This window comes from Shimia biformata, assembly GCF_016888515.1.
GTDB classification, from domain to species: domain Bacteria; phylum Pseudomonadota; class Alphaproteobacteria; order Rhodobacterales; family Rhodobacteraceae; genus Shimia_A; species Shimia_A biformata.
In genome coordinates this window covers 169,973-285,315 of record NZ_JAFEJK010000001.1, presented here as the reverse complement: position 1 = coordinate 285,315, position 115,343 = coordinate 169,973, and the positions used below count along the sequence as shown (strand labels likewise).

General features: G+C 60.0%; 93 protein-coding genes and 1 tRNA gene (2 of these 94 running past the window's edge). 56 read left to right on the top strand and 38 right to left on the bottom strand.

Translation table 11 applies throughout. The features are described from left to right. Positions 1 to 598 carry the 5' portion of an ABC transporter substrate-binding protein gene (locus JQ863_RS01265; RefSeq protein ID WP_204112521.1) on the bottom strand. The gene continues 539 nt to the left of window position 1, outside the view, so only the first 598 of its 1,137 coding nucleotides appear in the window; its start codon is at positions 596 to 598; its stop codon lies beyond the left edge, outside the window. 296 nt (positions 599 to 894) lie between these two features. Here JQ863_RS01265 and JQ863_RS01260 point away from each other — a divergent pair, with 296 nt between their 5' ends. The 10 genes from JQ863_RS01260 to JQ863_RS01215 all read left to right on the top strand — a co-directional run bounded on the left by JQ863_RS01260 (position 895) and on the right by JQ863_RS01215 (position 22,777). Beyond that, positions 895 to 3,519 (top strand): calcium-binding protein, encoded by a 2,625-nt coding sequence (locus tag JQ863_RS01260; protein ID WP_204112520.1) that lies wholly within the window; start codon positions 895 to 897, stop codon positions 3,517 to 3,519. Positions 3,520 to 3,618: 99 nt separating this feature from the next. Next, positions 3,619 to 4,467: a glycosyltransferase family 2 protein gene (locus JQ863_RS01255; RefSeq protein ID WP_204112519.1), complete on the top strand. Its 849-nt coding sequence runs from the start codon at positions 3,619 to 3,621 to the stop codon at positions 4,465 to 4,467. Then, positions 4,464 to 5,846, top strand: coding sequence for an oligosaccharide flippase family protein (locus JQ863_RS01250; RefSeq protein ID WP_239113188.1), 1,383 nt, complete (start codon positions 4,464 to 4,466; stop codon positions 5,844 to 5,846). The genes JQ863_RS01255 and JQ863_RS01250 overlap by 4 nt, the downstream gene beginning before the upstream one ends. Positions 5,847 to 5,946: 100 nt before the next feature. After that, positions 5,947 to 12,381 (top strand): type I polyketide synthase, encoded by a 6,435-nt coding sequence (locus JQ863_RS01245; protein WP_204112518.1) that lies wholly within the window; start codon positions 5,947 to 5,949, stop codon positions 12,379 to 12,381. Beyond that, positions 12,378 to 13,409: a glycosyltransferase family 2 protein gene (locus tag JQ863_RS01240; protein ID WP_204112517.1), complete on the top strand. Its 1,032-nt coding sequence runs from the start codon at positions 12,378 to 12,380 to the stop codon at positions 13,407 to 13,409. The genes JQ863_RS01245 and JQ863_RS01240 overlap by 4 nt, the downstream gene beginning before the upstream one ends. After that, positions 13,406 to 18,067 carry a MupA/Atu3671 family FMN-dependent luciferase-like monooxygenase gene (locus tag JQ863_RS01235; protein WP_204112516.1) on the top strand — a complete coding sequence of 1,554 codons (4,662 nt, stop codon included), beginning with the start codon at positions 13,406 to 13,408 and terminating at the stop codon, positions 18,065 to 18,067. The genes JQ863_RS01240 and JQ863_RS01235 overlap by 4 nt, the downstream gene beginning before the upstream one ends. 87 nt (positions 18,068 to 18,154) lie before the next feature. Next, entirely contained in the window at positions 18,155 to 18,745 is a 591-nt protein-coding gene (locus JQ863_RS01230; protein WP_204112515.1) for a 4'-phosphopantetheinyl transferase family protein, read from the top strand. A gap of 99 nt (positions 18,746 to 18,844) precedes the next feature. Then, on the top strand, positions 18,845 to 20,131 hold the full coding sequence (locus JQ863_RS01225) for a Wzz/FepE/Etk N-terminal domain-containing protein (RefSeq protein WP_275411505.1): 1,287 nt from the start codon (positions 18,845 to 18,847) through the stop codon (positions 20,129 to 20,131). Positions 20,132 to 20,569: 438 nt separating this feature from the next. Continuing rightward, positions 20,570 to 21,235 (top strand): sugar transferase, encoded by a 666-nt coding sequence (locus JQ863_RS01220; RefSeq protein ID WP_204112513.1) that lies wholly within the window; start codon positions 20,570 to 20,572, stop codon positions 21,233 to 21,235. Positions 21,236 to 21,331: 96 nt separating this feature from the next. Next, entirely contained in the window at positions 21,332 to 22,777 is a 1,446-nt protein-coding gene (locus JQ863_RS01215) for a hypothetical protein (RefSeq protein WP_204112512.1), read from the top strand. 9 nt (positions 22,778 to 22,786) lie between these two features. Here the strand turns inward: JQ863_RS01215 and JQ863_RS01210 are convergent, their stop codons facing one another. Further along, positions 22,787 to 23,530, bottom strand: coding sequence for a WecB/TagA/CpsF family glycosyltransferase (locus tag JQ863_RS01210; protein ID WP_338055460.1), 744 nt, complete (start codon positions 23,528 to 23,530; stop codon positions 22,787 to 22,789). Between the two features lie 140 nt (positions 23,531 to 23,670). Here JQ863_RS01210 and JQ863_RS01205 point away from each other — a divergent pair, with 140 nt between their 5' ends. Genes JQ863_RS01205 through JQ863_RS01180 form a run of 6 tightly spaced genes read left to right on the top strand, consistent with a single transcriptional unit; the run spans position 23,671 to position 30,948 of the window. Then, complete coding sequence (locus tag JQ863_RS01205; protein WP_204112510.1) at positions 23,671 to 24,786, top strand: Gfo/Idh/MocA family protein; 1,116 nt, start codon at positions 23,671 to 23,673, stop codon at positions 24,784 to 24,786. Continuing rightward, positions 24,783 to 25,763, top strand: a complete 981-nt coding sequence (locus JQ863_RS01200; RefSeq protein ID WP_204112509.1) for an NAD-dependent epimerase/dehydratase family protein — start codon at positions 24,783 to 24,785, stop codon at positions 25,761 to 25,763. The genes JQ863_RS01205 and JQ863_RS01200 overlap by 4 nt, the downstream gene beginning before the upstream one ends. A 20-nt stretch (positions 25,764 to 25,783) precedes the next feature. Then, positions 25,784 to 27,031, top strand: a complete 1,248-nt coding sequence (locus JQ863_RS01195; protein ID WP_204112508.1) for a glycosyltransferase family 4 protein — start codon at positions 25,784 to 25,786, stop codon at positions 27,029 to 27,031. Beyond that, positions 27,031 to 27,999: a glycosyltransferase family 2 protein gene (locus JQ863_RS01190; RefSeq protein ID WP_204112507.1), complete on the top strand. Its 969-nt coding sequence runs from the start codon at positions 27,031 to 27,033 to the stop codon at positions 27,997 to 27,999. Before JQ863_RS01195 ends, JQ863_RS01190 begins: the two co-directional genes overlap by 1 nt. An 18-nt stretch (positions 28,000 to 28,017) precedes the next feature. After that, entirely contained in the window at positions 28,018 to 30,123 is a 2,106-nt protein-coding gene (locus tag JQ863_RS01185; RefSeq protein WP_204112506.1) for an NAD-dependent epimerase/dehydratase family protein, read from the top strand. A 54-nt stretch (positions 30,124 to 30,177) separates the two neighbouring features. After that, entirely contained in the window at positions 30,178 to 30,948 is a 771-nt protein-coding gene (locus JQ863_RS01180) for a CpsD/CapB family tyrosine-protein kinase (protein WP_204112505.1), read from the top strand. Between the two features lie 2 nt (positions 30,949 to 30,950). On the opposite strand, the gene JQ863_RS01175 is transcribed toward JQ863_RS01180, so the two are convergent. Further along, on the bottom strand, positions 30,951 to 31,298 hold the full coding sequence (locus JQ863_RS01175) for an EamA family transporter (protein ID WP_204112504.1): 348 nt from the start codon (positions 31,296 to 31,298) through the stop codon (positions 30,951 to 30,953). A 14-nt stretch (positions 31,299 to 31,312) separates the two neighbouring features. After that, a complete protein-coding gene (locus JQ863_RS01170; protein WP_204112503.1) occupies positions 31,313 to 32,779 on the bottom strand; it encodes a UbiA family prenyltransferase in 1,467 nt (488 codons plus the stop codon). Between the two features lie 124 nt (positions 32,780 to 32,903). Here JQ863_RS01170 and JQ863_RS01165 point away from each other — a divergent pair, with 124 nt between their 5' ends. Continuing rightward, complete coding sequence (locus JQ863_RS01165; protein WP_204112502.1) at positions 32,904 to 34,649, top strand: ArnT family glycosyltransferase; 1,746 nt, start codon at positions 32,904 to 32,906, stop codon at positions 34,647 to 34,649. Between the two features lie 6 nt (positions 34,650 to 34,655). Here JQ863_RS01165 and JQ863_RS01160 read toward each other — a convergent pair whose 3' ends face one another. The 7 genes from JQ863_RS01160 to JQ863_RS01130 form a co-directional block, all read right to left on the bottom strand. Further along, positions 34,656 to 36,326, bottom strand: a complete 1,671-nt coding sequence (locus JQ863_RS01160) for an adenylate/guanylate cyclase domain-containing protein (protein WP_204112501.1) — start codon at positions 36,324 to 36,326, stop codon at positions 34,656 to 34,658. Between the two features lie 96 nt (positions 36,327 to 36,422). Next, positions 36,423 to 36,896, bottom strand: coding sequence for a DUF2165 family protein (locus JQ863_RS01155; protein ID WP_239113187.1), 474 nt, complete (start codon positions 36,894 to 36,896; stop codon positions 36,423 to 36,425). Positions 36,897 to 36,960: 64 nt separating this feature from the next. Next, entirely contained in the window at positions 36,961 to 38,622 is a 1,662-nt protein-coding gene (locus tag JQ863_RS01150) for an ABC transporter substrate-binding protein (protein ID WP_204112499.1), read from the bottom strand. Between the two features lie 97 nt (positions 38,623 to 38,719). Further along, complete coding sequence (locus JQ863_RS01145; RefSeq protein WP_204112498.1) at positions 38,720 to 39,604, bottom strand: TauD/TfdA dioxygenase family protein; 885 nt, start codon at positions 39,602 to 39,604, stop codon at positions 38,720 to 38,722. Positions 39,605 to 39,627: 23 nt separating this feature from the next. Continuing rightward, the gene (locus JQ863_RS01140; protein ID WP_204112497.1) at positions 39,628 to 41,040 is read right to left on the bottom strand and encodes an FAD-binding oxidoreductase; all 1,413 of its coding nucleotides are present in this window, start codon (positions 41,038 to 41,040) and stop codon (positions 39,628 to 39,630) included. After that, positions 41,037 to 42,233, bottom strand: coding sequence for an amidohydrolase family protein (locus JQ863_RS01135; protein WP_204112496.1), 1,197 nt, complete (start codon positions 42,231 to 42,233; stop codon positions 41,037 to 41,039). The genes JQ863_RS01140 and JQ863_RS01135 overlap by 4 nt, the downstream gene beginning before the upstream one ends. Continuing rightward, the gene (locus tag JQ863_RS01130) at positions 42,230 to 43,012 is read right to left on the bottom strand and encodes a creatininase family protein (protein WP_204112495.1); all 783 of its coding nucleotides are present in this window, start codon (positions 43,010 to 43,012) and stop codon (positions 42,230 to 42,232) included. Before JQ863_RS01130 ends, JQ863_RS01135 begins: the two co-directional genes overlap by 4 nt. Before the next feature lie 164 nt (positions 43,013 to 43,176). Here JQ863_RS01130 and JQ863_RS01125 point away from each other — a divergent pair, with 164 nt between their 5' ends. The 6 genes from JQ863_RS01125 (at position 43,177) to JQ863_RS01100 (ending at position 49,819) form a co-directional block, all read left to right on the top strand. Further along, positions 43,177 to 43,566 carry a RidA family protein gene (locus tag JQ863_RS01125; RefSeq protein WP_204112494.1) on the top strand — a complete coding sequence of 130 codons (390 nt, stop codon included), beginning with the start codon at positions 43,177 to 43,179 and terminating at the stop codon, positions 43,564 to 43,566. Between the two features lie 103 nt (positions 43,567 to 43,669). Beyond that, positions 43,670 to 44,728 carry a glycosyltransferase family 2 protein gene (locus JQ863_RS01120; RefSeq protein WP_204112493.1) on the top strand — a complete coding sequence of 353 codons (1,059 nt, stop codon included), beginning with the start codon at positions 43,670 to 43,672 and terminating at the stop codon, positions 44,726 to 44,728. A 26-nt stretch (positions 44,729 to 44,754) separates the two neighbouring features. Beyond that, entirely contained in the window at positions 44,755 to 47,031 is a 2,277-nt protein-coding gene (locus tag JQ863_RS01115; RefSeq protein WP_204112492.1) for a glycosyltransferase family 2 protein, read from the top strand. 86 nt (positions 47,032 to 47,117) lie between these two features. After that, positions 47,118 to 48,128, top strand: coding sequence for a glycosyltransferase family 32 protein (locus JQ863_RS01110; protein ID WP_204112491.1), 1,011 nt, complete (start codon positions 47,118 to 47,120; stop codon positions 48,126 to 48,128). Beyond that, positions 48,125 to 48,883 carry a sulfotransferase family 2 domain-containing protein gene (locus JQ863_RS01105; protein ID WP_204112490.1) on the top strand — a complete coding sequence of 253 codons (759 nt, stop codon included), beginning with the start codon at positions 48,125 to 48,127 and terminating at the stop codon, positions 48,881 to 48,883. Before JQ863_RS01110 ends, JQ863_RS01105 begins: the two co-directional genes overlap by 4 nt. Before the next feature lie 3 nt (positions 48,884 to 48,886). Further along, on the top strand, positions 48,887 to 49,819 hold the full coding sequence (locus tag JQ863_RS01100; protein WP_204112489.1) for a phosphoadenosine phosphosulfate reductase: 933 nt from the start codon (positions 48,887 to 48,889) through the stop codon (positions 49,817 to 49,819). A gap of 5 nt (positions 49,820 to 49,824) precedes the next feature. On the opposite strand, the gene JQ863_RS01095 is transcribed toward JQ863_RS01100, so the two are convergent. Continuing rightward, positions 49,825 to 50,844 carry a LacI family DNA-binding transcriptional regulator gene (locus JQ863_RS01095; protein ID WP_204112488.1) on the bottom strand — a complete coding sequence of 340 codons (1,020 nt, stop codon included), beginning with the start codon at positions 50,842 to 50,844 and terminating at the stop codon, positions 49,825 to 49,827. A gap of 142 nt (positions 50,845 to 50,986) precedes the next feature. Between JQ863_RS01095 and JQ863_RS01090 the strand changes: the two genes are divergently transcribed. The 5 genes from JQ863_RS01090 (at position 50,987) to JQ863_RS01070 (ending at position 54,416) form a co-directional block, all read left to right on the top strand. Beyond that, positions 50,987 to 51,063: transfer RNA gene (locus tag JQ863_RS01090), tRNA-Arg, on the top strand. A 155-nt stretch (positions 51,064 to 51,218) separates the two neighbouring features. Further along, positions 51,219 to 52,076 (top strand): hypothetical protein, encoded by an 858-nt coding sequence (locus JQ863_RS01085; protein WP_204112487.1) that lies wholly within the window; start codon positions 51,219 to 51,221, stop codon positions 52,074 to 52,076. Then, positions 52,073 to 52,543 carry a plasmid mobilization protein gene (locus tag JQ863_RS19410; RefSeq protein WP_239113186.1) on the top strand — a complete coding sequence of 157 codons (471 nt, stop codon included), beginning with the start codon at positions 52,073 to 52,075 and terminating at the stop codon, positions 52,541 to 52,543. The genes JQ863_RS01085 and JQ863_RS19410 overlap by 4 nt, the downstream gene beginning before the upstream one ends. Next, positions 52,540 to 54,096 (top strand): relaxase family protein, encoded by a 1,557-nt coding sequence (locus JQ863_RS01075; protein WP_204112486.1) that lies wholly within the window; start codon positions 52,540 to 52,542, stop codon positions 54,094 to 54,096. The genes JQ863_RS19410 and JQ863_RS01075 overlap by 4 nt, the downstream gene beginning before the upstream one ends. A gap of 29 nt (positions 54,097 to 54,125) precedes the next feature. Further along, complete coding sequence (locus JQ863_RS01070) at positions 54,126 to 54,416, top strand: hypothetical protein (RefSeq protein ID WP_204112485.1); 291 nt, start codon at positions 54,126 to 54,128, stop codon at positions 54,414 to 54,416. Between the two features lie 82 nt (positions 54,417 to 54,498). Here the strand turns inward: JQ863_RS01070 and JQ863_RS01065 are convergent, their stop codons facing one another. From JQ863_RS01065 to JQ863_RS01040, 6 genes are all read right to left on the bottom strand, one after another. After that, entirely contained in the window at positions 54,499 to 58,299 is a 3,801-nt protein-coding gene (locus tag JQ863_RS01065; protein ID WP_204112484.1) for an SIR2 family protein, read from the bottom strand. Further along, on the bottom strand, positions 58,296 to 60,275 hold the full coding sequence (locus JQ863_RS01060) for a P-loop NTPase fold protein (protein WP_204112483.1): 1,980 nt from the start codon (positions 60,273 to 60,275) through the stop codon (positions 58,296 to 58,298). Before JQ863_RS01060 ends, JQ863_RS01065 begins: the two co-directional genes overlap by 4 nt. 134 nt (positions 60,276 to 60,409) lie before the next feature. Further along, positions 60,410 to 61,192 (bottom strand): DUF3800 domain-containing protein, encoded by a 783-nt coding sequence (locus JQ863_RS01055; protein ID WP_204112482.1) that lies wholly within the window; start codon positions 61,190 to 61,192, stop codon positions 60,410 to 60,412. Beyond that, positions 61,192 to 62,091, bottom strand: coding sequence for an HNH endonuclease (locus JQ863_RS01050; protein WP_204112481.1), 900 nt, complete (start codon positions 62,089 to 62,091; stop codon positions 61,192 to 61,194). Before JQ863_RS01050 ends, JQ863_RS01055 begins: the two co-directional genes overlap by 1 nt. Before the next feature lie 4 nt (positions 62,092 to 62,095). Then, the gene (locus JQ863_RS01045) at positions 62,096 to 62,392 is read right to left on the bottom strand and encodes a hypothetical protein (RefSeq protein ID WP_204112480.1); all 297 of its coding nucleotides are present in this window, start codon (positions 62,390 to 62,392) and stop codon (positions 62,096 to 62,098) included. 4 nt (positions 62,393 to 62,396) lie between these two features. Continuing rightward, positions 62,397 to 62,819, bottom strand: coding sequence for a helix-turn-helix domain-containing protein (locus JQ863_RS01040; protein WP_204112479.1), 423 nt, complete (start codon positions 62,817 to 62,819; stop codon positions 62,397 to 62,399). Between the two features lie 367 nt (positions 62,820 to 63,186). Between JQ863_RS01040 and JQ863_RS01035 the strand changes: the two genes are divergently transcribed. Continuing rightward, positions 63,187 to 64,281, top strand: coding sequence for a tyrosine-type recombinase/integrase (locus JQ863_RS01035; protein ID WP_204112478.1), 1,095 nt, complete (start codon positions 63,187 to 63,189; stop codon positions 64,279 to 64,281). Between the two features lie 63 nt (positions 64,282 to 64,344). Here the strand turns inward: JQ863_RS01035 and JQ863_RS01030 are convergent, their stop codons facing one another. Beyond that, positions 64,345 to 65,667, bottom strand: coding sequence for an aspartate aminotransferase family protein (locus JQ863_RS01030; RefSeq protein WP_204112477.1), 1,323 nt, complete (start codon positions 65,665 to 65,667; stop codon positions 64,345 to 64,347). Between the two features lie 78 nt (positions 65,668 to 65,745). On the opposite strand from JQ863_RS01030, the gene JQ863_RS01025 reads away from it, so the two are divergent. The 7 genes from JQ863_RS01025 to JQ863_RS00995 all read left to right on the top strand — a co-directional run bounded on the left by JQ863_RS01025 (position 65,746) and on the right by JQ863_RS00995 (position 73,995). Next, positions 65,746 to 66,633 carry a MurR/RpiR family transcriptional regulator gene (locus JQ863_RS01025; RefSeq protein ID WP_239113185.1) on the top strand — a complete coding sequence of 296 codons (888 nt, stop codon included), beginning with the start codon at positions 65,746 to 65,748 and terminating at the stop codon, positions 66,631 to 66,633. Between the two features lie 34 nt (positions 66,634 to 66,667). Continuing rightward, on the top strand, positions 66,668 to 67,636 hold the full coding sequence (locus JQ863_RS01020; protein ID WP_204112476.1) for a TAXI family TRAP transporter solute-binding subunit: 969 nt from the start codon (positions 66,668 to 66,670) through the stop codon (positions 67,634 to 67,636). Positions 67,637 to 67,755: 119 nt separating this feature from the next. Further along, the gene (locus JQ863_RS01015) at positions 67,756 to 70,365 is read left to right on the top strand and encodes a TRAP transporter permease (protein WP_204112475.1); all 2,610 of its coding nucleotides are present in this window, start codon (positions 67,756 to 67,758) and stop codon (positions 70,363 to 70,365) included. Next, complete coding sequence (locus JQ863_RS01010; protein ID WP_204112474.1) at positions 70,362 to 70,796, top strand: universal stress protein; 435 nt, start codon at positions 70,362 to 70,364, stop codon at positions 70,794 to 70,796. Before JQ863_RS01015 ends, JQ863_RS01010 begins: the two co-directional genes overlap by 4 nt. A 120-nt stretch (positions 70,797 to 70,916) precedes the next feature. Then, positions 70,917 to 71,447, top strand: a complete 531-nt coding sequence (locus tag JQ863_RS01005; protein WP_204112473.1) for an acyloxyacyl hydrolase — start codon at positions 70,917 to 70,919, stop codon at positions 71,445 to 71,447. 71 nt (positions 71,448 to 71,518) lie between these two features. Continuing rightward, positions 71,519 to 73,234 carry a cyclic peptide export ABC transporter gene (locus JQ863_RS01000; RefSeq protein WP_204112472.1) on the top strand — a complete coding sequence of 572 codons (1,716 nt, stop codon included), beginning with the start codon at positions 71,519 to 71,521 and terminating at the stop codon, positions 73,232 to 73,234. Beyond that, on the top strand, positions 73,231 to 73,995 hold the full coding sequence (locus JQ863_RS00995; protein ID WP_204112471.1) for a hypothetical protein: 765 nt from the start codon (positions 73,231 to 73,233) through the stop codon (positions 73,993 to 73,995). Before JQ863_RS01000 ends, JQ863_RS00995 begins: the two co-directional genes overlap by 4 nt. On the opposite strand, the gene JQ863_RS00990 is transcribed toward JQ863_RS00995, so the two are convergent. Continuing rightward, complete coding sequence (locus JQ863_RS00990) at positions 73,977 to 74,597, bottom strand: CDP-alcohol phosphatidyltransferase family protein (RefSeq protein ID WP_204112470.1); 621 nt, start codon at positions 74,595 to 74,597, stop codon at positions 73,977 to 73,979. The genes JQ863_RS00995 and JQ863_RS00990 overlap by 19 nt on opposite strands. After that, a complete protein-coding gene (locus tag JQ863_RS00985; protein ID WP_204112469.1) occupies positions 74,594 to 76,153 on the bottom strand; it encodes a xylulokinase in 1,560 nt (519 codons plus the stop codon). Before JQ863_RS00985 ends, JQ863_RS00990 begins: the two co-directional genes overlap by 4 nt. A 145-nt stretch (positions 76,154 to 76,298) precedes the next feature. Between JQ863_RS00985 and JQ863_RS00980 the strand changes: the two genes are divergently transcribed. Continuing rightward, positions 76,299 to 77,261 (top strand): stealth conserved region 3 domain-containing protein, encoded by a 963-nt coding sequence (locus JQ863_RS00980; protein ID WP_204112468.1) that lies wholly within the window; start codon positions 76,299 to 76,301, stop codon positions 77,259 to 77,261. Here JQ863_RS00980 and JQ863_RS00975 read toward each other — a convergent pair. Then, positions 77,243 to 78,349: a glycosyltransferase family 4 protein gene (locus tag JQ863_RS00975; RefSeq protein ID WP_204112467.1), complete on the bottom strand. Its 1,107-nt coding sequence runs from the start codon at positions 78,347 to 78,349 to the stop codon at positions 77,243 to 77,245. The genes JQ863_RS00980 and JQ863_RS00975 overlap by 19 nt on opposite strands. Next, a complete protein-coding gene (locus JQ863_RS00970; RefSeq protein WP_204112466.1) occupies positions 78,346 to 79,023 on the bottom strand; it encodes a CDP-alcohol phosphatidyltransferase family protein in 678 nt (225 codons plus the stop codon). The genes JQ863_RS00975 and JQ863_RS00970 overlap by 4 nt, the downstream gene beginning before the upstream one ends. Before the next feature lie 41 nt (positions 79,024 to 79,064). On the opposite strand from JQ863_RS00970, the gene JQ863_RS00965 reads away from it, so the two are divergent. Next, positions 79,065 to 79,862 carry a phosphocholine cytidylyltransferase family protein gene (locus JQ863_RS00965; protein ID WP_204112465.1) on the top strand — a complete coding sequence of 266 codons (798 nt, stop codon included), beginning with the start codon at positions 79,065 to 79,067 and terminating at the stop codon, positions 79,860 to 79,862. Here the strand turns inward: JQ863_RS00965 and JQ863_RS00960 are convergent. The 8 genes from JQ863_RS00960 to JQ863_RS00925 all read right to left on the bottom strand — a co-directional run bounded on the left by JQ863_RS00960 (position 79,859) and on the right by JQ863_RS00925 (position 87,452). Continuing rightward, positions 79,859 to 80,983, bottom strand: a complete 1,125-nt coding sequence (locus JQ863_RS00960; RefSeq protein WP_275411504.1) for an LptF/LptG family permease — start codon at positions 80,981 to 80,983, stop codon at positions 79,859 to 79,861. The two genes, JQ863_RS00965 and JQ863_RS00960, sit on opposite strands and share 4 nt — an antisense overlap. Beyond that, complete coding sequence (locus JQ863_RS00955; RefSeq protein ID WP_204112463.1) at positions 80,980 to 82,101, bottom strand: LptF/LptG family permease; 1,122 nt, start codon at positions 82,099 to 82,101, stop codon at positions 80,980 to 80,982. Before JQ863_RS00955 ends, JQ863_RS00960 begins: the two co-directional genes overlap by 4 nt. A gap of 39 nt (positions 82,102 to 82,140) precedes the next feature. Beyond that, positions 82,141 to 83,025, bottom strand: a complete 885-nt coding sequence (locus JQ863_RS00950; RefSeq protein WP_204112462.1) for a phosphatidate cytidylyltransferase — start codon at positions 83,023 to 83,025, stop codon at positions 82,141 to 82,143. Continuing rightward, a complete protein-coding gene (locus tag JQ863_RS00945; RefSeq protein ID WP_204112461.1) occupies positions 83,022 to 83,819 on the bottom strand; it encodes an SDR family oxidoreductase in 798 nt (265 codons plus the stop codon). Before JQ863_RS00945 ends, JQ863_RS00950 begins: the two co-directional genes overlap by 4 nt. Further along, complete coding sequence (locus tag JQ863_RS00940; protein WP_204112460.1) at positions 83,819 to 84,940, bottom strand: inositol-3-phosphate synthase; 1,122 nt, start codon at positions 84,938 to 84,940, stop codon at positions 83,819 to 83,821. Before JQ863_RS00940 ends, JQ863_RS00945 begins: the two co-directional genes overlap by 1 nt. After that, positions 84,937 to 85,554, bottom strand: a complete 618-nt coding sequence (locus JQ863_RS00935) for a DUF4833 domain-containing protein (RefSeq protein WP_204112459.1) — start codon at positions 85,552 to 85,554, stop codon at positions 84,937 to 84,939. Before JQ863_RS00935 ends, JQ863_RS00940 begins: the two co-directional genes overlap by 4 nt. Beyond that, a complete protein-coding gene (locus JQ863_RS00930) occupies positions 85,554 to 86,729 on the bottom strand; it encodes an aminotransferase class I/II-fold pyridoxal phosphate-dependent enzyme (RefSeq protein WP_204112458.1) in 1,176 nt (391 codons plus the stop codon). The genes JQ863_RS00935 and JQ863_RS00930 overlap by 1 nt, the downstream gene beginning before the upstream one ends. A 237-nt stretch (positions 86,730 to 86,966) precedes the next feature. Continuing rightward, on the bottom strand, positions 86,967 to 87,452 hold the full coding sequence (locus JQ863_RS00925) for a class I SAM-dependent methyltransferase (RefSeq protein WP_204112457.1): 486 nt from the start codon (positions 87,450 to 87,452) through the stop codon (positions 86,967 to 86,969). A 252-nt stretch (positions 87,453 to 87,704) separates the two neighbouring features. On the opposite strand from JQ863_RS00925, the gene JQ863_RS00920 reads away from it, so the two are divergent. From JQ863_RS00920 to JQ863_RS00905, 4 genes are read left to right on the top strand one after another with little or no spacing between them, the layout of a single operon-like run. Further along, the gene (locus JQ863_RS00920) at positions 87,705 to 89,486 is read left to right on the top strand and encodes a dipeptide ABC transporter ATP-binding protein (protein WP_204112456.1); all 1,782 of its coding nucleotides are present in this window, start codon (positions 87,705 to 87,707) and stop codon (positions 89,484 to 89,486) included. Continuing rightward, positions 89,479 to 91,380, top strand: a complete 1,902-nt coding sequence (locus JQ863_RS00915; RefSeq protein ID WP_204112455.1) for an ABC transporter substrate-binding protein — start codon at positions 89,479 to 89,481, stop codon at positions 91,378 to 91,380. Before JQ863_RS00920 ends, JQ863_RS00915 begins: the two co-directional genes overlap by 8 nt. Continuing rightward, complete coding sequence (locus tag JQ863_RS00910) at positions 91,380 to 92,408, top strand: ABC transporter permease (protein ID WP_204112454.1); 1,029 nt, start codon at positions 91,380 to 91,382, stop codon at positions 92,406 to 92,408. The genes JQ863_RS00915 and JQ863_RS00910 overlap by 1 nt, the downstream gene beginning before the upstream one ends. Further along, a complete protein-coding gene (locus JQ863_RS00905; protein WP_204112453.1) occupies positions 92,405 to 93,556 on the top strand; it encodes an ABC transporter permease in 1,152 nt (383 codons plus the stop codon). Before JQ863_RS00910 ends, JQ863_RS00905 begins: the two co-directional genes overlap by 4 nt. A 26-nt stretch (positions 93,557 to 93,582) precedes the next feature. Here JQ863_RS00905 and JQ863_RS00900 read toward each other — a convergent pair whose 3' ends face one another. Further along, entirely contained in the window at positions 93,583 to 95,907 is a 2,325-nt protein-coding gene (locus tag JQ863_RS00900) for a mechanosensitive ion channel family protein (RefSeq protein WP_204112452.1), read from the bottom strand. Positions 95,908 to 96,080: 173 nt separating this feature from the next. Between JQ863_RS00900 and JQ863_RS00895 the strand changes: the two genes are divergently transcribed. The 8 genes from JQ863_RS00895 to JQ863_RS00860 are packed head-to-tail and all read left to right on the top strand — an operon-like array spanning position 96,081 to position 103,877. After that, positions 96,081 to 97,358, top strand: coding sequence for a nucleotide sugar dehydrogenase (locus tag JQ863_RS00895; RefSeq protein WP_204112451.1), 1,278 nt, complete (start codon positions 96,081 to 96,083; stop codon positions 97,356 to 97,358). A 24-nt stretch (positions 97,359 to 97,382) separates the two neighbouring features. Next, a complete protein-coding gene (locus JQ863_RS00890; RefSeq protein WP_204112450.1) occupies positions 97,383 to 98,606 on the top strand; it encodes a glycosyltransferase family protein in 1,224 nt (407 codons plus the stop codon). Next, complete coding sequence (locus tag JQ863_RS00885) at positions 98,603 to 99,835, top strand: glycosyltransferase family 4 protein (protein WP_204112449.1); 1,233 nt, start codon at positions 98,603 to 98,605, stop codon at positions 99,833 to 99,835. The genes JQ863_RS00890 and JQ863_RS00885 overlap by 4 nt, the downstream gene beginning before the upstream one ends. Then, positions 99,832 to 100,908 carry a glycosyltransferase family 4 protein gene (locus tag JQ863_RS00880; protein WP_338055454.1) on the top strand — a complete coding sequence of 359 codons (1,077 nt, stop codon included), beginning with the start codon at positions 99,832 to 99,834 and terminating at the stop codon, positions 100,906 to 100,908. Before JQ863_RS00885 ends, JQ863_RS00880 begins: the two co-directional genes overlap by 4 nt. Beyond that, positions 100,905 to 101,492: a histidine phosphatase family protein gene (locus JQ863_RS00875; RefSeq protein ID WP_204112448.1), complete on the top strand. Its 588-nt coding sequence runs from the start codon at positions 100,905 to 100,907 to the stop codon at positions 101,490 to 101,492. The genes JQ863_RS00880 and JQ863_RS00875 overlap by 4 nt, the downstream gene beginning before the upstream one ends. Beyond that, positions 101,489 to 102,631 carry a glycosyltransferase family protein gene (locus JQ863_RS00870; protein WP_204112447.1) on the top strand — a complete coding sequence of 381 codons (1,143 nt, stop codon included), beginning with the start codon at positions 101,489 to 101,491 and terminating at the stop codon, positions 102,629 to 102,631. Before JQ863_RS00875 ends, JQ863_RS00870 begins: the two co-directional genes overlap by 4 nt. Positions 102,632 to 102,660: 29 nt before the next feature. After that, positions 102,661 to 103,404, top strand: a complete 744-nt coding sequence (locus JQ863_RS00865) for a polysaccharide deacetylase family protein (RefSeq protein WP_239113184.1) — start codon at positions 102,661 to 102,663, stop codon at positions 103,402 to 103,404. Beyond that, entirely contained in the window at positions 103,401 to 103,877 is a 477-nt protein-coding gene (locus JQ863_RS00860; RefSeq protein ID WP_204112445.1) for a class I SAM-dependent methyltransferase, read from the top strand. Before JQ863_RS00865 ends, JQ863_RS00860 begins: the two co-directional genes overlap by 4 nt. Here JQ863_RS00860 and JQ863_RS00855 read toward each other — a convergent pair whose 3' ends face one another. The 3 genes from JQ863_RS00855 to JQ863_RS00845 form a co-directional block, all read right to left on the bottom strand. Further along, the gene (locus JQ863_RS00855; RefSeq protein WP_204112444.1) at positions 103,878 to 105,428 is read right to left on the bottom strand and encodes a DUF427 domain-containing protein; all 1,551 of its coding nucleotides are present in this window, start codon (positions 105,426 to 105,428) and stop codon (positions 103,878 to 103,880) included. Positions 105,429 to 105,581: 153 nt separating this feature from the next. Then, on the bottom strand, positions 105,582 to 106,286 hold the full coding sequence (locus JQ863_RS00850) for a hypothetical protein (RefSeq protein ID WP_204112443.1): 705 nt from the start codon (positions 106,284 to 106,286) through the stop codon (positions 105,582 to 105,584). Further along, the gene (locus JQ863_RS00845) at positions 106,258 to 106,548 is read right to left on the bottom strand and encodes a hypothetical protein (RefSeq protein WP_204112442.1); all 291 of its coding nucleotides are present in this window, start codon (positions 106,546 to 106,548) and stop codon (positions 106,258 to 106,260) included. Before JQ863_RS00845 ends, JQ863_RS00850 begins: the two co-directional genes overlap by 29 nt. Positions 106,549 to 106,727: 179 nt before the next feature. Here JQ863_RS00845 and JQ863_RS00840 point away from each other — a divergent pair, with 179 nt between their 5' ends. The 4 genes from JQ863_RS00840 to JQ863_RS00825 all read left to right on the top strand — a co-directional run bounded on the left by JQ863_RS00840 (position 106,728) and on the right by JQ863_RS00825 (position 110,791). Continuing rightward, positions 106,728 to 107,240 (top strand): hypothetical protein, encoded by a 513-nt coding sequence (locus JQ863_RS00840; RefSeq protein ID WP_204112441.1) that lies wholly within the window; start codon positions 106,728 to 106,730, stop codon positions 107,238 to 107,240. A 115-nt stretch (positions 107,241 to 107,355) separates the two neighbouring features. Continuing rightward, complete coding sequence (locus tag JQ863_RS00835) at positions 107,356 to 107,973, top strand: ribonuclease HII (RefSeq protein WP_204112440.1); 618 nt, start codon at positions 107,356 to 107,358, stop codon at positions 107,971 to 107,973. A 106-nt stretch (positions 107,974 to 108,079) separates the two neighbouring features. Then, entirely contained in the window at positions 108,080 to 109,195 is a 1,116-nt protein-coding gene (locus JQ863_RS00830; RefSeq protein ID WP_204112439.1) for a site-specific DNA-methyltransferase, read from the top strand. A gap of 225 nt (positions 109,196 to 109,420) precedes the next feature. Continuing rightward, positions 109,421 to 110,791: an adenylate/guanylate cyclase domain-containing protein gene (locus JQ863_RS00825; protein WP_204112438.1), complete on the top strand. Its 1,371-nt coding sequence runs from the start codon at positions 109,421 to 109,423 to the stop codon at positions 110,789 to 110,791. Positions 110,792 to 110,845: 54 nt separating this feature from the next. On the opposite strand, the gene JQ863_RS00820 is transcribed toward JQ863_RS00825, so the two are convergent. Continuing rightward, on the bottom strand, positions 110,846 to 111,979 hold the full coding sequence (locus JQ863_RS00820; protein ID WP_204115015.1) for an alkane 1-monooxygenase: 1,134 nt from the start codon (positions 111,977 to 111,979) through the stop codon (positions 110,846 to 110,848). Between the two features lie 71 nt (positions 111,980 to 112,050). Beyond that, the gene (mutY, locus tag JQ863_RS00815) at positions 112,051 to 113,103 is read right to left on the bottom strand and encodes an A/G-specific adenine glycosylase (protein ID WP_204112437.1); all 1,053 of its coding nucleotides are present in this window, start codon (positions 113,101 to 113,103) and stop codon (positions 112,051 to 112,053) included. Between the two features lie 73 nt (positions 113,104 to 113,176). Between mutY and JQ863_RS00810 the strand changes: the two genes are divergently transcribed. Next, positions 113,177 to 113,707 (top strand): DUF721 domain-containing protein, encoded by a 531-nt coding sequence (locus JQ863_RS00810; RefSeq protein ID WP_239113183.1) that lies wholly within the window; start codon positions 113,177 to 113,179, stop codon positions 113,705 to 113,707. Further along, positions 113,704 to 114,369, top strand: a complete 666-nt coding sequence (locus JQ863_RS00805; protein ID WP_204112436.1) for a DsbA family protein — start codon at positions 113,704 to 113,706, stop codon at positions 114,367 to 114,369. Before JQ863_RS00810 ends, JQ863_RS00805 begins: the two co-directional genes overlap by 4 nt. Before the next feature lie 98 nt (positions 114,370 to 114,467). Here the strand turns inward: JQ863_RS00805 and lpxK are convergent, their stop codons facing one another. Then, on the bottom strand, positions 114,468 to 115,343 hold the 3' portion of the coding sequence (lpxK, locus tag JQ863_RS00800; protein ID WP_204112435.1) for a tetraacyldisaccharide 4'-kinase. The gene runs 117 nt beyond the window's last position; 876 of the gene's 993 nt are visible here — the last part of the coding sequence; its start codon lies off the right edge, out of view; the stop codon is at positions 114,468 to 114,470.

Genomic DNA, 115,343 nt, shown 5'->3' with positions numbered 1-115,343 from the left:
CGATCTCACCGGCATAGTCGGTCTGGCCCAGCTTGGTATAGATCTCGCCGGCCAACTCTCCGCCGTAGGTGCGTTTGAAACCGGTCAGCGCGTCCTGACCCGCCGGGTAGTTCGGCGCAAGGATGAAGGTGTTGGTGTAGCCCGCTTCCTTGGCATAGGCGCCAGCGGCTTCGTGCAGGTTGTCGTTCTGCCACGCGACGTTGAAGTAGTTCTTGTGGCAGCCCTTGCCCGCCAGTTGCGACGGTCCGGCATTCGGCGAGAGATAGAACTTGCCCTGCGCGGTCGCCGACGGCACGACGGCCATGGCAAGGTTGGACCAGATAATGCCGGTCAGGATGTCGACCTTGTCTGACTGGATCATGCGGTCGGCCAGTTGCACGGCGATGTCTGGCTTGCGCTGGTCATCTTCGATCACGACCTCGATATCGGTATTGCCCGACTGTTTCACCGCCAGCATGAAGCCGTCGCGCACGTCGATCCCCAGACCTGCGCCGCCGCCGGAAAGCGTGGTGATCATACCGACCTTGACCGGATCGGCGGCGGCAGTTGTAGCAAGCGCCGCAAGCGAGGCGGCCGCAAAAAGCGATTTCAGCTTCATGAATTGTCCCTTCTGTTGGATGAGTAACGACACGAGTTGCAACGGTTTTGTCTGCCCCGGCCTGTCCCATGTCAGCGCCCCGAAACGGGGTGTTCCTGTTTCTTTTCATCAGGCGGCCTGCGCCTTTGTTTCGGCAAAAAACCAAATTATCCGGCCCTTGGAAAGTTTTTTGACGGGTTTTCCCGAAAGGCGCACATGTTTTTGGGCAAAATGGGTGTCTTTCTTCTCGTAAAACGTGAAAACCGACATAATTATTGCGGATTGCAGGGGTGCAGCAGAAACACTGGAAGGACCTGATGCTTCGTTTGATTTGTACGGTGATTTGCCTTTCGCTTCTGGCTCCGGGCGCGATGGCGCGCGAGCTGAAGGTCTATTTCTTTGGCAACAGTCTGATTAACCACGTCAGTGACACGCCCGAGACCACTGTTCCCTATTGGCTGTCGCGGATGGCGCAGGCGGATGGCAATAGTTTCCGGTCCGACGGGCAGTTCGGGTTCATGCGTGATCACGCCGCCGATGATCGCCCCCGTGCGGATTGGCGTATCGATGGCGCGGATCAGGCTTGGGGGCGGCAATATCGCAACTTTGCCGATGTTGGCTATGATGTCGTGGTCACCAATCCGGCGAACTTCATCCAGTACCAGCCCCCGGACCGCCCCTATGATGGTGACAATCCCACCGGAGCCTCTCCGCTTTCCGCAACTTTGGCATTGTTTGACCGGATGAACGGCACGGAAGGAATCAAACGTTTCGTTATCTACGAAGGCTGGGCCGACATGGGCCCTTTTGTCCGGGGGTTTCCGCCCAGCACGCGACAGTTGGCCCGGTATCATGCCTTCAACGCGGGCGAATATCACGACTGGTACCAAACCTTTGTCGCTGATCTGAGGGCGGCACGACCGGATTACACGATCAACATGATTCCGGTGGCAAGGGTTCTGGCTCAGACGCTTGCGGATCCGCAGCTTGACGGGATCGACGTTCGTGACCTGTATCTTGATGACGCGCCTCATGGCACGGCGACGCTGTATCTTCTGGCGGCTGCCATTACCTATGTCGGGCTGTTTCACGACGCGCCGCCCCTCGATATGGTCTTGCCGGATAGCATTCACCCTCTGGTCCGGGAAAACTGGGGTGCAATTGTCAAATCAATGGCGATTGATACCGGTCTGATAAAGGTTACCACGAACCAACAGACCTCGGCCCGCGAGGTAGCGGCAAAACTACCGGGCGATATCGACCCTGTTCCGCCCGAAAACCCGCCCCTTGGCACCAACCTTGCCCCGATCTCGGACTGGTCGACGCAGGTGCCCTTCATCGACCTTATGAAGACCGCACGACCCTGGACCGGGCATCTGCCGGGACAGTGGGGCGGTTGGACGTTCGAGGACCTGGCCGATGGCGGTTACCTTGACCAACAGGGCTGGGTCTGGGGCATTCCGCCCGAACTGAGCGCGGTCGAGGCGTTGATCCTGACCGACATGCCCGCCGCGATGGCGGCGCTGGAAGGGCGCTATCGCGTGCGTTGGGAGGGACAGGGAAATCTGAGCCTGACGGGGCGGGCGCGGGTGATATCGCAGACCGAAAACGAGGCGTGGTTCGACTATCGTCCCGGCGACGGGCTCGTGGGCCTGAAGATCACGGACACCGACCCCCAACGCACCGGTGACTATATCCGCAACATCTCGGTCATTCGAGAAGAGCTGATCCCGGCATTTGAAGCCGGGCAGGTGTTCAACCCGGATTTCATTGATCTGATTGCCGACATGCGGGCGCTTCGGTTTATGGATTGGATGCGGACCAACAACAGCACGCAGGTCACGTGGGGCGATCGCCCGCAGATATCCGATTTTAGCTATGGCTGGCGCGGGGTCCCGGTCGAGGTGATGCTGTCGCTGGCCAACGGCATCGGGGCAGACCCATGGATGACCCTGCCGCATATGGCGGATGACACCTATGTCGCCAGTTTTGCCCTGACCGTTCGAGACACGCTGCGTCCTGACCTGAAACTTCATGTCGAGTATTCCAACGAGGTCTGGAATTTCATTTTCGACCAGGCGAAATGGGCGCAAGAGCAGGCGGTGTCGCGCTGGGGTGGCGACATACCCGATGATGCATGGATGCAGTTTTACGGTGTGCGCGCGGCCGAGGTCATGGAGATTATTTCGCAAGCGTTTGGCGACGAGGCGACAGATCGTTTGGTGCGCGTTGTCAGCACGCATACCGGCTGGCCAGGTCTGGAGCGCGCCATACTGAATGCCCCTTTGCATGTCGCAGCCGGAGGATCGCCTCCGCGGGAGGGTTTCGATGCTTATGCGGTCACGGGGTATTTCGGACATGGGCTTGGCACGGATGATGGAGCGCCGGTTGCCTTGTCATGGGTGGTGGAAAGCCGGGCCGAGGCCGAGGCCGCCGGCCGCGCCTTGGGACTGACCCGCGCCGCATTGTCGGAACACGTGCGCGCACATCTGTTTGACACTGCAATCCCGAAGGCGATTGCCCATCTGCGTCAGGGTGACCTGGGTGACCTTCTCGACGATACCCTGCCGTATCACGCCAAGGTCGCACGGGACGCCGGTCTGGCCCTGGTCGCCTATGAAGGCGGCACGCATGTCACGGGCGTCGGAGAATGGGCCAATGACGAGGTCCTGACCAATTTTCTGATCGCTGTGAATTATAGCGGCGGGATGGGCGCGCTCTATGACAAGCTGTTGGCGGATTGGCGCACGGTCGGAGGGACATTGTTCATGCATTACAACGATTTGGGCATGCCTTCGAAATGGGGGAGCTGGGGCGCATGGCGCTTCATCGGCGATGAAAACCCCCGGTCCATGGCCCTTGACGGGTTCAACCGCGACACCGACGCCTGGTGGGAGGACCGCGCCGCAACAACATTTCAAGGGGATCTGGATCGCCGCTGAGGTTGGTTAATCCAGGTGCAATAGCCCAAAAAATCCCTGCACAATCACGCAATTGCCACATGATCGGCGAAAAGCGATGGTGCATGGTGGTACTTGAGCATGAGCAGTCGGACGGACCCTACGGTGATCAGCATCATCATTCCTGCCCATAACGAAGCGGCCTTGATCGGGCGTTGCCTGCGGGCGGTATTTGCGTCCCCTGCGCTGAGCGGTGCCGAGGTGATCGTCGTGGCAAACGGATGCCTCGATGACACAGCGGATCGCGCGCGGGCTTTGGTCAATGACGCGACTGCGTCGGGCTGGGATCTGACGGTTCTAGAACTGCCGGAAGGTGGCAAGCCCGGGGCGCTCAATGCCGGCGACCGCGCGGCTCGAAATGGTGCACGGGTCTATCTGGATGCTGATGTCATTGTGTCATCTGGCCTGATGGCAGAATTGGCCGCGACGCTGGCCAGGTCTGAACCGATTTACGCCAGCGGCGTGATGTGCCTTGCCCGCGCGCGCACGGCGGTCAGCCGCGCATATGGCCGCATCTATGGCCGCGTACCGTTCTTGACTCAAGGCGTGCCTGGTGCTGGCCTGTTTGCAGTGAACGCCGCAGGGCGGGCGCGGTGGGGCAGGTTTCCTGACATTATCTCAGACGATACCTTTGTGCGGTTGCTGTTCTCCCCAGCGGAACGGGTCCGTGTGACGGCGCCGTATTCTTGGCCGCTGGTCGAGGGTTTCGGCAACCTTGTCCGCGTGCGGCGGCGTCAGAATGCGGGTGTGGCGCAGATCGCTGCGCTATATCCCGACCTGCTGACGAATGATGACAAATCGGACATGGGTATACGAGAGAAAGCGACACTATTCCTGCGCGATCCGATTGGGTTTGCCGTCTATGCGGCAGTGGCGCTGACCGTGAAGCTTGTGCCCGCGAAGGATAACCATTGGAGCCGCGGCCGATGAGTGTTCCAACACCCCTTCGCATCCGGGCCATGCTGGTCGGCAGTGGTCTGGGCGCGCGAGCTTTGCGAGGGTCCGCACTGACGGTTCTTGGGTATGGTGGCAGTCAGGCGCTGAGGCTGGCGTCGAACCTGATTTTGACCCGGCTACTGTTTCCCGAGGCTTTCGGGGTTATGGCGCTGGTCTGGGTTTTCATGCAGGGGCTGGCCAATTTCTCGGATCTTGGAATCGGCCATTCGATCCTGCAGAACAAGCGCGGTGACGACCCGGATTTCCTTGACACGGCCTGGACCCTGCAAATCCTGCGCGGGGTGGTTCTGTGGCTGGCGACCGTTGCATTGGCGTGGCCCGCAGCCCAGTTCTATGACGCGCCGGAACTGGCTCAGCTTTTGCCCGTGGTCGGCCTGACGCTTTTGATCGCGGGGTTGAATCCGACGCGGTTGGACACGGCGCAAAGGCATCTGGCCTTGGGGCGTGTAACGGTGATCGATCTGGTGTCGCAGACGGTTGGTCTTGTGGCTGGGGTGCTGGTGGCTTGGGTCACCATGTCGATCTGGGCGCTGGTGGTCAGTGCGGTGACGACAAGCGCGATGCAGCTGTTGCTTTACAGCGCCCTTCTGCCCGGACACCGCAACCGCCTGCGCTGGGAGCCGGCGGCAATTCAAGAACTGGTGCGCTTTGGAAAATGGATCTTTCTGTCAACGATCGCCGGGTTCCTTCTGGCGCAGGGCGACAAGATCATCCTTGGCAAATACCTCAGCCTTGGGGCGTTGGGCGTCTATAACATTGGCTATTTCCTGGCCTCATTCCCGTTGCTTTTGGGGTGGATGGTGCTGCGCCGCATCCTGATCCCGGTCTATCGCGAGGCCCCGCCCGCCGACTCTCCGGCGAACTTTGCCAAGTTGCGCAAGCTGCGGATAGTGCTGACGGCGGGAATCCTGACGCTGATTTTTGCGTTTGCGCTTTTGGGGCCGTGGCTGGTCGAGCTGCTTTATGACCCGCGTTATCTGCCGGCTGGCGGCGTCGTTGTGTTGATGTCACTGGCATTGGTGCCGCAGGTCATAATGGCGACCTATGACCACGCGGCGCTGGCGGCGGGCGAGTCGCGACGCTACTTCGTGCTGTCCGTCTGGCGTGCGCTGTTCATGGTGGCCGGGCTTCTGGTCGGAGTGAGCCTTGGTGGATTGCCGGGCGCGCTGGTTGGGCAAGGGGTGGCCATGGTGCTGATCGCGCCCTTCGTGGTGGCACTGGCGCGGCGCTATGGTGCGTGGGATCCGTTGCATGACGCGATATTCTGGAGTGTTTCTTTGATTTTGACGATCCTGATCCTGTCCCGGAACGCCGAGGCTATTGCCGGGCTGAACGCCCTCAATTTGCCCTAAAATCTCCATCACGCGGCAAAAGCATCTGGATAGCTTTGCAACAAAGGTCGCCATGTGAATACATGGCGGCTGTGGCAGGTGTGATTGAGGCAAGTGGCGGATGACCGCGAATGACCAGACCGTTTCCTGGGGTGATGGGGATATCGCAATTGTCGGTATGGCCGCGCATCTACCTGGGGCTGGTGGGCTGGACGCCTATTGGCACAATCTGAAAAACGGCATCGAGTCGATCCGCCAATTGGACAGGGCCGCGCTGGAGGCGGCGGGCGAAAGCCCGGCACGCATGCGGCATCGCAACTACGTGCCCGCCGCGGCGGTTCTGGACGACTTTGAGAAATTTGACGCCGAGTTCTTTGGTCTCAGCCCCAAGGAAGCGGCGATCATGGATCCGCAGCACCGCCAGTTCCTGGAGGTCAGCTGGGAGGCGTTCGAAAATGCCGCGCACATGCCCGAGACCTTCGATGGGCCGATCGGCGTTTTCGCAGGCTGCGGCATGGGCAGCTACTTCTATTTCAACATCTGCTCGAACCGGGATCTGGTCGATTCGACGGGTATGTTCCTGTTGCGTCATACCGGGAACGACAAAGATTTCCTGTCCACCCGTCTGTCTCATATCCTTGACCTTAAGGGTCCAAGTCTGGGGATACAGACCGCATGCTCGACCTCGCTGGTGGCGGTGCATTATGCGTCCCAGTCACTGCTGAACGGTGAATGTGACATGGCTTTGGCGGGCGGTGTCACGATCGAGTTGCCGCATGGCCGGGGATATGTGTTCCAAGAGGGTGAAATTCTGTCGCCCGACGGCCACTGCCATGCCTTCGATCACCGCGCACAAGGTACGGTGTTTGGCTCGGGGGCGGGGGTTGTCGTGTTGCGCCGTATGGCTGACGCGGTGGCGGACGGCGATCATATCTGGGCGGTGATCAAGGGATCGTCCGTGAACAATGATGGGTCTGCCAAGGCTGGCTATCTCGCCCCGTCAGTTGACGGGCAGGCGGCGGCGGTGGCCGAGGCGTTGGCACTGGCCGAGGTGACGGCGGATACAATCGACTATGTCGAGTGTCACGGGACAGGCACCTATCTTGGCGATCCGATTGAGGTGGCCGCCTTGACCGAAGCCTTCCGCGAAACCACGCAGGAGACAGGGTTCTGCCGCATCGGGTCGGTCAAGACGAATATCGGCCATCTCGACACGGCGGCGGGGGCGGCGAGCCTGATAAAAACATCTCTATCTCTGCACAATCGGCAGATTCCGCCCTCGTTGGGATATGAGAAACCAAACCCCGCGATCCCGTTTGAAAAAGGTCCATTCCACGTCAATGACAGGCTTTCCGACTGGATCAGCCACAAGGGACCACGCCGCGCCGGCGTGAACTCGCTAGGGGTTGGCGGGACCAACGCGCATGTGGTGTTGGAAGAGGCACCCGAACGCGCGCCGTCTTTGCCATCGGATTTTCCGTTCCAGGTTCTGACGATCTCTGGCCGCACTGCGAAGGCGCTGGACGCCAACACAAAGAACTTGACACAGCACCTACGGGACCATCCCGAACAGCCGCTGGAAGATATCGCCTTCACCCTGATGAATGGGCGGCGGGCATTTGAAAAGCGGCGCATTGTCGTGGCCGAAACACATGCACAAGCGACCAAGGCGCTTGAGGACATGGACCCGCGCCGGGTCTTTACCCATTCGGCGAATGGGATGCCCGAGCCGGTGTTCATGTTCCCCGGAGGCGGGGCGCAATATATTTTCATGGGTCGCGATCTTTACGAGACGGAACCGGTATTCCGTGACTGGATGGACCGCGGTTTTGACTGGCTTGCCGCCAATGGTGCGGGCGATTTAAAAAATTTGTGGTTGGCAGAAGAAACAGACACTATAGCGGCGGAAAAGGCGCTTCAGCAGCCCTCGAAGCAATTGCCCCTGATCCTGTTGGTTGAGGTAGCGCTGGCGAAGCTTTTGATCAGTTGGGGTGTTCAACCCGCCGCGCTGGTTGGTCACTCAATGGGTGAAAATACAGCCGCCTGCCTTGCCGGGGTGATGTCGTTTGAGGATTGCCTGGGTCTGGTCAAGCTGCGCGGCGACCTGTTTGACACGGTTGCGCCGGGCGGCATGTTGTCGGTGCCTCTGTCGCTTGGCGATCTTGAGCCGTATCTGAGCCATGACATTGATATTGCCGGGCTGAATGCACCGACGTTGACCGTGGTCTCTGGGCCGCGATCGGCACTCGACGCGCTGGCGGAGACGCTCTCGGACAACGATGTCGAGTCCCAACGAATCCAGATCGACATAGCGGCCCATTCCGCAATGTTAGAGCCTGTTTTGGACCGTTTCAGGGATTACCTGCGCAGCATTACTCTGTCGCCGCCGCGTCTGCCGATCATCTCGAACCGGACCGGGGCGGAACTGTCGGACCAGGACGCCACCGATCCAGACTATTGGGTTGACCATTTGCGGAACACCGTCCGCTTTGGCGATTGCCTGACCACGCTGGCGCAGGACCCCAACCGCGTCTTTCTGGAAGTCGGTCCCGGAAAGGCGCTGTCGTCCCTGGCGCGGATGAATGGGGCTATCAAACCCGACAGGGTTGTTCCGGCCCTACGCCACCCGGAAGAAGACGTAACCGACGACGCCTTTTTCCTTGAGGTGCTTGGGCGGCTGTGGGCCTGTGGTTTGAATGTGGACTGGGAGCAATACTGGGGCGACACGCCGCGCCAGCGCGTGGTTTTGCCCAGCTATGCTTTCCAGCGAAGCCCGTATTTTATCGAGCCGGGCAAGGTTCAGAATACTGACTATGCTGACCTTGTTCGGCTTGACGACCGGGCCGGTTGGCGTTGGGTTCCGGCGTGGAAACCCCGCCTTGCCGAGTGCGAGATCGACGTCGGCCACGAACTGCACCTTGCCGAACGGCATAGCTGGCTGATCTTCACCGATGAGGGCGGGATCGGGGCCGATATCGCGACCCGACTGCGTGCCGCCGGTCATTCAGTGGTTGAAGTCTCGGCCGGTGATGGGTTCGCGCGCTTGTCTGACGATCGCTATTCCCTTGCACCAGAGCGTGGGCGCGAGGGCTATGACGCGCTTGTCGCCGATCTGATGGCACATGGCCGCGCGCCAGACCGCATCTTGCATATGTGGTTGTTTACCGAGTCTGAGACCTTCCGTCCCGGATCATCCTTTTTCCATCGCAATCAGGAACAGGGGCTGTATTCCCTGTTCTTCCTCGCGCAGGCGATCGAGGATGAGGGCTTGCCGCGCCCGATTCACCTGACGACGCTGACCAGCGGGGCGGTGCGGGTCCGGCAAGAGCCGCTGTTACATCCTGAAAAGGCTACGGCTTTCGGCCCTGTGCAGGTGATCCCACGCGAGCTTTCCGGTGTGACCGTGTCGCTTCTGGATGTCGACCTGCCCGGTCGCAAGACAGATGACCGAGCGCGATTGGTCGATCGTGTTCTGGAAGAAACCCTTTCGCCGCCAAGCAACCTGATCGCTGCATGGCGCGGTGACAAACGGTTCGAACGGCTGCACCGCAAGATACCCGAAACACATTCCGCCGGGGATTTTCCAGTGTGGAAGGATGGCGGCACCTACCTGATCACTGGCGGCTTTGGCGGGATCGGTCAGGCGTTGGCTGAACGAATGATCCGTCAGGCTGGGGCCAAGGTCGTGCTGGTGGCGCGGGGCGGGGTGCTCGCCCGCGATCACTGGGCGCATCACCTTGCCACCCATGGCCCCCTTGACCGCATGTCCCGCCGCATTCGCGCGTTGGAACGGCTTGAGGCACTGGGCGGTCAGGTTCTGTGTGTTGATGCCGATGTTTGCAATCTGGACGAGATGAAGCGTGCGGTTGCCGACGCCCGCGATCGCTTTGGCCCGATCAACGGCGTGATCCATGCTGCCGGGGTGATCGAAGATGCGCCGCTTCTGGCAAAGACCTCGATCGATATCGACGACGTTTTGGCCCCTAAGCTGCACGGGACCGAGGTTCTGGACACGATTTTTCCTGATGGCAGCATCGACTGGATGGCGCTGTTTGCGTCGTCCTCGACCGTGACCGCGCCGGTGGGCCAGGTGGACTACGTTGCCGCCAACGCCTTTTTGAACGCCTATGCCCAGTCCCGTGCCGGCGGCAAAACCAAGGTGGTCGCGGTGAACTGGGGCCTATGGTCGGATGTCGGAATGGCTGCTGATGCGGTGGCATCGCGCACCGCAGAGGCCGCGCCGCCCGAGATGTGCCCGACCAACGCCTCGCTTCTGCAACAGGCGGGGTTCGACGCAAATGGCCACCGAATCTTTGAGACCACGCTGACCAATCGCGACTGGATTATCGACGAACACCGCACCATCGACGGGCAGGCCCTGTTGCCCGGCACCGGATATCTTGAGCTGATCGCCGAGGCGCTGGCCGAACAGCGCGAAACCGGGCCGTTCGAAATCCGCGACTTGTTGTTCCTGCGGCCTTTGCCAGTCGCCGACGGTGGTCGGGCGCATATTCGGATGCGTCTGACGCGGACGGACGAGGGTTATCATGTCGAGGTGATGAGCGCCTGCAAGATTGATGGCCGCGCCGCGTGGCTATCTCATGCCGAAGCGCGAATTCTTCTTGGGCGCCTGCCTGCGTTCCCCGCGCTGGACGTGGAAGGGCTACAAGCGAGCTTGCCGGTGACCAAAAATGCCACCAAAAGCTCGTTGCGTTCGCCGCAAGAAGCGTTCCTGAATTTCGGCCCGCGCTGGCGGGTATTGCAGTCGACCCGGATTGGCGAAGGTGAAGGGTTGGCGCGGCTGGCTTTGGAACCGGAACATAGGAGCGATATTTCGGAAAACGGTTTCCGCCTGCATCCTGCTTTGATGGACCTTGCCACCGGCTGGGCGATGCAGTTGATCCCCGGATACGAGGCTCGGCATCTGTGGGTGCCGCTAAGCTATGGCCGGGTTCGGGTCTATTGCGACCTGCCGTCCGAGATCGTCAGTCACGTGACGCTGACCCATGGTGATGCCTCGTCAGGCGAGGCGGGATTCGACGTCACTCTGGCCACGCCGGATGGCAAGGTCTGTGCCGTCATTCAGAGTTTCTCGATCCGGCGGGTCGACAGCACAACCTCCTTCACCTCTGCCGCCCCGCCACGACCGAACGAGGTGGTATTTGATGACCTTACCCGCAGCGCAGACAGGCCGCTGTCCACTTCGGAGGAGCGGTTGGTCTATAACCTGAGCCAAGGCATCATGGCCTGGGAAGGCGTGGAAGAATTTGAACTGGCGATGGCACTGGGCCTGCCTGAAATCGTAATTTCCTCTCTTGATCTGGAAGCGTTGAAACAACAGGCCGAGGCCGCCGGGTCCGATGACGCCATCAGTGGTCAGGCTTTTGAGCGGCCCGAGCTCGAAAATGACTTCATCGCCCCGCGTAACGACATAGAGCGTACGTTGGCGGGGTTCTGGCAGGAGCTGTTGGGTGTCGAACAGGTTGGGGTCGAGGACAGTTTTTTTGACCTTGGCGGGCATTCCCTGATCGCGGTGCGTCTGTTTGCGATGATCAAGAAGACTTGGCACGCAGACTTTCCGATCTCGGTCCTGTTCGAGGCGCCCACCGTGGCCGGAATTGCCAGGCTGATCGAAGGCCGCGTCGGGCCTCAGGCTGACAGCGGCGGTGGCGCCGCGGTCGAAGAAGCGCCGACGCGCCGCTTTACCCATATCGTGCCGATGCATGACGGCGAAGGCGGTCGCCGCGCACCCTTTTTCCTTGTCGCAGGCATGTTCGGCAACGTGTTGAACCTGCGCCACCTTGCCCACCTGATCGGCGCGGACCGGCCATTCTATGGGCTTCAGGCGCGTGGGCTTTTTGGCGATGCCGCGCCGCATGACGACATTGAACAGGCGGCGCGCGACTATCTGGCCGAGATCAAGACCGTGCAACCCGAAGGCCCCTATTTTATTGGCGGCTTCTCGGGGGGTGGAATCACGGCTTATGAAATTGCCCGACAGTTGGAGGAGGGCGGTGACGAGGTTGCGATTGTCGTCATGCTGGACACGCCTCTTCCGAGGCGCCGCCCACTGACGACCGGCGACCGGATCAAGATCCAACTGCAAGAGTTGAAGCGCGGCGGGATTGCCTATCCGTTCGTCTGGTTCAAGCGGCGTATCGCCTGGGAGAAGACGAAAAGGGCGCAAAAAAAGGTTGGGACCGACACGTCGCATCACTTCCACAATGCCGAGATTGAAGCTGCATTTCTGAATGCCGTAGCTGGCTATCAATTGCGGCCCTGGTCCGGCCCCGTCGCGCTGTTCCGTCCGCCGCTGGTCGGCAAATGGGATCTGGGTCATGGCAGGTTGGTCAATCACGAGCGCTCTTATGTCACCGATGACAACGACTGGGGTGATTGGGTTTCCGAGCTTCAGGTCTTTGAGGTCCCGGGTGACCATGACTCGATGGTGCTGGAACCCAATGTGCGGGTGCTGGCGTCGCGGATGAAATCGGTGATCGAGCAGGCCGCGCAACGCCTGCGCACGCGTGCTGACAGGCGGGAGGCCGCGGAATGACCGCCGATCACACCCTGCTGACCGTCATTCTGAATTATCGCACGCCCGAGATGACCCTGCGCGCGGCCAAGGCTGCGCTGGTCGCGATGCAGGGAATTGAGGGCCGTATTGTCATTGTCGACAATGACAGTGGCGATGGAAGCTTTGAAACGATTCAGGCAGGAATCGAGGCGAATGGCTGGCCGTCCGAGCGCGTCGATTTGGTTGCGTCCGGATACAATGGCGGTTTTGGGGCGGGTAACAATTTCGGCGTTCTCCACGGGATGGCAACCATGCCCGCGCCACCTGATTTCCTGTATTTTCTGAACTCGGATGCCTTTGTCGAACCGAAGGCGATTCAAGTCCTGATTGACCATCTTGTCACCACGCCGGATGCAGGTGTGGCGGGCAGCTTTATCTACGGTTCGGACGGGGTGCCGCACCACTCCGCCTTCCGATTTCCCTCAATCGCCGGAGAGTTTGAGGGCGCGGCGAGGCTGGGTTTTATCAGCCGCGTTCTGTCCAACTATGTGGTGCCACTGCCGATCCCGAATGTCACCACGCGCGTCGACTGGCTGGCTGGGGCCAGCATGATGCTGCGCCGTTCCGTGGTCGAGCAGGTCGGCTTGTTTGACGAGAACTTTTTTCTCTATTTCGAGGAAACCGACCTCTGCCGCCGCGTTGTCAATGCGGGATGGAAGATTGACTACGCACCCGGCAGCCGGGTTGAGCATATCGGTTCGGTTTCGACGGGGATGAAGAGCTGGAAACGGATCCCGGGGTTCTGGCTGGAGGCGCGGCACTATTACTTCCGAAAGAACCACGGTGTCCTATATGGGGCGGCTGCAACGCTGGCGCATGTTGCGGGCGGAGTGATCTGGCGGGTGCGCCGCTGGATCGGCGGCAAACCGAAACGCGATCCTGACTTGTTCCTGACCGATCTTTTGGCCCATTCGCTGCGCGGGATGTTCCGTCGCGTACCTGGCCGCAACATACCCGCGCTGACCGAAGCCACGGCCGCGTCGCCGATCGCAGGAGATCTGCCATGACCATCCTCAAATCCGTTTTGAATGCCTTGTTCATCGGTAACGAGTCCCTGGTGCTGCAATGCGCCGCCGCCTGGCGCGAGGCGGGACATGGGGTTGTCGCCATTGCCACGCATTCGGAAGATATCGCCTGCAATGCGAGGGAACAGGGCTTCGACGTGGTGCCTTCGGACGGCGAAGTGGCGGATCGGATGGCGGGACGGCAGGTCGACTGGCTACTGAGCATCGCAAATCTGGATATGTTGCCCGAGTCGGTTTTGCGGCTGGCGTCCAAGGGGGCGGTCAATTTCCATGACGGCCCTTTGCCGCGTTATGCCGGGTTGAACGCGCCGGTCTGGGCGCGGATCGCGGGCGAGGCGCAGCATGGCATAACGTGGCATCTGATGGACGCGGGCGCCGACCGGGGCGACATCCTTGTCCAACGCACGTTCGATATTGTCGAGAGCGATACGGCCCTGACCCTGAACGCCAAGTGTTACGAAGCCGCGATTGACAGTTTTGGTGATGTGATCACGAGCCTGGAAAATGGTGCTGTGGAGCGGCAACCTCAGGATTTCGCGCGACGCAGCTATTTCGGCAAGGCCAAGCGTCCCACGGCGGCAGCGCGGCTTGATTTTCGGGTGGATGCGAGCGATCTCGTGGCGCTGGTGCGGGCTTTGGATCATGGCGACTATCCCAATCCTCTGGCTCTGCCCAAGGTGGTACTGGGCGGTGCCGTCCACTATGTCGACAGTGCTGAATTGGTCTCTAATCCCGTACAAAATGCCATTCCTGGCACTGTTCTGGCGGCAGAAGAATCGGGTCTGACCGTTGCCTGCGGACGTGGTGCGATCCGGTTGACCTCGATCAGGTCGACGTCTGGCCATGCGATTGCTCCCGCGCAGCTTGCCCGCACCGGTGACATTCTGGCCGTGCCGGACCGGGACCATGCCGAGATGTTGACAAACGTCGCCACGCAGGTCGCGCGATCCGAAGACAAATGGCTGCCGCGGCTGTCGCGTTTTGTCCCCGCCGCGTTGCCGCTGGTCGAAAACCCCAATGAACTGCGTGACACGCGCCGCATCGCCCTGACGCTGCCTGATCACCTGACACCTGCACAGTGCCTCGCGGCGTTGACCATCTGGGCAGACGCGGGTGGAGTGGCCACGGAAAGCGATATTGCGGTCAAACTCGCAGACGCCCCCACTGCCAAAGGCTATGTCAGCGACTGGGTGCCAATGCGGTTGCCGACGATCGCGGGCAGAGCTTGCAGCGATCTTGCCGCTGTACTTCGCGATGACCTTGCCTTCTGCGCCGATTATCCCGGTTTTGCCGCTGATCTGCCTTTGCGAATGCCCGCTGTTCCGGCGCTGACGGTGCCTGATATCGCAATCACCTTTGACGAAAGCGGACAGGCAATCGAGGGCGCTGCGATAACCCTTGTGATGGGCGATGCATTTCGTAGCACCCATTTCGTGATTGACACCTCCCGTTTGTCGGACAGCCATGCCACCCGGCTGGCGCGGCGGTTTGAACATGTGGCACGACAGGTGGCTGCCGATGCCGAACAGCCCACCACCGCGATCAGCGCGCTGACGGACGAAGAGCGCAACGAGGTCCTTTTCGACTGGAACCAGACCGGGTTGGGTTTTGACCCGGATGCGCTGATGCATTTGCAGATCGAGGCGCAGGCCAAAACGCAACCCGACGCGACCGCGCTGGTGTTCGAACACAGGTCTATGACCTATGGCGACCTGGACGCGCGCGCCAACCAAGTAGCGCATGTTCTGGCACAGATGGGGGTGGCTCCGGGTGTGCTGGTCGGGCTGTTCTGCCGCCGCTCGCCCGAACTAGTCGTTGCGGCGCTTGCCATTCTGAAGGCAGGCGGGGCCTATGTGCCGATGGACCCGGCCTATCCCGCCGACCGCCTGGCGCATTTTGCAACTGACAGTGGTGCGGCGGTGATCGTGACGCAGTCTGACCTGGCCGATGCGGTGCCGGATAGCGGTGCGCAGGTGCTTGTGATCGACGGCGACGCCCGCATCGCAGCCGCACCAGACAACCGGGTGGATGGTGGCGCGACGGGTGGCGATCTGGCCTATCTGATCTATACCTCCGGGTCGACCGGGCTGCCCAAGGGCGTCATGGTCGAACACCGTAACGTTGCTAATTTCTTTACCGGGATGGATGGGCGCATCCCGCACCATCCGGCGGGGACATGGTTCGCGGTTACATCGCTGAGTTTCGATATTTCGGTGCTGGAACTGTTCTATTCGCTGGCGCGGGGGTTCAAGCTGGTCCTCAGCGGCGATGAAAACCGTACTCAGATTTCGGACGGCCGGGTGCCAACCGGAGAGACGGGGATGGAGTTCAGTCTCTATTACTGGGGAAATGACGATGGCAAGGGGCGTGACAAGTATCGCACGCTTTTGGAAGGGGCACAGTTTGCCGACCAGAACGGGTTCTGTGCTGTCTGGACGCCCGAGCGCCATTTCCACGCCTTTGGCGGGCCTTATCCCAACCCTTCTGTGACCGGGGCGGCGGTGGCTGGCGTCACGCGCAACATCGGTGTCAGGGCGGGATCCTGCGTCGCGCCGCTGCACCACACCGCCCGCATCGCCGAGGAATGGGCGGTGATCGACAACCTGACCAATGGCCGGGCCGGACTTGCCATCGCGTCGGGTTGGCAGCCGGACGATTTTGTCTTGCGGCCCGAGAACACACCGCCAAAGAACCGCGAGGTGATGTTCGAACAGATGCAGGAACTGCGCGCGCTGTGGCGCGGTGACACGGTCGAATACCCGCGCAAGGACGGCAAGATGCACGGCGTCGTGACTCAGCCGCGACCGGTGTCGGACGACTTGCCGCTGTGGGTGACGACGGCCGGGAACCCCGAAACCTGGAAGGATGCCGGACGGCACGGTGCGCATGTGCTGACCCATCTCCTGGGTCAGAGCATCGACGAGGTGGGTGAAAAAATCCGTCTCTATCACGCCGCATTGCGCGAAAATGGCTATGACCCGGATGATTTCACCGTGACGCTGATGTTGCATACATTCGTGGCGGATGATCGCGAAAAGGCGCGCGAGATCGCGCGTGAACCGATGAAGGACTACCTGCGTTCAGCTGCCGGCCTGATCAAGCAATATGCCTGGGCCTTCCCCGCCTTCAAACGGCCCGAGGGGGCGAAGAATGCCTTTGACCTCGATCTTGGCATCCTCAGCGAGGAAGAGCTGGAGAGCATCCTGGATTTTGCCTTCCTGCGCTATTTCGAGGAATCGGGCCTGTTCGGTACGGTCGAGGATTGCGTCGACCGGGTGGAACGCGTGAAGCGGATCGGGGTGACCGAGGTCGCTTGCCTGATCGATTATGGCATCGAGGCCGACGTGGTTCTTGAAGGGTTGAAGCCCTTGGCTGAGGTGGTGAAGCGTTGTAACGCGGGTGGTGCGCTGGCCGATAGCGACGTGTCTATTGCAGCCCAGATCCTACGCCACAAGGTCACTCATCTGCAATGCACACCATCTATGGCGCGGATGCTTGCCATGAACGATGAGGCGAGGTTTGCGCTGGGTCAGGTCAAGCATTTGATGATTGGGGGAGAGGCTCTGTCGGGCACGCAGGTTGCCGAACTTTCGACGATCACGCGGGCAGAGATCGAGAACATGTATGGCCCGACCGAAACGACAATCTGGTCCACGACAGGCAAGGCAACCATGGCCGATGGCATCGTGCCCATCGGCGCGCCAATTGCCAACACGCAGGTCTATGTCGTCGATGATGCGTTGTTGCCGGTTCCTGTTGGCGCGCCCGGAGAGCTTTTGATCGGCGGTGCAGGGGTCACACGCGGCTATTGGCGGCGCGAAGAACTGACGGACGAACGTTTCATTGAGAACCCGTTTGGCGAGGGGCGTCTCTATCGCACTGGTGACCTTGTGCGCTGGCGGCCGGATGGGACATTGGATTTCCTTGGCCGTGCAGACCATCAGGTCAAGTTACGCGGCTATCGTATCGAACTGGGCGAGGTCGAGGTCGCGCTTGAGGCATGCCCTGGAGTCGAACAGGCGGTGGTTCTGGCGCGCGAGGACGAGCCAGGCGATGTTCGGTTGGTTGGCTATGTCCGGGGACCGGTGGAGGAAGGCCGATTGCGCAGCGTTTTGGCGCATAGTTTGCCGGAATTCATGGTGCCGTCGCGGATCGTGAATGTCGAAACCTTTCCTTTGACACCGAACAAGAAGGTCGACCGCAAGGCTCTGCCTGCGCCGGGCAAACCGGTGCGTAAGGCGGCGATACCAGAGACTGTTTGGGCGAAATCCGTGGCAACCATTGAAATGCCCACCGATACCGCGAAAGCCATCGCCGAGATCTGGAAGGCGGTTCTGGCCATCGAGCATGTCGCCCTGTCGGACAGTTTCTTTGATCTTGGCGGTCACAGCCTGCTGGCGGTTCAGGCGCATCGCGAAATTCGGGCGAAACGAAATGTCGACGCGCTGTCGATTACCGATATCTTCCGTTTCCCGGTATTGGCTGATCTTGCAAAGCGAGTGGATGCGCTGATTGGCGACACTCCCACGCGGGCGCAGGAAATGCCAACGCCTGCCGAGCGCGGCGAACGGGCTGTTGAGCGGCAGGATATCATCAGCAAGCGGCGGGAAATGCGATTGCGTCGCCGCCGTTCGGCGTGACCCCGGACCATGGGCGACCTTGTCACACTCAGGCATGCTTTGCGGCCTCAGTTGCCGCTGACCGTGGGGATGGGGTTGCGTCGGGTCATGGATACCATTGACGACTTGTTTCCACAGGAACAGTCGGCAATCGCCCGTGCCGTCCCTCGGCGGCGGCAAGAGTTTGCTGCTGGACGTCGAGCCGCGCGGGACGCACTTGCCGGGCTGGGTCGCCAGGCAGCCCCGATTGCAGTGGGCTCAGATCGCGCTCCGATTTGGCCTGACGGCTGTGCCGGGAGCATCAGCCATGACGCCGAATTTGCTGTGGCGCTGGTCGCAAGATCAGACGATTTCCGCTGTATTGGGGTCGACATGGAACCCGATCTTCCCTTGCCCGATGACGTAACCGCCGAGGTTCTGCAGGGTGGCGAAGTGGCCATTGCCCAGACTGGGGGGAACGCGGATCGCGCGATTTTCTGCGCCAAGGAAGCGGCCTACAAGTGCCTTTATCCCATCACGCACGAGGTGATCGGGTTCGACGCCATGACGGTTTCCTTTCCGGCGCAAAATCGGTTCTGCGCCATGCTGCTGCGGGAGACGGGGCCATTTCCCAAGGGTTTTGTGCTGAATGGGACGGTTTTGCGCGCGGCGTCGCGGATCGTCTCGATGGTCTGGCTGGATGCCTCGCAACCCCGGTGATTCCCGCCTTTCGCCACGGGATAAACACATTGACGGGCTAGGCCATTCGGGTAGAGATGAGACGCCCCAAAAGCGGCGCACAGAGGCAGTAGGCAGAACATGGACAGATTCCAGTCACTTGGCGAAGTGCTCGGCATGTTGCGCCGGCGCGTCGTGCTGTGGGCCGGAGTTGCGGCGATTGGTGTTCTGATCTCGTTGTTTTACACCCTGTCCCTGCCGCGCATTTATGAAACGGCCGCCGTCATTCAGATCGAGCAGCCCTCGATCGAAGAGGCGACAGCAGGCACCGGGAACCTGAACGCGGCCACGTTGCAAAAACTTCAGATCATTGAGCAGCGGGTGATGGCGCGGGATAATCTTCTGGACATCATCACCAAGTACAACTTGTTTGCAGATGATCCGTCGATGACGGAATCGATGAAGGTCTATCAGCTGCGGCTTGCCGCACGGGTCCAGCAGATCACCGATCCCAGCCTGGCCTGGCGTCCGGATGTCAGCCCGACCGCGCTTATGATTTCGGTCCGGCTTGGCGACCCTGAAATGGCGGCAAATGTCGCCAATGAACTGGTGACCAACGTGCTGGATCAAAACGCCCGCCGCCGGGCAGAGCGGGCACGAGAGACGCTGGAATTCTTCAATTCAGAGGAAAAGCGCGTTCGTGAGGCAATCGTCGCGCTGGAGGACAGGATTGCGAAATTCAAGCGTGAACATGCTGCGTCCCTGCCAGAGCAGGTCGAAGAGAACCGGCGCGAACTGAACCGCATCCGGGACATCGTGCTGGACCTTGAGCGCCAGATCGTCGGACAGCGCGAAGGGATCACGCCCGACATCAACTCGCCCATGGGTCAGCGTATCCTGCGGCTTCAGGAACAGCGGGACCTGTATCGGGAACGGGCCGATGAAATTCAGGCGGCGCTGACGGCCGCGCCGGAAGTTGAGCTGATCTATAATGCGCTGCACCGGCAATTGAGGCAATTGACCGAGCAATATCAGGCAATCACCGCCAATCGGTCGGACGCCGAGTTGAACCAGATGATCGAAGCCAGTCACCAGGCCGAGAGCTTTGCGGTCCTGGAGCGCGCCGTGGTTCCCGAGATTCCGGTTGCCCCGCGCCGAAAGCGGATCATGGGGATTGGCGTGCTTCTCAGCCTTCTTGCGGCGACGGCCGCGGCTCTTGTGGTAGAACTGCGCAATCCGGTGATCTGGACCGCCGCACAATTCGAACGGCAACTGCAATCACCGCCCGTCGTCTCGATCCCGGTCGTCGAATTGCCGGCCGAAAGGCTGCGCAGACGAGCCAGGCGGGTTGTCGGGGCCGCGGTCTTTGTCTCGGTTTTTGTGCTGGTGGTTCTGGTGATCCTGACCCGGGGCCGCATCGGGGCGTGATGCCGGTCGGATTCTCCAAGGCTGATTCGCGTCAATTGCCCGCCAAATTTTTCACAAAGCGAAACAATCAGGCGCATTGGCGTTGATCATTTCAATATCGAAAGATCAGGTGGAGGCCGAGTTGCCTTATTTTTGCCCAATTTCAGGTTTCCGTGGAAAAGTTCTGAGACTCTACCCTTAAATATCAATGGCTTAACGTCCAGGTTGAGTGCCACAGTGTAGACATAATCAAGAGTTTGCACTTAATTGCAACGTGGGTGGGCGTAACTGGGGTAGAAGAGGAAGATCAAGGCGAAAGCTACTCACTTTTGTAGCTCGCCGATGCAGGCGTTTCCGCAATTCACGATTGACCGTGTTGGTCGGTTTGAGCCGACGCGCGGGTGGTCTTTTGATGTCCGTGTTCTTCCGAATTTTGTCCCGTTTGGGGATGTTTGAGCGATGACTTATCTGTCACGGGATGAGTTTGCCGATGCGTATTCGGTGGCTGCGGAAGGTAAAAAAACCTATCGAAGCCACACAAAACGGCTTTTCGATATCGGGTTTGTCGCGGTTGTCGCGCTGCCCGTTTCTCTGGTTGTCGTGGCGTTGGCGATGGTCATCGCTCTTGACGGGCATTCCCCTTTTTATCGGCAAAACCGAGTGGGCCGGAACGGTCGCGTCTTTGTCATGTGGAAGCTGCGCAGCATGGTGCCAGACGCCGAGCACACCCTTGCGGCCTATCTCGAAAATCACCCCGAGGCGCGGGCCGAGTGGGACAGCAAGCAAAAGCTGATCGACGATCCAAGGATCACGCGGCTTGGGCGGGTGATCCGCAAGACGTCGCTGGATGAACTGCCGCAATTCTGGAATGTGCTGGTCGGAGACATGTCTGTCGTCGGACCCCGGCCGATGATGGTCGATCAGGTAAAGCTTTACCCCGGCACCGCCTATTATGCGCTGCGCCCCGGTATCACCGGCTTCTGGCAGGTGTCCGAGCGTAACCTGAGCAGTTTTGCCGAGCGCGCGCAACACGACACCGAGTATTTCCAGGCGGTGTCCTTCGGAACCGACCTTCGCGTCGTCATGCGCACAGTCGGTGTGGTGTTGACGGCAACCGGGGTCTGACAGGTCGTCAATTCAGCGATATAGTGAGGCCAAAACTGCCCGCTCGGTGCCCCAGCCGATGTCGGGTGTGTGCTGCGCGACGAGGAACCAGAGCGGATGCCCAATACGCTTGCCTATGTGATGCTGGCCATTTGGCCGCTTGTCATCTGGCAATTGTTCCTGCGCCTGCCGCCCGGACGGGCGTTGATATGGTCGGTTCTGTCTGCATACCTGATCTTGCCAAGCTACCCGGCACGGTTCGATTTTCCATTGATGCCGGCGTTGGACAAGGTGACCCTGCCGGACCTGGCTATTCTGGTGTGTGTGTTTTTTATGGTGCCGCGCAAGCTGCGGCTTTTGCCTCAGTCGCCCTTGGCAAAAGCCCTTGTCCTGACGTTCATATTCTCGCCGATACTTACGGTCCTGACGAATCCCGAGCCGCTGCATTTTCATTTCGGAGAGGTGCGCGGCTTGATCCTGCAAGATGCGATCGCGCTTCCGATCACCCAATTCCTGTCGCTGATCGGCTTCCTTCTGGCGCGCAACCTTTTGACCGAGACCGATGATCAGCGCGACCTGCTTCTTGCCTTGCTGATTGGCGGAATGCTCTATTCCCTGCCAATGCTGCTTGAGGTACGCCTGTCGCCGCAGTTGAACAACTGGGTCTATGGTTACTACCAGCACCTGTTTTCGCAATCGGTCCGGGGTGATGGCTATCGACCGATCGTGTTTCTGTATCACGGTATCTGGGTGGCCTTCTTCACCCTGTCGGCACTGGTGGCGGCGCTGGGGCTGTGGAAGTCTGCAAGCTATCCCCGAAACCTGAAATACCTGCTGATGTCCGGCTACCTTGCCGTAATCCTGGTGCTGTGCCGCACACTGGCGTCGATGGTCTACGGCCTGTTTGTCGGCCTTGCGGTGATCTTCCTGAAGCGGCGGGCGCAGATCTGGCTGGCGATGGTGCTGGCGGTGATTGCTTTGACATATCCCCTCCTGAAAGGGGTCGACCTTGTGCCGTCGCAAACGATTTTGGCGCAGGCCGAGAAGATTTCGACGGAACGGGCCGCTTCGCTCAAGTTCCGGCTGGACAACGAAGACATCCTGCTCGAGCGCGCCAATGAGAAACCCCTGTTTGGTTGGGGCATCTGGGGGCGCAACCACGAACATGATCCGGCAACCGGACAAATCCGAACCGTCACGGATGGGCGCTGGGTGCTGACGTTGGGCGTGTTCGGCTGGGTCGGCTTTCTGGCTGAATTCGGTCTGATCGCGCTGCCGATTTTTCTGATCGCGGCCGAAGTGCGACGGCGCGCGCTTGTCGAAGCCCGGAACCGAAGGCTGCGCAGGGTGGTCGAGTTGGCAGAGTTCTCACCCTACCTCGGCCCCTTGTGCCTGCTCTTGGCGGTGAACCTGTTTGACATGATCCCCAATGCAACGATCACGCCGCTGACCTGGCTTATCTCAGGCGCGCTGTTGGGTCACGCCGAGAAGCTGGGTCAAATGCGTGATGACACGTCCAAGGAAAAGGCCGATCGACTGGGATTGCGCACGATCCTGAAGTGACGCGATGGATCACAGGCGTTTGGCGTCGCGGTAAAGCACGGGCAGGATGGCGGCGCACCGCAGGTAGCGCCCGGTCAGGCGAAACGGGCTGGACAACATGCGCCACAGCCATTCCATTTTGATGGCGCGCACCCAACCCGGCGCACGCCTCTGGGTCCCGGCCAGAAAATCCAGCCCTGCGCCGACCGAGGCAAATCCAATACCCGGCGCGATCTCGCGTCCGCGGGCGGCGAGGATTTCCTGTTTCGGCGCACCAAGCGCCAGAAAACACACCCCCGCGCCGGTGGCCGCAACCTGTTCCAGCAGTTTCGCGGCATCGTCCCCTGATGGGTCGAACGGGAAGGGCGGTGCAAGAGTCGCAACCACGCGGGTTCCGGGCACAAGGCTTTCCAGCCGCCGGGCGGCTTTTTGCAGGGATTTCTCGGTGCTGCCGACCAGTACGACGCCGCGTTTGGCCTGCACAGCAAGCGCGCAAAGTGGCGCAACAAGGTCCGACCCCGGCAACAGCGTCACCGGACGGCCTGCGACGTTTGACAGCCAGACCACCGGATTGCCGTCCGCGACTACGAAATCCTGTGTTTTGTACGCGTCGGCAAATCCCTGATCCCGGCGCAGCTTCACCAGATGATCCAGGTTCAGCGTCGCCAGCGTCCAGCCCTGGCCTTTGCCCCAGCGGTCGAGGATTGCAAACGATAGTGTTGTCCAGTCGGGGATATTAACCGTGATCCGCCCGGATTTGGTTTCGAACTGCACGCCTGTCGCCCTTTCTGCCCCCGAGGGTATTTCTAGCATGGTTTGAACGGCTTGGCATCACAGATAAGCGGCTGGCAGCAAAGGTTTGTTTGGCTATACTCCCAAACGGGCAGGCCAGGGATACAGGGATAGGCAAGAACATGAAGCGATCGGTTTCGATCATTGGATGCGGATTTGTTGCCGACCTCTACATGGCGTCGCTGAAGACCTTTCCCGATGTCGCGGTGGCATGCGCGTTTGACCGCGACCCGGTGCGGATGGCGGCATTTTGCGCTCATTGGGGGATCGCCCCCGCCGCTGATATCAACGACCTTCTTGCGCGGACGGATGGCATCGTCCTGAACCTGACCAATCCGGCGTCGCATTACGGCGTCAACAAGGCCTGCCTTGAGGCCGGTCGCCATGTCTATTGTGAAAAACCGCTGGCGATGGAGTTCGCGCAAGCGCAGGAGCTGGCGGCACTGGCGCGTGAAAAAGGGGTGATGCTGTCCTCGGCCCCCTGTTCGCTTCTGGGTGAGGCGGCGCAGATGTTTGCCAAGGCCGTAAGAGACGGCGTCGCGGGCGATATCCGGCTGGTCTATGTGGAACTGGATGACGGGTTCATCCCGCAGGCCCCCTATCAGTCCTGGACCAGCGAAAGCGGCGCGCCTTGGCCAGCAGGTGACGAATTTGCAGTGGGCTGCACGCTGGAACACGCCGGGTACTACCTGGGCTGGATGATCGGAACCTTCGGATCGGTCCGGCGGGTGGTGGCGGCCTCGGCCGAGGTTCTGCCGATGAAAGAGGTGACCGGAACGCCCGATGTGTCGGTTGCGACGCTGTTTTTCGAAAGTGGTCTGGTGGCGCGGCTGACCTGTTCCATCGTCGCGCCGCATGATCACCGCATCCGGGCAATCGGCGACAAGGGGGTAATCAGCGTGAACGCAGCCTGGGATAATGGTGCTAAGGTCAAGTTCCGCCACCGGCTGCGCCTGCGGCGACGGCTGCTGGAAAGCCCGATTGCACAGCGGATCAAGCCGGGCGGCGCAACCCATCCCAAGGTCAAACGACGAGGCGCGGCATCGATGAATTTCGCGCTTGGCCCGGTCGAAATGCTGGACGCGATGGCGGAGAACCGCCCTTGCCGCCTGTCTGTCGATCTGGGGTTACACATGACCGAAGTCACGCTGGCGATCCAGAATGCGGGCGACAAGGGTCGAGCGCAGGACATGTCCACGCGCTGCGACCCGATTGATCCGATGCCGTGGGCGCAATGACCGGGCGCATTGCCATCACGGGGGCTTCGGGGTTCATCGGGGCAGAAATCTTGCGCCTTGGGCTGGAACAGGGTCGAAACTGCCACGCAATTCTGCGCTCTGACAGGGGCGTGCGGCGCGAAGGGGTCAGGGTATCGATGGTGGACCTGTCGGCCCCGGACGCAGAGCCCGCTTTGATCGACGCCCTGTCCGATGTCGAGACCCTGATCCATGTCGCGGCATCCCTGTCCGGGGATTGGGCGACGCAGCAAGCGGACACGATCGCCGCGTCTGAGGCAGTGATTGCAGCTGTGACCAAAGCCGGGGTCAGACGCGTTGTCCTGCTGTCCACCATCGCGGTTTATGACGTCACAGGCCTGCCGAACGGCGGTGCAGTGACCGAGGACTCGCCGTTGGAATCGCATCCCGCCCGCCGCGACGTCTATGCCCGCGCCAAGCTGACCCAAGAGGCGATGTTCCGCGACGCTGCCACAGCGGGGGCATTTGAACTGGTCGTTCTCAGGCCGGGTGCGGTCTATGGGCCGGATCGGTTGATGAATGCCCATATCGGGCCCGCCATCGGGCCGCTTCTGATACGGCTGGGGGCGGGGGGTGAGGTGCCTCTGGCCCATGTCGCAACCTGTGCGCAGGCGGCGCTGGCTGCCGCAGACCTGCCCTTGTCCGCGCGATGGGAGGCGATCAATGTCGTCGACGATGACCTGCCTGACCGTCGCCAGTTTGTCGATGCACTGCGGCGCTGCGGTTGGCCGCGTTTTGTCCTTGCGCTGCCCCGCGCCGTGCTGACCTGGCCTGCGCATCTTCTGCCCGACCACCCGTCCCTGCCCGGACTGTTGCGGCCCGCGATTCAGGCCGCTCGGCTCAAGCCCTTGACATATTCCAACAAACGGCTGCATCAGCGCCTTGGCGCGGTCACATTGATGCCGTTTGATCGCGGAATGAGGCAGTCTATTGAACATTCGGGGAAGGCCGTAAAATGACGGCTTTGCAAAGGGCAGGTATGGGCCCTGGTCGGATTGCCTATCTGACCGGAGAATACCCGCGCGCGACGGATACGTTTATCCAGCGAGAGGTTGCCGCATTGCGCCACCAGGGGCGCGAGGTCGCGACGTTCTCGATCCGCCGCACCGGGCCGGAACACCATGTCGGCCCGGAACAGGTGGCCGAGGCCGCCGCCACTTTCAATGTCCTGCCCGCCGCCAAGAACCCCGCCCGTCTGATCGCGGCGCATGTAGGGGCCCTCCTGCGGTCCCCGGCCCGTTACCTGCGCGCCATTGCGCTTGCCGCCGGGTCACGGCCGCCGGGGATCAGGGGTGCGCTGTTCCAGCTGTTCTATTTCCTTGAAGCCGGCGTGCTGGCGGATCAGATGCAGCGGCAGGGGATTGGGCATCTGCACAACCACATTGCCAAGCAAAGCTGCAATGTGGCGATGTTGGCTTCCGAGATGTCGGGCATCCCTTTCAGCTTTACCCTTCACGGGCCGGATATCTTCTTTGCGCCCGAACACTGGCGGTTGGACCGCAAGATCGAAAAGGCGCGGTTTGTCGCCTGTATCAGTCATTTCTGCCGGGCGCAGGGCATGGCGTTTTCCAGTCAGGACCACTGGCAGAAGCTGCACATCATTCATTGCGGTGTCGACCCGGCGCGATACAGTCCGGGCAGGCGGGACCCCGCGCAACAGGTTCTGTTTGTCGGGCGATTGGCAGCAGTGAAAGGTGTACCGATCCTGTTGCATGCTCTGGAGGCACTGCGGGATGTGAAGGGCCTTCAGCTTGACCTGATCGGAGACGGACCCGACCGCGCCGCGCTTGAGGCACAGGCGCATGCAATGGGCCTGCAAGACCGGGTGCGGTTCCTAGGCTATCGTTCACAGGACGAGGTCGCCGACGCATTGACGCGGGCGGACCTGTTTGTTCTGCCCAGTTTCGCCGAAGGGGTGCCGGTCGTGCTGATGGAGGCAATGGCCGCCGGGGTGCCAGTGGTCACGACGCGGATCGCCGGCATTCCCGAACTGGTCGAGGATGGCATCAGCGGGCGGTTGGTGCCGCCGGGCGACGTGGATGCGCTGACCACGGCAATACGCGGCATGTTTGACGAACCTGCGCAGGCGCGGAAGATGGGGCAGGCTGGGCGTGCCGTCGTTGCCGTAAGCTATGACGCGGAAGTCGAAGCGTGCCGGTTGGGGGTGTTGTTCGACGCCTATGCCGGGATTGGCGCCCACCCGCCAATCCGCCCTGAGGTGACCTGATGTCGCTGGGTATCGTGGTGATAGGGCGGAACGAGGGCGCGCGGCTTCTGGACTGCCTCGACTCGCTGGCCAGTGCTGAAGCGCCCGTAATCTATGTCGATTCCGGGTCTTCGGACAATTCCGTTGCAGACGCACGCGCGCGGGGGGTGATGGTGGTCGAACTGGACCCGACCACGCCTTTCACGGCGGCGCGTGGGCGCAATGCCGGGGTAGACGCACTGCGCGCCGCAGACACGCCCCCCGAGTTCATCCAGTTCTTTGATGGCGACTGCATTATCGAGCCGGGTTGGATCGCGACCGGGCTTGCCGCTATGGAAGCGGATCCTGAACTGGGGTTGGTGACCGGATGGCGAACCGAGATCCACCCCGATGCCTCGATCTATAACGCGATCTGCGATGTCGAGTGGCGGCGCCCTGCAGGTGAGATTGCGGCCTGTGGCGGCGACATGTTGGTGCGGGCTTCGGCGTTTGGCGCGGCGGGCGGCTTCGATCCCCGCGTTATCGCCGCCGAGGATGACGAGTTTTGCGTCCGACTTGCCAAGGCTGGCTGGAAGCTGCGGCGGTTTCCGGTGAAAATGACCCGCCACGATGCGGCCATGACGCAGTTTGCCGAATGGTGGCAGCGCGCGCGGCGTTCGGGGCATGGGTTTGCGCAGGTCGGCGACATGCACCCATCCTATTTCATCAAGGAACGGGCGCGGGTGGTGATCTATGGCTTGCTCATGCCATTTCTGTTTGTTCTTGGCCTGATCGGTCCCGGCTGGCTGAGCGGTCTGGTTCTGGCAGGTTACGGCGTTTCCTATTTGCGCGGCGTGCGCGGGCTGATTGTTGATGGGCTGCCCATGGACAAGGCATGGCGGCAGGGCGTGTTTCTGACCCTGTCGAAATTTCCGAACGCCATTGGGTTTCTTCAGTACTACTGGCGCAAATGGACCAAGGCCGCGATGCGGATCATCGAATATAAGTAGCAAGTGGACCCCAGACTGATGGCAACTGACACCCATATCCGCACAGGGCTGATCGGCGCGGGCTATATCGCGGACTGGCACGCGGACGCGATTGCGGCCACACCCGGCGCGCGGCTGGTGGCCGTATGCGATGCGTCCGTTAGTGCGGCGCGGGGTTTTGCCGAGTCGCGTGGCATCATGGCCTTTACCTCGGTCGACGACATGATCGCCTCGGGCACGGTGGATGCGGTGCATGTCCTGACGCCGCCGAACACCCATGCCGCAATCGCGCGCAGCTGCCTGGAAGCGGGGTTACATGTGCTGGTCGAGAAGCCCGCCGCCCTGAACGGGGCCGAGATCGACGAGTTGGACGCCTTGGCGGGCGCGAATGGTCTGGCTCTTGCGGTAGGACATAATTTCCTTGGCATTCCCGGCTACGCGCGACTGAAGGAAAAAACCAGGTCCGGCGCGCTTGGGCGGATTACATCGGTCGACATCAACTGGCACTTTCCCCTGGCGCCACTGCGGTCCGGCCCATTTGGGCTGTGGCTGCTTCGCGCGCCAGAGAACCTGCTTCTGGAACTCGGGCCACATCTGTTTGCCTTTGCGGTCGATCTGATTGGACCGATTGAGGTGGTTAGCCTGCACCTGGGAAAGCCTATTGCGCTGCCCGGCGATACCTCGCGCGCGCAAAGCTGGCGGATCGCGGCGCGGGCCGGGGACGTAGATGTGTCCCTGTCGCTTTCGCTGGTAGAAACGGTGGATGACCGTACTGTCACGGTGCGCGGTTCCAGCGGTCTGGCGCGGCTGGACTACGCCAATGACGTGCTGACAACGCGGTCCGAGAACGCCGCCGATATCGTGCTGAACCCGTTTCTGCGCGAAATGTCAGCTGCCGCTCAACACCTGCGCGAGGGTGCAGTTAATGGCGCGCGGCAACTTCTCAGCCTCAATCGAAAATCGCCCTACGCATTGGGATTCAGGGGGCTAAGTGGAGCGTTTTATGGTGCAATAGGGTCGAATTCCGCGATTGACGACCGCTTCTCGGGTGCATCGGCGACGGCTGTCATGGTGGCGATCGACCAGGTGTTGGCGATGATGCCGAAACCCGAAAAACCGCCCCGGCCGAAATCACGCAAAAAGCCGAAGCCAGAGGTGTTGATCGTCGGCGGCACCGGATTTATCGGCCGCGCGTTGACACGCGCATTGGTGGCCTCCGGACGCGACGTGTGCGTTCTCAGCCGGGGGGCACATGGCCCGTTTTCCGACATTGCAGACCATGTGCAGATGACGTCGGCCTCGCTGACCGACCGCGCGGCGCTGGAGCAGGCGATGGAGGGGATCGACACGGTCTTTCACCTTGGAAAATCGAAGGATTCGACTTGGGACTCGGCGCTGCGGAACGACGTCGGACCCACGGTTGCCTTGGCCGAGGCTGCAATGACGGCGGGTGTCCGACGTTTTGTTTATACCGGCACGATTGCGTCCTATGACATGTCCGACCCAGACGTCAGGATCACCGAGGACACGGGTTTTGCCGAGGACATGTCCGATCGCAATATCTATGCCCGGTCCAAAGCGGAATGTGAAAAGCAGCTGTTGCAATTGCACCGGGACAAGAGGCTGCCGCTGGTGATCGCGCGCCCCGGCATAGTTGTTGGCAAAGGTGGTCCGCTGCAGCACTGGGGTATTGGTCGGTGGCATGGTGCCGGTGCAGTGCGGATTTGGGGGCGGGGACAGAATACGCTGCCATTTGTTCTGAACAGCGACATAGCTGCCGGGTTGATCCGAATGATCGAGGCCGACGGGATCGAGGGCGAAAGCTTTAACCTTGTTGGTGACAACCTGTTTACCGCGCGGGACTATTTCGATGCCATTCACGCGCGGCTGGGTGCGCGGATTACGGTGCGGACAGGAAACCTGCATATGTTCTGGCTGATGGATGGCGTGAAATACGCGCTGAAACGCCATGCGCTGGGCCGCCGTGGGGCCGTGCGGGCCTCGATCAAGGATTGGAAAAGCCGGGCGCATTTCTCAGCCTTTGACAACAATAAGCCAAAACGAATGCTGGGCTGGACCCCGGTCAACGACCGTGAAGCCTTTTTGAAAGCGGCGATTGACGATGCCGATCTCTTTGGCTTCTGAGTGGACGCGACGCATGATAGACAGACCACGACATGCCAAGGAACCGGGCAAGCGATGACCAAGGATAACACCCGCCAGAATCAGGCCAAGCCCAACGTCAGCAAGACCCATCTGCCGGTGGCGCAGGAGGTCGAGGACATCTGGCGTCGCCTGACGCAGGCGCTTTTGAATGACAAGCATCTGACGAGTCACAAAGTGGTCAGCGCCACGCGAACGGACCCGGCGAACCTGTCGTTTGACATGCTGCGCACCCGGCTTCGGCAGGCCATGGCGGACCGTGGCTGGACCCGGGTTGCGGTGACCGCGCCGACGTCCGGGTGTGGCACGTCCTTTGTTGCGTCGAACCTGGCGCTGGCGATGTCGCGGTTTGAAGACTGCAGAACGGTCCTGATGGACCTCGACCTGCGGAAGCCTTCTTTGGACAGGATTCTGGGTGTTTCCCCGATCGCAGCGATAGAGGAATACCTTGCCGGTCGTATCGACCCGATGGATTTCTTCCAGCGGGCGCGCGCGAACCTGGCCCTGGGGTTGAACAATCACGCGCGGATGAGTGCCGCGGAACTGTTTCAGGACGTGATGACAACGGATGTGCTGGACGAGATGTCCGACATCCTATCGCCCGAGATTGTCATTTTCGACATGCCGGCAGCGTTGGAGCATGATGACCTTCTTGCCTTCCTGCCGAATGTTGACGGGGTTCTATTGGTTGCGGGGGCGGGTGTTTCGACGGCGGATGACGTCTTGAAGGCCGAGCGGCTGATTGGTGACGTCAAACCGCTGATGGGTGTGGTGCTGAACAGGGCCGAGGGCGCGGTCAAGGTCTGACCCTAGGCCCGCGCCATGACCACCAGTCCGACAATGATGATCAACAGGCCGATGACGCGGGTTGCCACGACGGGTTCCCCCAGAAACAGAATGCCGATCAGGAACACCACCACGAAGCTGAGCGCGACGAAAGGATAGGCCAGTGACAGGTCCAACTGTCTGAGTGCGAACAGCCAGAACAGCGTGCCGACGCCATAGGCGGCCAGCCCCGCAAGGATCCAGGGCGACGTGAGGAAGCCAAGTGATTTTGTCACCACCCCGGCGCCCTCGGCAAAGCTGATCCGATCAACACCTGCTTTGAAAGCGGTCTGACCAAGTGCCGACAGGGTGACGGAAACAACGATCAGCATCAGCCCTGTTGGCGTCATTGTCCAAGCCCCTCTAGTGGGATGTATTTTGCGGCGATCACAAGGGCGCAGCACAATCCGATAGTTACCACGCTGACCCGGTCACGCAGGGCAAAGACGACCGGGTCGTGCCCGATCTCTCCGCGTCGCGCTTTCATCCAGGCGCGGAAAATCCAGTACATGACCATCGGCGCCATGCCCCAAAGCAACCGAGGTGCGGCATAGGCGGATGAGACGAAGTCGCTGTTGAGGTAGAGCGTCAGTGTCAGCACCGCCAGGCTGCCGGACGCAACACCCATCGGCAATGTCGCCTCAAGATCGTCGACTGTGTAACCACGTGCGCGCTGTTTGCCGATTTCCTTGATCCTGAGCAGCTCGATATGGCGCTTCATCAACGCGAGGCTGAGGAAAAAGAATAACGAGAAGTTCAGAAGCCAGACGGACGGAAGATGTCCGATGGCGACGCCGCCGGCAAACACCCTGAGCGTATAGAGGAATGTCAGCGCTACGACGTCGATGACGGCATAGTTCTTGAGCCAGACGGAATAGAGGATCGTGGTCACAACGTAGATCGCGAAAACCACCGTCATGCCGGCGCCAAGCGTGACCATGCTGGCCCAGAGCGACAGTGCCAGAAGGACCACCGCGGCCAATGCGCCTTCGGCGGGGCGCAGGGTTCCGGCGGCAAAGGGTCGGGTGCGTTTGCGCGGATGGGCGCGGTCGGCTTCGATGTCTGAGAGATCGTTCAGGATGTAAATTGACGAGGCGATCGCGCAGAACAGAACAAAGGCGATCCAGGCCCGGCCCAGTGTGCCGGGTTCGTCATAGACATGGCTGAACAACAACGGCAGGAATACCAGCGCGTTCTTGGCCCATTGATGCGGTCGCATGGCCCGAAGGATGCCGCGCCATGTTGCGGGCCGGGTTGTCAGGTCGACCGAGATATCGCCAAACGCACCATGCGCTTTGGCGGGGGCGTCAACCAATCCGACTCGGGCGGCTTTTTCCCAGATTGGCAGGTCGGCCTTGCTGTCACCGAGGTATTCGAAAGGACCTCCGCCGGTCATGGTGCGGATCGCGTCCAGCTTTGCCGCACCTTTCAGGTTCCGGGACGGGTCCGAGGCCAGAACGCCGTCAAACAGCCCCAGATGGTCGGCAATGGCGTTGGCCACTTTCCGGTCGGCGGCGGTGGCAAGGATGATCGGGCGGCCCTTTTCCCGTTCTGCAACGAGATAGGACAGGACGTCGTCATTATAGGGCAGGTCGGCGGGGCAAAGATCATGCCAGTCGGCAAGGTCGGATTTCAACTGGGCCCGCCCTTTGGCCAGCGAAGCGGGTAGCTTTGCAAGACAAGCACCGTTGGTCAGTGCGTGCAGCAACTGTTCCTGCGCGATATCCGTGCGCACCAGCGTTCCGTCAAGATCGACGAATACCGGCATGGGCGCCTGTCCGGGCGCGGGGGCGTTGGCCATGTTGTCTTTCACTCTGCTCACCTGCCTGGGTAAGGCCAGATTGCCGGAGAAAAGCACCAAAAACCGGGCCAAATCAAGGAATTCGCGCGGATTTGCGGGCTGATGCCAACACATTGCCACGATTTTCCAAAAGCGGATGTTCGCAAGCCATGCCCGTGTGTATGACTATGGCGGAAAGGACCTCGATCACATGACCTCTCAAGATCTTTCCCGACGCCGGAGATTTGCGATTCTGGCCGGGCTTTTCCTGTTTGCTCTGGCAATCCGGCTTGTGGGACTGGATTTCGGTTATCTTCTGGGTGACGAGCGGGTCAATTTTGCGGCAAAGGTGCTTGCCGGGCAGGTGGTGCCGGACCAGCATTTCTATCCGCCACTGTTCAACTATCTCGGCGCGGTGGCGCTGGTGGTCCTTTACGGGGTCGGAGAGGTCGTGGGCTGGTGGTCCGGCCTGGCCGGGTTCCGAGATCAGTATTTTGACGATCCCACGGTATTTTACCTTGCGCTGCGGGTGATGACGTCGCTTTTTGCCGCCGCGATTGCGCCTCTGTTCTATCTGGTCGCCCGCTGCATGGGGTTCGAACCGCGTCGCGCGTTTATTGTCGGGTTGTTCGGAGCAGTCACGCCGATCACGGTGTACTTGTCCCATATCGCCAAAAGCGATGTCCCGCTGGCCATGTCGATGGTGCTGTGTGTCTGGCTTTTGCTGCGTCGGTTGCAGGACGGTCCGCGCCGTGATTTCTGGCTGGGAGCGGGGTTGATCCTTGGTGTCAGCTTCAAGCAAAGCTTTGTTTTCTTTGCCTTTCCCCTGTTAATGATGCACCTTTTCCACGTCGTCCGGGACGAGGGCTGGGTGAGCTGGGGACGTTCGGTTCTGCGGATGCTTCTGGTCGGGATGCCGCTTTGGGCGGTGTGCAATATCGGTATCATTCTCGATCTGGCGAATTTCGTGACCTACCAGAAAATCCAGACGGTGATGTCCGTGCGTGTAGGCGAAGGCATGGGCGAGTCGCTGGTTCTGTGGTTCACGATGCTGTCGGACAATGTCATTGGGATCACTTGGGTGATGGCCGCGGCCTTTCTTGGCTTTCCCGTACTATGGGCGCTGCGACCTGGCTCCGCGCCACGTTACCTGCCGCAACTGTGGCTGGTGGCATTTGTCGCGGTGGCGCTGGTGGTCTGGATTGCACGGCTGCGCCAGCCCGAGGGCTTGTGGATCGGGTTTTTTACCGTGGTGCAGCTGGTGGTGGCGCTGGGCCTTGTGGCGCTGTTGCGGGATCGGCTGCGGATCGTTGGCGTGATTGCCTGTGTCGCGGCTTTTTCTTTGTCGGGGCTGGGTATGGCGACCATCTGGCGGCAGTCTTTGGCACCAGCGATGATGCCTGACGTTGCGGGTTATGTTGCGAACACCTATGCCGGGGCACGCATTTTCTCCGGTGTTGATCTGGGACTTCCCGTTGCAGCCGAAGCCCGAGTCGAAGAACAGGATCGGATTTCCCGGCTGGCGGCGAAATATGACGTCACTCTGCCCGAGCAGGCCGCACCGGATCACGCAGCGCCAGAGGACGGGCTTTTCATCCGGCAGGCGCCTTCGGTCATGTTTGGCCTCGAGGCGGCGTCGGATGCGGACCTGAGGGGTATCGTGCAACCCCATGCCTGGCCGCTTCAGCCAGAGGAATGGGTACTGCGCGATTGGCGAAAGAGCGGGTTTGAGGTGTTTGTCGTTTCGAACCTGGCCTACCTTGTGAACGAGACGCCCAGCCCTGTGTTCCGGGCCTTTTATGGTGAATTGGCAGCGAGCTGTGCCATCGCGCGCGTTTTCCCGGCGGCCAAGCCACTTTACCTTGAGCGTGATATCACGGTTTTGACGTGCCCGCCGATTTGACCCCAATCAGATCGCGTTCAATTCACGGGCTGCACTGACCCAGTAGACGGGCAGGGGATCGGCCAGCCCGCGCACCTGCACCTTGTCCGGGTGGGCGCACCCGATATCATGCCCGGCCAGCCGTGCGACCTCGGCGGAAAAGACCAGCTGGCACGACAGGTCTTTGCTGAGCGATTCCAGACGGCTGGCGGCGTTGACCGTGCGCCCGATCACCGTCATCGCGGCGGTGTCGGAGTAGCCCAATCGCCCCAGCACAACGGGTCCGGCATGGATGCCGATGCCGATGCGGATTGGCTCTCCGACCTCGTCCTGGATACGGGCGTTCAGGGTTTCAAGCGCAAGGTCGATGCGATGCGCGGCGCGCAAGGCCTGGGCGCTTCCCGTTTTGGCACCGGCCTTGCGGCCAAAGACCGCCATCAGCCCATCTCCCAAATACTTGTCGATCCAGCCGTCTTCCTCGCGGATGGCTTCGCCAGCGGCATCGAAGAACTGGTTCAGGATATGCACCACATCATATGGCAGCTTGTTGTCGCTGATCCGGGTAAAGCCGCGAACATCCAGAAACAGCACCACCATGTCACGTTCAACGCCCTGCTCGCTGTGACGCGCTGGCTGACGGCCATCGGCCTGCATGGGCTGTACGATACGGGTGACGGTCAGGGCCGACCGGGGCCGGATCTGGCAAGCCAGACGTACATCCGGTGGGGCCTTGACTGATTGCAGCGTCTTCAGTTCCGCGCCCTCGGGTGGGTCCAGCGCCTCGGACCCGGCATGGATGCGCACCCTGCAGGTCGAACATCGCGCCCGTCCGCCGCAGACGGCGGCGTGGGGGATGTTCTGCATCCGGCTGATTTCCAGCAGTGTCGGACCGATCGGCGCCTTGACAGAAACGCCTTCGTCATAGTCGATCACGTAGCGATGCTGGGCTTTTTCATAGAGGTAACGACCAATGAACCAGACCAGCACGGCGGCGAGAAGAACGTAAAAGCCCCAGGTCGCCCATTGGCCCCATTGTTCCAGTGTCGCCTGACTCTCCTGATTTGGCCAATTTACCGTTTCCAGAATGTCGGCGCGGATGTCGGGGTCGGCGAGATAGGTCTGCATCTCACGTCCTGCGGCCATGAACCCGGTCAGCGACAGAACGGGAAGCGCAGCCGCCGCACCCAGAAGAACCGCCTGCCAGCGTCGATACCATGCCACCATGCGCAGCCAGTAATGCAGGCCGATGCAGCCATGAACCCAGACCACGATCAACAGGATCGAAAATGCGGTGGCATTGTAGGGCCACAGCAAGAGAAGCTCATAGGCATAAAGGTCGTTCACATCGAAGGCGGTGTTGGCTCCGCGCGTGAACGAGATATGGGTAAACAGATACCACGGGATGAAAAGGCCGGTTGCGACCTGCACCGCCTCCCATGGTGGCATCCGCCAGGTGGTGCGCCGCGCGACAAGGTAGAGCGCGTGAAACACGTGATAGAGCAACGCAGAATAGAGCAAGACACCCCCAACCGTCGACCGGGTGATCGCCTGCCGCACCTCTTGAAACTGATGCATCGCCTCGACCCCAATCAGGCCAAGCGCATGGTTGATGAAATGAAACAGCACATAGGTAAACAGGATGAGGCCCGAAGCCAGCCTCAGCTTCTGGGCAGTGCTGCCACGAAAAAGGACATGCATGGTGTTGGGGTGCCCCTGCGTTTTCCTGTTTCCGAAGCTAGGGCGAAAACGCCGACGCTTCAAGAAATCCGATGTGCCGAGGCTCTTGGCGGGCTGTCAGAGACTTAGGAAAATCAGGTTCGCCGTTCCCCATAATGCCAGTTGAAAATGGGTGTTCTGCGCGCCCTCGTGACAGAACCAGTACGAGAAGTGGTTTCCGACAACGGTGAACATGGCCCAGATCGTGGTGAACATCAGTGCGCCCAGCTGCGCCAAGGGGCGGGCCCAGTCAGGTGCGCCAGTGAACCCCAGCGCCAGAAGCGCGATCACACCAGCCCACATGACAATCACAGTCGACAGCTCGCCCGCGACGACCAGCCGAAATGCGGCCCGTTGCACCGTGCGGCTGTTGATGCTGCGGTGAGCGACGCGGGCATACGCTTCGGGATAGTCGTTCTTCATCCGTGCCTGTGACAGGACTTCGGCGGTGTAGGTTTCGTTCAGATCAGGGTGAACCAGGTTGTCACGCACGCCAAGCGTCAGCCAGGCGGCGGGCAGGGCCAGCGAAATGGCCTGGGCGAAAAGGGTCATGTCCATGGGGGCCTCGCATGAAAACGGGCCACCCGAAGGCGGCCCGTTTGAAGGTCAAGCCGGATCAGGTCCAGTGGATACGTTCGGGGCGGATCTCGAACGAGATGTGGTGCCCCGCGCCCATCAGACCGTCTTTGGTGTGGTTATAAAGCGACCGCCAATAGGGTTGGATCGTGACGGCATCGTCTTGCAGGATCTGCTCGCCCTTGGCCATCAGCTCGCGCCGTTTCTCGACATCGGCAACCGCCAGAGCCTCCGAGAGGATCGCGTCGAACTCGGGGTTGGCATAGCCGAACTCGTTCCAGGCTTCGCCGGACTTGTAGGCCAGCGCCCAGATCTGCACGCCCAGCGGACGGTGGTTCCAGTTGGTGGACGAGAACGGATACTTGGTCCAGTCGTTCCAGAAGGTCGAACCGGGCAGGATGGTACGCTTGACGTTGAACCCGGCGTCGCGCAGCTGGGCTGCCACGGCGTCGGTCGTGTTTTTGCGCCATGCGTCGTCGATCGAGTGGATCTCCATCTCGAAATCGCCCATGCCCGCCTCGTCCAGCAGCGCCTTGGCGCCTGCGGGGTCGTGTTTCGGCATGCCTATATCGGCATATTCCGGGTGCGCCGGGCCGACATGGTGGTTGGCTGCCACGACACCGCGACCATCATAGCCAAGCTCCAAAAGGACGTTGTTGTCGATCGCCATGGCGATGGCCTGCCGGACGCGCTTGTCGGCATAGGGTTTCACGCCATCGACCTCGGCCAGCTGGTTCGGACGGATCACGATGGTTGCCATGGTGACAACTTCGTGCTGGACCCAACCGTCCAGCGTGCCAACGATGTCGATAAACTCGCCATCGACCGAATAGAGCGCGTCGACTTCGTCGGCCTCTGCTGCCGCGACCCAGGCCGCCGGGTCGGTGCCATAGTCGTGGAATTCGATCCGGTCGAGCCAGGCGCCATTGCCTTCGTTCCACCAGGTATGGTCTTCGTTGCGCACAAGCACTCCCTTGACGCCGACCTCAAGGCTTTCGGGCTTGTAGGGGCCTGTGCCGATCGGGTTGGTCAGCATGTTGTCGGCGACGTGCGAGGCATGCACCATTGCGGCGGGATAGTCCGCCATGCCGGGGATCAGCGTGATATCCGGCGCAGGCAGCATCAGCTTGACGGTGTGGCTGTCGACCACCTGGATCGCGCCTTCGATGGCTTTTTCGGTGTTCGGGTCGATCAGGGTCGCGAAACGGCCAGCCATCGAGTTGCCTTCGACCGCCTTGTCGCACCAGCCTTCGATATTGCGGGCCACATCCTCGGCGGTGAAATCGTCGCCGTTGTTCCACTTCACGCCCTTACGGACATTCAGAGTGTACTCGGTGGCGTCGTCGTTGATTTCCCAGCTTTCCAGAAGCTGCGGCTGGAAGGTCCCGTCGTTTTCATAAGAAACCAGGTATTCAAGCCACCCGCGCGCGAAGTTGGCGATCTGGCTCCAGTCGAAGGTGCGGGGGTCCTTCAGCGCGCGCACTTCCATCTGGATACGCGCGGTGCCGCCCATCTTGGCATGTCCAGCCGCCTGCGCAGGGGTGGGCAGGCCGATCATCGAATATGCGGTGGCTGCGGTGGCGCCAAAAGCGCTGGCGGTGGCCAGGAATTCGCGGCGACTGATCGGGTCAGTGCCGATCTTGGCCGCAGACTCGACTACCTCTTTCGGCAGCGGTTTTCCGGTTCGGGTGAAAAAAGTCATGGTCTTCCTCTCTGTTGGTATGTGCAGGGGTTTCTCCCCTTTTGTGACGCAGCAATGCTGCAATGAAGTGACGGGGTTCGCGCGCCGCCAATATCCATCAGTTCGACAGGCGCATGTCGGCAACTCCATCCTCATCCGAGGCAGAGACGCAGATGCTGGTCAGCTTGCGCGGTTCGTCATAGGGCCAAGGCGTTCCGCGGTGCAAAACCGCGCGCTGGTCCCAGATCAGCACGTCGCCGACGCGCCATTTGTGACTGTAGACATAGCGCTCTTGCGTGCAGAACTCGATCAAATCATCAATCAACGCGGCGCCGTCCTCCTTGTCATAACCATCAACCGCAAAGGAGTGCGATGCAACATATAATGCCTCTTCTCCGTTCACAGGATTGTGCCATACCGATTTCCAGTGCTGGTCGGGCCATTTGTGGAACATCGGCAGCTTGGCCAGTTCCTCGGAAATGCGGGCGCGGGACTGGGCATAACGATGCCAGATGCCGCGGCCCTCGATACGGGATTTCAACGCGGCCGGCATCTCGCGCCAGGCCGCGCGCGTCGAGGCAAGCTCGGTGTTTCCCCCGCGTGACGGCAGCACGCGGGCGATCAGGATGTTCGTCAAGGCCGGTCTGGGCAGGAACGTGCTGTCGCTATGCCAGAGCATGTTCGATTGTAGGTTCAGCGTATGCAAATCCATCTGGTCCGTTAGCGACCCGTCTGGTCGTATATTCGACACTTCTGGCACTTCGAACGCCTCACCCGGTTTGCGTTCATCGGCCTTGCGATCTTCGATTTCGCCAAAAAGTTGCGCCAGCGCGATATGCGTGGGGTTATCAAGGTCCTGGTCGCGCAGCAAAAGGGCCGAGTGTTCCTCGAACGCGGCACGCAGATCGGGGAACAGCCCGTTCGCGACCACGTCTTTCAATTGCAGGTCCTTGATCTCGATCCCGAACTGGTCGGTCAGAGGGCGGGTTTCATAGCCGTTCATGGTGGTCTTCCTATGGTCGTTGGTCAGGAGTTGGGGGTCATGGCTTCGATTTCATCCGCCGGCAGGTGGCGGACATTTTTCCATTCGCGGGACTTGGCCGAATTCAACAGGCCCTTGGGGTCCAGCCGCTTCTTCCAGGCAAGGTGACGATAGTCGGCGTTCTTCAAACCGCCGCCCTCGACCATGAATGTGTGCGCATCGAAGACGGGGAAACCGTTTTGCTCATAGGTCGCTTCAATCTGGCGGAGGCGGGCTTCATCGGTGAACCAGATAATCGGCAGGTCGAAGGTGACGATCTGGCCATTCAGCAGCGCATATTCGTGGTGCTGCCAGACATCGTCACCCAGTTGCGGACGCAGTGCGGCGATGGCCTGCGGGTCCGGGGGCGTGGGGCACCCGACTTGCAGGTAGGTGGCGCTGCGGTCCGCCTTCAGGACCTGAAGTGTGGTGTGGTTATACGAGAACTCGAACACATGCGGCAGATTGTTGGCCTTGAGTTCATCTTCGGACATGGTCAGGTCGACCTGTCCGCCATGCCGGGTCACGAGGTCACGATAGGCAGCCACGTCCTCAGCTGGGACCAGCGCGACCATCAGGTGCTTGTCGGGCCGAATATGGCCTTCAAGCCGAGGGAAATAGGCGCAGATACGGGCATCAACGGTCGAGACAAGCTTGGGGGACACATCGTCTGCGGACGCCAGTGCATAACCGGCGGCATAGGTGGCGGGATAGTTGTCGAATGTCGCCATGCAGCCGATCCAATCGCGGCGCGGAACGGCGCGGATCGTGACCTCGGTAATAACCCCGTTCATGCCCCAGGCGTGATGAATGTGGTTCACGTCATCACCTTCGAACACCAGTTCGCGCGGTGTTTCCTCGACCGATATCACCTTCAGTGCGATCAGGTTGCCGGGGTCGCGCAACATACCATGCGCGACCGAACCGATGCCGGACGAACCGCCGCCGACAAAGCCGCCAATCGTGGCGATGTCCTGCGTTGAGGGGAAGATCACCAGTTCCTGCCCGGTTTCTGCCAGCGCATCGTTGATGTCTTTCATCAACGCACCTGCTTCGGCCCGGACGAATCCGTCGCCGATTTCAAGGATGCGGTTCATGGACGTGGTCTCGATGATCAGCCCGCCCTCAAGCGGCACCGCCTGCCCGTAATTTCCCGTTCCGCCGCCACGCAGCACGACGGGTATTTCATGGGCAAAGGCGACCGACAGGCAATGCGCCATGTCTTGCGCGGTTTTGGGCACCGCGACAAGATCGCCAAAAGCACGGCGCAGGTCCTGGTTCAGGATCGGCGAATACCAAAAGAAATCGCGGCTGCGCTTTTTTACCAGAACCGGTTCCGAGATGGTCTCGACGGGGGCAAGTTCGGTCGCGATGGCGTGCCAGTCGAAGGTGGATTTGCCCGAGATGGACTCAGTCATTGCATCATGTCCTTTGCGAATGTTGCGGCAGGGGTCAGCCGCGCGCCGGCGATCAGCCCGGCCATGTCAGTGGCGTCACAGATCAGAAGGTCATCCAGCCGCGCGCCGATGATTGCCGGTGCGGGTTTGCCAAGTGCAGTCGCGGCGTCGGTCGTGACCGCCGCAATCCAGCGGTCGAACGGAGGGTCGAGGTGGGCGGCAATCACGGCGGTTTCCAGCACCCGCAGCGGATCATGCCGCCCGACAGGGCAGAAGGCATCGCGCACGTTGTCGGCTCCGAGGGCAATGCGCACCCCGGCGGCGTGCAAGTCCCGCAACAAGGTGACACCCCGTTCTGTTGGGGTGCCGTTGCGCCGCCCTTGCAGGTAGAGGTTTGTCGTCGGCAAGGCACAGACCGTGATCCCTGCGCGTGCCAGCTTGTCGGCGATACGTGCCACAGTCGCGTCATCGCGCAGCGACAGGCTGCAGGCATGACCACACAGGATGGGACCGGCAAACCCGGTAGCCAGCGCCATTTCCGCGATCTCTTCCAACCCGTTCAGGTCGGGGTCCAGCCCTTCGTCGACGTGAAAATCCAACGGCAGACCGCGCCGTTCGGCCTCGGCAAACATGTTGCACAGGCCGTCGGCTTGCCCCAGCTGGTTGCGCACGAAAGCGCCGAGCGCGTGGCCCTCGGGAATCTGATCGGCAACCTGTCGTGCAAAGCCTTTGTCGGCCATTTGCCAAACGCCGGTCAGCGCGGAAAGCTGCAGGTCGATTGGATGGTCCTGCGCGAGCTCCAACAGCACGGACCACGACCGGGGGGCAGGCGCGTCGTCGCCCCAGTCCACGTGGCTGCGGGCGATGCCGACGCCTGCCGCCGTCATCTCGGCCAGACCGATCCGGGCGCGGCTGCGGATGTCCTCATCACTCCAATGCACCTTGTCGATGCGCTGGGCGTCGATCGCGGATTGCAGGTCACCGCCAATGCCGGTCATGCGGTGTATCGTGTGCGTCTTGTCGAGGTGGCAATGCGGTTCGACCAGCCTGGGGATAAGGATCGGGGCGGCGGTGCTTTCGGAAGTCGCGCGGATTTCCGTTACGCGCCCATCCTGCAGCACCAGTTCAGCGCGTGTCAGCTCAGAGGTACCCGGTGCCCAAAGGCGGGGAATCGCGACCGGGCCAAGGCGGGACGGGTTGGGCTGGTCCTTCATTGGGGGTCAAACCGCGCGAACTCGGACAGGAAGGCCGCAATGCCCCGGCCCGCACTGTCCAGTAGCGCCGCACCTTTTTCGGCCGTGGCGGCAGTTGCATCGCCGCAGATGCCGCTTTCCGAGAGGTCGCCAATGACCCAGCCGGGCCGCGCCGCCTGACCGGACAGGCCGATCCAGCGATTAATATCCGCCCAATCCCGGCTGGTGGGCTGTTCGTTGACCGCCTTCGTCATGTCGACGCGGGACGGGTCCAGCGCAAGCATTGCGCTGGTTTCGCTGTCGCCGGCGTGGATATCGTGAACTGAAGCTGCATCCGGGTAGATGGTCGACCAGTCGGAAAAGCCAAACCATGATCCGTGGGCCGTGATCAGCCCGTGTTTCTGGCGCAGCTCGCGCGCGGCGATTTCCAGAACGGCAGCGTTGCCGCCATGCCCGTTCAACATGAACAGCCGCTTTATCCCGGCGCGCGCGACGCCGGCGCCGATGTCGTCGAGCATCGCCAGAAGCGTCGTCCCCGACAGCGAAATACCTCCCGGCACTGCATCATGCTCATTGCTTTTGGTGATGGTCAGCACCGGCAGGATCAGGGCCGAGACATCCGCCGACCAATGTGCCCGGCTGCGATCCAGCGCGGCCATGACAAGGTCGCTGTCCACACTTAGTGGAAGGTGTGGCCCGTGCTGTTCAGTCGCGCCAAGTGGCAGGATCGCGATGCAATCCGGCGGAAGGTTGGCAAATTCCGGGGCTGTCAGGTCGGACCATTTCGCTTGCACGCTCATGTCCGACCCCCGGCAGAGATCACATTACAAAACCCGCTCACGCGTTCCTCCTTTCGGAAAACGGTTCAGCGGCCCTTGATCAGATCTGTGCCAGAGATGGAGCCACAATTGCAAAGTCGGACGATTCTTGCAAGCTATGCCAAGATCAAAATCCGGAGACCGACATGCGTTCGCTTGCACCCAGCAGTATCGCCCCGCCATTTGCCAATTATTCACACGGGATCGAACTGCCGCCCGGGCAGCGGATCGTGCGGACGTCCGGTCAGTTGGGGATGACGGCGGATGGGGCGATCCCAGACGGGGCCAAGGCGCAGGCGACGCTGTGTTTCGGCAACATCGAGGCCATCCTTGCAGAGGCTGGAATGGGTCGGGCGGACGTGTTTCACCTGTCGGCCTATGTCACCGACCGGGCACATATGGCGGGCTATATGGCGGCACGGGACACCTTTTTGAATGGCATCACGCCGCCACCGTCGTCCACGCTGGTGATCGTTTCTGGCTTCACGCGACCAGAATTTGTCGTCGAGGTCGAGGTCTGGGCCGCCAAAGACTGACTTTGCTGTCACATCATGGACGCACACGCCGCGCAATTGCGGTCTTGCCTGCTGGTGTGATGCGCGGCGCGTGTTATTCATGTCCGGGAGCAGGATAAAGGGCATGGCCAACATGCGCGTGTTACTGGTCACGTCGGTTCGCGACGAGGGACCCTATCTTCTGGAATGGATCGCGCACCACCGCGCCGCGGGGGTGACCGATTTCCTAGTCTATTCCAACGACTGCGAGGATGGCACCGATGCCATTCTGAATGCGCTGGACCGGGCCGGAATCGTGACCCATGTTCCGCAGCAACGCGAGGGCGGTAAATCGGTTCAGTGGCAGGCGCTGAAGTCGGCGTGGAAACACCCTTTGCGCAAGGTCGCCGATTGGGTTCTGGTGTCGGACGTTGATGAATTCCTGAATATCCATGCTGAGGGCCATGACCTGTCTGGCCTTCTGGCCGCGCTGCCTGGCGACGTGGACGGTGTGGTGATCCCGTGGCGTCTGTTTGGTAGCAATGACAGGATCGAGATCGAGGACCTTGCAACCACCCAACAGTTCACCCGCGCCATCCCGCCGGATGTGCAATTTCCGGTGGCGGCGAGTTTTTTCAAAACCCTGTTCCGCACGTCGGGACCGTTCAACATGCTGGGTGTCCATCGCCCGCGCCAAAAGGCCGAGGACAAGCACGGGTTGCCGAAACTGGTCGATGGGGCAGGGCGCGCCTTTCCCGAAGCGTTTCTGCGGAATGAGAAACGTCTGTCGCTCTGGGGAATGCCGCCGGGCCGTGCGCTGGTGGAAATGAATCATTACTCAGTCCGTTCCGCCGCCGCATTTCTTGTAAAAACTGGGCGGGGATTGCCGAACCGGACGTCCAAGCAGGTCGATCTGGGGTATTGGGTCGAAAGGAATTACAACCAGGTCGAGGACCGCTCGATTGACGTGATGCGACCGGGCACCGAGGTTGAGCTGCAAGCGCTGCTGCAGGTGCCGGACGTGGCGGATTTACATCTGAAGGCGGTGGGCTGGCACAAAGCGCGGTTTGCACAGATGTTGCGGGATGCGGACAATCACCAGCTTCTGACCGAGATTCTGTCGGCAGGTGGTAGCGTGGCGCTTTCGAAGAGTTTGCAGCAACAATTGGTTAAATGGTATCAACTAACGCAAGGGGCGTCGTGAACGAACGCATCCGCGCAGGCATCGGAATGAGCAAGCCAGACATCCAAAGCATCACCCTACCGCATATCCGATGCGGCGACGCCACCGTTCTGGCCTGTGTCGGCACGGGTGAGGACTGTCGTGTGTTCTTTGCTGCCGGGTTCAATGCCAAACGTGTCACCGAGGCCACGGGTTCAAAGATCAACGACGTGCGGTCGGTCGGGGATGCGCTGATCGTGACTGCGGTTGCGGACGAACAGGGCGACACAGGGGCGTGTGATACTGGGGCGAGCGACACCGGGTCGGTCACCCTGAACATCGATGGCATACCGTATGCGTTTTCGCCCCAGCCTGCCCGGACGGACCTGTTTCAGGGGTTGAATACCGGGCTTGTGATCCACAATGGCGAGACCGCGCGCGACGCTGCCGATTGGCTGCGTTGGCACATGCGTCACCACGGGTTGCAGGCGGCGCTAATCATCGACCGTGCCCTGCCGGACCTGTCGCGCAGCTTCATGGACGAGCTTGCGGCGGAGGTCGGTGATCTTGACGCACTGGAACGTGTTGTCGTGCTATCCTTTGATCTGCCGCTTGGCCAGCCCGATATGCCGCCCGAGGCCCACCCGTTTGCCACGCCCGGCGCCCCCGGCAAGGACCGAATGAAGGTGCCGTCGGCCGATCCGTGGCGCTCTCCGCTGGGGCAGTTGCAACTGTTTGAACTGGCACGGCGGATGTTCCTGAATACGGCACGGGCGGTGATCTCGGTCGAGATGTGTGATCTGGTGCAGGCCGCCCCGGGGCCGGTGTTTGACCGGGTGGTGGCGTCCAGAACCGGGGCTTTGGCGCTGAACGGGCGGCACGTCTATCCGTGGCGTGTCCGCAAGGGCGAGGCACCGGCATTTGGGGATCATATCTGCATCCAGTTCGATGCCACACGCGGCCCGCGTCGCTGGGCGGTGGCACCGGACAAAGCCGGAGAAAACAGCGTCTGGCGTTTTGTCCGGGTGGTTGGTACGTCGCCCGGACCGGATGAACACCACGGGTTTTATCGCTACATGGCGCTGCGCCACCCAACGGCGTCGGTGGCCCGGATCGTGCCCAAGACATCGCTTGTTGAAGACCCCGCTCTGATCGCGCTGGCGCGGGACGAATTTGGGCACAACCCGGTGCGGATGCCGGAAATCGAAGTGCCGAAACCCGACCCGACGCGCAATGACACCGCAATTATCACCTGCATGAAGAACGAAGGACCGTTCATCCTTGAATGGCTGGCCTATCACCGCGCGATCGGGGTTAAGAACTTTCTCGTTTATACCAATGACTGCACTGATGGGACCGACACGTTCCTTGATCTGTTGCAGGAAAAAGGATTGGTCCAGCACCGCGACAACCCGTTCAAGGGTACCGGGCTGAAGCCGCAGCATGCGGCGTTGCAGGCTGGTGAAAATGAGGAAATCATCCAGAATTCGGACTGGGTGATCTCGATGGACGTGGACGAGTTTATCAACATCAAGGTTGGCGACGGCACGCTTGATGCCCTGTGGGACGCGGTCGGCGATGCCAACATGATCTCTTGTACATGGCGGCTTTTCGGGAATTCCGACATCCACGAATATGTCGACGAGCCGCTGATTGCCCAGTTCATCCGTTGCGCGCACGAGATGACGCGCAAGCCGCACCAGGCCTGGGGATTCAAGACGCTGTTCCGCAATATCGGATTGTTCAAGAAGCTGGGCGTGCATCGTCCCAAGGGTCTGAATCCGCAGCTTTGGAATGAAATCCGGTGGGTCAACGGGTCGGGCCAACCCTTGCCCAAGGAGATGTATCGCAACGCCTGGCGGTCCACGACCGAGACGGTCGGCTATGATATCGTGCAGCTCAACCATTATGCGGTGCGCTCTGCCGAAAGCTTTCTGGTCAAACGTGACCGCGGCCGGGTGAACCATGTCGATCGGGACCAGGGGCTGGCATACTGGTTCCGCATGAACAACAACGCGGTCGAAGACACATCCATTCAGCGCATGATCCCGGCGTTGCGGGCCGAGATGGACAGGCTGCTGGCCGATCCCGAGATCGCTGCGGCACATCTGGGCTGTATGGCCGCCCACCGCGCCAAGATCGACGAATTGCGCGCGACCGAGAACTATTCCAAATTCTATGCTGACCTGACCGGGCCGCGCCTGCAGAAACTGGCGCGGATGCACCACGCATTCGGGGCCAATGTGTTCCTTGCAGGGCCGGACGTGATCCCTGATGAAGTGCTGGAGCGCGGTGAGGATGAGCAGTTTTTTTTCACCGTCGAACGCACCGAAACGGCGCATTAATCGAGCTGACGGACAGTGTTAATTTCCAAGACAAATCTCCAATTGATCCCTAGACTGTTTCGAAAATGGAGCCAAAAGGCAGGCCGATGAGCAAACTACCGGAAATCGCCACTCTCTGGATTGGCGGGCAACTGACATGGCTGGAACAGTTGTGCCTGAAATCCTTTGCCGACAATGGTCATCACATCACGCTCTACAGTTATGGCGATATTCCCAATATCCCCGAGGGCGTACATTCTGGCGACGCCGAAGAGATTTTTCCGTCCGAGCCGATGTATCGCCACGCCCGAACCGGCAGTCCCGCGATTCATGCCGACCTGTGGCGACTGAACCTGTTGAAAAAGACCGACAAGATTTGGGTCGACGCGGATATGTATTGCTGGCGGCCTTTTGACTTCTCGCGCCAGTCGGTCTTTGGATGGGAAAAGGACGGCCTTGTCTGCAATGCGGTGTTGGGCCTTCCCAAAGGGTCGAAGGCGCTGGACCTCATGTTGGAATTCTTCAAGGACGAATACGCGATCGGGCCGTGGCTGAAACCTTGGCAACAGGCGGAATTGCAGGCTGAAAAAGACGCTGGAAAGCCGGTCCACATGACCGAACAGAACTGGGGCTTCACCGGCCCCGCGGCGGTGACGTGGTTCCTGCAACAATCGGGTGAGATCAAGTATGCCGAACCGGTCGAGGCGTTCTATCCGATTTCGTTCAAGGACCGGAATCACATGATTATGAGCCGGTTCAACATCGAGGACCGGCTTACCGACAAGACCCGTGGCGTCCATTTCTGGGCCCGGCGGATGAAGCCGCGGCTTGAGGAAAAGGAAAACAATACCCCCCGTCGCGGATCTTTCATGGACAAGCTGATTTCGAAACATGGGATTGATCCCGCAGCGGCGCCGATCCCGGCCAAGATCGTCAAGAAACCAGAAGGTCACGATGATCCCGAGTTTCGCGCCAAGATCGCGATCGAGGCGCTGAAAGGTGAGGCGTCGATCGACAAGCTGTCGCGCGATTTCCGGGTCGAGAAGCAATATGTCAAGGAATGCCGGGACATGCTTGTGAAGGGCGCGCCGGGTCTGTTCAAAGAGGCCGGGGCATGAGCTTTCACCCCAAAATCCTTGATAACTATCTGCACCAGAAGCATTTTCTGCAACTGGTCAATATTCCTGTCAGCGGCAAACCTTTTCTTTACATGAAGAACCACAAGGCGGCCTGCACCACGGTTCTTGCGACCTTGATGGCGCATATGCTGTCAGAGAAAGGCGAGGACGCAGCGTCGATCGATATGTCCACTGTGCATACGCCGCCAAAATCGCTTTTGCTGACCGGCCCGCGCGGGCTGTCGATGCCTCGTGTGATGGAGGCGCTGGCGGACCGGCAGGTGTTCCGCTTTACCATCCTGCGCGAACCGACTGCGCGCACGGTGTCGTCCTATGCCGACAAGATCGTGAAGGGAGACAAGCAGAAAGCCAAGCTGATGCGCTATCTCAAGCGGCCGGTGAACAGCGACATGTCGCTGTCGGAATTCCTGGACGTGATGGCGCAGGATGAGGGCGCCCGCGACGTGGACCGCCACTGGCGCAGCCAGCGCAAGGAAGTGTCCTATGATTTCATCAACTATGATTTCGTCGGCGACATGGCGGACCTGAAGGGCGCACTTGCTCATGTTACCCGCCGGGTGTTCGATGCTGAACCGATGCTGCAGGACACGCGGTCGTCGTTGGGCCATAAGTCGTCCAGCGCCGAACTGATTGCCGAGATGACTCCCACCGACCGCAAAAACATCGAAACTGCCTTTGGCCCGGATTTCGAGATGTATGAAGACGTGCGTAAAACTTTGGCGCAGGCGGCCTGAACGATGAACGACCAATCCTCCCCTCCCGCCGAACCAGCCGTGGAACCGATCACCCGAGATGCCTGGCGGCAGAACCTGCATCAGATTGGTGATGATGAGGGCTTTTACGAGGAACTGGGCGCCCAGCACACCGCGCTTTTCGTAGAGCGCGGCGAAACCCTGATCGTGACCTTTGAAAACCTCGATCACGTCTATGAACGCGGCGACGACAAGATGCCGTGGGGCTATGATTTTGTGACCTCACGCGGTTGGTCCATGCTGGGCATGATGGCCCATGATTGGACATGGTATCGTGACCGTGACGTGCTGGACTTCTTTGACCGTCTTCGAAATGACGGCTTCTTTCAGAAGTTTGACAAGGTGGTATTTTATGGCGCGTCCATGGGAGCATATGCAGCAGCGGCGTTTTCGGCGGCGGCGCCCGGTGCGACGGTGATCTGCATCTCGCCGCAGGCCACTCTGGACCGAGAAGTCGCCGGCTGGGAAACGCGGTATCGCAAAGCGTGGCGGCGCAATTTCAATGGCCGCTATGGATATGCGCCGGACATGGTGGCTCATGCCGGCGCCGTTCACCTGTTCTATGATCCGCGCGCGTCGCTGGACGCGATGCACGCCGCACTGTTCCGGGGCCCAAACATCCACAAGTATCGGTGTCGCTTCATGGGGCACCGGATCGCGTCATTGTGGCTGCAATTGGGGATCCTGAAACCTGTGGTCGAAGGCTGTGTCGATGGCAGTTTGACCGGGCCCGGGTTCTACAGCTTGTTGCGTCGCCGCCGAGAGAACCCGCGCTTTCAGAAAGAAATGCTGCAAATGCTGGAAGCTGCCGACCGGCCCCGTTTCCTGATCCGCTACTGCAAGGCCGTCCTTAACCGCCGCCGCGCTCCGCATTTCCGCAATGCGATGAAGCGGGCCGAAGCGCGGATCAAGCCCTGACCGGATCAGCGCCGTTTCAGCGTGTCCCCGAAGGAAATTTTCGGCGTCAGCTCGATAATCCGTTCGGGGTCTTCGCCGGCGACACGTTTGGCGATGATCTCGGCGGCCTTCTCACCGATCTCGCGGCGGCACGCATCCATTGTTGCCAAGCGGCGCGGCAGGCCTTCCAGCAATTCGACCTTGTTGAATCCGGCAAGTCCGACCTGTTCGGGGATCTTGACGCCTTGCTCCAACAGGTAAAGCAATCCACCTGCGCCGATCATGTCATTGGAATAATAAAGGAAATCCAACTCTTCCGACCGCTTCAGGATCGTCTCGGTCATCTCGCGACCCTTGGCGAGCGCCGAGCCGCCGGAATAGAACTCCTGGTCCATGATCTCGACACCTGACTTGGCCAGGGCCTCGGTGAAACCTTCGAACCGCTTGCGGGCCCGGTGATCCAGCGGCATCTTGGTGCCAAGGAAGCCGATGTTCTGAAACCCCGCCTTGAGGATCGCCTTCGCCATCTCACGTCCGGCACGACGGTGCGAGATTCCGACCATCGAGTCGATCGGCTTGCCGTCGACATCCATGATCTCGACCACCGGGATACCGGAAGCTTCCAGCATGGCGCGGCTGGCGTCCGATCGCTCAAGACCGGCAATGATCACGCCCGACGGCCGCCACGACAACATTTCGTACAGCACTTTTTCCTCGGACTCGGGCAGATAGTTGGTGACCCCGACCACCGGTTGCAGACCGGTGTCCTCCAGCACAGCGGAGATTCCGCTCATCACTTCGGGAAAAACCATGTTGGATAGGGACGGGATGATGACCGCGACGAGGTTCACCCGCTGGCTGGCCAGCGCGCCGGCGATCTTGTTGGGCACATATCCCAGCTCTTTAGCGGCTTTCAGAACCCGTTCGCGCGTGGCGGTCGACACGTCGCCCCGGTTGCGCAGCACGCGGCTGACCGTCATTTCCGACACGCCCGACGCTTCGGACACGTCGCGCAGAGTTAGGGAGCGCCTGTTTTCATCTGTCACTGAGTTCTTCCTGCACTTGGTTGCAAAAATGTTACCGCGAACAGTTCAACATGTTCAAGCACGACGATAAGTCGCCCCACCGGGAATTTCGCAAATTCCACCGATGACAAGCCCCGCCGAGCGGGCTAGAACACCCCGGCGCGGCCCCGTGGCTCAACAGGATAGAGCAGCCCCCTCCTAAGGGGCAGGTTGCAGGTTCGAATCCTGCCGGGGTCGCCAAAACCAACTGAAAAATATGGCTTATTTACAGGATGTTGTGCGGAAGCGTGCAGAAAGTCCCGTCAGCTTTCGTGGCGAAATCGGCTGAAACGGCCGATTTCTCGTACAAAACCTGTACAAAATTCGCACGTTTGTGCGTATTTCGGGGGCCAATCATGAGCCGCCATAGCTTTGATCCCGAAATCGCGAAACGCGTTGGCCTGAACGCGGCGGTGATCTTCCAGAACATCAACTTTTGGATCGAGAAGAACCAAGCCAATCGCCGGAACCTTCGCGACGGGAGGTTCTGGACCTACAATTCGATCTCGGCCTTTGGTGAGTTGTTCCCCTATCTGAGCGAGAAGCAGATCCGTACGGCGCTCGAAAAGCTGGTCAGTGCAGAGCTGATCATCAAGGGCAATTTCAGCGATGATCGTTATGATCGGACCTGTTGGTATGCCCTGGGCAACTCCATTTGCCCAAATGGGCAAATCGATCCGTCTGAGAGGGAAAATGATGCATTTGCCCCTGAGGGCAAGCCATCTGCCCCAGAGGGCAAATCCTATAAGAACAGATATAAACCATATCAAAAACCAAATCCTTCGCATGCGAAGGCGGCGGTGGAGGATCAGGTTTCAGAAAAGATTTTGTCAGCCTATCCCGAGGATCGCGTTCGCGGGAAAGCGGTTTGCCTCTCGCAAATCCGCCAAGCGCTGGCCGACGGAGTGGATGCCAAAGACCTCGAGGATGCCGTGCGGTCCTATGCGGCCGAGAGCGAAGGCTTCACCCGCTCGAAAGTGTGCTTCTCCGACAATTGGTTCACGTCTGGCCGTTGGTTGAAATACCTTCACGACGTTGAGGAGGCACGAGAAGCTGGCAAGGCCAAAGAGGTGGAATTGCTGAAAGGTTTGGCCGACTGGATCACAGACCGCCATCCGCTGTGCCGCCATATCACGCCCGGCCAAGTAACCGCTTTGCTGGCCGCAAACCTGGTCAGCCCTGCTGAAATCGAGGCGGCGGGGCTTCGAGCATGAACGCAACTGATCCCCACAAAGAGCAGAGAGCAAGGTTACCCACCGATTACATCGGCGGGACTTGTGAGGGGCGGCAAGCCTCCCCTTCAAACCCCAACCAGACGCGCGCAAGCGGCGTCAAAGAGGGCCTTTCCGAGAGCGTGATCTTTCGATGCACACCGTCGGAAAAGGCAGCACTTGTGGCCAAGGCGCGCGCCGCTGGCCTGCCCAATGCCACGCTGATGCGCGAGGCCTTGGGGCTGACCGAGGCACGTCGGCGAAAGCCCATCCCTCGTGTTGACCCGAAGCTGACCTTTGCGATTTCCCGCGTCGGCGGCAACCTCAATCAGCTCTCCCGCTGGATCAACGGCGCGGTCAAATCCGGCCGCGCGAGCCAGATCGATGCGCTTAAGGTCGCTGCTCAGCTCGTGGCCATCGAGCGGCAATTGGCGCAGATCGCGGCGGCACACACAGGCGGCGGCGAATGATCATCACGTTTTTCTCCACCGGCACCGGCGGCGGGGCGGCCCCCGTCGACTACCTGACCGCGCGCGAAGTTCTGGCCTATGACGAGAACCGCAATCTGATCCGCGATGATAACGGCCAGCCGCAAAGCAAGATCCGAGACCCGCTGCCCGAGGTGCTGCACGGCAACCCCGAGCAGACCCACCGCCTGATCGACGCGAGCCCCAACAAGTGGAGCTACACGGCAGGCGTGATCAGCTTTGCCGACAGCGACGATCCCAGTCCCGCCGCCCAGCAAGAGGCCATTGAGCTATTTAAGGCTCTGGCCTTTGCCGGGCTGGACAGGGATCAATACGATTGCCTCTGGGTGCACCACTCGCATGAAGGCAATGTCGAGCTGCACTTCTGCACGCCACGCCTTGAGCTGAGCACGGGCAAAGCGTTGAACATCGCACCGCCAGGCCATGAAAACGCCTTTTCCAGCCTGTGTGATTTGATGAACAAGACGCACGGTTGGGCAGACCCTTTGGAGCCAGATCGCGCTCGCGAAGTGAGGGCGACGATTGAAGCGCCGACGCGCGCGCAAGGTCGCGAAGCGCTGCACGATTGGATCCTCGATCAGATCAGCGTCGGCACCATCAGCGACCGCGCCAGCATGATCGACGCGCTCACAGACGCGGGCTTCGAGATCCCCCGTGCCAGCAAGAATTACATCACCGCCAAAGACCCCGACACCGGCGAGCGCTGGCGTTTGAAAGGAGAGATTTTCCATGACGACTGGCAAGCCGAACCGCCTCGCCGAGAAATTGAACGCGGACCTGGAGACAGTACGCAGCGACCACACCGCCTTGATGGCATCTCAACTGGAGAGCTTCAGGAGCGATTTCAGCAGCATTGCGACCAGCGCGCTGCATACAATCGAGACCGATATCAGGTTCTTTCTGAGCGACAGCAGGAGCGAGTTGGAGAGGCGGAGCGAGACGATCAGGCGCTGGTTGACGATCTCACCCTGGGTGATCGTGGTGATGGTCTCATCCTGGATCGCGACAGTGCTGATCGCGAGTTGGTTTTGGACGGGCTTGAACGCGCGCTCGGAGATGACGAGGCTTGGCCTGACACGGATCGAACAGGCTGGGCAGACATGGGTGACGCTGGACCCCGACCGGACCGAATTGAAGACCTGCACCATGGCCGGGACGCCGGTCATCTGTATCGAGATCAAGGAACCCTAGATGACACAGACCCTGACAGCATTGGAACGCGAATTGCTCGCATCCGTCGAACGGTTGGTGACGGCCTGCGAGAGCTCAGCCAAGGAATTGCACGCCTTGGAGAAACGCTCGACCAGCAGGATCGAAAGCAAGGTGAATGGCTTGGCGCATTGCGTGGCGCTATTGATGAAATCACATCTCACGTCCGTCACCACATTGGCCGACTTGCTGCGCGAGGAGCAGAATTTCGAGACGCTTCAGGCGGGATTAGAAACCAGCTGGAAACTAGCGAAAGACGCCGAGAAGCGGCTGAACGAGAGTTAGATGCACGGGCTAGACACCGCAACGCGGGGCACTCGCTATGACAAGTTTCCAAGCCGCAGGAAGGCAGCACATGCAGTTCGACCACACCCAATTCACGGTGGGTTTCCGGCAAGCCTTAGAAAACGGCATCGACTATCGCGAATATGATAAGGTCAATCGCTTGCCCGAAGGCATCCCACTAATGGCTATCGCTGGTGTCTGGGGTGACTACAACGACATTCGCTGTCTATTCATCGATCAGTATGGCCAAACATATCGTCGCCATATCACCGGCAGTGCGGGTCAATACATCATCCGTGAGCTAGATTTGAACGCGAAGCAGATACATTTAGGGCAAGAGTTTGTGGTGGGGAAAGAATAACTAGCATCGTTTCGGACGTTTTATTCAGTGAGAATGCACCCTATGCAATCCCAAAGAGCGGACGTTGAGGTATTGGTCTCGCCTAGATCCCTTCAACCAAATCAATTAGTCTTAGGTAACGATGATCCGCCCTTAGATCTGGCGATGTTTCACTCACTAATGCCAGAATTTTCGGTAACTCGTAGGGAATTCGGCTCAGGACCTGTGGTGTTACAGTGTCTAGTAGATCGAGTGTTTCCGCTGGGAATTGCGCTGTGATTGGTTCGTCTTCACCGACCTCTCTGGTAAAACGGTAGAACGGATGATGGTCAGATTCGACTGGGACCAAGAAACGCTTCGCTGAGGCGTACACCACTGGAAAACTGGGTCCAGTATCGTCAAGCATACTAATCCACGAGTCGACTGACGACGCAGTGCGATAGATGCGTTCTCGTGGCCATACTTCATCCAAGAAGGGCGCTACTAGAGTCTCCCAACCGTCGTCGTTCTCTTGGCCGACTTGTCCCAACCACCAAATAAACTGATTGCGTGTGTCATCGGACATCTCTCGCAACACGCGTCGCATTTCTTGCTTTGTCAGCCCGTCGTCTTCATCACGCTTGAAGATGTACATCCACCCCAACCATTGGGTGATGACCTTTGCCAGATCGCGATCCCATATCTGGTTTTCAACCCATGGCACAGCTTGCAGCAGAAATGGCTTAACTAGGACTGCAAGAGGTGACCACGGAACCCGACTGCTGCACAAGAATCCGTTCCAAGCAGGTTCGGCGGCGGGATGGTCGAACGCTAACATTGGAACGAGGCGATGTTCGACCCACTCTGGATCAACGTACATCAACCAGTTCAGCTTGCTGAAGGTGATAGAAACAGCGTGGTCGGAACCCTCACCTGGCGAAGCAAGTAAGCGTTCAATTCGAGTTTTGATGTGGTCTGGGATAAGCGAATTTTGTTCCTGCTTTTCACCAGGTACGGCATGGAACAAAGCCTCTGCACACATTCCCAAAGGCCCGTTAATGGCGTGTTGGTATGTGCGACGCGATTGGGGGATGACCTCACCGCCGCGGCTTACTTCTCCAATCCCGCTTTCGGTCGCGTTGTCTCCACCCCCGACAACGCCGTCCACAACATGATCAAATACGGCCCAAGCAAGTTCATCATCGAATTCGATCAGCTTTGTGATGTTCTGTTCCAGCCACCGACAGATCGTGTGTCGCAATTCGACGATCACCGCGTGAGGTAAGCGGCAAAGGCGGTGCAGAAATACCCTTCGGAGCCTCGGTGCAATATCATCAGGAAGCTCATTGATCATGGCCGACCAGAACACCTGTGGGTAGTCGTTCGCTCTGGCCGCAACCGACAACGCAGACAGAGCTTTGCGCGGGTTTGCTTTTACCAGTCCTGTGAAGGGACGTTTCTCCGTGAAGCTCCCAAAGTCGCGCTCCAGGTCCTCCTTTGCACGAGGAATGATCTCATCCACGGCAAGGTCAACAACTGCATCGGGATTCTCATCCGTACCGACATAGCCGACGTGAGACCCGCGTTCCGTTACCGTAGAGGTCGCCCATCCGTCGCTCCAGTTCTCGATGCTGTCGATGATCGCAGCAAGACGCTCACTTTGATGAGCCAGAAGCTCGCATCCCTGCATTTCCAAGTAACGTGCATATCTTGCGATAAACTCGTCACGCCTGCTTGGATACACATCATCAGACCAGTAGCTCTCTTGGTCTGGTCCGCTGAGAAGCCGTTCACCCAATTGATGGCGAATTTGTTCTGGAAATGCCGACCATCTGTCAACCAGCAGAAAGACCAGCTCCCGTGCTACGTCGGTGTCCCAGAACGTACCTTGGCTTAGAGCAAGGACACGCTCACCAACCTCTTCAGGTGCGAACAAATCTTCCTTTGACAGAGCGTAGAGGACCAGTTTCTTGAAGAAGAATTGATCTTCAATTGGCCACGTCAGGAAATGTCCCCGTGCCACGTCGGGTGACAACTGAACCAGCCGTTCAAACAATTCAACGAACAACTTCATTGCGTCGGCGGCTTTGTTGTGGCGATCTTTGCCGTCCACCTCACGATCAGGGTAACAGGTTGGCGTGACAAAGTAGGTCTTGCCAATATCTGACAGCATCCCTGATGCAGCCTTCATTGCGTCTTCGAGCAGGTTAAATACCTGAGGAAGCACTTCGTCAGGTATGGTCAGATCATCTTTGTGACGTTCGAGGAACTTCACTTCGAATTGGCCCAAATGACCAAGTTCTATGTCTGTCCAGTCCACCGTAGGAGGACGTGCACCTGCTATGCTGTAGGGCGGTTTAATGTCCAGCTTTGGTGCAGCAACACGACCAAACTCACGAATAACGCTTGGGGACCAACCATCGTTCGCAACCCGCCTTTTCAAATCAAACCAGTCGCCATCCCATTCGCGGGTCCGAGGGTCTTTGTGGTGATCAATGATCAAGCTCCAGATGTGCCGAGCTTTGTCATCGAGTTCATTTTTCTGACCCAAACGCCATTCGATGTGGTTCAACAGACGTGGATGCAGACCGTTCTGCTTAACTGCCCACCAAGCAATAACAGGGCTGGATAGATGATCTCCGATCCATCGTAACAGATGCCACAGTCGTGGTGGGGTACTGGTGTGGCCGTCTGGTGTTCTGCCACCAAGTCGATGTGCATCAGTTGGGTTTTCATCGCCATGTCGCCACGACAACAGATCATCGTTGAAGGTTCCACGACGATAGTCTTCATCAGTTAGGTTCTGAAGGTCATCGTCCAATCCGTAGGCAACACTTGGCTCAAAGACCTCAGCATCATCACCATACCCGCTGACCCGCTTCGCCGAGCGAATGAAGCCGCTGAATACACATACCCATTCTGGGTGAGTTGGGTGTTCAGCATCAGCCAGCAACTTGGCACCAGGTACGGAGCGCACCACATGCGCAACTTGACCGCGCTGGTATGGTAAAAGTGACTTGGGGTCCTGTTCTGTTGTCGCAATTACCGCCCGTCGCCATTCCCTTGGATCGTCTGCACGATCTGCCCATGCCTCCATAGTTTGCCAAAGGTCAGGATGATCGGTGTAAGCAATTGCCGTTACACCACGATCACGCCACTTGGCTTCAATATCTTCAGGTGTGCCTTTGTCAAAAGCATAGATTCGCGTGCGATCAAACTGCCCGTCATGGTTCAAACCTTGGAGCAGATATTTGATCGGTGGATCTTCAGCTTGATAGCCGACCAGCACCACCGTGTAATGCTCTAGTAGATTGCGTATGAAATTCGTGGCCCAAGCCTCCGAAAGGTATGCCCGTCCGAAATCAGCACTGCTTAAGACATACGGGTGCTGGTCAGCGTCGGTGTTCGCAAGCCGTCCATGCAGGTAGGTAATACCTTCCACCGAACGCCCAAACGCCAGATCAGGAAAAGCGGGAGGTGAAAATGTTGCCAGATCACCATCCATTTCGAATAGCAGATCAAAGTTCGTGGTGATGATCTGTGGTACGCCGTTCGGACTGGTTGAGATGCGTTTGACCAAGCTGTGGTGATGGCCAATTGAACCACTTCCTGCCGAAGCCTGAAGGCGTTCCGTGACGAGTGCATTCACCTCATCGCGCCCGTATTCCAGGTGAAGCAGGTTGAAGATTTGGTCCAGTGGCATGTTTGTGCCAGTCGGATCATCAATCCAGGGTTGGAACGCCCGCATGATTTCGGACTCCTCCGGTGGATCAAAGAAGTCGATAACATGTTGAGTTAGGCCGATGAAGCTCGGCATACCAGACGGCAATGAAACACCAGCGCCGCAGAGGAAAACAACTCGGCCCGCATCACTGCGTTCCAGTAAGACATCAGGGACGATTGGACCGTTTGCGTGAAATCTCATTGGCTATTGACCCGCTTGCGCGTCATCCAGCTAAGGTCAGTTGAGTTTCCGTTTGTGAGCTCTTCAAACTGCCGTAGTTCCCACTTCTCGATGATTGTGGAGTTGATGTGGTCGATCAGGTTGTTGATTTGGACATTCCTCGGCTTGCTCTTTGATCTTGCAACCCGATTTTTCAGTTCAACTTGGACTTCCCTCCACCAGAGACCCTCAGAATCCAAAAGTTCTGATCGGTATTCGTAGCGGTCCTTAATGCTTCCAACGACGAGCCGTTCGTCGTGGCGCGATAGACTGAACCAGACATCGACAAAGGTCGCCGCGTCAATGGTTGCCAGTATCGGCACATTCAAATAGCGCTGCTCAGGTGCGTGATTGATTACGGTAAGGTTTCCAAAGAAACGTATCCAATCCTCAGTAAGGAATTTCAAGAGTTGTTTGCCTGCATCCTCACCCAGCCAATTTTGGTGCCACGCATCCATTTTCTTGACCAGATGTTCCACGACCTCCTTAAATTCATCATCCTCACGCCTCATGAAACCAAGGCCGTCATATGAATCTAAGTGACGGCCAAACCTTTCACTGACACCTCGACAACGCTCATCCGTTAGCTGGGGGACAAACTTTTCATCAATGTATGTCTTCATCGCTGCAATCGTATCGGGAACTGTTTGATCAATCAGTTCGTGATCCGCCAGCATTAGGGATACGCCAACGACATGAAGGAACTCTCCAACTTCGATGTAGCAGCCGTCTTTCAGTTGCGATTGCATGTCTTCGACATCGGACCAGAATTCGCGCTCTGAATCATCCGAGAAATCCCAGCTATAGAGGTGCCACAACCTCCTCCAGGACGGCCAAGAAGCTACGCCCGCCACCTCGTCTGACTGGGCTAGTTCGGCATTCAATCGCAACGCATCAACAACGCCAGAGTTGAGGATCGAAATCCATTGCTGGACAGTTATGACTGCCCTTATGCCATTGTGTTGTTCATATTTCTTAAAGACCCGCTGTTTCGGGGTGGGTTCTTTGTCTTTGTCGAATGAGAACTCATAGACATGGCGAACCTCGTCCTTGCCTTTGTCATACCTGCCCAACAAGTCTTGGGGCGTCAGAGTTGAGGTTTCTTCCGAAAGGTCGAGTTTGAATTCGATAAAAAAAATGAAAAATTGGATGATAAGGTTTTGAACCAACTTGTCGTTCTGACGATACTCCACTTTCATTTTCTCAAGAATTGAAGCCAACTGCCAAACGAACTGCCGTAAGGCCCTAAGGTTGTGGTATCCCGATCTATCGTAGAGTTCGAGGATATCGTTCGTGTAATGCAACAAAAGCTCACTGACTTCGGAGTGTGTAATCTCCGCCACGAATGAGGCCAACGCGCTTTCGGGATCACTTTCCAACAAGAAGGAATGCCCAACCACCTTCTCTTTGAAAGCAATAAAATGGTCGTCAAGCAAATCGTCGGTATTCGCACATAGAATCACACGTGTATCACCATGCTCTACAAATCGGTTCACGACGCCCAATAGCTCTGACATTGGGATTTGGCAGCGCTCCAAGTCATCAAGAACCAACAATGCCCCGTCCATGTTCTTGGCCGATTGTTCGAGTTGTGAAGTAGCCGCATCCACCACCTTGTTGAGGTTCGCGGTTCCTCCCAAGATGCCGCCTGTACCCAGCGTAAGCGCCCCGCTGAATATTGACCCCGCAAGCCCAACCCCTTTGTGCAACGTCTTGGTGACCGTGCTGGCACTGGCATAGAAGAGACTGGTCTCAAGAGATTGGATGTCAGTAATGCCAAAGACCGAAAGGTATATGGGTTTGCGGTCAGTAAAAGCATCATCTTCCAGAAGCTTTGTAACGAAATGGGTTTTTCCGCAGCCCCACCGACCTTCGATTAGCACCGCAAAATGGGGTTTTGATTTGGTGTTTGCCCAATTTTTGAGAAATCTCTCAACCTCGGTCCTGTCTACGCTCATTTTCAAAACTCGCCACTAATTTGAATGGATCTTTTTGCTGTAGTCGCTGGTGTTCAGGTCGATCATAGTCCACCAAATATAGTTTTCTTTCGCCAGAAGCTTTGCCAGTCTGCCAGATTTTGCCTTCAGGGTCGTCAATGAATACAACCCAAGTAGTTTTCTCCAAAACGCTCCATCACAACTGGTGCGACCCGCTCGTTGACGCTCTCATCAATGAATAGTCCCCAAGGATAAACGTCGACGTTTGCTAGGTCGAAATCGTGTTTTGGGTTCGGCTTGTTTTGGCTGAGAAATGCGTAGCGGATTCCGGCCCACATCTCGAAGCCGAGCTCGACCTCGAGACCATCGTAAACGCTGTCCCCAGGTGCGTTGACGATCACCTTTTTGCTAATATCACCGAGTGCTTCCAACAGCATAATGCTGCACGTATGGGCCATGATGTCCGCAAGTTGGATACCCATTACCGCCTTGGAATCCTGTTCAAAGTGGAAGTTGCAGCCTTGGAGCTCCAGATCGCCCGAAACTAAAGCCTCAGCCGCGCATTTGTGTTTGAAGAGGCCTTCATCAAAGAAGACCTCATGCTGCCGCCCCTCGAGCAAGGGATGCTTCAGTGCGCTACGCAAAAGCGTCAACGATGCCGGGCCTAATGTTTGTGTGTCATCTGCGCTATCTACGACGCATAGGGCCATTTTGCAGTTGCGTGCGATAAAGTGTTTCAAGCTGCCACGTAGCGCTTGAAGATCATTGTCATCTTTCATTGCTGACGAAGACTTGAATTCGAACGTGCCCGGATCGAAGCCATACTCGCGAAAGAGCGCGCTCATTTCTTCTGTTGGATCCACATCGCAAATGGCGAATGCGGCAAGTGAAAATCCGGATCTATGGTGCTTGCTGTCGTCTAAAAATAGATAGGCCATTACTGCTTAAAACAATTCTCTCTGTGCCAGGTTACAAACTCAGTCCTTGGCCGGTTGGCGAGGCGGTCTGGCACCAAGATCTTGCCGGACGAGTTAATCATCGATGTCACGGCTTCGATGTCGTTGCTCTGACGGGACACCAGAATAGTCAGGTCTTCTGCTAACCCAACGAGGCCGCGATCAAACATCCAATGCGCAGTTCCAGACAGGGCGAGCCCATTGCTGACGATGTCGGGGCCGTCATGCTCTACAGGTCTGATATGGGCGGCTTCCACCTCGGCGCGGCCACCGCCATTTATCAGGCGTAGGCCGGTGATGGCGCAACGCTCGCCGTAGGCGCGCAGGACGTTCTTTCTGAAATTACGATCACGAACCGTCCGGTTGGTCAGTTGGTTGACGCGTTCCCGTGCAGGCATGTGTTGGAAAGGTGTTTGCGTGTCCTGAAACCCTGGCAACTGCATCGTGTCGCCCACGCGGGGCAGGATGTCCTCATCTCGTCCAAGACCACGTTCGACTATTCGGGCAAAGTCTTCAGCTGAAAGGGTTCTTACTGCGGCTTGTGCGCGTCCGGATATCTTGCCTTGATCGTTCAGCAATCCTCTTTCGATGATTGAGTTCTCGTCTCGGAATGAAACAGGGTCGCCAAAATCAAGATACGTTCCTGCCTCGATCACCGCCAAGAACATGTCCTGCTTCCTAGGATCCGGAATGATTTCCTGGACCTTAGCGACAGCAAAGTACCCTTTGGTCTCTTTGACCTTGGTTGGCTCGAGGTAGACAATCCAATCACCTTCGCACTGTTGGGCTCGCGAGAGGTATTGCTTGGGAAACTGATACCGCTCCGAGGGAATGTCGTCGTAGATCGAGTCGCTGCGATGGATGAAGATACCGAAGGCCATCGGATCACCCGCATTGAAGGCGTTCCAGTTTTCGATCGGCCGCGCGTAAGGTCAGCACCGCACCTGTCAAAAATGGAAGTGCCAAGCCAGCTGTGGCGATAGCAATAATCGAAATCGCAGCCAAAACCGAGTATTCGGTGGGCTTTTGTGCCAACGATAGTTGACCCAAACCAATCAGGTAGAACACGCTGGTTCCCAGGAAGATCAGGTAAAGCGGGCCAAAGGGTTCAATCACCTCACGGCGAGTGCGCTCCAAGACTGAGTGTCGCAACATGTCCCAGCGTTTGCTTGCCTTGTTCACCAGATTACTCCCTTACCAGCTCGATCCATGTGTGCACGTCATCATCCGTCACCTCACGGCCTTCGACATGCGATTGATACCAACGCGCGACGATGGCCCCGCGCTTCTCGCTTTTGACTTTTATGCTCTCGTCGGTGAGGTGCTTATCTAGCGAGCTTTCGATGTGTTTGAGAGCCTCGAAATCATGCCCAGCCCGAATGGATTTTGTGCCGAGCAATAGCCAGGCGACGTCAACATCGTAGCGGCTTTGCATCTTGACGAGGGCCTCGACCGGGACGCCGCGTTTGCCCTTTTCATAGCTGTGATAGGCGCGATGTGACACGCCAATGGCTTCAGCCATAGCGGCCTGGGAGACGCCTATCTCATTGCGACAGATCGCGAGGCGAGCGCCAATCTCTGCAAACAATTCAGCATCATCTCGCACCATGCAAGTTTCCCAATTGACGAGTGCGCAATTCTGTATAAACATAGCACAAAATGACGCATATTTACGGTTTGACCCATCTGACCACGTCAGAAGGTGCAGAACAAGCGATTCCATGCGTGTCGCCGATTCAACTTACGCGGACAAGGACAACTGAAATGGCAGAGACCAACTATTCGGACAGCTCTCAGATCTTGGGGCTTGGGAAAACGCCCGCGCAGTGGGTCGAAGTCATGGCCGGGATGGGGATCGATATTTCAGAACGCACGTTGCGCGAGCGAGCAAATGAGACAGGTGCTTTTTACCGCCTTGGGCGGACCATGCTGATCACGCCCGCGCAGATTGATACGATTTTTGAAGGAGGCCAGTCATGCCGCTCCAAATTTACAAGAGGGGCCGTGTCTACTGGGCCAAGGGGTGGATTGAATACAACGGCAGGCCAATCGCCGGCCCATACCGGCGAAGCACTAAGGCATCTACAGAAGAGGGCGCACGGGACTGGATAAACCATGAGACCGAACGGCAAATCCGTCGCTATGTCGTGGGCGACGAACCGAGCAAGACGTTCTCTGATGCAATCATGCTCTACAACGCATCCCCGAAGGCGGCGAAGCAGTTGATCCCGATTGTCGAGGCAATCGGCGACCTGTCGCTGGGCGCGATTTCTGGTGCACTATTGAAGAGCCTTGGGCCTAAGCTGAAACCCAAAGCATCAACGGATACCTGGTGGCGTGAAATCGTGACGCCCGCGAGTGCGGTGATCAACAACGCACACGAGCTGGAAGGCACGCCTCTGATCCGGGTGAAGCCCTACGACAAGTTCGAGCGGATCGCGCAGGACAAGCGGCGCGGCAAGCTTAGCCGCGTCGAGCGCACGCCAGCTGACAAGGAATGGATCGAAGCCTTTTGCGGTGCTGCTGATCCGTACAATGCCGCGCTAGTCCGATTCATGTTTGAAACGGCTGCACGGATTGATCAGGCCGTATCGCTGGAGCCGGATGACCTTCGGCCGCACGAGAACAAAGTCCGAGTGAAGGCGCAGAAGGGCCACCCAGAGAGCTGGATCGCTGTCTCACCTCAGATGATGGACGAGCTTCTCGCGCTGCCGCCCAAACGCCCCAAGAACCGCAAGACCGGCAAGCTGATGAAAGCGCGCATCTTCGGCTATGGCAGCTCGACAGGGTACAACACGCGCTGGAAGACGATCTGCAAGCGCGCGGGCATCCCGTACCTTTCTGCGCACCCAGCAGGGCGGCACGGGTTCTTCACGGAGCTTGTTGTGCGCCAAGGCGTAGATCCAGTTACGGCAGCCAAGGCGGGGCGCTGGTCAGACCCCAATTTGCCCATGCGGATCTATGCCCATGCAGAGACCGACGAGGCCGACATCAGGGCCCGTTTTCGTACAAAACACGTACAGGATGACGCTGTACAAACACCCAACTCTAAGAAATCACAAAAGGAATAGCGCTATGGACGCATCCCTCCTAAGGGGCAGGTTGCAGGTTCGAATCCTGCCGGGGTCGCCAATTCAGACCAAAACCTCTGTAATGGCTGTCGAAAGCTTGTCCGTCAGTTCGTCTACCTGGTTGTCTGTCAGGATGAAGGGTGGAGCCAGAAGGATGTGGTCACCGTGCCGGCCGTCAATTGTGCCTGACATCGGGTAACAGATCAGACCGGCCTCGAATGCGGCGGCTTTCAACTTCTTGGCCACGGCCTGTTCCGGTGCGAAGGGGGTCTTGGTGTCGCGGTCGGCGACAAGTTCAAGCCCGCGGAACATGCCGCGCCCGCGAATGTCGCCGACATGGGGATGTTGCCCGAAGCGGTCGGTCAGCGCGGCCATAAGCGTGTCGCCAAGGTCGGCGGCCCGGTTGACCAGCCCGCCGTCGGTCAGCTTCGTCAGCACGGCGTCGGCAGCGGCGCAGGCGGTGGGGTGGCCGATGTAGGTGTGCCCATGCTGGAAAAAACCCGAGCCCTGCTCGATCGCTGCGTAGATCGCGCCGGAACAGAGCATCGCGCCGATCGGTTGATATCCTGCACCCAAACCCTTGGCGATGGTCACGATATCTGGCCTGACGCCGTCCTGTTCACAGGCAAACAGCGTTCCTGTGCGTCCCATGCCGCACATGACCTCATCAAGGATCAAAAGGATGCCGTGGCGGTCGCAAATCTCGCGGATGCGTTTGAAATAGCCCTGAACCGCCGGAACCGCCCCCGAGGTCGCGCCTACCACGGGTTCAGCGACAAAGGCGATTACGGTCTCGGGGCCAACGCGTTGCAGTTCGGTTTCCAGCTCGTCGGCGACCCTGTGGCCGTATGCCTCTGTACTCTCGCCATCTTCGCGGCCCCTATACTCGTAGCAGGGCGCGATATGTGAGGTTTGGATCATCAGGGGCGCAAAGGGTTCGCGGCGCCATGCGTTTCCGCCGGTGGCCAGCGCACCCAGCGTGTTGCCGTGATAGCTTTGCCGCCGGGCGATGAAACGGTGGCGCTGGGGTTGGCCGATCTCAAGAAAATACTGCCGGGCAAGCTTGAGCGCCGCTTCCATCGCCTCCGAACCGCCAGAGACGAAATAGACCTTCTCGATCCCTTCCGGTGCATGGGCAATCAGACGGTCGGCCAGCGATTCGGCCGGGGCCGAGGTGAAAAAGCTGGTGTGGGCAAAGGCCACCGAATCGATCTGCGACTTGATTGCGGCGATGACGTCCGGGTCCGAGTGGCCAAGGCAGCTGACCGCTGCGCCACCTGATCCGTCGAGATATTTTTTTCCATTGGTGTCAATGAGGTAGGGGCCATCACCACGCATGACGACAGGGGGTTGTGATTTGGTGTGCCGTGGAAAGACGTGGGACATGGCCCGCTCCTGAAACATATTCGCGTTATTGAAACAAATAGCTCAGGAATTGACAATATTTGAAACAGTTGAAACAACATGCGGCATGAGGGGACGCGCGATTTGACCGGGTCATTTGAACAAAGGCTGGCCAGCAATTACTCTGGTCTCAGCGCCAAGCTGCGCGAGGCTGGTGATTACGTGGCCGCGCATCCGGTCAATACGGCGACGCGGTCGCTGCGCGCTGTATCACTGGAAAGCGGGTTGGCTCCGGCGACGTTTTCCCGGCTGGCGCGGGCGCTGGATTACGACAGTTTCGAAGACCTGCGCGAGTCGATGCGCCAGAAACTGGACCGGCGGGTCAATGCCTTTGCGGATCGCGCCACGCAGTTGCAGGAACGGCACAAGGGCGCGGGCACGACGTTTTTCGGTGATCATTCGGCCGCGTGTATCCAGAATATCGGACGTCTCACGACCGAGATCGACCCCGCCGCGCTGGACGCTGCGGTTGACCATCTGCACAAGGCGCGGCGAGTGCTTCTCTATGGGGCGCTCGGGTCCACCGGGATCGTGGAATACCTCGCGTACATGGCGCATTTCTGCGCCGACAACTGGCAGCTGGCGGGCCGTATGGGGGCGTCACTGGGCGCGGCCCTGACGGGTTTGGATCAGCGTGATGTCCTGCTGATCGTGACCAAACCGCCGTTTTCGACCAAGGTCCTGTCGGCGGCACGCGCCGCTGCGGACGCCGGGGTTCATGTGATTGTCATAACTGACACGCATGCATGTCCGGCATTGAAATATGCGTCGTCAGGGTTCATCGTGCCCACGGATAGTCCGCATTTTTATTCGTCTTACGTGGCCACGATGGTTCTGGTCGAAACAATTGTTGGAATGCTGGTCAGCCGGGCAGGAGAGACTGCCCGCGACCGCATCGCCCAAGTGGAAAGGAACAACCGCATCCTCGAAGAGGTCCGCGACGGGTGATTGTCTGAAAGTAACATCAACTAGGGAGAAACAGATGTATTCGAAACTGAAACTGACACTGGCCGGCGTTGCCGCCGCTGCGATGATGGCGCCGGCTGCCTTTGCCGAAGAGTTCATCACCATCGGCACCGGCGGCGTCACCGGCGTCTATTACCCGACCGGCGGTGCGATCTGCCGCCTTGTCAACAAGGGACGCAAGGAACACGGCATTCGCTGCTCGGTCGAGTCGACGGGCGGTTCGGTTTATAACATCAACACCATCCGTGAAGGTGAGCTTGAGTTCGGCGTTGCCCAGTCCGACTGGCAGTACCACGCCTATAACGGCACCTCGAAATTCTCGGAAATGGGGTCGTTCAAGGACCTGCGCGCGGTGTTCTCGGTCCACCCGGAACCCTTCACACTGGTTGCCCGTGCCGACGCTGGGATCGCCAGCTTTGATGATCTGAAGGGCAAACGTGTTAATATCGGCAACCCAGGTTCGGGTCAGCGCGGCACGATGGAAGTGCTGCTGGCTCAAAAGGGCTGGGACACCGGCATGTTCGCTCTGGCGACTGAGCTGAAGGCGGCCGAGCAATCGGCGGCGCTGTGCGACAACCAGATCGACGCGATGGTTTACACCGTCGGCCACCCCTCAGGCTCGATCCAGGAAGCCACGACTGCCTGTGACTCGGTCATCGTGCCGGTTGAGGGTCAGGCCGTGACCGACCTGATCAACAACAACTCGTTCTACCGCAAGGCCACCATCCCCGGCGGCATGTATCGCGGGACTGATGCCGACGTGAACACCTTTGGTGTGGGCGCGACGCTGGTGACCCGTGCTGACGTCAGCGACGAGGCGGTCTATGCGCTGGTTGCGGCGGTGTTCGAGAACTTCGAGGACTTCAAGAAGCTGCACCCTGCGTTTGCGCACCTTGACCCGAAGGACATGATCCACGCCGGTCTGTCTGCCCCGCTGCATGATGGCGCGGCCAAGTATTACAAAGAAAAAGGCTGGATGGAGTAACTCTGTCCCCAAGCCAATCCGAAGGGGCGGTGTGCCGCCCCTTCGACATCCAAAACACGCAAGCAAAATAGCGTGGGATCAAACCGCCAACGACGCGGATTATCAGGGAGAGATGAGGAATGGCCGAGAATTCAACCGGCAAGGGCCCCTTGAGCGAAGAAGAGCTTCAGGAACTGGTGGCCTCAAGTGACGCAGGCGCGCGGGCCCCTGCGGGCGCGGTGGGCACGCTTCTGGCGGTTGTTGCCGTGGTGTGGTCGCTGTTTCAGGTCATTCTGGCCTCTCCGCTTGCCAATTACGTGCTGCCCGGTGACCTGATCAACAACAGCCGACAGGTGCATCTGGCCTTCGCAATTTTCCTGGCGTTCATGGCCTATCCCGCCCTGAAATCCTCGCCCCGGCATTACATCCCGATCCAGGACTGGGTCATGGGCCTTCTTGGGGCCTTCATCGCGATGTATGGCTTCTTTTTCTACGACAAGATCGTCAATGCGGGCGGTCTGGCGGACGATACCGACAAATGGGTCGCTCTGATCGGCTTGGTCCTATTGTTCGAAGGGGCACGCCGCGCGCTGGGTCCGGCCATGGCGATCATCGCCTGTGTTTTCCTGGCTTATGTCTTTTGGGGTTCGTCGGACTGGGTGCCCGAAGTTATCCGTTGGAAAGGGGCCTCGCTGAAAAAGGCGATGAGCCACATGTGGATCACGTCCGAGGGCGTATTCGGCATCGCGCTGGGCGTCTCGACCAAGTTCGTGTTCCTGTTCGTGCTGTTTGGCGCAATGCTCGATAAGGCGGGTGCGGGCAACTACTTCATCAAGATGGCGTTTGGTGCGCTGGGCCATCTGCGCGGTGGTCCTGCCAAGGCCGCTGTTGTCGGGTCTGCCGCAACCGGCCTGATCTCGGGCTCGTCGATCGCCAACGTGGTTACCACGGGCACATTCACGATCCCCTTAATGAAGCGGGTCGGCTTCTCATCCGAAAAGGCTGGCGCGGTCGAGGTGGCGTCATCCGTCAACGGTCAGATCATGCCCCCTGTGATGGGCGCGGCGGCCTTCCTGATGGTGGAATATGTCGGCATTTCCTATGTCGAGGTCATCACCCACGCCTTCCTGCCCGCCGCCATTTCCTACATGGCGCTGGTCTATATCGTTCACCTTGAAGCGGTGAAGAACAACATGCCGACGCTGGGCGACCGGGTGGTTTCGCTTGGCAAGACGATTGGCGGCATGGCGGTGTTCTTCGTCGGTTTTGCTGGCCTTTGCTATGGTGTGAAATACCCCGTTCAGTGGATCACTGCGATGGTGCCGTCTGGTGCGGCGTGGATTCTGGCGGTTCTGGTTTTTGTCGCCTATGCGGTCCTGTTGTGGTTTGCCGCGCAGGTGCCGGACCTTGAACCCGATGACCCCAATGCCGAACATGTCGAACTGCCCGTGGTGGGCGAGATCTACAAGGCCGGTCTTTACTTCCTCTTGCCGATCATCGTGCTGGTCTATTTCCTGATGATCGAGCAGAAATCGCCCGGTCTGTCGGCGTTCTGGGCGACGGCTTTGTTGTTCGTAATCCTTCTGACGCAACGCCCGCTGAAAGCGATGTTCCGGGGCGAAAGCGACATGGCCAATGCTTTCCGCGCAGGTGTTTCGGACCTTACCCAAGGGCTGATCGACGGGGCACGCAACATGATCGGGATCGGCCTTGCCACCGCTACAGCGGGGGTGATCGTCGGCACCGTGACCTTGACTGGCGTGGGACAGGTGATGGCCGATCTGGTCGAGTTCCTGTCCGGCGGCAACCTGATCCTGATGCTGATCATGGTCGGGCTTTTGTCACTGGTTCTGGGAATGGGCCTGCCGACCACGGCGAACTATATCGTCGTGTCGTCTCTGATGGCGGCGGTCGTGGTCGAGCTGGGCGCGCAGTCGGGGCTGATCGTGCCCTTGATCGCAGTCCACCTGTTCGTCTTTTACTTCGGCATCATGGCGGATGTGACCCCGCCTGTTGGCCTCGCCAGTTTCGCAGCGGCCGCCGTGTCCGGGGGGGATGCGATCCGCACCGGGTTCACAGCATTCTTCTATAGCCTGCGCACCGTGGCCCTGCCGTTTGTCTTCATCTTCAACACCGATCTTCTGCTGATCGACGTGGGATGGGTGCAGGGCATATTGGTCTTCGTTGTGGCGTCGATCGCGATCCTTGTGTTCACTGCTGGAACGATGGGTCATTTCCTGACCAGGAACCGCATTTATGAAAGTGTTGCACTGATTGCGATCGCCTTTGCGCTGTTCCGGCCGGATTACTTCATGAACCGCATCCAGCCGCCGTTCGAGATCATCGAGCCGACCCAACTGGAGCAGGAACTCGATTCTGCCGAGATTGGTGAGGAATTGCGGATCATCGTTTCGGGGCCGGATTTCGACACGGGCGAGACAAAAGACACCACCCTTGTCCTGACGGTCGAGACCGAAGGCAGCGGGGCTGAGAGGCTGGACGCGCTGGGTCTGTTGCTGATGGAAGAGGATGGCGCAATGAAGATGGACGAGCCGTTGTTCGGGTCGCCGATTTCCGACGCGATGCAAAGCTTTGACTTCTATGCGGACGATCCGGTTGTGATCTCGTCCGTCAAGGCAACGGCGGATCAGATGCCGAAAGAGGTGATCTTTATACCTGCACTGGTGCTGCTGGCGCTGGTGGCAATGCTGCAACGTGGACGCATGACACGGGAAGGAGTACCCGCATGACCAAGCCTGTTCTTTGTGCAATCGACATCTCGAACAGTGGTGAGGATGCCCCGGTGCTTGAGACAGCCGCGCGGCTGGCGGCGCTGGACGGCGCGCAGCTTGACGTGATTACGGTGGTCCCGGATTACGGCATGTCTGTCGTTGGCAGCTTCTTTGACAAGGGGCATCACGACAAGGCTGTGGCCGAGGCGCGCAGCCGGATGGGGGACCTCATTACGCGGGTTCTGGGGGCCGAGGCCAATGCCAAGGTTCGCCATCTGGTTGCCACCGGGAATGCTTATGACGAAATCCTGCGCACGGCTTCCAAAGACGGGGCAGGGCTGATCGTCATTGGGGCGCACAAGCCCGATTTCACCGACTACCTTCTGGGTCCGAACGCGGCACGGGTTGTGCGCCATGCCAAGTGTTCGGTCTTCGTGGTGCGCAGCTGACCGCGACCCCGGCGTTGCGAAAACTCCACGGCCCGTCCCGATTTGGGGCGGGCTTTCTGTTCGTGGTTCCGTGCCGCGGCCTGTGCGCCTAAACCTGTCGCGCAAGAACAGGAGATCCCCATGCTTGATCCGGTCATCGCTGCGCTTTTCTTCATCGTCGGCATGTTTGACATGAGCGCGAACTACTGTGGTCAGCCGGGCGGATGCCTGGCCTATGACGATGCGCAGTCACGGCTGGGCGTGTCCGCCGGACAGGTGATTTTCGATGACGTGAACATCGATCAAGAGGCCTATCTGCGCTATGAGCTTGGTCAGATGCGCGGCCCGTTTCAGCCCTACCTGGGTCTTTCCGCCACCATGGATGGCGCGGTCTGGGCCGGGGTCGGGTCCACCTGGACCCATCAGTTTGACCGGGTTTATGTCCAGCTGGCGTTAGGCGCGGGCCTTTATGTGCCTAACGGCGGCGTCGATCTGGGGCATACGGTCGAGTTCCGGTCCGAGGCCGAGATTGGGTATCAGTTCGACAACGGCGTGCGCATGGGCCTGATGGTTGACCACCGCTCGAATGCGGGGCTGGGCGACATCAATCCGGGTCTTGAGACGGTTCAGGTGCGGGTGACCGTACCGCTTGGCCGCAAAGTCGCCCGATAAGCCTGAAATCCGCCGCTGGTCCAACGCCTACAAATGCTTTAGCGTTTCCGGGAATTTGGACAGAGGCCGGGTTGACCAGTTCCACGACCAGAACCGAGGAAGACTCACGCGGATTCGGTGGTTTCGTCCGCCGCCGGCGAAAGATCCTGCGCTATCTGCTTGTAACAAGCGGGGCGCTGAAAGACCCGGTGATCCTGTTTACGCTTGTAGCGAGCCTTGGCCGCTCGGGGTTGATCCTTGCGATCAATACCATCGTGGCGAACCTTGATACCGATGCGCGCTGGCCGTTTCTGTTGCTGGCGGTGTCGGCAGTAGCGATGTTGCTGGCCAGTTATCAGGCGCGGGTGCGGTCCTTCGTGATGATGACGCGGATAACGGCGGACATGCGCCAGTCGATGTCCGTGGCGCTTCTGCACGCCAATATCGACTTCCTGTTGTCGCGCGATCACGGCGCGATCTATGCCGGGATCACCCACCAGGTCCGTGAAGTGAACAATGCGCTGGTCACCGTGATCCAGGCGATCGAGGCGGTGATCATCGTGCTTGTGGCGATTCCCTACCTGTTCTGGATTTCGCCAGTTGCCGGGTTGATGACGCTGGGCGCCGTTCTGATCGGGACGCTGGCCTACGTGTTGCTGGATGTCCCCGCGCGCAAGATGGCAAAACGTGCCAACAGGGCCCATGCCGAGTTCTGCGGCCGTGTGGACGACCTTCTGTCGGGGTGGAAGGAAATCCGGCTTTCAAATCCGCGCCGCCTTGCCATGGAGGAGGAAGTCGCGCGGGTGGTTGCAAAGGCCAACCACTATTCGCTGGAATCCGAACGCCTGTTTTCGGCCAGTACGGTGATCGCGCAATCGGCTCTTATCCTTTTGATGTGCGCCGTGGTTGCCGTATTGCCCTTCCTGACGGGCGCGTCGCCGGCGACGCTGTTGCAGATCCTGACCGTTGTGCTGCTGACCAGCGGTCCCATCGAATCGCTGTTTGACGCACTGCCCAAGCTGAGTCGGGCCGAGGCCGCCTATTCCCAGATCGAAGAGTTGCAGGCCAGTCTGATGCGCGCCCAGTCGCGTAGCCTGACCGAGGGTCAGGAAGGACATCGCAGCTTCTCGTCAATAGAATTGCGCGGAGTCGAGGCGGTGATCCGCGACCCCGACCGTCCTGAACATGAGGCGTTCCGCCTGGGTCCGGTCGACATGTCATTTGCGCCCGGAGAAACAGTGTTCATCTGCGGCGGCAATGGGTCGGGCAAGACCACGCTGATGTCATTGATCACCGGGTTGCGTCACCCCGATGCCGGGACAATCCTTCTGGATGGCAAACCCCTGACGCCCGAGACCATCGCCGCCTATCGAGAATTGTTCAGCGGCGTGTTCAGCCTGTTTCACCTGTTTGACCGGGCCTATGGGCTAGGTGATCTCGAGCTTGCGGAACTGGACCGCCGGATCGCGCAGCTTAATCTGTCGCATCGGGTACATCTGGCCGAGGATCGGTTTTCGTCCCTGTCGCTTTCAGCGGGGCAGCGGCGGCGGCTGGCGCTGGCGGTAACACTGGCCGAAGGGCGACCCATCGTGGTGCTGGATGAGTTTGCCGCCGATCAGGATCCCGGCAACCGGGCATTTTTCTATGACGTCCTGCTTCCCGAACTGGCCGCGGATGGCAAGCTTATCATCGCTGTCACCCATGACGACCACCAGTTCGAGAAATGCGACCGGCTGATCAAGATGTCGGCGGGCAAGGTCGAGTCCGAGACACCGATGCGCGCGGGCAGACCGGGTGTTCGGGCATGACCGCAAGGGATCAGGCGGTGCAACGATCCGGCACCGAGCGCCTGATCCGGGTCGAGCTGTTTTGCATCGGCTTCACATTTCTCGTGGTGAACTACCAGATCTACGCCGCGCGCGCCGGGTTCATTGCTCGCAATCCCGACTATGTCGCGCGCAAGCCACCGACCATCAGCCGCGCGATTTCCGATCCTGAGATCGGGCCGGGGTTCGCTTTTTGGATCGGCATCAGCGCGCCGATTGTCTTTGTCGGCATCGCAGCGCTTTTTGCGCTTTTGGCAAAACAACTGCTGGCGTCGGGGCATGCGGGCACGCCGCGCGGTCGCCGTGCGATACTGGCCTGCGGGCTGACGGTGATGCTGCAAGGGCTGGCCAGCACGGGGATGGTGATCCTCAGCGTTTTCAGGTTCCCCGATCACAATGACATGCACATGGTCGGAAGCTATCTGTTTTTCATCTCCGAAGCGGTGATGGTGACGTCGATGCTGGTGGCACAGTACATGGTATTCCGGCTGGTAGGCGGCGGAGTCTTGTTGCCATTCATGGCGCGGTTGCGTTGGCGGCTGGTTTGGCTGACACCCGTGGGGGGCGTGATCTATCTGCTGTTGTTCGTCGCCAAAGACTTCGACTTGGGAACGTGGCAAAAGCCGATGTACACGGCCTATGTGCTGACCGAGCCGGCGTTGATCAGCTTGATGCTGTCGCTGTCCCTGTCATTCCACGTGGACCTGATCGCGGCGCTGTGGCGTCACTCGCGCGCGTCCTGATCGGCTTGTCGCAGCATCGCGGTGGCCCGTCGCGCCCGTTGAAGAGCGGTCAGATGGGCCAGGACGGAATAAATCACCAACCCCCAAAAGATGATCTGGTCCCGCCAGTCGGAGATCAGGCCCGCCGCGATCAGCATGACACACAAGAAGATTATCCGTTCCATCCGTTCGAACAGGTCGGGCCAGGTGTCGTTGTTCACCGCGATTTCTATGGCGGTGCGCGCCTTGGCATAAGAGATCAGCACGCTGCCCGCAAAGGCAAGAAAGGCCAGTGGCCAGAGGTGATGCACGTATCCAAGCGCCATCAGAACCACCAGTTCCTGGTAACGGTCCACCATGGCGTCGAAATAGCCGCCCGCTTTCGACGGCATGTTTCGCCGCCGGGCCACGGCGCCATCAAGGGCATCAAAAACAAAGGACAGGGCCAAGGTCAGGCCGAACCACAAGGGCGACAAGTGCCAAAGGTAGGCCAGCGACGACAGGCAGATCAGCACAAGCCCGGCAAAGGTCACCTGATTTGGTGTCAGGCCGGCTTTGACCAGCGGCGTGGCCATCGCTTCCCACAGAGGGTCGATGCGGGTTTTGATCAGGCCGTCAATCATGGCGCGTCGGTCCTTTGATAGCTTTTGACCATGTCGGCGCGGATGCGCGACAGGCGTGAGTCGCGTGCGTTCAATTGGTCAACGCGGTCTGGGTTCGGTTGATAATGAGCGGTTGTCTGACCCTGAAGGCGGCGGGCGCAGTCCCAAACCGTATCGGCCCAGCCCATCACCGGAGCGGCAAGGGTTGCTGTGCCCAGCACACCGGCATGGCGGGCCTGGCCCACTCGGATGTCCCGGTTCAGCGCATCTGCCAGCGTCTGGGCAAAGACTGCATTGGCCGCCACACCGCCACCCAATGAGATCGGTCCGTCTGCCTTGGCGCCCCTGGTGCGGATGACCTTTCCAAAAGCCCAGCGCAGGTTCAGCGCAACCCCTTCCAGCGCGGCACGACGCAGGGCGTTGGCGTCGTGGTGCAGTCCCAGCCCCCAGAATGTGCCGCGCAGCTTGTTATTGTCCACCGGTACACGTTCACCGGCCAGCCAGGGCAGGAAGAAGGGGTCGTCGGGTTGGCTTTCCCCGATCGCGTCAAAAGCGCCGGTCAGTTCCTCGTCGGTAACCGGGCGGCCTGTCAGTTTGACCGCCCATTCCATTGCGGACCCGGCGCTTTCCTGCGTTGCAATCAACAGTGGACGGTAACCCAGTCCGCTGCAGATCGTGGCATAAGAATGCGGTACGCTGAGGCGGCGACCGGGGAAGAAGCCTGCGATCCAGACACTTGTCGCAGCCGAGATATGAAGCTCTCCGTCCGCCACCGCGCCAGACCCGAGCGCCGCCGCAGTGACATCCGAAGTGCCGCCGAGCACCGGCGTCGCCGCGTCCAGCCCCAGTTCCGCTGCTGCCTGTGGGGTCAGGGTGCCGACAACGGCATCGGCGTCGACGATCATCGCCATCTTGTCCGTTGGCAAGCCGCATTTGCGAGCCAGTGCCTCGGACCAGTCTTCCCGTCCGGGGCGAGTGTCCATAATCCACGTGAGGTTTGCACTTTCGGCGCTGGTGGTGAACTGACCGGTGGCGCGATGCACCAGCCAGTCCTTCACGTCGAGGAAACGATGGGTATTGGCAAAAATGTCGGGCTCGTTTTCCCGGATCCAGATCATCTTGGCAGTTGGGTCCATGCCGTTCTTGGCCGGGGCGCCGTTTGCTAGCCGCAGCCAGGTTGCCAACTTGCCGACCTGATAGCCATGCACCGAGGGAAAACCGCCGATCAGTGCTTGCCCAAGCCCCGCTGCCCTCTTGTCGAGCCAAGTCAGGCAGGGGCGCAGCGGGGTGCCGTCACGTGCGGTGGCGATCACACCGCAGACCTGGGTTGAAAAGACCAGCGCACCGGCGCGTGCAGCAATCTCGGGCCATTCGTGACGCAGGCGCGTCAGCGCACGCGCCAGCGCAGCCCACCAGTCCTCGGGATGTTGTTCGGCGCGCCCGCCAGACCCAAGGTCGATGGGATAGGTCTCGGTGACCTTGGCCAGAATCGTCAGGTCACCGTCGACCAGCCCAACCTTGACCCCGGACGTTCCGAAATCCGCCGCGATAACCAGATCCGCGCTGTGTCCGGGCATGGCTGTTCCTGCGTTTCCCGCCGGGACCCATGCCCGAACCCTTCGAAGGCTGGCACAAAGCGGGGCGCAATTGCAATGGATGAGTGCTTGCGCAAGGGATTGAGCCTATTGAAGAATGTGAGCGGAACAATGGAAGCGGGGCGAAATGACCAAAGCGCCAGTGGATGCAGTCTTTACCTGGGTGGATGACCGATTTCCGGGCTATGCCGATCAGCTTGCCGCCTATGCCGGGACTCGCCACGACACCAATCCCAACCGCACCCGCGATAACCTGGACCTGATCCGATATGCGCTGCGCAGCCTCGAGGTAAACCTGCCCGAAGTTCGCCGCGTCTATCTGGTCAGTTGCCGGCCACAGGTTCCCCGGTGGCTAAAAGCCGATCATCCCGATATCGAGGTGGTGCATCACGACCAGATCATGTCCCCCGCGCTTCTGCCGACCTTCAACTCGTTTTCCATTGTCAGCCATCTGCACCTGCTGCCGGGATTGGCCGAACAGTTCATCTATGTCGAGGATGACATGCTGTTCCTCAGGCGCGGTGCATTTGACGCCATGTGGCGGGACGGAGTGCCGTTGTCGCATTTCACCCGCAAGCGTGTCCGTCAGTTGGAGGTGCTGGACAAGACCAAAGAAAGCCCGTGGAACCTGGCCCTGGCCGAAACCTGCGTGGCTTTGGCTCGGCGTGGCATGTCAGCCGATCGGCACCACGTCATTCACGGCCCCAGGCTGATCGAGAAGGCGGTATGGGCGCGGATGATCGACACATTCGGGGATGAGTTCGCGGTCACCCGCGCGTCGCGTTTCCGATCGGCGGGCAATATCCCGCCCGAGTTCCTTTATCCCCATTACGCGGTCGAACAGGGCGCAGCGATAACGGCGACGCGGGGCGAAACGCGCCGGTTCGAGGGCTATGTCTCGCTTGAGAATTTCGCGCCCTGGACATGGGCGCAGTTGCGCATGCTGGACAGGAAATCCCCCTTCACCGCGACGCTGAACGACAGTTTCGAAAACAACCCGAACCCGAGGGTCGAACGCATGGTCAAAGCGTGGCTGGATGCACGGTTCCCGACCCCGTCGCGGTTCGAACGTCAGCCAAGCGCCGATTGAAACAGGCGGACATAGTCGGGCCCGATGCGGGTGACGTCGAACTGGTCTGCGTGGTGCATGGCCCAGTTGCGCATCCGGACAAGTCTTGCCCTGTCTTGGGCCAGCGCGACCAGTCTCGAAGCCAGCGCCCCAGCGTCGCCCACAGGAAATAGCAGGTCGGCGCCCGGGCCGGTCAGGACCGAGGCAAAGCCTGCGTTGTCCGAGGCAACGGGAACAACACCCGCCGCCATCGCTTCAATCAGCACAAGGCCAAAGCTTTCGCCGCCCAGCGCTGCAGCGACAAAGGCATCCGCCCCGGCGACAAGGGCGGGCGCGGCCTCATGTGGCGGAGCAGAAAGCAGGGACACGCGGGGCAATGCATCCGATTCAATGCGCTGTCGTATGGCCTGCTCCAGTGACCCGTTCCCGGCGATGGTCAGATGGGCGTGGGGCAGGGACGCGGATACCTGTTTCCACGCTTCCAGCAAGACGAACAGCCCTTTGCGTTCCTCAAGCCGGCCAAGGCAGATCACGTTGAATGCCGTTTCGTCGGCTTTCTCGATCCGGGCGCCGCGCCATCGAGACAAGTTGATGGTCGGGGGCATGATGCCCGGCACCGGGTTTGCACCCGCCGCAATCCACTGGGCGCGGGGTCCGTCCGAGGGCACCACCACTGCCGACACCCGCTTGTTGAAATATCCGGCGACCCGGCGCAGGAACCAGCTGACGGGATCCGGGCCGTTATCCTCGGGCAATGTCGCGTGAAAGGTTGCCACGGTCGGCAGGTTCAGCCGCCGCCATACCTGCCAGCCAAGCATCGGCACCCAAGGCGTGTGCAGATGCACCACCTCGGCACCCCAGGTCTGCAACTCGGCAACGCAACTGCGCAATTCGGCACGCGTGGCATGGGTCAGTTCGAAACTGGTGCCGTGGACGGATGCGGTGCGGCACCGGCCGATCTGGGTCACGCCTTCGATCGGGGGGCCGGGCGGGGCAAGCACACGGACTTCGTGGCCCTGTTCGATCAACCACGCTCTGAGATCGCGAATGTGGGTCTGAACTCCGCCGGGACGCCCGATGGCATAGGGGCTGACTTCGACGATTTTCAACGCAGCGCTCCGGGTAGAGAATCGGCCAGGTCCAGCACACTGAACACGGTGATGAACAGGACTGCCCAGTGCAGATGGTCGCCGGCAACCGGCAGCAGTGGGATCAATCCGTTCAGGCCACTGACGGCCATGACAATGAATGGTGGGGCGGGGGCGTCGGCGGTCGGGGGCGGCGTTGGGGTGCTGTCACGGCAGACCCGTGCGAACAGACGCAGCCACCCTGCGAACAGTGCCACCGCAGTCCATGTCCAGCCGCTATTGAATTGAGCATCGGCCAACAGGCCCAGCGACAGGTAAAGCAGCCCCCAATGCAGCATGTCGACAAGGAAATCGAACCGGGCGCCCGCTGCGCCGGCCGTGCCGGTCACCCGCGCCATGCTGCCATCGGCGCAATCAAGAATCTGGTGTGTGACCGCCAGCCAGAACACCATGACCGCCGCCGCTTCGATTGGCATGGCAAGTGCGGCGAAGGGCATCAGCAGGGTCAGGACAAGGCTTGCCGCCGTCGCGTGATTGGCGTTGAAACCAAGCCGCAACAATGCCCATGCAACGATGAAACCGGGCCGACGATAAAGCAGGGACAGCGCCCATTCCGTCTGCCATTCGTTGCGGGCCTTGTCGGATGGGTGACTGCGCCTGATCTCGGCCAGCGAATACTGCGTCCTGTCTGCCACCCCGGTCCCCTTCTTGCGAGATATGTTTTGGTAGCATAGGCTTGCGTAACTATTCGAGCAGTTTCAGGGGCTTTGGCGTATTGTCGGACACCACAGCAGTCATCGTGGCCGCCGGGCGCGGCGTGCGGATGGGGCCGCGCGGCAAGCTGACCCCGAAAGGATTGATCGAGATCGGCGGGCATCGTCTGGTTGAGCGTTCCGTCGGCCTGCTGCATGCGGCAGGGGTTGGCCGCGTGCGGATCGTCACCGGGCACCTGAACGAGCAGTATGAAGCGGCTTTTGCCGGTCGCGCCGGGGTCGAATTGGTCCACAACCCGCATTTCGCGGAAACTGGCAGTTTGCGGTCATTGATGACCGGGATTGAAGGGCTGGCTGGTAATCTGATCATTCTTGAATCTGATATCGTGTATGAGGCCCGCGCGCTGGACCCGATGGTTCTGGGCGACAGCGCGCTGTTGATCTCTGGCGAAACCCGCGCCACCGACGAGGTCTATATCTGGGGCCGCTCCGGAGAAGGACGTCGCCCGGCCTTTGTCACCATGTCCAAGGACAAAAACCACCTCGGCGAACCCCACATCGGAGAACTGGTCGGGATTACGTCGGTGTCGGGTGGGAATGTGCCGGTGCTGTTGGATGCGGTGCAATCGCTGTTGGCGGAAGACCCGCGATCAGACTATGAACCCGGCATCATCCGTATGGCGCAGGCGGTTGAACTGCCCTGTCACCTGATTTCCGACCTTGCGTGGATGGAAATTGATGACGAGGCGATGCTGAGCCGCGCCAGAGAAAAGGTCTGGCCCCGGATCGAGGCCAATGACGCAATGCGTCTGGCGGGCTAGGGCGCGCGGGCAAATCGGCCCGACAACCGCAACTGCAGAAGCGTGACCAGCGCCGCCGCGATTGCCAACGGGATCAGGCAGGCGGTGAAAGGGCCAATCACGCCGTGTTCGCCCAAGGCCCAGAACACCTTGACCAGCACGAGCGAGACATAGCCCAGAACACCCAGGCCGATCAGTCGAAACGGTGCCAGCAGACGCCCGCTTAGACCTGACCGCGCCAGCGACGCACCCAGAAGGCTGAAGACGACCGGCAGAAGAAATGCGGTCCAGCGACGGGCCACCGCGGTTTCGGCATTAGCCTGACCGGGCTGGCCGGACAGCGAAGTGATTTCACGCAGATTTTCTTGCGGGATATAGAACCCGCCAACTCCCAGATAGCGCACCCGGGCCGGAGTCAGCGGGAATGACAGGTTCATTTCTCCGCTCTTTTCTGCCGCCATTGCACCGCTTCCGCGCGCGCGCCATTCCGTGACCCCATGCAGGATCCAGGTGCCTGGGTCTTTGCCGGGTGTCGCGGTTTCAGCCGCGATGATCCGTGACAGGTGGTCGGCGGATACCCCCTCGAACAGCAGGACATCGCGCAGAATTGGCGGGGATTTTGTGACCTGGGCCCTCAGCGCGCGGTCATCGTCCAGGAACCAGCGTGCGCGGTCGTCCTGCCCGCCAAAGCGCCGGGCATAGGTGCCCAGCCCCAGTTCGACCTGCGCAAACACCGCTTTTGGTCGCGCCCAGCCTTCCAACACGGTCTGCACCGTACCCAACCCCAGACCCGCGATCAGGATCGCTGCCATCAGGAAGGCATTGGACGCGCCTGCAGCCTGAAGGATCACGTTCTCAAGTCGCTGGTGGCGCAGCAGCTCGGTGGTGAAACTCCCGACGAGACAGGCCATCGGCAAAAGCCGCGTGACGACATCGACCCCGCGTAGCCCAAGGTAAGGAAACAGCAGCGTTCCCAGCGACGTGTCGCGCCGGATCGACGCGGTGCGGATTTCATCGAGGTTTTCGGTGATGTCTATGGCAAAGGCCACGATGAGAAGCACCAGCATGAAAAACAGAATCGTTCGCAGATGTTGACCTGCAATCCGGCGTCCGGTGACGCCAAACAGCGCGCGCGAGGTCATGTGCGGCCTCGGGGCGGGGTCATCATGGTTTCGCCGCGCCAGAGGATGACCGCCAGCGGCGGGCCAAGGTAAGCGGCAATCACAATAGGTGTCAGAACCAGCCAGGGCACGCGTGCGGCTGCGTCTGTAACAAGTGTGCGCCCGGCCACGTCAAAGACCATGACCAGCAGAAGCGCGGCAGGTAATGCCAGCAGGCGAGAGAGGTCACCCGCTGACAGCGCCACCGCCGCCAGAGCGACAAGCGCGGCGAAGGGCACCAGCAGGGCGCGGGCTGCGATCCCCGACAGGCGGCGGGGGTCGGCGTCGGACAGGGCCAGAACCTTTTCGGCACGGCTGCGTGACTGGTTTGGAGCGGGCACCACCGATGCCAGTGAGAATGCCAGCTCTGCGTTTTCGACGTTGAAAGCGTGGATCGGGCCAAAAGACCCGGTCTGGTTGCGCGACGGGCTTTGGAACAGCCGTAGCGACTTCATCACCAGAACCTCATCTGCCGACCCGGTCTTGATGGTCCAGTCGCGCGATTGGCCAGCGCGCCAGTTTGAGGGGTCTTGCGGTTGGAAGAAAAACAATCTTCCGCGGGTGTCCGGGCCGTTTTCCGGCAGCCCATCGGGTGCCGACGCGATGAAAGTCACCCCGTCCAGGCGGTGTAGCGTGTCGCGCGGTCCGTCGCGTGTGATTTGACTGGTCAGGTAGTCTGTCCGCAATTGCGCAATCGTGATCCTTTCCGAATAGCGCGCCTCGGGCAGGACGAAGCCGGCCACGATGAGGCTGACAAAGCCGCCGACGACACCTATGCTCAGGGCAAACCATACGATCCGGGTCCAGCGGATTCCGGCGGTGGCAAGGATGACCAGCTCTCCTCGTGCGCGCGCCTCGCTGACGGCAAAGTAAAGGGCGATGAGCAGTGCCAGCGCCAGTGCCAGGTCCAGGATGCGAGGCAGCTTTAAGACCAACAGCCAGCCCAAGTCCCAGACCGCCCCGTCATAGCGCAGCGCCTGTTCGAGAAGTGTGGTGAAGCTTTCGGCCAGGAAAACCGCTTCGACAAGCAACAGGATCAGCGCCAGCCGTGCAAGGACAGGCCGCAGAAGGATCCGGGTCACGGGGCCGATCGGGGTCATGTCGGGATTGTGGGAAAGGCGCGCATCAAGGGCAAGCTGTTACTGCGCGATCAGGATCATTGACAGCGCAGCCACCCCTGCACCTGCCGCAATCCAGCTGTCAAACGTGTCAAACAGACCGCCTTGGCTTTTCAATACTACCGGGAAATCCTTGACCCCGGCCTTGCGCTTCATTCGAGACGCGCCGAGGTCCCCGGCCAGGCTGAACAACCCCACCGTCAACGCCAGCACAACTGCACCCCAAAGGGGTTTGCCCACGATCAGCGCCACAAGGACGGCTGTCAGAGCAAGCCCCGCCACACCGCCGGCCAAACCCTCGACCGTCTTTCGCGGGCTGAGCTGTGGAAATGCCTTGGTGCGCCCGATCAGCTTGCCGGTCAGAAGCGAGTAGGAATCGAATGTCTCGACAAGGATATAGCAGGCCAGCATTACCGGTCCGAGGGCCGGGTTCAGCGCGGCAGCGGCCAGGATGCCAAGTGGAAGTAGGGGAAAGACCAGAAGTTCACCCCAGCCACGTATCGTTCGGCTACTGTTGCGGGGAAAGGCCACCAGACGCACGGCGGCAAGGCACCAGATTCCCGCATATGTCAGCGCCGCCAGCGGCAGGGTCATCGCGCCAATGGAAAGGGCAAGCGTCGCGGCGGCCACCAATGGCGCTTGCTGCGGCCCAAGGCGGACATGCCCGGCCTCGTATCCGATGCGGCAGGACAGCGCCGCAAGTGCGATGCCCAGCGCCCATCCCCCCAATAGGAAAATGCCGACAAGCGCGCCAAGAACCAGCGCGGCGGGGTTCAGGGTATTGAATAGCTCTTTTGCAAGATTCCGGCGCGCAGGGATCAGCCAGATCAGCAGAACCAGCCCATAGCCGATAGCCAGAAGGCACAGTGCAATCAGTGCGATCTGGTCGGTGTCCAGGCCGATCACAGGTCACCCGCCTTTCGGATCACGCGTCCCTGCCAGGACCGAAGTGCCGGTGCGACAAGGCTGGCCAGGCGGTTCAGCGCCGACATCTGCAGACCTGGCGTAATGTCAAAACGATTCCGGGCCATGCCCTTCAACATCGCGGCCGCGACGTCCTCTGCTCGCCAAAGCCCGCCGCCTGCTGTGATGGCCTTGGTCGCCTCGGGCTTGGTGCGCGCTTCGGCTTCAAGCTGCGGCGTGTCCGTGTCGGGTGGAAAACAGATCGAAACGCCAATGCCATGCGGGGCCAACTCGACCCGCAGCACCTCGGCCAGACCACGCAGGGCGAATTTCGAGGGCGCGTAGGCGCTATAGCCGTGGATGCCGAAAAAAGCTGCGCCCGAGGCAATGAACCCGATCCGGCCGCCGCCTGCCTTCTTCATTTCGGGGGCAAGGTGGTGGGCAAAGAACAGGCTGCCGCCATAGTTCACCGCCATTTGGCGATCATGGCTGTCCAGGGGTTGATGCAAAAAAAGCCCCGGTTCGGCTATGCCGGCAGAGGCGATGGCGATTTCGGGCGGGCCCAGTGCCTGAACTGCGTCGTCAAGCACCTCTCCCATTGCGTATCGGTCGCTGACATCGGCGGCGTAGAGGAAGATGCGGGTGTCCGGCGCGCGAGCGAGTATCAGCTCCCGCGCAGCGCCCAGTTTTGCGGTGTCACGGGCGAAGATGGCAAGGTCGCGCCCCTCGGTGGCCAGTTGCTCGCACAGGGCAAGCCCGATGCCACTTGACCCGCCGGTGACAAACGCCGGACCCATCAGTCAGCGCCGTCGCCATCGCCATGCGCAAAGGCAAGCACCATGTCATGCGCTTCTGTGTCTTCGAATTGTTCAGGCGGGTGCTTGAAGAAAAAGGCGCTGGCGGCAACGACCGGCCCGGCCATGCCGCGATCACGCGCGATGCGGGCACAGCGGATGGCAGCCAGCGCCATGGCCGCGGCATTGGGGCTGTCCTCGACATCAAGACGTAGTTCGATATTGGTGCGCGCACCGCCGAACAGCCGCCCTTCGAGTCGGACATAGGCGACCTTGCGGTCATTCAGCCATGGCACGTAGTCCGATGGGCCGATGCGAATGTCTTGATCCGCCAGCCGTTCCTCAAGCGCGGCCTGCACTGCCTCGGTCTTGCTTTCGCGTTTCGATAGAAGCCGGCCATGGTCGGACATGTTCAGGAAATCGGTATTGCCACCGACGTTCAACTGATAGGTTCGGTCGATCCGGACCCCGCGCATGTCGGCAAGGTTGGCAAGCGTGCGGTGAACAATGGTGGCGCCCAGCTGGGCTTTGAAATCGTCGCCCAGAATCGGTACGCCGGCATCGGCAAATCTTCTGGCCCAAACCCGGTTTGATGCGATGAAAACGGGAATGCCGTTTACCACGGCGACCCCGGCTGCCAGTGCGCAGTCGCAATAGAACTCGACCGCCTTTTGCGACCCGACAGGCAGAAAGATAACCAAAACCTCGGCGCCCGAGGATTTCAGCACCTCGATTACCTCGTCCCGCGTCATCTCGGGCGCATCAGACAGACGGAAAGACCTGTCTTCGGGCTGGTTCAGCATATGCGCTGACACCCCGTCCAGGTTCGGTCCGCGCGACACGGTCGCAGTCTGGTCGTCGAGATCGGCGAAGAACTGTTCGGTGCAGTTTGGCGCGGCCATCACTGCCTTGCCAACCGGCTGACCGACCTTGCGGGCATCAACGTCGAATGCGGCGACAATCTCGACATCGCCGGGACGATACCCGCCCAAATCCGGGAAGCTGACTCCGACCGCGTCTTCCCCCTTGGCGCGGCAGTAGGAAATACCCTGAACCAGCGAGCTGGCGCAGTTGCCGACACCTGCGATGGCGGTGCGGATCCGGGTGGTGGTGGGGTTGGTCATTCGTTTATTGCTCCGCCCGAAACAGAATAGTTGAGTGTCATGTGCCGCCCTGTCGCCGGAATGCGTCCGAACAGTCGGATCGACACGACACTAGGGATCAGGCCACGGTCGTCGAGGTCAAGATAGGCATAGACAAGCTGGACGTTCTTGCCGTTGAAATCAAACCATAAATCGGCCTGTCCGGGCGCCGCTTGCCTGAGTTCCGTTTCAAAGCCGGGCAAGGCCGCGAACCGGATGCGGAATATTCCGTCATTTTTGGTCGCCTTGGCCTTTGTGCCATAGGCAAAATTGCGTTCGGAGAAACTAAGCGCCCGCGTCGCACCGCCAGTGTTGTATCGGCGCCAATAACCATGCAGTGGGGACTTGCGGTCCAGCCTGCCTGCCTTGTCAAACCGCGCGGCGTAAACCACGGTGTTGGCATTCATCGAGCGCTGGATAAAGAAAACCTGGTTTTTGTCGGTGGGGCGGGCAAATTCGGGTCGGGCAATTGGCAGGCCATTGCTTTCACCGGCGGAAACGAGACTGAGCTTCGGTACGGCAAGCGCTGTGCCGGGAAACATGGTTATTGCCCCCAATGCGGTGAACAACCCGATGACGGACCGGCGTGTCAACATCACTCGGCGCTGATCCTGTCCGGGGCGCGGGTCGATGCGGCGCGGGCCTCGGCCACCTTTGCGATCACCCGGTCAATATCCGCCTCTGTGTGGCTGGCCGACAGGAAAAAGCGGATGCGTGGCAGGTCCTTGGGCACGCCGACATGAATTACGGGCGGCGCATAAATTCCTGACTGCATCAGCGCCTCGGCGACAAAGACACATTGCTCGGGCGTATCGAACAGGACCGGGATTACGGCTTCGCCGACAGCGGTTCCGGTATTCAACCCGGTAGCGCGGGCGCGGGACAGGAAATAGCGGCTGTTGGCACGCAGCCGGGTGACACGCTCGGGTTCGCGGCGCAGCATGTTCAGCGCCTCGTGCGCGCCGGCTACTGTTGCCGGCGACAGGCCGACCGAGAACACGAAGCCGGCGAGCGTAAAGCGCAGCCATTCGATTACCTCGGCCGAGGAACAGATGAATCCGCCTGAGGCGGCAAAGCTTTTTGACAGCGTGCCAATGATGAGTTCAATCCGTCCGGGATCAATGTCGAAATGTTCGCACAATCCTGCGCCGGTCGCGCCCAGAACGCCAAAGGAATGTGCCTCGTCCAACAGAAGCCAGGCATCGTGGCTTTCCTTGATTTCAAGCAGGCGGGGCAAGTCTGTGATATCGCCGTCCATCGAGAACAACCCCTCGGTTGCAATCAGGACGCGCCCATAGTTCCCGGCTTCGGCCTCAAGTATCCGGGCAAGGTCTTCAAGGTCGTTATGGGCATAGGTGAGCGTGGCGAATTTTCCTGTTTTTGACCCGATCACAATGGAGTTATGGGCAAGGTCGTCCATAATCAGCAGGTCCTTGGGGCCAAGGACGTGATTGATGATCGAAACATTCGTCAGGTAGCCCGAGATGATCGACAGCACCCCGCCAACCCCGATGAAGTTGGCCAGGTCGTTCTCCAGCGCGCGATGGGCAAGTCGTTCTCCCCCGACAAGACGCGACGCGCCGACGCCGGTGCCGTGGCGGTCAATCGCGCCTTTGGCGGCCGCAGTCACCGCAGGATGATGGGACAGGCCGAGGTAGTCGTAGTGCGAGAAACTGAGATAACCCTGCGGCCATTGACTGCTGGCGTCTTCCAAACTGTCGGTGGGCACGAAATAGGGATGCCCGTTTTCGATCAGGGCTTTTCCGCTCAACCTGAAACGGCGCTCTGCGAATTTTTCAAAACTGGTCGGTGCGTCGCCCATTAAGCCCCCCGGAGCCGCATTTCGAACATCAGGACCTGAGGAGGTTTGGTGCGAAGACGAGAAAAACAGGCACCCTGAAGAAACGTGATATTCTGATTTATTCCATCAGTCTAAGGCGATTACCGCAAACGGCACAACAGAAATTGGCCTTCTTCGAAATGAAGGCTTGGCGCGTTGGAGGCCGTTCTATCTCTGGTAGATGAAACAGCGCCCCGGAACTGCGTCGGCGGGCAGATCAATCTCGCGCAGATCATCGAAATACATTTGGTCGCTGGACACCATCAGGCCGCCGGGTGCGAGCAGGGGTTCTACCAGTGGCGAGATCAGACGCGCGAAAGCATCGTTTTTCTCAAGGTTATGTCCGCCCAGATCGGCATGGATCAGATGTGCGGTAGGACCAAAACGTTCCAGCGCCGCTGGCAGGGTGTCGCGCACGTCGCCAAGGATGGTCTGGTCCTCGGTCGGGGTTGAGGCCGGGTTCGACGCGACCTCACGTTCGAAGACGAAAATCTGACGCTCAGGCATCTTTTCCCGCATGTGATCGAAGGTGCGACCGTTGCCCAGACCCAGTTCGAATACCGGGCCGGTCATGCCCTTGGTGGCATCTACCGCATAGTCCAGACAGGCGCGTTGCGACACCATGCGGTTGATGAAGACGTCCAGTCGGCTCATGGTGGCAGGTCCTGTAATCTTGATGCGTCCGGCGCCACATAATCGGCAAATCCGGCCAGTTACAAGAGGTTAACAGCGGCACATAGAACTGTCGTGCCGCCGGGACTCTGAAAGAACAAAAGCGCCAAGCGGCTTGCGAGGTTCTGGCAAATCATGTTTGACTTGGTCTGGTGGTGCGCGTCGGGCCTGCGCCGGTGCCGGCCACGGCAACGCGGGGCTGCGGATCGTGCCGTATCGGATCGGGGGAAGAGTGTGACATCACTTCTGAACGTAGAGGGGCTGACCATCGGTTTCGGCAATGATGCCCCTGTCGTCGAGGACGTGTCTTTCTCGGTCGAACTGGGCCAGACGCTGGCGCTTGTCGGGGAAAGCGGCTCAGGCAAGACCATGTCCTGCCGTTCCGTGCTGAAAATCCTGCCACCAGCCGCGAAAATCCTTTCAGGCCGGGTCTTGCTGCGCGACGAAAAGGGCGATGGCGTCACCGACCTGCTGCCGTTGTCGAACCGCCGCATGTGCGATGTTCGCGGCAACAGGGTGTCGATGATCTTTCAGGAACCCATGCGCTCGCTTTCGCCGTTGCACCGGATCGGCAACCAGGTGATTGAGGTGCTGCGCCTTCATCCCGACCAGTCCAAGAAGGGCAAGAACAAGAAGCGGGTTCTGGAAACATTCGAGCGCGTGGGGTTTCCCGACCCCGAGCGCGTGTTCTCGTCCTATCCGTTCGAACTGTCGGGGGGAATGCGCCAGCGCGCGATGATCGCAATGGCCATTGTCGGGCGGCCCGACCTGTTGATCGCGGATGAGCCGACGACGGCGCTTGATGTGACCACGCAGGCGCAGGTGTTGGGGCTGATCAAGGACATTCAACAGGAAACCGGAATGGCGGTAATTCTTGTCACACACGACCTGGGCGTGGTGGCAAACATGGCCGACAAGGTCTGTGTGATGAACCGGGGCCGAGTGATGGAAGCGGGGACCGCCGCCCAGATCCTTGGCGACCCGCAGCACCCTTATACCAGAGATCTGTTTGCCGCTGCGCCAAAGATTCCCGAAACCGGTGGAAGCGAGAAGGCACCGGACAAGACCGACCTCGTGCTTGAAATGGCAGGAGTCAACAAGACCTACACGCTGAAAGGCTCTGCCCCGTGGTCGCCGAAAGTGATCGTGCAGGCGGTGCGCGGCGTCGATCTCACGGTTGAGCGCGGCAAGACCACCGCTGTCGTGGGTGAAAGCGGGTCAGGCAAGACTACGCTGGCGCGGATCGCACTGGGGGCCGAGGCCGCCGATCCCGGGTCGGCCATTTTTTTCCGCGCCGAGAAAACCAGCCAGCCGCTTGATATTCAGGCGATGGACCGTGACCAGCGCGTCGCCTTTCAGCGGCAGGCACAGATGGTGTTCCAGGACCCCTATTCGACGCTGAACCCCCGGATGCGGGTGATGGAGGCGCTTGCCGAGCCGCTTGAGATTCACGGTATCGGTTCTAATTCCGAGCGTATGGCGCGGGCGGAAGAGATGCTGAAATGGGTGGGCCTTTCGCCCAATATGATGACCCGGTATCCGCACGCCTTTTCCGGCGGACAGCGCCAGAGGCTGTCGATCGCGCGGGCGTTGATGCTGGATCCCAGCTTTCTTGTCTGCGACGAGCCGACCTCGGCCCTGGATGTCTCGGTGCAGGAACAGGTTCTGCAACTGCTTGAGGAAATCCGTGACCGGCTGAACCTGTCCTATCTGTTCATCAGCCACGACCTTGCCGTCGTCGGACGGATTGCAGATGACGTGTTGGTGATGCGCGCGGGGCTGGTGGTGGAACAGGGCCCGCCCGAGGCGTTATTCTTTAACCCTAAGCACCCCTATACCAAGGCGTTGATCGCAGCTCAGCCTGAACCCGACATACATCGCCCGATCGACCTGAAAATCGTCGCACAAGGGGCGGGTGACCCCTCGACCTGGCCCGAGAGTTTCCGGTTCGACGGGATGAATGCACCGCCATTGACCGAGACCGAGCCCGGTCACAAGGTACGCTGCCATGCCTAGACATTTTGCCCTGATCCTTGCCACTGCGCTTTTTGCGTCACCCGTCCTGGCCGAATACAAGGAAGGCGCGTTCTGGAAGACGGATGTGGATGCCGGATCCCTGCCGCCGATCACCGAGCGGTTGCCAGAGGTGCCGCTGGTCGTCGATCTGGAGGCCAAGGGTCGTGTTCTGGGCAAGGAAGGCGGCACGCTGTCGACCATGGTCACACGCACCAAGGACGTGCGCCAGATGGTGGTTTACGGCTATGCGCGGCTCGTGGGTTATGACCATTCCTATCGCCTTGTGCCCGACATCCTTCAGGACATCGAGGTCGAGGACGGGCGCAAGTTCACTCTGCGCCTGCGCCCCGGTCACAAGTGGTCGGACGGGCATCCATTTACCTCGGAAGATTTCCGCTATTGGTGGGAAAACGTCGCCAACAACCCAGAGCTGTCACCCTCGGGCCCGTCAGAATTTCTGCGCGTCGATGGGCAGTTGCCCGAGGTCACATTTCCAGACGCGCGCACCATCATCTATGAATGGCAGGGCCAGAATCCCCAGTTCATGCAGGCCATGGCCGAGGCGACCCCGGTGTTTATTTACCGCCCGGCCCATTACCTGAAACCGTTTCACGCCGATTTCAACGACCCCGACACCCTGCGCCAGCGCCTGCGCGAAAAGCGCGTGCGCAGCTGGGCCGCCCTGCATAACAAGCTGGACAACATGAGCCGGTTCGACAACCCCGACCTGCCGACGCTGCAACCGTGGATGGTGATCTCGGGCGAGGCGCAGACGCGGGCGCAGTTCGTGCGCAATCCCTATTATCACCGGGTCGACACCAACGGCGTGCAATTGCCTTATATCGACGTGGTTGAAATGGACGTGGTCGCGCCGGGACTTATGGCGGCCAAGGCCAACGCCGGCGAGACCGAGTTGCAGGCGCGCGGGCTGGATTTCAAAGATGCCGCCATCCTGCGTCGGGGCGAGGCCGAGGGCGGCTATCGCATGCATTTGTGGGACAACGGCGTGGCGTCGCAGATCGCCATCTATCTCAACCTCAACTACAATGACGAGGGCTGGCGCAACACCATGCGCGACGTGCGTTTCCGCCGCGCGCTGTCCTTGGCGATTGACCGAAAGACCATCAACAAAGCGCTTTATTTCGGGTTGGCGAAAGAGGGCGCGATGACGGTCCTGCCTTTGTCGCCCTTTTTCAAGGAAAAGAACCGCAAGGCATGGTCAGCCTATGACCCGGTGGCGGCGGGGGCTTTGCTGGACGAAATGGGCCTGACAAAACGCGACCGCGAAGGCACCCGCATGTTGCCCGACGGACGTCCGCTGTGGATCGTGATCGAAACCGCCGGAGAACGGCAAGAGGTTGAAAACGCGCTGCAAATCATCACCGACAACTGGCGCGACATCGGCGTCAAGCTGATTATGCGTCCGCTGGAACGCGACATCCTGCGCAACAGGGTCTATGCCGGCAACGCCATGGCAGCGGTCTGGTTCGGCTGGGATCATGGATTGGTGCAGCCGCATACACCACCGGTGTTCGCGGTTCCGATGCAACAGGAATTCTTTGCCTGGCCGAAGTGGGGTCAATACTACCAGACCCATGGCACGGCAGGAGAGCCGCCCGACATGCCCGCCGCCGTCCGCCTGATGGAACTGGGCGAGGCCTGGAAGAAGGCACCGACATCCACCGATCGTAGCCGCATCTGGCAAGAGATTGTCGATATCCATGCAGACCAAGTCTATGCCATCGGCATCCTTGCCGAAGCACCACAACCCGTCGTGGTGTCACATCGGCTAAAGAACGTGCCGGAAAAGGCCATCTGGGCATGGTCGCCCGGTGCTCATTTCGGCGTTCATCGGATGGACGAGTTCTTTTTCTCCGAGCCGGAGGGCAACTGATGGCCATTCTGCGCTATGCCCTGTTCCGGACACTCACCATGTTTGCCACCTTGTTGGTGGTCTCGGTCCTGATCTTTGCCATCATTAACCTGCCGCCCGGCGACTACCTGTCAAACCAGATCAACGAATTGCGTGCGACCGGGCAAGAAAGCGGCATCGCCAAAGCCGAGTTCCTGCGCAAGGAATATGCGCTGGATCGACCATTGTGGGAACAATACCTGATCTGGATGGGCTTCGCGCCGGGGCCGCACGGGTTCTCGGGCATGCTGCAAGGTGAATTCGGCTGGAGTTTCGAGTTCGACCGCCCGGTGTCCGAGATCGTGGGCGAAGCTCTGTGGCTGACGGTCCTTGTGAACCTTGCCGCCGTGCTGTTCGTCTATTTGATCGCGCTGCCTCTGGGCGTTCTGGCGGCGGCCAAGTCGAAGACATGGATCGACTATACCTCGGCCTTTATCGGCTACCTCGGGCTGGCGACGCCGAACTTCCTTCTGGCGCTGATGCTGTTCTATTACGGCCATAAATACCTAGACCTGCCCATCGGCGGGCTGATGCTGCCGGAATACGAGGGCCAGCCGATGAGCTTTGAGAAGATGAAATCGGTGCTGATCCACCTGATCATCCCGACATTTGTGATCGGCACCTCGGGCGCAGCAGCAATGCAGCAACGGCTGCGCGCGAACCTCTTGGACGAACTGGCCAAGCCCTATGTCGAGACCGCCCGTGCCAAGGGCATGTCCGAACCTGCGCTTCTGACCAAGTATCCTCTGCGTGTCGCCTTCAACCCGTTTGTCGCCGATATCGGCACGCTGTTGCCGGCGTTGATCTCGGGATCGGTTCTGGTCTCGGTCGTGCTGGGGCTGCAAACCATCGGGCCGGTCTTGCTGACGGCTCTGAAAAGCCAGGACCAGTTCCTGTCGGGCTTCGTGCTGATGTTTGTGGCGCTTCTGACGCTGATCGGTACGCTGATATCCGATCTGCTGCTGGCATTGCTTGATCCGCGCATCCGGTTCGGAGGGCGTGGACAATGAGCATTCAACCCGATGGCCGTTATCTTGATGACCGCCCATACGAACCTGATCCGGGAACCGAGGCGCGCCATGCCGATATGGATATGGCGAACTGGCGGCTGATCTTCCGCCGGTTCCGCGAACACAAGCTGGGTTATTTCTCGGCCTTGTTCCTGCTGATTTCCTACCTGTCGCTGCCCATCGCCGGGTTCATCGCGCCTTATTCGCCAAATTTTCGTCACGCCGACCACCTCTATGCGCCGCCGCAGGGCATTCACCTGTTCCACGAAGGGTCGTTTATCGGGCCGCATGTCTACCCGATCACCGCCGAGGTCGACATGGAGGATTTTAGCTGGAAATACATTCCGGACACCGAGAACCCGGCGAAGCTGCAGTTTTTCTGCGAAGGCAATTACTACAAGCTGGCCGGACTGTTCCGCACCAATCGCCATCTGGTCTGCGCGCCCGAAGGGGCGACGATCTTCCTGTTCGGGTCAGATCGGCTGGGACGGGATGTGTTCAGCCGCATCCTTTATGGTGCACAGCTGTCGTTGACCGTGGGGCTTGTCGGGATCACGGTGTCTTTCGTGATCGGGATCGTGCTGGGGTCCATCGCCGGCTATTTCGGCGGGTTCCTTGACTGGATCATCAACCGCGTGATCGAGATCCTGCGAAGCCTGCCAGAACTTCCCTTGTGGCTGGCTCTCTCGGCCGCAGTCCCATCGCATTGGTCCCCGGTGGCGGTGTTTTTCATCATATCGATCATATTGGGAATTCTCGACTGGCCCGGTCTGGCGCGGGCGGTGCGAAGCAAGTTCCTTTCCCTGCGCGAGGAAGAGTTCGTCCGCGCGGCCGAGATGATGGGGGCGAAGCCGTCGCGAGTGATCCGCAAACACCTTTTGCCGAACTTCCTCAGTCACCTGATCGCGTCCGCGACCCTGTCGATCCCCGCGATGATTTTGGGCGAAACCGCGCTGTCTTTCCTTGGACTTGGCCTGCGCGCACCTGCGGTCAGTTGGGGGGTGATGCTGAACGATGCGCAGAACCTGGCGTCGATCGAGATCTACCCGTGGACAGCGATCCCGATGCTGCCGATCATCATCGTGGTGCTGGCGTTCAACTTCTTCGGCGACGGTCTGCGCGACGCGCTTGACCCAAACCGGAGTTGATGGCCTGAACACCGCACATCGCCGCGTTAACGGTCGTCCCCGTCAGTGTCGCCGTCCTCATCCAGAAACTCCTCGTCGATGGCGGCGTGGGCGGCGGCCATCACTGCCTCTTTCTGGCGGGCATCCAGATTGCGCGTGTCCTCATCCGCCAGCCGCACGGTGACTTCGCGGTGGGCAAACTTGATGCCTTCCCGTTCGAACAGCTCGCGGATTTCCTGATAGACCTTCTTTCGGACTAGCCATTGATCGCCGGGTTTCGTCATGAACTTCACGCGGATGATCATCGCGCTGTCCTGCATCTCGATCACGCCCTGCGATTTCAGCGGCTGGATGAAATTGTGGCCGATCACCGGGTCGTCCAGAAGTTCGATCCCAAGCTTCTTGATCAGCTTCCTGACTTTCTCGACATCCGTGTCATAGGTCACGCGCAAGGGCAGTTTCATGATAACCCAGTCGCGGGAATAGTTGGTTAGTTGCTGGATTTCTCCAAACGGTATGGTGTGAAGCGGGCCCAGATGATGGCGCAGCTGGAAGGACCGGACCGAGATGTTCTCGACCGTGCCTTTGACGCTTCCGACGTCGATATATTCGCCTTTGCGGAAGGCGTCGTCGATCAGGAAGAATGCGCCCGAGAAGATGTCTCGCACCAGCGATTGCGCGCCAAAACCGATGGCGAGGCCAACAACCCCGGCTCCGGCAAACAGCGGGCTGACATTTATTCCCAATTCCAACAATGCGATCAACGCGATGGTCACGACGATGATGATGAGGATGAAGTTGCGGAACAGAGGCAATAGGGTCGCCAACCGGCTGGCCCCCCCAGCCCCGCCTTCATCACCCGGTTCCAATTCCTGTTCGGGGCCGGCTTCGTCGCGGATCTTGGTGTCGATCCAGATGCGGAAAGCGTTGTACGCCACGTAGCCGATGAAAAGGATCACCACGATTTCCAGCGTTTCTCGCAGGAAAAGGGCAAAGGGCACGACATCGTCGGCGTCCCAGATACTGATGCAGGCAAATCCGCCGGCAACCAGCGCCAGCATGCCGGCAACCCGTCGGGCGAGGTCTTCAAACGTGTTCAGGCCCTGGGTTGTCTCTGTGTCGACCGTGTCCGTCGCGGTATCACGCCCGTCTTCCGCTTGCGCGCCGTCATTGCGCTCTCGGGCTTCGCGACTGCGCTGAAAATAGTGTTCGATGCCCCAGTTCACCAGGGCATAGACCACGATGATAGACGTCAGGATCGTATAGGCCGAGGCAATCAGCGGCGCAGAAAGAGGGCGTTCCAGAACCAGATCAAAAGTCAGCTTCAACCAGGCGAAGACCACGTAAAGAATGACCAGCGGCGCCCAGATCCGAGAGCCGAACCGTGTCAGCAGCGATACGCTGTGCTGGCTTCGTCCGCCCAGAAACGCGTTCACGATTGCGCGGCGGTTGGCAAAGACCATGGCGATGTAGATCAGCGCCAACAGAAGCGAACCAAGCGACAGGATCAGCGCATAAACGTCATAGTTCAACCCCAGCTCGCGCAGCCAGATCGTCAGCATCAGGATCGAGACATCGACCAGCGCCAGAACCGAAAGCCAGATATACAGTTTGCGGGCATCCCCGTCGGAAAAATGCGGGATTCGGTATTGCGGCGCATATGGCGACAAAATCATCCGCCAGACCAGGGCCGCCGACCTGGTCACCACAAAGGCAAATGTGGTGGCGACGATCGTGAAATCGACCGCAGTATCGTCGGATACACCAAAGACCAGCCCACCAACGACAAAGGCGACCACGACCGAGATTGCAACGCCGATCAGACCCAGAAGGAAGCGGTTGGCCAGAAAGGGCAACTTCCCGGAATAGCCTCGCGGAGCGTCATCCGGGCTGGTCTTCAGCTGTGGCTTCACAAGGCGTTTGGTCCAAAACTCTCGTTCGACCAGCATGCCAAGCCCCAGAAGGGCCAGCGTCAGCGCTGCGACCTTGAAGAATGTGATGATTGTTCCATCCGGGCTGGAGGCACGCAGGATAAAGATCACCTCATTCAGCGAAGCGGGCATCGCTTCGAGTCGTTTCAGAAGCGCGGCACGGAATTGCTGCGCCCTTTTTTGCCCCATCATCAGTGAAGAAGGGGTTTGTTCATCCGGCGTCGTTGTGGTTTGTTTGCCATCCTTAACCGTTGTTGCCGGGGCCAGAACCGTACCGCTGCCGTCGATCACGATGACGCTGACCCCGGCCTCTGCTGCGGCTTTCAATGCGTCGGACAGTTCGGTCGCATCGGTGGTGTCCTGAGCGTCGACAGGCGAAGCCGCAGACGCAAAGACGCTCAACAGAACAAGTTGGAGTAGGGCAAGTACCGGTTTCAGCATTTTCTGTCAGCCTGTTGAGGTGGTATTCCAAGGCTTAGTCCAGAAAACCGGTCTCGGCAAATTCGGGTTTTGCGCCATCCTTGTATCGGAACGCCGCACAGGGCTTTTTCGGGTGACATCGCTGTAGATATTGGGTAGCGCAAACAGGGCATTTCAAACACCGGGAGAGTGCGTTGAGCGACCGGACAAACGAAAAGATCGCAGTTCTTGGTCTGGGATATGTCGGCCTTCCCCTCGCGTTGGCGCTGGGCCGGGCCGGGATGCGGGTTGTCGGCTTTGACACCAACCCACGCCTTGTCGACGCATTGCGTGCAGGGCGTGATCCCAACGCCGAGGTCGCGGAACGCTCGATCCTGGAAAGCAAGGCGGCGTTTTCCTGCGCGGCGAATGATCTGTCTGACAGCACGGTCTTCATCATCGCCGTGCCGACACCGATCAACGATGCCAAATCACCGGACCTTGGTCCGATCCGCGGGGCCTGTGCGTCGATTGGTCCGCATCTGAAGGCGGGCGACCTGGTGATCCTGGAATCCACGGTTTATCCCGGCGTCACGGAAGAGGTCTGTGGCCCCGATCTGGCCGCCGCCAGTGGGCTGACCGCGGGTCGGGATTTCAAACTGGCCTATTCACCCGAGCGGGTGAACCCCGGCGATGCCGAACACTCACTCGAAACCGTGGTCAAGGTGATCTCGGCTCAGGATGACGAGACCCTCGACCGGGTCGAGGCGATCTATGCCCCGATCGTGAAGGCCGGGCTGCACCGGGCATCATCGATCAAAACCGCCGAGGCTGCAAAGGTGATCGAGAACACCCAGCGCGACCTGAACATCGCTTTGGTCAATGAATTCGCGCTGATCTTCTCGCGGATGGGTCTTGATACGCTTGAGGTGCTTGAGGCCGCCGGAACAAAGTGGAATTTCCTTCCGTTCCGTCCCGGACTGGTTGGTGGTCACTGTATCGGTGTCGACCCCTATTACCTGACCTACCGCGCCGAGCAGTTGGGTTATCACCCCGAAGTGATCCTTGCGGGACGCCGGATCAACGACCACATGGGCCACCACATCGCGCAGGAAACCGTCAAGGCAATGCTGGCGCGCGGGGTCAATCCGTCCGGCGCGCGGGTGCTTGTGATGGGGTTTGCGTTCAAGGAAAACTGCGCAGATATTCGCAACACCCGCGTTGCCGATATCGTGGACGAGTTGAAAAGCTTTTCCGCTGACGTAGATATCTGGGACCCTTGGGTTGATGCCGATGAATTGAAGGCCGAATACGGGGTCGAAACGGTGGCAATGCCCGAAAATGGGGCGTATGACGCTGTTATTGTTGCGGTTGCACACTCCCAGTTCCGGGAATTGGGCGCTGCCGGGATCAGGGCACTCGGAAAGCCCGGCGCATTGTTGTACGATATCAAGGGTGTGCTGGCGAAATCCGACTCGGACCTGCGCCTGTGACAGGAAAATGAGCGGGGAAGTCGTTTGGCGGAAACGGCCACACATATCTCGGACCTGAGCGGCAATTCATCGCCGCGAGTGCTGTTTTACAGCCACGACACCTTTGGGCTGGGCCATTTGCGGCGCTCGCGGGCGCTTGCCAGTGCGATCACGCAGGCCGATGACAGCATCTCGGCGATCATCCTGACCGGGTCCCCTGTGGCCGGTCGGTTTACTTTCCCGCCGCGAGTCGATCACATCCGGCTGCCCGGCGTCACCAAGAATCCCGACGGGTCATATGCGTCGGAAACCCTGGGTCTGGATATCGACGAGACGACATCGCTGCGGGCCGGGCTGATCAAGTCGACGGCCGAGTATTTCAACCCCGATATCCTTGTTGTCGACAAAGAGCCAACGGGCTTCCGAGGAGAGTTGATTCCGGCCTTGGACTGGCTGAAATCAAGGCGCCGCGCCCATATCGTTCTGGGGTTGCGCGACGTTCTGGACGATCCCGAGACATTGGCCAGCGAGTGGGAGCGCAAAGGCGCGACCGAGGCAGCGCGCAAGTATTACGACGAAGTCTGGGTCTATGGCTTGCGCTCGATCTATGACCCGACCATGGGGCTGCCGATCCCGCCCGAGATGCGTGCGCGGATGCGCTGGACGGGTTACCTGCGGCGCGAGGCGTTGACCGAGGGCGTCATACCGCTTGAGGATTACATCCTTGTCACGCCGGGTGGCGGCGGTGATGGTGCGAGCATGGTGAACCTCGTCCTTTCAGCCTATGAACAGGACCCCGAGTTGTCACCGAAAGCCAAAATTGTCTATGGCCCCTTCCTTTCCGGCGAAGCCCGGGCCGAGTTCGAAGCCCGCGTTCAGGCGCTGAACGGCCGGGTTGAGTCTGTTGGATTTGACAGTCGGATCGAGAACCTGATCTCGGGTGCCAAAGGCATCGTGTCGATGGGCGGATACAATACATTTTGCGAAACTCTGTCCTTCGACAAGCCCGCCGTGATCGTGCCTCGTACCAAACCCCGGTTGGAACAGCATATTCGCGCCAGTAGAGCCGAAGAACTTGGGCTGGTTCGAATGCTGGACGTGCATCGCAATGAATTGACACCCGAGGCGATGATCTGCGCCATTCGTGCGTTGCCGACCCAGCCCAAACCCTCCGCCGCCTTTGTTCCCGGTCTGCTGGACGGGTTGGAGTTTGTCGCAGAACGCGCGCAGGATATGTTGGGCCTCGATCGGAGCAAGGCGCGCGCATGACGCAGCCAAAAGGGAAGCTTGCCGTAGTGGTCAAGGGTTGGCCGCGCCTGTCGGAAACCTTCATTGCGCAGGAATTGGTGGCGCTTGAGGCGCGTGGGCATGATCTGGATATCTGGTCGCTGCGTTTTCCCACCGATAAGAAACGCCACCCGCTGCACGATCGTTTGACCGCCAAGGTCCGCTACCTGCCGGAATACCTTTATGAAGAACCACGCCGGGTCACGAAGGCGATGGTTCGCGCGATGGGGCGCAAGGGGTTCTGGCGGGCGCTTCGGATCTGGGCAAAGGATTTCGCGCGAGACCGGTCCACGAACCGGGTCCGCCGTTTTGGTCAGGCCTGTGTTCTGGCGATGGAACTGCCGCCCGAAACCAGCGCTTTTTACGCGCATTTCATGCACACGCCTGCGTCCGTTGCGCGCTATGCTTCGATCATAACGGGCCTGCCGTGGGCGGCATCGGCCCATGCCAAGGACATCTGGACCTCGCCAGAGTGGGAAAAGCGCGAAAAGCTGCAAGAGTCGACACACGGCGCCACTTTTCTGGCAACTTGCACGGGCTTTGGGGCTGAGCATCTAAAGGGGTTGGCGGATGATCCGGAGCGTGTGTCGCTGGTTTACCACGGGCTTGATCTGGCGCGTTTCCCGGCCCCGCCCGAAGGCCGGCCCCCTTCTACACGCTTCCGTATGGTGTCCGTCGGTCGGCTGGTCGAGAAAAAGGGATTTGACCGGTTGATCGAAGCGCTGGCGCTGTTGCCGACTCAACTGGATTGGCATTGGGTTCACATCGGCGGGGGTGGTGACGGGGCCCTGTTGAAGATGCAGGCCAATCGGTTGGGGATAGACGACTGGATCGAGTGGAGAGGCGCCTGCGATCAGCCCGAGGTGATCGCCGCCATGCGCGAGGCCGATCTGTTTGTCCTTCCTAGCCGGATTGCCGCCGACGGTGACCGCGACGGGTTGCCCAACGTTTTGATGGAGGCAGCCAGCCAGAAGTTGCCGATCCTGTCGACCCCGGTATCGGCAATCCCCGAGTTTATCACGTCGGGCAAGGATGGCCTTCTCAGCGACGACGACCCCAAGGCGCTGGCCGAGGCGATCACCCTTTTGGCGAATTCGCCGCAAATGCGGGCAGAGATGGCCGAGGCTGCCTATCAGCGCCTGACCCGCGACTTCCTGATGGATCCCGGCATCGACGCGTTGGGCAAACGCCTTCAAGAGATGGTCCGGTGACCCGGATCGCCTTTTATGCACCGATGAAGTCACCCAACCATGCGGTGCCGTCTGGTGACAGAGAGATGGCGCGCGGGTTGATGGCGGCGCTGGCGCGTGATGGGGCGGAGGTCGCACTCGTATCCGAATTTCAGACCCGCGACGGGCGCGGCGATGCAGATGCCCAGGCGCGGATCAAGGCGGGCGCGCGGGACGAGGTTCTGCGCCTGACGGCGACGGGCGGATGGGATCTCTGGGTGACCTATCACAATTATTACAAGGCGCCGGATCTGGTCGGGCCTGCGGTGTCGGCGGAACTGGGGATTCCTTACGTTATTGTGGAGCCCAGCCGAGCGGACAAACGACTGACAGGGCCATGGGCGGATTTTGAAAGGGCGGCTGGGGCGGCATGTGATACCGCGTCAGTTCTGTTTCATCTGACGCAAGAAGACCGGGAGGTGTTGGCCCGACATGCCCGTCCCAATCAGGTCATTCGCCACCTCGCACCCTTTCTGAACATGGAAACCTTGCCGGATGCCCAGACGGCGCCGCTCCAACCGGTGATCCTGACCGCCGGAATGATGCGGCATCGCGACAAGCTGGCATCGTATGAAAGGCTGGCGGAGGCGCTGACAAGGCTTCCCGACGAGGAATGGAGCTTGCATGTCGCCGGGGATGGCCCGGCACGGGCCGAGGTTGAGGCTCTGTTTCAGCCCTTTGGCGGGAAAGTGCGCTGGCTTGGACAGTTGGACCGGGCGGGCATGCAGGCTGCCTATCGGAACGCGACCTGTTTTGTCTGGCCTGGCGTGAATGAGGCGTTTGGCATGGTCTATCTGGAAGCGCAGGCGCAAGGGTGTCCCGCGCTTGCCGAGGCCTATCCCGGCCCGGCATCTGTTATGCCGGCGGGAACGGCGACCCAGGTCGGGGATGCCACTGCTTTGGCTGCGGCAATCACACGGTTGATCGCCGAACCGACCCACAGGCAAAATGCAGCGGTTCGCGCTCGGAAATTCATGGAGGACGGCCATTTGATTACAGCCGCACGCCAGACATTGTGGTCTGAGCTTTCGAGTTTATTGAAAGGGGTGGCATGATCCGTTTTGCCATGATGCGCCATGGTCATACACCGTGGAACCGAGCCGGTCGAATTCAAGGCCGAACCGATATCCCTCTGGATGACGACGGCCGTGCTGCGTTGGAAGAGTTTACATTGCCTGCCGACTGGCAGGATGTCGCGGTTGTCGCAAGCCCGCTTGCCCGTGCGGTCGAAACCGCCCGGATCGTGACCGGACAGGTCCCCGCCACCGTTCCCGCTCTGATCGAGATGGACTGGGGCGACTGGGAGGGTCTGCATGGCCTCGACCTGAAGGCCGACCCGAAAAGCGGGTTCCGTGACATCGAGCAGTGGGGCTGGGATTATCGCCCGCCAAATGGTGAAAGCCCGCAGGATGTGTGGAATCGGATCGAACCATGGCTGATGGGGCTGACGAGAGACACATTGGCTGTCTGTCATATCGGCACGATGCGGATGATCCTTGCCCGCGCAACAGGATGGGATTTCGATGGGCCTGCGCCCTTCACCATCAAACGCAGCCGCCTTTACATGCTTGAGATCGACGATGGCGACTTGAGGGTCGCAACACCTGACTCGGTGCGCATTCGGCCGGTCGCGCCATGAGGGTTACGATCGCGGTAACGCACCTTCTTGGGGCAGGCCACCTCAGTCGCGCCCTGACGCTTGGCCGCGCCTTTGCCGGGGCCGGGCATCAGGTTCAGGTCCTGTCTGGCGGCCGTCCGGCGCGGCATCTGTCCGCAGACGGGCTGACACTGGTGCAATTGCCGCCGATCGCCTCGGACGGAACCAATTTCACCCGGCTTCTGGACGTCGACGGACAGGTCGCGGGCCCGGCGGTTTTTGCCCGCCGCCAAACGGCAGCGATCAATGCCATGTCCGAGTTCCAGCCACAGGTGTTGATAACGGAATTGTTCCCTTTTGGGCGCCGCTCGTTGTCATCTGAGTTTGTCGCGCTGATCGAAGCCGCCCGTGGGCTGCCTTCCCCGCCGGTCGTCCTGTCGTCTGTGCGCGACATACTTGCGCCGCCATCGAAGCCCGCCAAGGTCGAGAAAGCCGAGGCGTTGCTGCAGGAATATTATGACGCGGTACTGGTGCATTCCGATGCCGCTGTCGTCGCCCTTGATGCTAGCTGGCCGGTGTCAGACCGCGTGGCCGAAATGCTGCGTTATACCGGCTTTGTCGCGCCACCCCTGCCCGCTGCAGCGCAACAAGGTGACGGGATAGGTGAGATTCTGGTCAGCGCCGGGGGCGGCTCGGTCGGAGACCACATTTTTGCCGCAGCGTTGAAGGCCGCATGCGGGGATGGACGCCGGTGGCGCCTGCTGGTCGGCGGGGCAGATGCCAGCTCACGTATCTCGGCATGGCGGACGGATGCACCTAAGAACCTGATACTGGAACCGGTGCGGCCAGACTTTCGTGAGTTGATCCAACGCGCCACCTGTTCGGTGTCCATGTGTGGCTACAATACCGCGATGGATTTACTGCAATCCGGGGTCCCTTCCGTGATCGTGCCGTTTGATGACGGCGGCGAGGTTGAGCAGTCCCTGCGCGCCACGGCGCTTGGCGTTTTGCCGGGGATCGAAGTGGTTGCAGCTGCCGATCTGGGGGCGGAGACACTATTAGGCGCAATTGACTTGGCCACCGGGTCGCCGGACAGGTCGGTAACAACCATCGGATTTGACGGCGCAGCCGAGACCGTGCGGGTGGTTCAGGACATCGTCGCCGGGAAGGAACGCAGATGATGGCCGACTGGACACCCCTCAGGCAAGAAATGGCAATCTGGCGAGACGATGGGCTGACCTTGCCGGTCTGGTGGCGTGACGACGATGCGGCCGTGCCGACACCCGCACTTGACCACCTTCTGAACTTGTCACGCGCTGTCGGTATTCCGGTCCATTTGGCGGTGATCCCGGCGGATGCTGGACTGGACCTGGCGGCGTTGTTAGCGGGCGCGGACAATGCAATACCAGTCGTGCATGGCTGGGCACATGAAAACCACGCGCCGCAGGGTCAGAAAAAAGCCGAGTTTGGTGGTCACAGGCCATTGGAGGTCATGCAGGCCGAAATCGGGCAAGGGCTGGCGAAGCTTCAAGACCTGTTTGGCGACAGGTTGTCGCCGATCTTCGTGCCGCCGTGGAACCGGGTTTCTTCGGGCATCCCGGACGCGATAGCCCAGGTCGGGTTCAAAGCGATCTCGACCTACCTGCCGCGAATCCAAACATTTGCAGCGCCGGGACTGAAACAGATCAACACCCACATCGATCCGATTTTCTGGCGCGGACATCGCGGTCTGGTGGATCCTGATACGCTGTTGGCGCAGCTGGTGGCGCTATTACGGGATCGTCGGCAAGGTCACGCGGACAATGCCGAGCCGCTTGGCTATCTCACACATCACCTTGTGCATGACGATGATATCTGGGACTTCTCGCTGAGGTTCTGGAATGAACTTGCCGAAGGGCCGATCACGCCCTGGCGGATGGATTTGGACACCGATACGGAAGAGGTGCGGAAATGAGCAGACTGGACAGCATGATGCGCCGCCTCGCGGCCCAGCGCGACGGGCTGGAATGGGGGCTGGCCCAGTTGGACGGGATTGAAGGCGATGTTTTGGACATGGGGCTGGGCAACGGCCGCACCTATGACCATCTGCGCGAAAAGGCGGATGGTCGCCGGATCTGGGTCATCGACCGTATCCTGCAATGCCATCCCTCCTGCGTCCCACCGGAAGAGGACTTTCTGCAAGGTGAGGCCGAGGACATGCTGCGCAAACTTGCCGGGATGGGGGCCAAGGTGGTCATGGGCCACTATGACTTTGGCTTTGGCGAAAAGGAAAAGGACGTCGCCGAAGCCGCGCGCCTGTCGCCGCTGATTGCCGATGTAATGGCGCCGGGCGGGGTTCTGGTCTCAGGGCAGCCGCTGGTCGGGTTTGACGAAGTTGCCGGACCAGAGGGCATCCAGCCGGGACGCTATTACTTCTATCGCACCTGATCAGGGGGCACCCACCGGAACCACATGGCACAGGACAGGTTCCGCGACATTGTGCAGTTTCACCTTGCCCAATTCCCGGACCTCGTAACCTTCGCCTGCGAAATCGGAAGAAACCACGATGGCCTGACCTTCGCGTTTGCCAAGGTCACCCAGCCGAGCCGCGATATTGGCCGGGGCGCCGATAACCGTGAAATCCAGCCGATCCCGCGAACCGACATTGCCATAAGTCACCCGGCCATAGGCGATGCCGATGGCGCAACTAATTGGGTCGGCCTCTTCCTCACGCGTCTGGATTTCGAAGGCGCGCACGATTTCTCTGGCCGCGTCAACGGCATTGCGCCGTGCGGTTTCCGGGTTTTTCTCGGCGGGAAAGACAGCCAGAACCGCGTCGCCGATAAACTTCAACACTTCGCCCTGATACTGTTCGACCATTTTGGCCGTGGTCTCAAAAAACCGGTTCAACAGTTCCAGATAGTCCGCCTGCGGCATGGCCTCGGACAGGGCGGTCGATCCTCGCAGATCGCAGAACATGATGGCAGCATCGATCTCATCGCCGTCGCCGCGCCGGATTTCGCCGCCCAGCACCCGCGCACCCGAGCGTTTGCCCACATATGTCTCAAGAAGCGATTGGGCGTTTTCGCGTTGGGTGAATGTTTCGAGATAACGGCTGATGACGGGCGCGCATTCAAAAACCATCCCCAGATTGGCGGTTGTAAAACCGTCGGGATGGTCGCTGGCCAATGTCAGCACATTTGTCCGCCCGTCGGTAAAGGGCAGCGGCATGGCGACATAATCCGTCGCGCCTTCAGCCCGCAGATCTGTAATCACTGGAAACGCATCGTCGCCGCCGGGTCCGATGATCTGGCGTACACCACCCAGACCCTTGGACACGTGCCGCAGGGGACTGTTGAGGAACGAGGGGTGTTCATAAAGCTCATAGGATGGGGCAAAGGTCTCGATCTCGTCCGCGCCACGCCGCCAGATATAGTTGCGTCCCGCGATCAGCGGGTGCAGCGACCAAATCATCAGGCTCAGGCGCGATACGGCGATTCCATGGTCGACCATTTTTTCGCCAAGCGCCTTGGCGAAGTCCTCGGGTGTGCGGCATAGCCACGCCTCGCGCAGCAGCCAGTCGACCAGCGGTCCGCTGATGTTTCCACCCCGCGGCCCGCCCAGGTCGATACCGCCCGTGTCGATCCTGTCGGCCACGCCGGGCATGAACCCGACATAGCCGTCAATCGCTGCACTTTCCGGCAACGGCCGCGCATAGGTCCAGATTGCATTTGGAAAAACCACGCCGCCCAGGGTGATGTCGTGATATCGCGCGGTGCCTTTGAAAGGGCAAAACGTTTTGAGGTCAGTAAAGCCGCCGGTTTCGATCTTCACGTCCTCGGCGGGAACATAGACCTGTGGCGGCAAGCGGGTTTCGTAAACCACCTTGGCGCGGGTCGTCTCGGCCAGCACGACCTCGCCGCGCATCACGCGCACAGGCCCGTCCAGAGGTTTGATCTCGATCCCGTAGTCGGCGGAAATGTCTGTGTGAATGCTCATCTCTGTCCCTCTCAGCGGCCAAGATGGGCCTTGAGACAAAGGATTGAAAGGCCGGCACACGAAAGGGTGTTTGCGGTGTTGGCGCTTTCTCTTTCTTCCAATACCTTGGGGTGAATTGGCCAGGGGCCAAGAGGGGCAACGCCCCTAATCCCCTCACAGCACCCGGATCACGTCCTTGTCGATGGCCAGCATGTATCCCTTGCGCGCGATATTCTTGACCAGCAGTTCGCTGACCATCTGATTGCCCAGTGTGTCGCGCAGCCGTTTGATCCGCGTCGCGCCTGCGGCCTCTTCACAGTTCTCGGCAGCCTTGCCCGAGATCATCGCCTCGATCTCGACTCCGGACAAAACCTCGTCATCCATGCGCGCCTCGGCCAGAACGCTGAGGGTTTCCAGCGCGGCATCGGTCAGCTTGAACCCCATGTTGTTCAGATAGACTGTCTTTTCCTCTCTGCTGATCAGAAGCGAGTTCACCTGGATACCTGCGCGCTCGATCTCACCCATACGGCGGTTCAGCGTGACCAGCAGGACAAGAAAGACCAGCGCCGCGACCAACAGGGCAGTGGCAAAGACCAAAAGCACGAAGATCACCGTGCGATAGCTGGCCAGCGTGTCGGAAAACGCGGTGCCCGAATGGGCAAGGATTTCCAGCAACTTGATTTCCGCCTGGCTGGTCAGGTCGTCGTTCTCCAGGAAAAGCTGTTCGACCCGCGCGTTGAACGCGTTGGCATCGGGCAGGGTCAGAAACAGCACCACTGCCGCAATCAGCAGGATTGCGACGATGGCAGCAATACCAAGCCCCACGGTGCGGCTGCCCAGACGCCGCGCGTCAGTAGCGGAGATAATAGGGTCCGGCACTCTGTTCCTTTCCGTTCAACCCGTCGTCGTCAAAGACCGACAGGACGTTCAGCAGTGTCCAGCCATCGCGCTTGATCCGCGCGGCGACCTCGTCCCGAGCCGCCTTTTTCGAGCAATCGCCACGCAGTTCGACGACGCCGTAATGCAGCTTCAGCGGGTTGTCCTTCTTGGCCTTATAATCGGCATAACACCCTGCGCTTGCGGTTTGCGCCGCCAAGATCAGGCCGACCGACAGGCCGAATATGGGGATCATGTTTTTCATGCTCCAACCCTGCGCGTTAATCACGCGATATTCAATAACAACAGGGCGTTGCAGCGGGTGATATCGAATAACAACGGGGCGTTATTGCGTGACTTCTACCAGCGAGAGGATGGTTCTCCCACACCGCCGGTTCCCCGGCACTGACACGGGAAACCATACCCCAAGACAGGAGTTCTCAAATGTCCCGCAAGTTCATCGCCGCCATCCTTGCCGCATCGGTCACCGTGACCGCGCTCAACGCCCGCCCCGCCCATGCCCTGTCCGAGGACCAGCTGGGCGCGCTGATTTTTGGCGGCGCGACGCTGCTGATTATCGGCAATGCCATCAAGAACAAGAAAAACGATCCCGAACCCGTTGTGACCCGCCGCACCAATCGCGACTGGGACCACCGCCATCGGGACCGTAACTGGGACCATCGCCATGGCGACCGCGACTGGAACAACCGCAATTCGCACGACGGCAAGGCGCCGCGTCACGATGCACGGGCGTTGCCGCGCGATTGCATGCGGGTTCATCGCGTTCGGGGCGAAGATGTCTACATGGTTGGCGATCGCTGTCTGGCGCGGAACTATCGCAACTATAACCGTCTGCCGCGGTCCTGCCGCGTCGGAACCCAGACCAATCGTGGCTATCGCCAGGGGTTCAATCCACATTGCCTGCGCCGCAACGGGTACACGTTGTCACGTCGATAAGTGGCGGTCGGGCAGTTCCGGCCCCTCGCGAGGGGAGAGGCCGGGCCAGGGCCGGGGGGTGACCTCCGGCCCTTCTTGCATTGCGCGCGCCGTGGCGATGGTGTTTCAAGACCACATGACAAAACCCGATTACTCCATTGAACAAGCGGCGCGGAACCGTGGCTTTCAGATCATCGCAGGTGTGGACGAGGTCGGGCGCGGACCTCTGGCAGGGCCGGTGACTGCGGCGGCGGTGATCCTGAACCCGGACAACATTCCCGAGGGTCTGAACGATTCAAAGAAGTTGTCGGCAAAACGCCGCGCGTCCCTGTGGGATGCGATCCACGCGGCGGCTGAGGTTTCCATCGCCCATGCGAGCGTTGCAGAGATCGACGAACACAACATCTTGCGTGCCAGTCACATCGCGATGGAACGCGCGGTTGCCGGACTTTCACGCCGCCCCGACCATTTGCTGATCGACGGCAACTTGATTCCTGCCGGGTTGAACGGATCGGCGGAAGCCGTGGTCAAGGGCGACGCGCTGTCCGTCTCGATTTCAGCGGCTTCAATTGTGGCAAAAATTTGTCGTGACCGCATCATGGAGGATTTGGCGCAACAGTTCCCCGGCTATGGCTGGGAAACCAACGCTGGATACCCGTCAAAAAGCCACAAGGACGCGCTTCGAAATCTTGGTGTGACCCCACACCATAGGCGTTCGTTCAAACCCGTCCACAATATCTTGTATCAAGACTAAAATGTAACCTCTTGATTCAAAAAAGAAATTGACGGCGAATCGCCTTTGACTCATCTTTGTCTCAACCGAGAGCGCACAAAAACAGCGCCGGGTAACGAGGCAGAATATGACAACGAAGACCAAAGCAAAGAGCGCGACAGCGCTCCCTCTGAACACGATTCTTGACGGTGACTGCATCGAGATGATGAACAGTCTGCCAGCAAATTCGATCGACCTGATCTTTGCGGATCCCCCCTATAACCTGCAGTTGCGCGGCGACCTGCATCGCCCGGACAATTCCAAGGTGGACGCAGTTGACGACCACTGGGATCAGTTCGCCAGCTTCAAGGCCTATGACAAGTTTACGCGTGAGTGGCTGAAGGCCGCGCGCCGCTTGTTGAAGCCCAACGGCGCGATCTGGGTGATCGGGTCCTATCACAACATTTTCCGCCTTGGCGCCGAGTTGCAGAACCAGGGTTTCTGGATTTTGAACGACGTGGTCTGGCGCAAGTCGAACCCGATGCCCAATTTCCGCGGTAAGCGGTTCACCAATGCGCACGAGACGATGATCTGGGCCTCAAAGGAAGAGGGCGCGAAATATACCTTCAACTACGAGGCGCTGAAGGCGTTGAACGAAGGTGTGCAGATGCGTTCCGACTGGGTGCTGCCGATTTGCACCGGCCATGAGCGGCTGAAGGATGAAAACGGCGACAAGGCACATCCGACACAAAAGCCGGAAAGTCTGTTGCACCGGGTTCTGGTCGGTTCGACAAATCCCGGCGACGTGGTGCTTGACCCGTTCTTCGGCACTGGAACGACGGGCGCAGTCGCCAAGATGCTGGGCCGCGAGTTCATCGGTATCGAGCGTGAGGAAGCCTATCGCAAGGTTGCCGAAAAGCGTCTGTCCAAAGTGCGCAAGTATGACCGCGAGGCGTTGACCGTTTCTGCCAGCAAGCGCGCCGAGCCGCGAGTGCCCTTTGGCCAGCTGGTTGAACGCGGCATGTTGCGTCCGGGCGAGAACCTCTATTCTGTCAATGGCCGCCACAAGGCCAAGCTGCGCGCGGATGGCACGCTGATCGGCGATGACGTCAAGGGCTCGATCCACCAGGTTGGCGCCCATCTGGAGGGCGCACCCAGCTGCAATGGCTGGACCTACTGGGCCTTCAAGAAGGACGGCAAGAAAATTCCGATCGACATCCTGCGCCAGCAGATCCGTGCGGAAATGGCCGATCGGCCCAACTGATACCTCGTCAACGACAAAGTTACCGCCGGTGTCTGTGGCCTGACTTTCGCAGGCACCTAGACTGATGCCCCGCCCTTGTTTGGCGGGGCTTTTTTCGACGGAACCGCCCAATCCAACCGTATCAGACGCGACAAACGGACCCGACAGCCGGCTCATGGGTTTGAATATCGGGTGCATCACCCAATATAGTCGGGATACTTCGGCGCGGACAAAGGAGGGCTGATCATGTCTGACAGCCAGGCGGCACCGGCACGCAGACGGTTCCTTCGACGATTCGACGAAGCCACGCCAGAACACAATCGCTATACCATGGCGACACTTGAGCGGCACAAGCGTCAGGGTCTTGAACTGGCCGTGCAAGCGCGCTGGGCGGCGTTGGCCGTGATTGCCGTGCTTCTGCCCCTGCTCAACCCGCGTTGGGAGGTTCTTTACTACGAGGCATGGCTGCTGGTCTTTGCCGGGATCGGGTACATGATGCGCCGTGTCGGGCGGGTCGGTCAAAGCCGTGCGGAACTGGCATGGCTGTTTGCCGATCTTGCGCTGATGACCTTTGTCCTGGTCTATCCCAACCCATTCGCGGGCGAGGATATTCCGGCGCCCATCGGGTATCGTTTTCAGAACTTTCCCTATTTCTATGTCCTGCTGGCGGCGGGCACACTGGCCTATACCTGGCGCACGATCCTGGCCTTCGGTACCTGGACCACGGGGCTGTGGATGGGCGCGCTTCTGGTGTCTTGGTTGTTCTATGATCCGGTGGATGGCTGGACCGAGGCCGTCACCGACGCAGTCGGTAATGACCGACTGGCCGACCTGTTTGACCCCAACAGTTTCGGCTTTCAGCTGCGCATCCAGGAGGTGGTGATCTTTGTCATTGTCGCGGTGATTCTTGCCGTGTCGATCCGCCGGTTCAACGCGCTTCTGTTGTCAAACGCATCGCTCGAACGAGAGCGGGCAAACCTGTCGCGCTATTTCTCGCCCAATGTGGTCGACGAACTCAGCCACAATGACGAACCGCTGAAACAGATCCGTACCCAGGACGTCGCGGTGATGTTTGTCGATATCGTCGGCTTTACCCATCTGGCGCGGAACCGACCTCCCGACGAAGTGATCGCCATTCTGCGCGGATTTCATGGCCGGATGGAGGCCGAGGTGTTCCAGCATCGCGGCACGCTCGACAAATATCTTGGCGATGGGCTGATGGCGACTTTCGGAACCCCAGTCGCGGGAGACACGGACGCGACCAACGCGCTTAACTGCGCCGAAGCAATGTTGCGGGTGATGGAGCGCTGGAACCGTGACCGTGCCGCTGCCGGTGAACCTGAGATCCAGATCGGCATTGGAATTCACTACGGCGCGGCGGTTCTGGGCGACATTGGCGCGAACCGGCTTGAGTTCGCGGTGATTGGCAACACGGTCAATGTCGCCAGCCGGCTGGAAAGCCTGTCGCGGCCGCTTGGTGTACCGCTGGTGATTTCCGAAGCCATGCATGCGCGCGTGTTGGAAGAGGGTGGCGATTTCCCCGAAAACATGACCCGCCACGATGGGCAGTCTCTTCGCGGGCTGGAAGAACCGATGAGTGTCTGGGTGCCGGGATAGGACTGTGCAGATGGACCTCCGCCGAGGGTGTCCCTGACGTCTGGCGAACAAACTCTAGCGCGGCATTGGGTTCGTTGCCTTGTTGTAAGGCTTCCAGTCGGTGATCTCGGGGTAGTACATGCCCCGCCATTTGCGCACCCGCGGGTTCATCACCTTTTTCCAGAGGGGCGGCACCATCGCCGCCATGGTCATCACCGGGTAGCCATAGGGCAGTTGCGGCGCATCGGCCTCGGTATAGTTTTGCAGCAGCGGGAAGCGACGATCGGGTTTGTAGTGATGATCCGAGTGGCGCTGAAGGTTGATCAAAAGCCAATTCGATGCCTTTTGCGCGGCATTCCACGAATGATGCGGCATCACGTGTTCATATTTGCCATCGCCCAGGTGTTTACGGGTCAGACCGTAGTGTTCGACATAGTTCACCAGTTCCAACTGCCAGATCGCGATATAGGCCTGCCAGATGAACAGCAGAACTCCGACCCATCCGCCGACGATCAGCGCCAAAAGCAGCATTGCGCCCTGCAACGCCCAATAGCGCCAGAACGGATTGGACAAGTCGGTCCACGGCAGGTCCTTGCGCGCAAGCATTTGCTTCTCGGCGCGGAACGCGGATTTCAACGATCCGATCAGAACGCGCGGGAAGAAGCGGTGAAACCCTTCGTTATAGCGCGCCGTCACCGGATCACGCGGAGTGCCGACATAGCGGTGATGCACGAGCAGGTGCTCGGAACGGAAATGCGAATACAGCACCATCGCCAACAGAATGTCGCCCAGCCAGCGTTCCGTCTTGTTTTTCTGGTGCATCAGTTCGTGGGAATAATTGATGCCGATTGTGCCAGTGACCACGCCGACACCGAAGAACAGCCCGATTGTCGCGGCTGTTGACAAGTGGTCGGTATGGGTGGCGTACCAGATCATGCCGAACAGGGTGATGAATTGCAGCGGCGGCCAGATCAGGGTGACTAGCCGATACCAGCGCAAGTCTTCCTCGCCGATGGCAGGGTCGGCATTGTCCAGGTTCAATCCCGTCACCGCATCAAGTGCGGTAAACAGATACCACGTGACCACGGGAACCAGCAGCACCCACCAACCACCTAGCCCGGCGACGATCCAGATCAGTGGTACCAGACCCAAAGACAACCAGAATGGCAGTGCGCTTTGCACCTTCGAGACCTGATCCGCAGTCAGCATAGCCATGAATTTGTCCTTCCCGGTCGTGAGATGCCTGACACGTCCGCGCGTTGCCGCGACCCTAAGGCGATCTAGCCCTTGGTGGCAAGATCATAGGCCTTGCGCATTACCGTAGGCAGATTCGAGGGCGAGAATTCGTCTTTTTCGACAAACGTGCCGCGCTGCGCGGGTCGATCCAGTGGTACCAAAGCGGTCTTCACGGTCAGGCGCAGGTGAAAATGGGTGAAAGTGTGGCGCGCTTCGCCCGGAACGGTCTTCCATTCCGCCCTGATCGGGGCGGCGTGGTCTGGTGTGGCACCCTCGGCCCAGGCGGACCCCGGCCAGCCCAACATGCCGCCCAGCAGACCTTCGGGAGGACGGGTCTCAAGCAGGATCGCTCCATCGACACGACGCGCGATATAAGCGGTGCCAAATCGCACGGGCTTGGGCTTCTTCGGAGTTTTGCGCGGGAGGTCGGCGGCAGTGCCGTTCGCGCGGGCGATGCAGGGTGTGCGCCAGGGGCAGATACCGCAGGCCGGGTTCTTGGGCGTGCAGATCGTCGCTCCTAGGTCCATCACCGCCTGAGCATAGTCTCCGGGTCGCCTGGTCGGGGTCAGTTGGTCCGCAAGGTCGGTCAACTCGGGCTTGGCAGCGGGCAGGGGCGTCGTGACTTCGTACAGCCGTGACATCACCCGCTCGACGTTGCCATCAACCACGGTGGCGGGGCGGTCAAAGGCGATGGCGGCAATGGCGGCGGCGGTATAGGGGCCGATACCCGGCAGGGTCAAAAGCCCCTCGACCGTATCGGGGAACTGGCCACCATGGTCGTCCCGCAGAACGCGGGCGCATTTCAGAAGGTTTCGGGCGCGGGCGTAATAGCCAAGCCCGGCCCAAGCCCCCATGACGTCGGCGTCTTTTGCATTTGCCAGGGCCGTCACATTCGGCCAGCGGGTGGTGAAGGCGATGAAATAGTCACGCACCGCCGCGACGGTGGTCTGTTGCAACATGATCTCGGACAGCCAGACCCGATAGGGGTCCGGCACGATCCCCGCGTTGCGGTCGGCCGGACCGACGCGCCATGGCATTTTGCGGGTATGGCGGTCATACCATTCCAGCAAGTCGGCGGAATTTGGCATGTCACGCAAGTTTTATCGCTCCGCTAGTTGGGTTTCGCTGGCGCCCTCCGGCGCGGTCACTAAAATAGCGCCAGTTCACGGGATGCAAGAGATCATGCGCCGCGCCACCACAAAAGGTTTTGCCAGAACCTCGACCCTGTTGCGGGACCGTATCCGCAAGGCCGGTGAATCGCGCGGATTCTCGGTCGCCAAGGTGCTGACCCACTGGGCCGAGATCGTCGGTCAGGACATGGCAAGCCAATGCCGCCCGGTTGATGTGAAATACGGGCGTGGCGGGTTCGGAGCCACTCTGACGGTGCTGACCACCGGTCCTTTGGCGCCGATGCTGGAAATGCAGAAGGAACAGATGCGCCAGAAGGTGAACGCGGTCTATGGATATAACGCGATTTCCGCTGTGCGCATCACCCAGACTGCCCCGGTTGGCTTTGCCGAGGGACAGGCCCAGTTTACCCCCGCCCCGACAGCCCAGCCCGAGGCCATCGCGCCCGAGGTTCGCGCCAAGGCCCGCGACACCGTCTCTCCAGTTGCCGATGACGGCCTGCGCGATGCGCTTGAGCGGATGGCGGCGAATATCTATGCAAATACAAAGAATGTCAGAAAGGCAGATTCATGAACCGACTTCTTCCGATTGCCCTTGTGGTGCTTGTGGCACTGGCCGGCGGCATCTGGTGGGTATCGCAACCCGCCACCACCTCAGCCGGGGTTGAACTTCCCGCGTTTGGCGCGGCACAGGCCAGCGAAAGCAGCGTCGAAGTGACCGAGATGGTGCTGGGGTCCGAGGACGCGCCGGTGACAATGATCGAATATGCGTCGTTCACCTGCCCGCATTGCGCCAGCTTCCACCAGAACGTCTTCAAACAGCTGAAGGCGGATTACATCGACACCGGCAAGGTGCGGTTCATCTATCGCGACGTCTATTTCGACAAGTTCGGCCTGTGGGCGGCGATGGTCGCGCGCTGCGGCGGGGAAGAGAAGTTCTTTGGCATCTCGGACCTGCTCTACAAGTCGCAGTCGGAATGGTCGCGCGCCGGGGACCCGGTCGCCATTGCGGATTCGCTGCGCAAGATCGGTCGTCTGGCCGGGTTGACCGATGACCAATTGAACAGCTGCCTGACCGATGAAGCCAAGGCCAAGACGCTGGTCGGCTGGTATCAGGAGAACGTTGCCAAAGACGACATCAGCGGCACGCCGAGCTTCGTCATCAACGGCAAGAAGCACTCGAACATGAGCTATGATGAGATGAAGTCCCTTCTGGACCCGCTTGTCGACGGCTGATCGACAGGTTCCACGACGGACGAAAGGCCCGGCCAAGCGCCGGGTCTTTTTTGGTTGGGTGTTGTGAGGGCGGCGAGGTGTTCGGACGGTGAAACAGATCAGGAAGTCAATCTGCCGAGCAACTCATCAAAAGATGACCAGTCCTCGACCTCCAGTCGCACAGGGACAGTCAGGACCTTTGCGCGGAACTCGGGTGGCAGGCGCACGGCATCCTTTTCGGTGGTGACAAGCTGGGCGCCCAGTCGTGCGGCGTCGGCTTCGAGGCGAGCGAGAAGGGCGGGGGTCAGTGGCTGGTGATCGTCCAGCGCCTTGGTGCCCGCGATGGTCGCGCCCAGCCCTTTCAGGGTCATGAACAGCTTTTCGGGATGCGCGATGCCGGCGAATGCGAAGTATGGCGTTCCGGTCCAGTCCATACCCATTTGCAGGGGGCGGACTTCACCCCGCATCCTCGGGACGGTCACTTGCGCCCCCCATGTGGCGTCAAACCCGTCCTGCGCGGTGGCGTTGCCGATGGTCAGACACAGGTCGGCGCGTTTCATGCCTGCGGTGACGGGTTCCCGCAGAGGGCCGGCCGGAATGCAGAGGCCATTGCCGAACCCGCGTTTGGCATCGACCACCACAATCGAGATGTCCTTGTGAACACCCGGATTCTGGAAGCCGTCATCCAGCAGGATGAGGTCCGCCCCGTCCGCTTCGGCCGCACGAACACCTGCCGCCCGGTCCTTGGCAATCCATGTTGGGCCGAATGCGGCCAGCAAAAGGGGTTCGTCCCCGGTCTGGGCAGCGCGGTGTTGCATCTCGTTCACGCGTAACGGCCCCTCAACCGATCCACCATAGCCCCGCGACACCACATGCGGGTTCAGTCCCTTCGCCGAAAGATGTTGCAGCAGCGCGATCGTCGTCGGGGTCTTGCCGGTGCCGCCGGCATTGATGTTGCCGACACAGATCACCGGAACCCTTGCGCGGTGTCCCGG

What these genes read in the sequence shown, in the direction of transcription:
- JQ863_RS00840 (WP_204112441.1), top strand. Translation starts at nt 106,728, where the DNA reads ATGTCCCGCAAGTTCATCGCCGCCATCCTTGCCGCATCGGTCACCGTG.
- JQ863_RS00945 (WP_204112461.1), bottom strand. Translation starts at nt 83,819, where the DNA reads ATGGGTCCGGCGTTTGTCACCGGCGGGTCAAGTGGCATCGGGCTTGCC.
- JQ863_RS00805 (WP_204112436.1), top strand. Translation starts at nt 113,704, where the DNA reads ATGAACCGACTTCTTCCGATTGCCCTTGTGGTGCTTGTGGCACTGGCC.
- JQ863_RS01110 (WP_204112491.1), top strand. Translation starts at nt 47,118, where the DNA reads ATGAGCAAACTACCGGAAATCGCCACTCTCTGGATTGGCGGGCAACTG.
- JQ863_RS01100 (WP_204112489.1), top strand. Translation starts at nt 48,887, where the DNA reads ATGAACGACCAATCCTCCCCTCCCGCCGAACCAGCCGTGGAACCGATC.
- JQ863_RS01130 (WP_204112495.1), bottom strand. Translation starts at nt 43,012, where the DNA reads ATGAGCGTGCAAGCGAAATGGTCCGACCTGACAGCCCCGGAATTTGCC.
- JQ863_RS00900 (WP_204112452.1), bottom strand. Translation starts at nt 95,907, where the DNA reads ATGCTGAAACCGGTACTTGCCCTACTCCAACTTGTTCTGTTGAGCGTC.
- JQ863_RS01160 (WP_204112501.1), bottom strand. Translation starts at nt 36,326, where the DNA reads ATGCATGTCCTTTTTCGTGGCAGCACTGCCCAGAAGCTGAGGCTGGCT.
- JQ863_RS01235 (WP_204112516.1), top strand. Translation starts at nt 13,406, where the DNA reads ATGACCATCCTCAAATCCGTTTTGAATGCCTTGTTCATCGGTAACGAG.
- JQ863_RS00940 (WP_204112460.1), bottom strand. Translation starts at nt 84,940, where the DNA reads ATGACCAACCCCACCACCACCCGGATCCGCACCGCCATCGCAGGTGTC.
- JQ863_RS01060 (WP_204112483.1), bottom strand. Translation starts at nt 60,275, where the DNA reads ATGAGCGTAGACAGGACCGAGGTTGAGAGATTTCTCAAAAATTGGGCA.
- JQ863_RS01070 (WP_204112485.1), top strand. Translation starts at nt 54,126, where the DNA reads ATGCAGTTCGACCACACCCAATTCACGGTGGGTTTCCGGCAAGCCTTA.
- JQ863_RS01220 (WP_204112513.1), top strand. Translation starts at nt 20,570, where the DNA reads ATGACTTATCTGTCACGGGATGAGTTTGCCGATGCGTATTCGGTGGCT.
- JQ863_RS01125 (WP_204112494.1), top strand. Translation starts at nt 43,177, where the DNA reads ATGCGTTCGCTTGCACCCAGCAGTATCGCCCCGCCATTTGCCAATTAT.
- JQ863_RS00825 (WP_204112438.1), top strand. Translation starts at nt 109,421, where the DNA reads ATGTCTGACAGCCAGGCGGCACCGGCACGCAGACGGTTCCTTCGACGA.
- JQ863_RS00935 (WP_204112459.1), bottom strand. Translation starts at nt 85,554, where the DNA reads ATGTTGACACGCCGGTCCGTCATCGGGTTGTTCACCGCATTGGGGGCA.
- JQ863_RS01005 (WP_204112473.1), top strand. Translation starts at nt 70,917, where the DNA reads ATGCTTGATCCGGTCATCGCTGCGCTTTTCTTCATCGTCGGCATGTTT.
- JQ863_RS01190 (WP_204112507.1), top strand. Translation starts at nt 27,031, where the DNA reads ATGTCGCTGGGTATCGTGGTGATAGGGCGGAACGAGGGCGCGCGGCTT.
- JQ863_RS01115 (WP_204112492.1), top strand. Translation starts at nt 44,755, where the DNA reads ATGAGCAAGCCAGACATCCAAAGCATCACCCTACCGCATATCCGATGC.
- JQ863_RS00855 (WP_204112444.1), bottom strand. Translation starts at nt 105,428, where the DNA reads ATGAGCATTCACACAGACATTTCCGCCGACTACGGGATCGAGATCAAA.
- JQ863_RS01150 (WP_204112499.1), bottom strand. Translation starts at nt 38,622, where the DNA reads ATGACTTTTTTCACCCGAACCGGAAAACCGCTGCCGAAAGAGGTAGTC.
- JQ863_RS01035 (WP_204112478.1), top strand. Translation starts at nt 63,187, where the DNA reads ATGCCGCTCCAAATTTACAAGAGGGGCCGTGTCTACTGGGCCAAGGGG.
- JQ863_RS01205 (WP_204112510.1), top strand. Translation starts at nt 23,671, where the DNA reads ATGAAGCGATCGGTTTCGATCATTGGATGCGGATTTGTTGCCGACCTC.
- JQ863_RS00885 (WP_204112449.1), top strand. Translation starts at nt 98,603, where the DNA reads ATGACGCAGCCAAAAGGGAAGCTTGCCGTAGTGGTCAAGGGTTGGCCG.
- JQ863_RS01180 (WP_204112505.1), top strand. Translation starts at nt 30,178, where the DNA reads ATGACCAAGGATAACACCCGCCAGAATCAGGCCAAGCCCAACGTCAGC.
- JQ863_RS01225 (WP_275411505.1), top strand. Translation starts at nt 18,845, where the DNA reads ATGGACAGATTCCAGTCACTTGGCGAAGTGCTCGGCATGTTGCGCCGG.
- JQ863_RS19410 (WP_239113186.1), top strand. Translation starts at nt 52,073, where the DNA reads ATGAACGCAACTGATCCCCACAAAGAGCAGAGAGCAAGGTTACCCACC.
- JQ863_RS00980 (WP_204112468.1), top strand. Translation starts at nt 76,299, where the DNA reads ATGACCAAAGCGCCAGTGGATGCAGTCTTTACCTGGGTGGATGACCGA.
- JQ863_RS00875 (WP_204112448.1), top strand. Translation starts at nt 100,905, where the DNA reads ATGATCCGTTTTGCCATGATGCGCCATGGTCATACACCGTGGAACCGA.
- JQ863_RS01230 (WP_204112515.1), top strand. Translation starts at nt 18,155, where the DNA reads ATGGATACCATTGACGACTTGTTTCCACAGGAACAGTCGGCAATCGCC.
- JQ863_RS00865 (WP_239113184.1), top strand. Translation starts at nt 102,661, where the DNA reads ATGGCAATCTGGCGAGACGATGGGCTGACCTTGCCGGTCTGGTGGCGT.
- JQ863_RS01040 (WP_204112479.1), bottom strand. Translation starts at nt 62,819, where the DNA reads ATGGTGCGAGATGATGCTGAATTGTTTGCAGAGATTGGCGCTCGCCTC.
- JQ863_RS01245 (WP_204112518.1), top strand. Translation starts at nt 5,947, where the DNA reads ATGACCGCGAATGACCAGACCGTTTCCTGGGGTGATGGGGATATCGCA.
- JQ863_RS01260 (WP_204112520.1), top strand. Translation starts at nt 895, where the DNA reads ATGCTTCGTTTGATTTGTACGGTGATTTGCCTTTCGCTTCTGGCTCCG.
- JQ863_RS01120 (WP_204112493.1), top strand. Translation starts at nt 43,670, where the DNA reads ATGGCCAACATGCGCGTGTTACTGGTCACGTCGGTTCGCGACGAGGGA.
- JQ863_RS00960 (WP_275411504.1), bottom strand. Translation starts at nt 80,983, where the DNA reads ATGACCTCGCGCGCGCTGTTTGGCGTCACCGGACGCCGGATTGCAGGT.
- JQ863_RS00810 (WP_239113183.1), top strand. Translation starts at nt 113,177, where the DNA reads ATGCAAGAGATCATGCGCCGCGCCACCACAAAAGGTTTTGCCAGAACC.
- JQ863_RS00955 (WP_204112463.1), bottom strand. Translation starts at nt 82,101, where the DNA reads ATGACCCCGATCGGCCCCGTGACCCGGATCCTTCTGCGGCCTGTCCTT.
- JQ863_RS01030 (WP_204112477.1), bottom strand. Translation starts at nt 65,667, where the DNA reads ATGTCCCACGTCTTTCCACGGCACACCAAATCACAACCCCCTGTCGTC.
- JQ863_RS01135 (WP_204112496.1), bottom strand. Translation starts at nt 42,233, where the DNA reads ATGAAGGACCAGCCCAACCCGTCCCGCCTTGGCCCGGTCGCGATTCCC.
- JQ863_RS01145 (WP_204112498.1), bottom strand. Translation starts at nt 39,604, where the DNA reads ATGAACGGCTATGAAACCCGCCCTCTGACCGACCAGTTCGGGATCGAG.
- JQ863_RS01050 (WP_204112481.1), bottom strand. Translation starts at nt 62,091, where the DNA reads ATGGCCTTCGGTATCTTCATCCATCGCAGCGACTCGATCTACGACGAC.
- JQ863_RS00830 (WP_204112439.1), top strand. Translation starts at nt 108,080, where the DNA reads ATGACAACGAAGACCAAAGCAAAGAGCGCGACAGCGCTCCCTCTGAAC.
- JQ863_RS01175 (WP_204112504.1), bottom strand. Translation starts at nt 31,298, where the DNA reads ATGCTGATCGTTGTTTCCGTCACCCTGTCGGCACTTGGTCAGACCGCT.
- JQ863_RS00905 (WP_204112453.1), top strand. Translation starts at nt 92,405, where the DNA reads ATGAGCATTCAACCCGATGGCCGTTATCTTGATGACCGCCCATACGAA.
- JQ863_RS00845 (WP_204112442.1), bottom strand. Translation starts at nt 106,548, where the DNA reads ATGAAAAACATGATCCCCATATTCGGCCTGTCGGTCGGCCTGATCTTG.
- JQ863_RS00835 (WP_204112440.1), top strand. Translation starts at nt 107,356, where the DNA reads ATGACAAAACCCGATTACTCCATTGAACAAGCGGCGCGGAACCGTGGC.
- JQ863_RS00925 (WP_204112457.1), bottom strand. Translation starts at nt 87,452, where the DNA reads ATGAGCCGACTGGACGTCTTCATCAACCGCATGGTGTCGCAACGCGCC.
- JQ863_RS01055 (WP_204112482.1), bottom strand. Translation starts at nt 61,192, where the DNA reads ATGGCCTATCTATTTTTAGACGACAGCAAGCACCATAGATCCGGATTT.
- JQ863_RS00860 (WP_204112445.1), top strand. Translation starts at nt 103,401, where the DNA reads ATGAGCAGACTGGACAGCATGATGCGCCGCCTCGCGGCCCAGCGCGAC.
- JQ863_RS01255 (WP_204112519.1), top strand. Translation starts at nt 3,619, where the DNA reads ATGAGCAGTCGGACGGACCCTACGGTGATCAGCATCATCATTCCTGCC.
- JQ863_RS01065 (WP_204112484.1), bottom strand. Translation starts at nt 58,299, where the DNA reads ATGAGATTTCACGCAAACGGTCCAATCGTCCCTGATGTCTTACTGGAA.
- JQ863_RS01015 (WP_204112475.1), top strand. Translation starts at nt 67,756, where the DNA reads ATGGCCGAGAATTCAACCGGCAAGGGCCCCTTGAGCGAAGAAGAGCTT.
- JQ863_RS01075 (WP_204112486.1), top strand. Translation starts at nt 52,540, where the DNA reads ATGATCATCACGTTTTTCTCCACCGGCACCGGCGGCGGGGCGGCCCCC.
- JQ863_RS00990 (WP_204112470.1), bottom strand. Translation starts at nt 74,597, where the DNA reads ATGATTGACGGCCTGATCAAAACCCGCATCGACCCTCTGTGGGAAGCG.
- JQ863_RS01165 (WP_204112502.1), top strand. Translation starts at nt 32,904, where the DNA reads ATGTTCGCAAGCCATGCCCGTGTGTATGACTATGGCGGAAAGGACCTC.
- JQ863_RS01105 (WP_204112490.1), top strand. Translation starts at nt 48,125, where the DNA reads ATGAGCTTTCACCCCAAAATCCTTGATAACTATCTGCACCAGAAGCAT.
- JQ863_RS01195 (WP_204112508.1), top strand. Translation starts at nt 25,784, where the DNA reads ATGGGCCCTGGTCGGATTGCCTATCTGACCGGAGAATACCCGCGCGCG.
- JQ863_RS01140 (WP_204112497.1), bottom strand. Translation starts at nt 41,040, where the DNA reads ATGACTGAGTCCATCTCGGGCAAATCCACCTTCGACTGGCACGCCATC.
- JQ863_RS01215 (WP_204112512.1), top strand. Translation starts at nt 21,332, where the DNA reads ATGCCCAATACGCTTGCCTATGTGATGCTGGCCATTTGGCCGCTTGTC.
- JQ863_RS00820 (WP_204115015.1), bottom strand. Translation starts at nt 111,979, where the DNA reads ATGCTGACTGCGGATCAGGTCTCGAAGGTGCAAAGCGCACTGCCATTC.
- JQ863_RS01155 (WP_239113187.1), bottom strand. Translation starts at nt 36,896, where the DNA reads ATGACCCTTTTCGCCCAGGCCATTTCGCTGGCCCTGCCCGCCGCCTGG.
- JQ863_RS01250 (WP_239113188.1), top strand. Translation starts at nt 4,464, where the DNA reads ATGAGTGTTCCAACACCCCTTCGCATCCGGGCCATGCTGGTCGGCAGT.
- JQ863_RS00910 (WP_204112454.1), top strand. Translation starts at nt 91,380, where the DNA reads ATGGCCATTCTGCGCTATGCCCTGTTCCGGACACTCACCATGTTTGCC.
- JQ863_RS00985 (WP_204112469.1), bottom strand. Translation starts at nt 76,153, where the DNA reads ATGCCCGGACACAGCGCGGATCTGGTTATCGCGGCGGATTTCGGAACG.
- JQ863_RS00915 (WP_204112455.1), top strand. Translation starts at nt 89,479, where the DNA reads ATGCCTAGACATTTTGCCCTGATCCTTGCCACTGCGCTTTTTGCGTCA.
- JQ863_RS01200 (WP_204112509.1), top strand. Translation starts at nt 24,783, where the DNA reads ATGACCGGGCGCATTGCCATCACGGGGGCTTCGGGGTTCATCGGGGCA.
- JQ863_RS01020 (WP_204112476.1), top strand. Translation starts at nt 66,668, where the DNA reads ATGTATTCGAAACTGAAACTGACACTGGCCGGCGTTGCCGCCGCTGCG.
- JQ863_RS00870 (WP_204112447.1), top strand. Translation starts at nt 101,489, where the DNA reads ATGAGGGTTACGATCGCGGTAACGCACCTTCTTGGGGCAGGCCACCTC.
- JQ863_RS00995 (WP_204112471.1), top strand. Translation starts at nt 73,231, where the DNA reads ATGACCGCAAGGGATCAGGCGGTGCAACGATCCGGCACCGAGCGCCTG.
- JQ863_RS01085 (WP_204112487.1), top strand. Translation starts at nt 51,219, where the DNA reads ATGAGCCGCCATAGCTTTGATCCCGAAATCGCGAAACGCGTTGGCCTG.
- JQ863_RS01185 (WP_204112506.1), top strand. Translation starts at nt 28,018, where the DNA reads ATGGCAACTGACACCCATATCCGCACAGGGCTGATCGGCGCGGGCTAT.
- JQ863_RS01025 (WP_239113185.1), top strand. Translation starts at nt 65,746, where the DNA reads ATGCGGCATGAGGGGACGCGCGATTTGACCGGGTCATTTGAACAAAGG.
- JQ863_RS01010 (WP_204112474.1), top strand. Translation starts at nt 70,362, where the DNA reads ATGACCAAGCCTGTTCTTTGTGCAATCGACATCTCGAACAGTGGTGAG.
- JQ863_RS01240 (WP_204112517.1), top strand. Translation starts at nt 12,378, where the DNA reads ATGACCGCCGATCACACCCTGCTGACCGTCATTCTGAATTATCGCACG.